General features: G+C 67.4%; 99 protein-coding genes, 1 tRNA gene and 2 pseudogenes. 46 read left to right on the top strand and 56 right to left on the bottom strand.

The features are described from left to right. Positions 1–35: 35 nt before the first annotated feature. Entirely contained in the window at positions 36–1118 is a 1083-nt protein-coding gene (locus KHC28_RS20655; RefSeq protein WP_246565049.1) for an RgsD C-terminal domain-containing protein, read from the bottom strand. A gap of 240 nt (positions 1119–1358) precedes the next feature. On the opposite strand from KHC28_RS20655, the gene KHC28_RS20650 reads away from it, so the two are divergent. From KHC28_RS20650 to KHC28_RS20625, 6 genes are all read left to right on the top strand, one after another. Further along, positions 1359–1937: a nitroreductase family protein gene (locus tag KHC28_RS20650; RefSeq protein WP_246565048.1), complete on the top strand. Its 579-nt coding sequence runs from the start codon at positions 1359–1361 to the stop codon at positions 1935–1937. A 9-nt stretch (positions 1938–1946) separates the two neighbouring features. Continuing rightward, positions 1947–2570: a flavin reductase family protein gene (locus tag KHC28_RS20645; RefSeq protein ID WP_214010248.1), complete on the top strand. Its 624-nt coding sequence runs from the start codon at positions 1947–1949 to the stop codon at positions 2568–2570. A 167-nt stretch (positions 2571–2737) separates the two neighbouring features. Then, positions 2738–3451, top strand: a complete 714-nt coding sequence (locus tag KHC28_RS20640; protein ID WP_214010247.1) for a L,D-transpeptidase — start codon at positions 2738–2740, stop codon at positions 3449–3451. Between the two features lie 251 nt (positions 3452–3702). Beyond that, positions 3703–4344 carry a ParA family partition ATPase gene (gene parA, locus KHC28_RS20635; RefSeq protein WP_214010246.1) on the top strand — a complete coding sequence of 214 codons (642 nt, stop codon included), beginning with the start codon at positions 3703–3705 and terminating at the stop codon, positions 4342–4344. A gap of 244 nt (positions 4345–4588) precedes the next feature. Next, a complete protein-coding gene (locus tag KHC28_RS20630) occupies positions 4589–6622 on the top strand; it encodes an autotransporter assembly complex protein TamA (RefSeq protein WP_312893293.1) in 2034 nt (677 codons plus the stop codon). Further along, complete coding sequence (locus KHC28_RS20625; protein ID WP_214010244.1) at positions 6622–10899, top strand: translocation/assembly module TamB domain-containing protein; 4278 nt, start codon at positions 6622–6624, stop codon at positions 10897–10899. Before KHC28_RS20630 ends, KHC28_RS20625 begins: the two co-directional genes overlap by 1 nt. A gap of 69 nt (positions 10900–10968) precedes the next feature. On the opposite strand, the gene KHC28_RS20620 is transcribed toward KHC28_RS20625, so the two are convergent. Beyond that, positions 10969–11769, bottom strand: coding sequence for an SDR family NAD(P)-dependent oxidoreductase (locus tag KHC28_RS20620; RefSeq protein ID WP_214010243.1), 801 nt, complete (start codon positions 11767–11769; stop codon positions 10969–10971). A gap of 165 nt (positions 11770–11934) precedes the next feature. Between KHC28_RS20620 and KHC28_RS20615 the strand changes: the two genes are divergently transcribed. From KHC28_RS20615 to sseA, 4 genes are all read left to right on the top strand, one after another. Next, on the top strand, positions 11935–13383 hold the full coding sequence (locus KHC28_RS20615; protein WP_214010242.1) for a cryptochrome/photolyase family protein: 1449 nt from the start codon (positions 11935–11937) through the stop codon (positions 13381–13383). A gap of 76 nt (positions 13384–13459) precedes the next feature. Continuing rightward, positions 13460–14491 (top strand): cysteine synthase A, encoded by a 1032-nt coding sequence (locus KHC28_RS20610; protein WP_214010241.1) that lies wholly within the window; start codon positions 13460–13462, stop codon positions 14489–14491. Then, the gene (locus KHC28_RS20605) at positions 14491–15219 is read left to right on the top strand and encodes an alanyl-tRNA editing protein (RefSeq protein WP_214010240.1); all 729 of its coding nucleotides are present in this window, start codon (positions 14491–14493) and stop codon (positions 15217–15219) included. The genes KHC28_RS20610 and KHC28_RS20605 overlap by 1 nt, the downstream gene beginning before the upstream one ends. A gap of 54 nt (positions 15220–15273) precedes the next feature. Next, the gene (gene sseA, locus KHC28_RS20600) at positions 15274–16152 is read left to right on the top strand and encodes a 3-mercaptopyruvate sulfurtransferase (protein ID WP_214010239.1); all 879 of its coding nucleotides are present in this window, start codon (positions 15274–15276) and stop codon (positions 16150–16152) included. Positions 16153–16269: 117 nt separating this feature from the next. Here sseA and KHC28_RS20595 read toward each other — a convergent pair whose 3' ends face one another. The 4 genes from KHC28_RS20595 to KHC28_RS20580 form a co-directional block, all read right to left on the bottom strand. Continuing rightward, entirely contained in the window at positions 16270–17067 is a 798-nt protein-coding gene (locus KHC28_RS20595) for an amino acid ABC transporter ATP-binding protein (RefSeq protein ID WP_246565047.1), read from the bottom strand. Between the two features lie 16 nt (positions 17068–17083). Continuing rightward, positions 17084–18460, bottom strand: coding sequence for an amino acid ABC transporter permease (locus KHC28_RS20590; RefSeq protein WP_214010238.1), 1377 nt, complete (start codon positions 18458–18460; stop codon positions 17084–17086). A 10-nt stretch (positions 18461–18470) separates the two neighbouring features. Next, positions 18471–19661: an amino acid ABC transporter permease gene (locus KHC28_RS20585; RefSeq protein ID WP_214010237.1), complete on the bottom strand. Its 1191-nt coding sequence runs from the start codon at positions 19659–19661 to the stop codon at positions 18471–18473. A 121-nt stretch (positions 19662–19782) separates the two neighbouring features. After that, positions 19783–20799, bottom strand: coding sequence for an amino acid ABC transporter substrate-binding protein (locus tag KHC28_RS20580; protein ID WP_214010236.1), 1017 nt, complete (start codon positions 20797–20799; stop codon positions 19783–19785). A 272-nt stretch (positions 20800–21071) separates the two neighbouring features. Here KHC28_RS20580 and metC point away from each other — a divergent pair, with 272 nt between their 5' ends. Continuing rightward, positions 21072–22280, top strand: coding sequence for a cystathionine beta-lyase (gene metC, locus KHC28_RS20575; RefSeq protein WP_214010289.1), 1209 nt, complete (start codon positions 21072–21074; stop codon positions 22278–22280). Positions 22281–22288: 8 nt separating this feature from the next. Here metC and ureG read toward each other — a convergent pair whose 3' ends face one another. The 20 genes from ureG to recJ all read right to left on the bottom strand — a co-directional run bounded on the left by ureG (position 22289) and on the right by recJ (position 45683). Continuing rightward, positions 22289–22933, bottom strand: a complete 645-nt coding sequence (ureG, locus tag KHC28_RS20570; RefSeq protein WP_214010235.1) for an urease accessory protein UreG — start codon at positions 22931–22933, stop codon at positions 22289–22291. A 57-nt stretch (positions 22934–22990) separates the two neighbouring features. Further along, a complete protein-coding gene (locus KHC28_RS20565; RefSeq protein WP_214010234.1) occupies positions 22991–23716 on the bottom strand; it encodes an urease accessory protein UreF in 726 nt (241 codons plus the stop codon). Further along, a complete protein-coding gene (locus tag KHC28_RS20560) occupies positions 23697–24512 on the bottom strand; it encodes an urease accessory protein UreE (RefSeq protein ID WP_214010233.1) in 816 nt (271 codons plus the stop codon). The genes KHC28_RS20565 and KHC28_RS20560 overlap by 20 nt, the downstream gene beginning before the upstream one ends. A 35-nt stretch (positions 24513–24547) precedes the next feature. After that, entirely contained in the window at positions 24548–26260 is a 1713-nt protein-coding gene (gene ureC / locus KHC28_RS20555; protein ID WP_214010232.1) for an urease subunit alpha, read from the bottom strand. A gap of 49 nt (positions 26261–26309) precedes the next feature. After that, positions 26310–26930 (bottom strand): urease subunit gamma, encoded by a 621-nt coding sequence (locus KHC28_RS20550; protein WP_214010231.1) that lies wholly within the window; start codon positions 26928–26930, stop codon positions 26310–26312. 85 nt (positions 26931–27015) lie between these two features. Further along, positions 27016–27834, bottom strand: a complete 819-nt coding sequence (locus tag KHC28_RS20545) for an urease accessory protein UreD (RefSeq protein ID WP_312893291.1) — start codon at positions 27832–27834, stop codon at positions 27016–27018. Between the two features lie 28 nt (positions 27835–27862). Then, entirely contained in the window at positions 27863–28558 is a 696-nt protein-coding gene (urtE, locus tag KHC28_RS20540; protein ID WP_214010229.1) for an urea ABC transporter ATP-binding subunit UrtE, read from the bottom strand. A gap of 6 nt (positions 28559–28564) precedes the next feature. Further along, positions 28565–29371: an urea ABC transporter ATP-binding protein UrtD gene (gene urtD / locus KHC28_RS20535; RefSeq protein WP_246565046.1), complete on the bottom strand. Its 807-nt coding sequence runs from the start codon at positions 29369–29371 to the stop codon at positions 28565–28567. Between the two features lie 10 nt (positions 29372–29381). Further along, a complete protein-coding gene (gene urtC / locus KHC28_RS20530) occupies positions 29382–30557 on the bottom strand; it encodes an urea ABC transporter permease subunit UrtC (protein WP_214010228.1) in 1176 nt (391 codons plus the stop codon). Then, complete coding sequence (gene urtB / locus KHC28_RS20525; protein WP_214010287.1) at positions 30554–32194, bottom strand: urea ABC transporter permease subunit UrtB; 1641 nt, start codon at positions 32192–32194, stop codon at positions 30554–30556. The genes urtC and urtB overlap by 4 nt, the downstream gene beginning before the upstream one ends. A 174-nt stretch (positions 32195–32368) precedes the next feature. Next, the gene (gene urtA / locus KHC28_RS20520) at positions 32369–33673 is read right to left on the bottom strand and encodes an urea ABC transporter substrate-binding protein (RefSeq protein ID WP_214010227.1); all 1305 of its coding nucleotides are present in this window, start codon (positions 33671–33673) and stop codon (positions 32369–32371) included. A 229-nt stretch (positions 33674–33902) separates the two neighbouring features. Beyond that, positions 33903–35054, bottom strand: coding sequence for an aminotransferase (locus KHC28_RS20515; protein ID WP_214010226.1), 1152 nt, complete (start codon positions 35052–35054; stop codon positions 33903–33905). 125 nt (positions 35055–35179) lie between these two features. Beyond that, complete coding sequence (locus KHC28_RS20510; protein WP_214010225.1) at positions 35180–36292, bottom strand: DUF1513 domain-containing protein; 1113 nt, start codon at positions 36290–36292, stop codon at positions 35180–35182. A 9-nt stretch (positions 36293–36301) separates the two neighbouring features. After that, entirely contained in the window at positions 36302–37426 is a 1125-nt protein-coding gene (locus tag KHC28_RS20505) for an imelysin family protein (RefSeq protein ID WP_214010224.1), read from the bottom strand. A 27-nt stretch (positions 37427–37453) separates the two neighbouring features. Then, positions 37454–38614 carry a di-heme oxidoredictase family protein gene (locus KHC28_RS20500; RefSeq protein ID WP_214010223.1) on the bottom strand — a complete coding sequence of 387 codons (1161 nt, stop codon included), beginning with the start codon at positions 38612–38614 and terminating at the stop codon, positions 37454–37456. A gap of 181 nt (positions 38615–38795) precedes the next feature. After that, a complete protein-coding gene (locus KHC28_RS20495) occupies positions 38796–40253 on the bottom strand; it encodes a multicopper oxidase family protein (RefSeq protein WP_246565045.1) in 1458 nt (485 codons plus the stop codon). 10 nt (positions 40254–40263) lie between these two features. Further along, positions 40264–41574: an imelysin family protein gene (locus tag KHC28_RS20490; protein ID WP_214010221.1), complete on the bottom strand. Its 1311-nt coding sequence runs from the start codon at positions 41572–41574 to the stop codon at positions 40264–40266. Positions 41575–41749: 175 nt separating this feature from the next. Then, positions 41750–42031 (bottom strand): hypothetical protein, encoded by a 282-nt coding sequence (locus KHC28_RS20485; protein WP_214010220.1) that lies wholly within the window; start codon positions 42029–42031, stop codon positions 41750–41752. Between the two features lie 309 nt (positions 42032–42340). Continuing rightward, entirely contained in the window at positions 42341–43696 is a 1356-nt protein-coding gene (locus KHC28_RS20480) for a TIGR03862 family flavoprotein (protein ID WP_376772771.1), read from the bottom strand. Between the two features lie 166 nt (positions 43697–43862). Further along, positions 43863–45683, bottom strand: a complete 1821-nt coding sequence (gene recJ / locus KHC28_RS20475; RefSeq protein ID WP_214010218.1) for a single-stranded-DNA-specific exonuclease RecJ — start codon at positions 45681–45683, stop codon at positions 43863–43865. A gap of 164 nt (positions 45684–45847) precedes the next feature. On the opposite strand from recJ, the gene KHC28_RS20470 reads away from it, so the two are divergent. Next, positions 45848–46813, top strand: a complete 966-nt coding sequence (locus tag KHC28_RS20470; protein ID WP_214010217.1) for a homocysteine S-methyltransferase family protein — start codon at positions 45848–45850, stop codon at positions 46811–46813. Positions 46814–46945: 132 nt separating this feature from the next. Beyond that, positions 46946–48298, top strand: a complete 1353-nt coding sequence (locus tag KHC28_RS20465; protein WP_214010286.1) for an esterase-like activity of phytase family protein — start codon at positions 46946–46948, stop codon at positions 48296–48298. A gap of 63 nt (positions 48299–48361) precedes the next feature. Here KHC28_RS20465 and KHC28_RS20460 read toward each other — a convergent pair whose 3' ends face one another. Beyond that, complete coding sequence (locus tag KHC28_RS20460) at positions 48362–49228, bottom strand: DMT family transporter (protein ID WP_214010216.1); 867 nt, start codon at positions 49226–49228, stop codon at positions 48362–48364. Between the two features lie 256 nt (positions 49229–49484). Here KHC28_RS20460 and KHC28_RS20455 point away from each other — a divergent pair, with 256 nt between their 5' ends. Further along, positions 49485–50180, top strand: coding sequence for an alpha/beta hydrolase (locus tag KHC28_RS20455; RefSeq protein WP_246565043.1), 696 nt, complete (start codon positions 49485–49487; stop codon positions 50178–50180). Positions 50181–50328: 148 nt separating this feature from the next. Here KHC28_RS20455 and KHC28_RS20450 read toward each other — a convergent pair whose 3' ends face one another. The 3 genes from KHC28_RS20450 to KHC28_RS20440 all read right to left on the bottom strand — a co-directional run bounded on the left by KHC28_RS20450 (position 50329) and on the right by KHC28_RS20440 (position 53746). Continuing rightward, positions 50329–51534 carry an NAD-dependent formate dehydrogenase gene (locus tag KHC28_RS20450; protein WP_214010214.1) on the bottom strand — a complete coding sequence of 402 codons (1206 nt, stop codon included), beginning with the start codon at positions 51532–51534 and terminating at the stop codon, positions 50329–50331. A 305-nt stretch (positions 51535–51839) separates the two neighbouring features. Beyond that, a complete protein-coding gene (locus KHC28_RS20445) occupies positions 51840–52730 on the bottom strand; it encodes a LysR family transcriptional regulator (protein WP_214010213.1) in 891 nt (296 codons plus the stop codon). A 113-nt stretch (positions 52731–52843) separates the two neighbouring features. Next, a complete protein-coding gene (locus tag KHC28_RS20440; protein ID WP_214010212.1) occupies positions 52844–53746 on the bottom strand; it encodes a CHAD domain-containing protein in 903 nt (300 codons plus the stop codon). Positions 53747–53898: 152 nt separating this feature from the next. Here KHC28_RS20440 and KHC28_RS20435 point away from each other — a divergent pair. Then, positions 53899–53975, top strand: a tRNA-Met gene (locus KHC28_RS20435). Between the two features lie 709 nt (positions 53976–54684). Here the strand turns inward: KHC28_RS20435 and KHC28_RS20430 are convergent. The 3 genes from KHC28_RS20430 to ltnD all read right to left on the bottom strand — a co-directional run bounded on the left by KHC28_RS20430 (position 54685) and on the right by ltnD (position 57812). Beyond that, positions 54685–55440, bottom strand: a complete 756-nt coding sequence (locus tag KHC28_RS20430; RefSeq protein WP_214010211.1) for an SDR family NAD(P)-dependent oxidoreductase — start codon at positions 55438–55440, stop codon at positions 54685–54687. A gap of 85 nt (positions 55441–55525) precedes the next feature. Then, the gene (gene otnK, locus KHC28_RS20425) at positions 55526–56794 is read right to left on the bottom strand and encodes a 3-oxo-tetronate kinase (protein ID WP_214010210.1); all 1269 of its coding nucleotides are present in this window, start codon (positions 56792–56794) and stop codon (positions 55526–55528) included. A gap of 64 nt (positions 56795–56858) precedes the next feature. Then, a complete protein-coding gene (ltnD, locus tag KHC28_RS20420; protein WP_312893290.1) occupies positions 56859–57812 on the bottom strand; it encodes an L-threonate dehydrogenase in 954 nt (317 codons plus the stop codon). 46 nt (positions 57813–57858) lie between these two features. Between ltnD and otnC the strand changes: the two genes are divergently transcribed. From otnC to KHC28_RS20355, 13 genes are all read left to right on the top strand, one after another. Then, positions 57859–58533 (top strand): 3-oxo-tetronate 4-phosphate decarboxylase, encoded by a 675-nt coding sequence (gene otnC, locus KHC28_RS20415; RefSeq protein ID WP_214010209.1) that lies wholly within the window; start codon positions 57859–57861, stop codon positions 58531–58533. A gap of 90 nt (positions 58534–58623) precedes the next feature. After that, positions 58624–59133, top strand: coding sequence for a flavin reductase family protein (locus tag KHC28_RS20410; protein ID WP_214010208.1), 510 nt, complete (start codon positions 58624–58626; stop codon positions 59131–59133). Positions 59134–59181: 48 nt separating this feature from the next. Then, positions 59182–60273 (top strand): LLM class flavin-dependent oxidoreductase, encoded by a 1092-nt coding sequence (locus KHC28_RS20405; protein ID WP_214010207.1) that lies wholly within the window; start codon positions 59182–59184, stop codon positions 60271–60273. Then, positions 60270–61187, top strand: a complete 918-nt coding sequence (locus KHC28_RS20400; RefSeq protein ID WP_246565042.1) for an ABC transporter substrate-binding protein — start codon at positions 60270–60272, stop codon at positions 61185–61187. Before KHC28_RS20405 ends, KHC28_RS20400 begins: the two co-directional genes overlap by 4 nt. A gap of 53 nt (positions 61188–61240) precedes the next feature. After that, positions 61241–61903, top strand: a complete 663-nt coding sequence (locus tag KHC28_RS20395; protein ID WP_214010206.1) for an amino acid ABC transporter permease — start codon at positions 61241–61243, stop codon at positions 61901–61903. A gap of 2 nt (positions 61904–61905) precedes the next feature. Continuing rightward, complete coding sequence (locus KHC28_RS20390) at positions 61906–62562, top strand: amino acid ABC transporter permease (protein WP_214010205.1); 657 nt, start codon at positions 61906–61908, stop codon at positions 62560–62562. Next, a complete protein-coding gene (locus tag KHC28_RS20385; RefSeq protein WP_214010204.1) occupies positions 62559–63302 on the top strand; it encodes an amino acid ABC transporter ATP-binding protein in 744 nt (247 codons plus the stop codon). The genes KHC28_RS20390 and KHC28_RS20385 overlap by 4 nt, the downstream gene beginning before the upstream one ends. A gap of 53 nt (positions 63303–63355) precedes the next feature. Next, positions 63356–64117 carry an SDR family NAD(P)-dependent oxidoreductase gene (locus KHC28_RS20380; protein ID WP_214010203.1) on the top strand — a complete coding sequence of 254 codons (762 nt, stop codon included), beginning with the start codon at positions 63356–63358 and terminating at the stop codon, positions 64115–64117. 25 nt (positions 64118–64142) lie between these two features. Then, positions 64143–64562, top strand: a complete 420-nt coding sequence (locus KHC28_RS20375; protein ID WP_214010202.1) for a Rid family hydrolase — start codon at positions 64143–64145, stop codon at positions 64560–64562. 143 nt (positions 64563–64705) lie between these two features. Continuing rightward, positions 64706–65653 carry a 3-hydroxyacyl-CoA dehydrogenase gene (locus KHC28_RS20370; RefSeq protein ID WP_214010201.1) on the top strand — a complete coding sequence of 316 codons (948 nt, stop codon included), beginning with the start codon at positions 64706–64708 and terminating at the stop codon, positions 65651–65653. A 55-nt stretch (positions 65654–65708) separates the two neighbouring features. Further along, positions 65709–66626 (top strand): SMP-30/gluconolactonase/LRE family protein, encoded by a 918-nt coding sequence (locus KHC28_RS20365; RefSeq protein WP_376772774.1) that lies wholly within the window; start codon positions 65709–65711, stop codon positions 66624–66626. A 35-nt stretch (positions 66627–66661) separates the two neighbouring features. Further along, positions 66662–67738 carry an aldo/keto reductase gene (locus KHC28_RS20360; RefSeq protein WP_214010283.1) on the top strand — a complete coding sequence of 359 codons (1077 nt, stop codon included), beginning with the start codon at positions 66662–66664 and terminating at the stop codon, positions 67736–67738. A gap of 187 nt (positions 67739–67925) precedes the next feature. Then, positions 67926–68609: a GntR family transcriptional regulator gene (locus KHC28_RS20355; protein WP_214010199.1), complete on the top strand. Its 684-nt coding sequence runs from the start codon at positions 67926–67928 to the stop codon at positions 68607–68609. Between the two features lie 414 nt (positions 68610–69023). On the opposite strand, the gene KHC28_RS20350 is transcribed toward KHC28_RS20355, so the two are convergent. The 7 genes and pseudogenes from KHC28_RS20350 to KHC28_RS20320 all read right to left on the bottom strand — a co-directional run. Then, the gene (locus KHC28_RS20350) at positions 69024–72152 is read right to left on the bottom strand and encodes an efflux RND transporter permease subunit (protein ID WP_214010198.1); all 3129 of its coding nucleotides are present in this window, start codon (positions 72150–72152) and stop codon (positions 69024–69026) included. Then, positions 72149–73267 (bottom strand): efflux RND transporter periplasmic adaptor subunit, encoded by a 1119-nt coding sequence (locus KHC28_RS20345; RefSeq protein ID WP_214010197.1) that lies wholly within the window; start codon positions 73265–73267, stop codon positions 72149–72151. Before KHC28_RS20345 ends, KHC28_RS20350 begins: the two co-directional genes overlap by 4 nt. Positions 73268–73404: 137 nt before the next feature. After that, on the bottom strand, positions 73405–73857 hold the full coding sequence (locus tag KHC28_RS20340; RefSeq protein WP_214010196.1) for a MarR family winged helix-turn-helix transcriptional regulator: 453 nt from the start codon (positions 73855–73857) through the stop codon (positions 73405–73407). A 65-nt stretch (positions 73858–73922) separates the two neighbouring features. After that, positions 73923–75314 carry an MATE family efflux transporter gene (locus tag KHC28_RS20335; RefSeq protein WP_214010195.1) on the bottom strand — a complete coding sequence of 464 codons (1392 nt, stop codon included), beginning with the start codon at positions 75312–75314 and terminating at the stop codon, positions 73923–73925. Between the two features lie 64 nt (positions 75315–75378). Further along, the gene (locus tag KHC28_RS20330; protein WP_214010194.1) at positions 75379–76695 is read right to left on the bottom strand and encodes an MFS transporter; all 1317 of its coding nucleotides are present in this window, start codon (positions 76693–76695) and stop codon (positions 75379–75381) included. A 43-nt stretch (positions 76696–76738) separates the two neighbouring features. Beyond that, the gene (locus KHC28_RS20325) at positions 76739–77116 is read right to left on the bottom strand and encodes a MarR family winged helix-turn-helix transcriptional regulator (RefSeq protein WP_376772769.1); all 378 of its coding nucleotides are present in this window, start codon (positions 77114–77116) and stop codon (positions 76739–76741) included. Between the two features lie 232 nt (positions 77117–77348). Further along, positions 77349–77479, bottom strand: a pseudogene (locus KHC28_RS20320) (TetR/AcrR family transcriptional regulator); the annotation flags it as partial. 306 nt (positions 77480–77785) lie between these two features. Here KHC28_RS20320 and KHC28_RS20315 point away from each other — a divergent pair. From KHC28_RS20315 to KHC28_RS20300, 4 genes are read left to right on the top strand one after another with little or no spacing between them, the layout of a single operon-like run. Continuing rightward, positions 77786–78760 (top strand): ABC transporter permease, encoded by a 975-nt coding sequence (locus tag KHC28_RS20315; RefSeq protein WP_214010193.1) that lies wholly within the window; start codon positions 77786–77788, stop codon positions 78758–78760. A gap of 6 nt (positions 78761–78766) precedes the next feature. Further along, complete coding sequence (locus tag KHC28_RS20310) at positions 78767–79627, top strand: ABC transporter permease (protein WP_214010192.1); 861 nt, start codon at positions 78767–78769, stop codon at positions 79625–79627. 1 nt (position 79628) lies between these two features. Continuing rightward, a complete protein-coding gene (locus KHC28_RS20305; RefSeq protein ID WP_214010191.1) occupies positions 79629–81281 on the top strand; it encodes a dipeptide ABC transporter ATP-binding protein in 1653 nt (550 codons plus the stop codon). Between the two features lie 19 nt (positions 81282–81300). Continuing rightward, positions 81301–82923 carry an ABC transporter substrate-binding protein gene (locus tag KHC28_RS20300; RefSeq protein WP_214010190.1) on the top strand — a complete coding sequence of 541 codons (1623 nt, stop codon included), beginning with the start codon at positions 81301–81303 and terminating at the stop codon, positions 82921–82923. A gap of 189 nt (positions 82924–83112) precedes the next feature. Here KHC28_RS20300 and KHC28_RS20295 read toward each other — a convergent pair whose 3' ends face one another. From KHC28_RS20295 to KHC28_RS20265, 7 genes are read right to left on the bottom strand one after another with little or no spacing between them, the layout of a single operon-like run. Further along, positions 83113–84069, bottom strand: a complete 957-nt coding sequence (locus KHC28_RS20295; RefSeq protein WP_214010189.1) for a Bug family tripartite tricarboxylate transporter substrate binding protein — start codon at positions 84067–84069, stop codon at positions 83113–83115. Positions 84070–84105: 36 nt separating this feature from the next. After that, positions 84106–85599 (bottom strand): tripartite tricarboxylate transporter permease, encoded by a 1494-nt coding sequence (locus KHC28_RS20290; protein WP_214010188.1) that lies wholly within the window; start codon positions 85597–85599, stop codon positions 84106–84108. Beyond that, positions 85599–86060 carry a tripartite tricarboxylate transporter TctB family protein gene (locus tag KHC28_RS20285; RefSeq protein WP_214010187.1) on the bottom strand — a complete coding sequence of 154 codons (462 nt, stop codon included), beginning with the start codon at positions 86058–86060 and terminating at the stop codon, positions 85599–85601. Before KHC28_RS20285 ends, KHC28_RS20290 begins: the two co-directional genes overlap by 1 nt. Before the next feature lie 6 nt (positions 86061–86066). Further along, a complete protein-coding gene (locus tag KHC28_RS20280; RefSeq protein ID WP_214010186.1) occupies positions 86067–86753 on the bottom strand; it encodes an RraA family protein in 687 nt (228 codons plus the stop codon). Between the two features lie 12 nt (positions 86754–86765). After that, the gene (locus KHC28_RS20275; protein WP_214010185.1) at positions 86766–87563 is read right to left on the bottom strand and encodes an SDR family NAD(P)-dependent oxidoreductase; all 798 of its coding nucleotides are present in this window, start codon (positions 87561–87563) and stop codon (positions 86766–86768) included. Between the two features lie 38 nt (positions 87564–87601). After that, positions 87602–88609, bottom strand: a complete 1008-nt coding sequence (locus tag KHC28_RS20270) for an aldo/keto reductase (protein ID WP_214010184.1) — start codon at positions 88607–88609, stop codon at positions 87602–87604. Between the two features lie 52 nt (positions 88610–88661). Further along, the gene (locus KHC28_RS20265) at positions 88662–89852 is read right to left on the bottom strand and encodes an LLM class flavin-dependent oxidoreductase (protein ID WP_214010183.1); all 1191 of its coding nucleotides are present in this window, start codon (positions 89850–89852) and stop codon (positions 88662–88664) included. A 145-nt stretch (positions 89853–89997) separates the two neighbouring features. Between KHC28_RS20265 and KHC28_RS20260 the strand changes: the two genes are divergently transcribed. From KHC28_RS20260 to KHC28_RS20225, 8 genes are read left to right on the top strand one after another with little or no spacing between them, the layout of a single operon-like run. Further along, positions 89998–91734 carry a rhodanese-like domain-containing protein gene (locus tag KHC28_RS20260; RefSeq protein ID WP_214010182.1) on the top strand — a complete coding sequence of 579 codons (1737 nt, stop codon included), beginning with the start codon at positions 89998–90000 and terminating at the stop codon, positions 91732–91734. Continuing rightward, positions 91731–92636: an ABC transporter permease gene (locus KHC28_RS20255; protein WP_214010181.1), complete on the top strand. Its 906-nt coding sequence runs from the start codon at positions 91731–91733 to the stop codon at positions 92634–92636. Before KHC28_RS20260 ends, KHC28_RS20255 begins: the two co-directional genes overlap by 4 nt. 49 nt (positions 92637–92685) lie before the next feature. Beyond that, on the top strand, positions 92686–93396 hold the full coding sequence (locus tag KHC28_RS20250) for an ABC transporter ATP-binding protein (protein ID WP_214010281.1): 711 nt from the start codon (positions 92686–92688) through the stop codon (positions 93394–93396). Between the two features lie 51 nt (positions 93397–93447). After that, entirely contained in the window at positions 93448–94482 is a 1035-nt protein-coding gene (locus KHC28_RS20245; RefSeq protein WP_214010180.1) for an ABC transporter substrate-binding protein, read from the top strand. A 39-nt stretch (positions 94483–94521) separates the two neighbouring features. Next, positions 94522–95550, top strand: a complete 1029-nt coding sequence (locus tag KHC28_RS20240) for an ABC transporter substrate-binding protein (protein ID WP_214010179.1) — start codon at positions 94522–94524, stop codon at positions 95548–95550. Between the two features lie 54 nt (positions 95551–95604). Next, complete coding sequence (locus KHC28_RS20235) at positions 95605–96864, top strand: SfnB family sulfur acquisition oxidoreductase (RefSeq protein ID WP_214010178.1); 1260 nt, start codon at positions 95605–95607, stop codon at positions 96862–96864. A 7-nt stretch (positions 96865–96871) separates the two neighbouring features. Continuing rightward, positions 96872–98371 (top strand): NAD(P)-binding domain-containing protein, encoded by a 1500-nt coding sequence (locus tag KHC28_RS20230; RefSeq protein WP_376772768.1) that lies wholly within the window; start codon positions 96872–96874, stop codon positions 98369–98371. Further along, the gene (locus KHC28_RS20225; RefSeq protein ID WP_312893287.1) at positions 98368–99363 is read left to right on the top strand and encodes an aldo/keto reductase; all 996 of its coding nucleotides are present in this window, start codon (positions 98368–98370) and stop codon (positions 99361–99363) included. The genes KHC28_RS20230 and KHC28_RS20225 overlap by 4 nt, the downstream gene beginning before the upstream one ends. A gap of 133 nt (positions 99364–99496) precedes the next feature. Here KHC28_RS20225 and KHC28_RS20220 read toward each other — a convergent pair whose 3' ends face one another. Beyond that, positions 99497–100837, bottom strand: coding sequence for an LLM class flavin-dependent oxidoreductase (locus KHC28_RS20220; RefSeq protein ID WP_214010175.1), 1341 nt, complete (start codon positions 100835–100837; stop codon positions 99497–99499). Positions 100838–100857: 20 nt separating this feature from the next. Then, positions 100858–102093: an acyl-CoA dehydrogenase family protein gene (locus KHC28_RS20215; protein ID WP_214010174.1), complete on the bottom strand. Its 1236-nt coding sequence runs from the start codon at positions 102091–102093 to the stop codon at positions 100858–100860. 138 nt (positions 102094–102231) lie between these two features. Between KHC28_RS20215 and KHC28_RS20210 the strand changes: the two genes are divergently transcribed. Genes KHC28_RS20210 through KHC28_RS20185 form a run of 6 tightly spaced genes read left to right on the top strand, consistent with a single transcriptional unit; the run spans position 102232 to position 108398 of the window. Continuing rightward, on the top strand, positions 102232–103173 hold the full coding sequence (locus KHC28_RS20210; RefSeq protein ID WP_214010173.1) for a homocysteine S-methyltransferase family protein: 942 nt from the start codon (positions 102232–102234) through the stop codon (positions 103171–103173). A gap of 27 nt (positions 103174–103200) precedes the next feature. Beyond that, a complete protein-coding gene (locus tag KHC28_RS20205; RefSeq protein ID WP_214010172.1) occupies positions 103201–104754 on the top strand; it encodes an ABC transporter substrate-binding protein in 1554 nt (517 codons plus the stop codon). Next, on the top strand, positions 104747–105736 hold the full coding sequence (locus KHC28_RS20200; protein ID WP_214010171.1) for an ABC transporter permease: 990 nt from the start codon (positions 104747–104749) through the stop codon (positions 105734–105736). Before KHC28_RS20205 ends, KHC28_RS20200 begins: the two co-directional genes overlap by 8 nt. After that, positions 105733–106626 carry an ABC transporter permease gene (locus KHC28_RS20195; RefSeq protein WP_214010170.1) on the top strand — a complete coding sequence of 298 codons (894 nt, stop codon included), beginning with the start codon at positions 105733–105735 and terminating at the stop codon, positions 106624–106626. The genes KHC28_RS20200 and KHC28_RS20195 overlap by 4 nt, the downstream gene beginning before the upstream one ends. A gap of 12 nt (positions 106627–106638) precedes the next feature. Then, positions 106639–107547 carry an ATP-binding cassette domain-containing protein gene (locus KHC28_RS20190; RefSeq protein WP_214010169.1) on the top strand — a complete coding sequence of 303 codons (909 nt, stop codon included), beginning with the start codon at positions 106639–106641 and terminating at the stop codon, positions 107545–107547. Then, entirely contained in the window at positions 107544–108398 is an 855-nt protein-coding gene (locus KHC28_RS20185) for an ABC transporter ATP-binding protein (RefSeq protein WP_214010168.1), read from the top strand. The genes KHC28_RS20190 and KHC28_RS20185 overlap by 4 nt, the downstream gene beginning before the upstream one ends. On the opposite strand, the gene KHC28_RS20180 is transcribed toward KHC28_RS20185, so the two are convergent. The 7 genes and pseudogenes from KHC28_RS20180 to KHC28_RS20150 all read right to left on the bottom strand — a co-directional run. After that, positions 108395–109486 (bottom strand): amino acid ABC transporter permease, encoded by a 1092-nt coding sequence (locus KHC28_RS20180; protein ID WP_312893286.1) that lies wholly within the window; start codon positions 109484–109486, stop codon positions 108395–108397. The two genes, KHC28_RS20185 and KHC28_RS20180, sit on opposite strands and share 4 nt — an antisense overlap. Beyond that, entirely contained in the window at positions 109483–110676 is a 1194-nt protein-coding gene (locus KHC28_RS20175) for an amino acid ABC transporter permease (protein ID WP_312893285.1), read from the bottom strand. Before KHC28_RS20175 ends, KHC28_RS20180 begins: the two co-directional genes overlap by 4 nt. A gap of 7 nt (positions 110677–110683) precedes the next feature. Continuing rightward, the gene (locus KHC28_RS20170) at positions 110684–111715 is read right to left on the bottom strand and encodes an amino acid ABC transporter substrate-binding protein (protein ID WP_214010167.1); all 1032 of its coding nucleotides are present in this window, start codon (positions 111713–111715) and stop codon (positions 110684–110686) included. A gap of 100 nt (positions 111716–111815) precedes the next feature. Continuing rightward, the gene (locus KHC28_RS20165; protein WP_214010166.1) at positions 111816–113156 is read right to left on the bottom strand and encodes an LLM class flavin-dependent oxidoreductase; all 1341 of its coding nucleotides are present in this window, start codon (positions 113154–113156) and stop codon (positions 111816–111818) included. Between the two features lie 40 nt (positions 113157–113196). Next, entirely contained in the window at positions 113197–114039 is an 843-nt protein-coding gene (locus KHC28_RS20160) for an ABC transporter permease (protein ID WP_214010165.1), read from the bottom strand. A gap of 33 nt (positions 114040–114072) precedes the next feature. Next, positions 114073–115116 (bottom strand): ABC transporter substrate-binding protein, encoded by a 1044-nt coding sequence (locus KHC28_RS20155; RefSeq protein ID WP_214010164.1) that lies wholly within the window; start codon positions 115114–115116, stop codon positions 114073–114075. Between the two features lie 11 nt (positions 115117–115127). Beyond that, positions 115128–115343: pseudogene (locus KHC28_RS20150) on the bottom strand (hypothetical protein); the annotation flags it as partial.

Raw genomic sequence — 115343 nt, 5'->3', positions numbered from 1 at the left:
CCTGCGCCGGCCGCCCGGCTCTCAGTGGTGCGGCCTCAGTCGCCCGAGCCTTCCGGCGCAGCGGCCTGCTCGCCCACCAGCACATCGACCCGTGTATCCGCGCCGGATTCGACGTTGAAGGTCTTGGTGAAGGTCTTGCCGTCATAACGCACCAGCGCGGTGTACTCGCCTTCCGCCAGCACGAAGGCCGGCGTCGGCGCCGACGAATCCTTGATCGAGTCGCCGCCGGGCGTCAGCACCGACCACTGGGTCCCCGACAGCGGCGCCCCGCCCGCCTGCGCGACCAGTTGCAGCGTAATCTCGGCGGCGCGGTGATGCAGCGTGGCGTCGGTCACCTTGCCGGGCTGCACGGCGATGTCGGCCTGCAGCACCGCATTGCCCTCGCCATAGGTGGAGACGACGTAGTACTCGCCGGCCGGCAGCACCACGAGGCTGCCGGGCTCCGCCCCGCGATAGAACGGCCGGCTTGCGGCGCGGCCCTGCAGGAAGCTGCCCTCGAAAATGTCGTAGCTGACCTTGGAAGCCGGGATCAGCTTGTCGCCGACGTCGCTCTGCAGCTTGATGCCACCGGCGGGAATGGTGATCTGCTCGCGGCGAGAATCCTCGCCGACGACGATGCGGCGGGCGACGCTGGCGAGGCCGTAGGAGACGTGCACCACATAGCCGCCGGGCGAGAGGAAGAACACCGGCGCCGGATCGGCCGCCTCGGCGACCAGCGGATAGGCGCCCGACGCTTCCGGCCGGTCGTCGAACACCCGCCACACCAGCCCGCGCGGGATCTGCGGCAGGCTGGCGCCGAAGCGGGCGCTCATGCCGATCGCCGCCTTGCCGGCCGGCGGCTGCGGCAGAATGGTGTGCGGATCGCCGGCGGTCGCTGCCGCGGCGTTGCCGGCCGGGCCGGCCGCCTTGGCCGCCGGCGCCTGCTGCGGCGCCAGGCGACGCGGCGCGCCCACGCTCGGCGCCTGCGTGCCGACGAAGGGCATGGCCTGCGCCAGCGAGCCGGAAGAATAGATCGAAGCGTCGCCGCTGCCGGAGCCTCCCTCGCCGCCCGCCATCGCCGCGAAGGCGGCGGGCGAGGCCAGGCACAGCGCCGTCAGCAGCGCGACGCCCCGCGACATGGCGCGGCGCCGGGCGGCGGGTGAACGGGCGAAGCAGGAGGACGATGCGGACGACGATGCGGACATGGCGTCTTGGTGCCCGCGAACGTGGGCAAATTCAAGTCCGCGCATCGCCCGAACCCAGCCGCGTCGCCCGCTCGCGGCAAACTGAAAAGCCCTGACGTTGCGTCGCGCTGGCCCGCCCCAGCGCCGCGTGCTAGGCGCAGGGACGACCGGGGAAAGCGACAGAGGAAATATGCCATGATGCCCGATACCTCGACCGACGCCCTGCGGCTGCTCAAGCTGCGCAAGAGCCCGAAGATCTTCGACATCGTCGCCCCCGGCCCCAACACCGCCGAGATCGACGAGATGCTCACCATCGCCTCGCGGGTGCCGGATCACGGCAAGCTGGCACCGTGGCGCTTCGTCGTCTTCGAGGGCGCGGGGCGCGACCGGGCCGGCGCTGTGATCGCCGAGGTGTTCCAGAAGGACGTCCCCGAGGCCGATGCCGACCGGGTGAACATCGAGCGCACCCGGCTGTCGCGCGCGCCGCTGGTCGTCGCCGTGGTGTCGAAGGCCGCCCCGCATGTGAAGATCCCGGAATGGGAACAGCTGCTCTCCGGCGCCGCCGCCTGCACGCTCCTGGTGCTGGCCGCCAACGCGCTCGGTTATGTCGCGACCTGGCTTACCGAATGGTACGCCTATGACGTCCGCGTGCGCACCGCGCTCGGCCTGGCGGCGGATGAGCGCATCGTCGGCTTCGTGCATATCGGCACGCTGGCCCGCCCGCAGGAAGACCGCCCGCGCCCGGCGCTCGCCGATATCGTCACCCGCTTCTGAGGGCCCGCGATGTTCTACGCGCCGGACGACCGCGACCGTACCCTGCTGCCGCACAACCCGCTGAAGGCCATCGTCGCCCCGCGCCCGATCGGCTGGATCTCCAGCCTGTCGCCGGCCGGCGTCGCCAATCTCGCCCCCTATTCCTTCTTCAACCTGGTGAGCGAGAGCCCGGACATCGTGATGTTCTCCTCTTCCGGGGTGAAGGACACGGTGCGCAACATCCTCGACACCGGCGAGTTCGTCTGCAACCTCGCCACCCGCGAGCTGCTCGCGCAGGTGAACCTCACCTCGGCGGCGCTGCCGCGCGAGGAGAGCGAGTTCGACCTCGCCGGGCTGGAACGCGCGCCCTCGCGCCTCGTCAAGCCGCCGCGCGTCGCCGCCGCCCCCTGCGCGCTCGAATGCGCGCTGGTGGAGGTGCGCGAACTCGCCGGGCGCTCCGGTGCTTCCACCGGCCACTGGCTGGTGTTCGGCGAGATCGTCGGCATCCACATCGACGAGGCCTTCGTCGAGGGCGGAATCCTGCGCATCGAGAAGCTCAATTCCCTCGCCCGCTGCGGCTATTTCGACTATGCCGCCGTCGAGGAAATCCACACGCTGCCGCGACCCGGCGGCCAGTCGTTCACGAGTGCCTGAACGCCGGTGCCAGCCAGTCACGTCCACCTGAAGTCGTGAATATTTATAGCAAACGATTCGTTAATATGAATCTCGCAACGTGTCTTGGACAGGCCGCTGCGATTCGGGATTCTACGGGGAACGAAGCGTCGGCCATCCAGGCGCTTTGTGCGGGAGACAAGCGGACCATGCCGTCCATCGATCGTCGCGTTCTACTCTCCGGCCTTTCCATGGCCGGCCTTTCCCTGGCCCTCGCCGGGTGCAAGAGCACCCAGACGAGCCTGCCGGAGCTGAGCCTGATGCCGACCCAGCCGGCCTCGACGCCGCTGGCCTTCGCGCCCGCCAATTACGGCCCGGTGCAGGACAAATTCCAGGTGGCCGCCTTCGACACCTCGAACATGAACCCGGTCTATCTGCGCCGGCAGGTGCCCTATGACGGCAAGCAGCCGCCCGGCACCATCATCGTCGACCCCAAGCAGCATTTCCTCTATCTGGTGCAGCCCGGCGGCACGGCGATCCGCTACGGCGTCGGCGTCGGCAAGCAGGGCTTCGGCTGGTCGGGCTCCGCCACCATCAATTCCAAGCAGGAATGGCCGGACTGGTATCCGCCGCAGGAAATGATCGCCCGCCGCCCCGACATCAAGCCGCAGCTCACCAAGCTGCAGAGCGGCGTCGGCGTGCCCGGCGGCCTGTCGAACCCGCTCGGCGCCCGCGCGATGTATCTGTGGCAGGACAACAAGGACACGCTGTACCGCATCCACGGTACGCTGGAGCCGAACACCATCGGCACCAACGTCTCCTCCGGCTGCATCCGCATGATCAACCAGGACGCCATCGACCTCTACAGCCGTGTGCCGGTCGGCACCAAGGTGGTGGTGCTCGGCTCCGGCGCCCAGGCCTGAAAGCAGACCTGAGATAGCCTCGCGAAGCGAGTGCCGGCCAAGCCGCCGGCACCTCCGCGAACCGCATGTCGGCATCCCCTGCCGATCCCCTGATCCCCGGGCCTCGCCCGGGGATTTGCGTTCGTGCCGACACCGTGGCGAAGGCATCGCCCGAACCGTACCGCACTGCGGCGAATTCAGGGTTGCCGCCCGCCGGCCCCAATGCGACGTTGGCCTTTGCGAATCCGTCGCCACCGGGGGGAAGGCGCACCATGGCCGGTCGGATCATCACCATCGCCCAGCAGAAGGGCGGCTCGGGCAAGACCACCCTCGCCGCGCATCTCGCGGTGGCGCTGGCTCTCGATAGTGCGCGCGTCGCCCTGCTCGACTGCGACCCGCAGGGCAGCCTCGGCGAATGGTTCGAGGCGCGCGAGGCGACGCTGGGCGAGGACGGCACCGGCCTCGACTTCCGCACCGCCTCCGGCTGGGGCGCGCGCCGCGAGGCTCGCAGCCTTGCCCGCGACTATGATTACGTCGTCATCGACACGCCGCCGAAATCCGACATCGAATCCCGCCCGGCCATCGAGGCGGCCAGCCTGGTCGCCGTGCCGGTGCAGCCGACCCCGGTCGATCTGTGGGCGACGCAGGCGACGCTGGAGATGATCGCCAAGGAGGGCACGCCCTCGCTCCTGGTCATCAACCGCGCGCTGCCCCGCGTCGCACTGACGCAGGAGATCGGCGAGGCTCTGCTGGCGCTCGGCCATCCGGCGGCACAGACCCGGCTCGGCAACCGCGTCGCCTTCGCCGCGTCCATGGGCGAGGGCCTCACCATCCAGGAGACCACGCCCGGTTCCAAGGGCGCGTTGGAGGTCGCGGCGCTGGCCGCCGAGATCCACCGCATCATCGGCGCATGACGCATCGTCATACCGCATACCCCGCCCGTTACCGTGAAAATGCCCGCCGGCGGTTGACGTAGGCCGCTCCAGCCGGCAATCAGAAATGTGCGCGAATACGGCAAGCTTCTGTTCACGCTATTCCTTTAGCTTGCCAGGAAATGGAGTTAGGCCCCCGCACGGGCCGCACGGTGGTCCTCGCAGGGTCTGCGGGACAGCACGACGGGTAGCGAGGGTGGCGTTGCAGGGGCATGGAACAGCGGGAGTGAGGCGTTTTCGGCTGGCCGTGCTGCTGGTCGCCTCCGTTGCGCCCCAGGCCCTGTTGGTCGCCGCGCCGGCGCTGGCGCAGTCTTCCCAGTCGGCTGCCTCGCAACCGGCCAACTCCAAGACGAACGCCGCCCAGCCCGCGACCCAGCCGACCAACGACGCGCCGCAATCGGGCCTGCTCGGGCCGATCCTCGACCTGTTCGATCCCTCGCGCGTCGCCGCCCGCGAGCCGCCGACCATCGACGCCACGCCCTATAATCTTACCATCGACGTCAAGACGACCGAGCGCGACATCCGCAACGCCGTCACCGACGCCTCCAATCTGGAGCGGCTGAAGGGGCGCCCGCCAGCCGGGTCCGCCGGCCTCATCCGCCGCGCCCTCTCCGACGGGCCGGCGATCAATGCCGCGCTCTATTCGCTCGGCTATTACGGCAGCAAGATCCGCATCACCGTCGCCGGCAACGATCCGGACGCGCCGAACATCTTCGACATCGTCGAGACCTCGCGCAAGCGCGGCCCGGTGCCGGTGGTGGTCACCGTCGATCCCGGCCCGCAGTTCCATTTCGGCCGCATCGCCATCCTCGACGCCAAGACCCGCCGGCCGCTCCTCGACGCGCCGAGCCTCGCCAGCCTCGGCTTCGAGCCCGGCGCGGCGGCGCTGGCCACCACCGTGGTGCGCGCCGAGACCTCGCTGACCAATCACTGGCGCGAGGCCGGCCATCCCTTCGCCCGCGTGGTCGACAAGGACGTGGTGGCCGACCATGCCGTGCGCCAGCTCGACGTCACCTTCTATGTTGAGCCCGGCCCGCCGGCCACGTTCGGCCGCTTCACCGTCAAGGGTGCCGAGTTCCTCACCCCACGCTTCATCGAGGACCGCATCGAGATCGCGCCCGGCACGCCCTATTCGCCGGACGTGCTGAACCGCCTGCGCCGACGGCTGCTGGAATACGAAGCCATCGCCACCGTGCGCCTGATCGAGGCCGACCACCTCGAACCGGACGGCTCGCTGCCGATCACCATCGAGGTCTCGCCCCGCAAGCCGAACTATGTCGGCTTCTCCGCCAGCTATTCCTCGACCGACGGCTCGGCGATCAACGGCTATTGGGGCGCCCGCAACCTGTTCGGCGGCGGCGAGACGCTGCGCCTCGACGCGCAGGTCTCGTGGTTCGGCCAGGAATCGGAGGCGGTGCCGGATGCCGATCCGTTCGGCTACAAGCTGTCCGCCACCTTCGTGAAGCCGGGCATCATCACCGCGCGCGACGACCTCATCACCTCGGCGGCGGTGCTGCGCGAGGTCACCAACGCCTATGTGCGCGAGGCCGGCACCTTCCTCGCCGGCGTCCGCCACCGCTTCAACGACGAGATGTCGCTGCAGGTCAGCGCCGATCTCGAACAGTCGCGGGTGTGGGACACGACCGGCGTCAACGACTACTTCATCGCCGGCGTGCCGTTCGAGTTCAATTACGACAGCACCGACAACAAGCTCGACCCGTCGAAGGGCATCCGCTTCACCGGCATCGCCGAGCCCTTCGCCAAGCTGGGCGACGCCGACGGCATGCCGGCGATGCTCAATGCCCGCTTCTCGACCTATTACGCGCTCGACGAGGCCAAGCGCTACATCCTTGCCGGCCGCGTCGCCGCCGGCAGCATCTTCGGCGCCGACCTCACCGACGTACCGCCGCAGCGACGCTTCTATGTCGGCGGCGGCGGCTCGCTGCGCGGCTACGACTACCAGTCCGCCTCGCCGCGCAATGCCGACGGCATCGTCATCGGCGGCCGCTCCTATTTCGAGGCGTCCTTCGAGGCCCGCATCAAGGTCACCGACACCATCGGCGTGGTACCGTTCGTCGACATGGGTTCGGCCTTCGCCAGCGAAGCGCCGGATTTCGATGAGATGAAGTATTCGGCCGGCATCGGCCTTCGCTACTACACGTCCATCGGGCCGCTGCGGCTCGACGTCGCCTTCCCGCTCAATCCGGGGCCGGACGACGGCAGTTACGGCATCTATGTCAGCCTGGGGCAGAGTTTCTGATGGTGGCGCGGTTCTTCAGCTTCCTCATCTACGCCCTGATCGGGCTGGTGCTGCTGGTGCTGGTGGCCTTCGGCGCGATCCAGACCCCGCCGGGCAAGGCCGTGCTGGCCCGCCTCGCCTCGTCGCTCGCCTCTTCTCCCAGCCTCGGCGTCAGCATCGAGGGCATCAACGGCTTCATCCCTTCCGACATGGGGGTGGACCGCGTCGTGCTCTCCGACGAGGAAGGCCCGTTCGCCACCATTTCCGGCGCCCGGCTCTCCTGGAGTCCGCTGGCGCTGCTCGGCCGCACCGTCGACATCACGGCACTGGAGGCGTCGAAGGTCGAGGTGCTGCGCCGCCCGCTGCCGCCGGCCGAGCCGCCCGCCGCGCCGCCGCCCCCCTCCTCATCCGGCGTCCCGCTGCTGCCGGTGCGGCTCGAGCGCCTCGCCATCGGCGAGATCGTGCTCGCCGAGCCGGTGCTCGGCCACGCCGCCACGCTCGGGCTGACCGCCTCGGCCGACCTGTCGGCGGCGACCCGCGCGGTGTCGCTGAACTTCGCGATCGACCGCCGCGACAGCCCCGGCCGCATCACCGGCACCGCCGCCTATGCGCCGGAGAGCCGCCAGCTCGACCTCGACATCTCCGCCGACGAGCCGGCCGGCGGCCTCATTGCCCGCGCCGCCGGCATGGACGGCCTGCCGGAGCTCACCGCCTCGCTCAAGGGCAGCGGTACGCTCGACCAATGGGACGGCCACCTAGCGCTTCAGGCCGGCAATGTGGCGCACGCGTCCGGCGCCGCCGGCATCCGCGCCGTGCCGGAAGGCCACCGCTTCACCGCCGCCATCGACGCCGATATTGGCCGGCTGCTTCCCGCCGACATTGCGCCCTTGTTCGAGGGACGTACCGAGCTCGCCGCCGCCGCCACGCTCGACACCGTCAACCGCCTCGCCATCGAGAGCTCCAGCGTCCGCGCCGCCGGCTTCGGCGCCGCCGTCAAGGGCAGCTTCGATCTCGACACCAGCCTCGCCGACCTTACCTTCCAGGCGCGGGTGCCCGACAATGCCCGCTTCGCGGCGCTGGCGCCGGGGATCGCCTGGCAGTCCGGCACGCTCGAAGGCACGGTGAAGGGCAACATCGCCGCCCCGTCGGTCGACGCCCATGTGGTGACCGCAGGCCTGTCGGGCGCCGGCTACGGCACCGGCACCCTGACCCTCGACGCCACCACCCGTCCCGATGCCGACGGCAATCTCGCGGTCACCGCCGAGGGCGAGGCGCAGGGCCTTACCGCCACCGAGCCGTCGGTGGCCGCCGCCATGGGTTCGACCGCCCGCTTCCAGGCCACCGGCCTCGTGCCGGCTGGTCAGGCTGCGCTGTCGCGCCTCACTGGTCTCACCATCCACCTCACCGGCCTCACCGCCCGCTTCACCGGCACCGCCGACCAGGCGGCGGTCGACGGCACGCTGAGCGTCGAGCGGCTCGACCTCGCCACCCTTGTACCGCTGGTGGAACGCCCGCTGGCCGGAGAGGCGCAGTTCGATATCGGCATCCAGGCCGGCGACAATCTCTCACGCCTCGCCGTGACCATCGAGGGCAGCTCGCGCAACGTCGTGACCGGCATTCCCGCCGTCGACGGCTTCTTCGGCAAAGTGACGACGCTGTCCGGCGCCATGGAACGCTCGGGCCAGAGTTCGATATCTATCAATAACTTGCGCATGAGCGCCGACGGCCTCGCCTTCACGATGGACGGCCATCTCTCCACCGACGACGCCGATCTCCGGGCCAGCATCAACCTCGCCGATCTCGCCCGCCTCGACCCGCGCGTCACCGGCGCTGTGGAAGCGAATGGCGCCTTTTCCGGCTCGCTGGACAAGCTGACGGCCACCGCGCAGCTGTCGATTCCGTCCGGCACGGCGATGGGCAAGCCGATCCGCGGGCTTACGCTCAATTTCACCGGCAACGACATCACCGGCAATCCGAGCGCCAGCTTCCGGCTGAACGGCAACGTCGCCGGCCAGCCGGCCACCGGCAGCGGCGCCTTCGTCACCGCCGGCGACAACCGCTTCGAGGTGCAAAACCTTGATATCGCTATCGGATCGGCGCGCGCCACCGGCGGCGTCACCGTCACCGACGCCAGCCTCGCCACCGGCAAGCTGACGCTGGCCGCGCCCAATCTCGCCGATATCTCGCCGCTGGTGCTGACCGAGCTCGCCGGCAGCCTCAATGCCGACATCACCCTCGACATCGCCGACGGCCGCCAGCGGGTGGCGGTGAAGGGCAATGCCGAGCGCGTCGCCGCCGCCGGCCAGTCGGTTGCCATGGCCCGCATCGACGCCACGGTGATCGACCCCATCGGCGTACCCGCGCTCGACGGCACGGTGGAGGTCCGCGGCGCGAACGTTTCCGGCCAAGTCATTGAAAACGCGACAATCCGTGGCAAGGGTGGCACGGACGGCACCGATCTCACCGTCGACGCCAACGTGCAGAACACCGCGCTGCGTGCCGCCGGCCGGCTGAGTCGCGCGGGCGACGGCGCCCGGCTGCGGCTCGACCGCCTGTCGGCGACGCGCGGCAACACCACCATCGCCACCACCGGGCCGGCCAACATCGCCTATGCCGGCGGCACGGTGACCATCGACCGGCTGGCGCTCAATGCCGGCGGCGGCACCGCCACCGTGTCGGGCAGCGCCGGCGAACGCCTTGATCTGACAGCGGATCTGCGCGCCATACCGCTCTCGCTCGCCGAGCTGGCCGCGCCCGGGCTGAACCTCTCCGGCACGCTGGCCGGCAATGCCCGCATCACCGGGACCCCCTCGACCCTGACCGGCAACTACCAGCTGACCATCACCCGACTGTCGACGCCGGACGTCGCCCGCGCCGGCGCCGGCCCGTTCGACATCACCGCGCGCGGCGATCTCGCCGGCGGCCGCGCCACCGTGCGCTCGGAGATAAAAGCCCGTTTCCTTCAGGCGCTTACCATTAATGGCTCAGTGCCGCTCGGCGCCGGTGCGCTCGATCTCGCCATTCGCGGCGGGCTGGATCTCGGCATCCTCAACCCGATGCTCGCCACCACCGGCTCGCAGGTGGTCGGCAATGCGGCGATCGACGCCACGGTGACCGGCACCGCCAGTGCCCCCAATGCCGGCGGCACCGTGCGCATCACCGGCGGGCGCTATATCGACAGCGTCAACGGCATCAATCTCGATCGCATCGAGGCGGTGCTCACCGGCACCCAGCGCAGCGTCACCCTGACCTCGTTCACCGCTCGGACGCCCAATGGCGGCGGCCTCAACGGGCGCGGCAATATCGGCCTCGACCCCGCCGCCGGCTTCCCGGGGCGGATCGAGATCGACATGACCAACGCCCAGTTGGTCAATAGCGAGCTGATGCGCCTCGTCACCGAGGGGCGGATCGCGGTCGAAGGCGCCTTCCTCAACAACCCCCGCGTCACTGGCCGGTTGGTGGTGCGTGCGCTCGACGTCAACATTCCCGACCGGCTGCCCGGCGGGGTGCAGAGCCTGAATGTCCGCCACGTAAATGGCGGCAAGCGCTCGGTGCCCGGCGCCGCCCGCGCGGCGCGGCGCGAGGCGCGCCCGCCCGACAGCGGCATCCCGCTCGACCTCACCATCTCCGCGCCTAACAACGTGTTCGTGCGCGGCATGGGTATCGAGTCCGAGCTCGGCGGCGACATCCAGCTGCGCGGCACCTCGACGGCGCCGGTGGCGCTGGGCGGCTTCGAGATGCGGCGCGGCAATTTCGACTTCGTCGGCCGCCGCCTGTCCTTCACCCGCGGCAAGGTGACCTTCACCGGCACCACCGATCCCGAGCTCGACTTCGTGGCGGAGAGCACCGCGAGCGACGTCACCGCACGCATCATCGTCACCGGCCCGGCCTCGGCGCCGGAGATCGACTTCACCTCCACCCCGACCCTGCCGCGCGACGAGGTGCTGTCGCGCCTGCTGTTCGGCCGCTCGGTGGGGCAGCTGTCCTCGGGCCAGGCGCTGCAGATCGCCCAGACCGTCGCCCAGTTCTCCGGCGGCGGCGGGGTGCTCAACGACGTGCGTCGCTCGCTCGGCGTCGACAGCCTCGAACTCGGCACCAACGACGCCGGTACCGGCGGTCAGGTCGGCGTCGGCCGGCGCCTCAATGACAACATCTATCTCGGCGTCCGGCAGGGCACGAGCGCCAATTCCAGCAAGGTGACGGTCGACATCGATGTCACCAAGAACATCCGCCTGCAGGGCGCCACCTCCGCCGGTGGGGCGGCGGAGGTGGGCATCGGCGCCCAGTGGGATTACTGAGCGGGGACTACTGAGCGACGAAGGCTGAAGCTGGCGACGACCGTGCGGACGTCGCCAGCCATCCACCGGTCATGCGGCGCGGTAGCGTTCCGCCGGGCTGGCGAGCGACAATTCGGGATGCAACGCCCGCCGGGCCGCCTCGAACGCTACCCATTTGTCGAGGTCGCGCAACGAGGGGATGGTCACCAGCTCGCCCAGCTCAAGCCCCTTCAACGCCGCCGCGACGAGATCGTCGACCGGCATCACCATGTCGGCCGGCAGTCGCGCGGGATCGATGCCGGCACGGTCGAAGAATTCGGTGCGCGTATAGCCGGGCAGCACCGCCTGCACCCGTACCGGCCCGTCCTTCAGCTCGCCGTTCAGCGACTGGGTAAACGACAGCACATAGGCCTTGGTCGCGGCATAGGCGCCCGCGAAGGCCTCCGATGCCAGCGCCACCACCGAGGCGACGTTCACCAGCGTGCCCTTGCCGCGTGCGGTGAACGCGTTCACCGCAGCGAACGACAGACGGGTCAGCGCCGTCACGTTCAGCTGTACCATCGCCATGGTGGCGGCGAGGTCGCCGCCCGTCACGCCGCTGCCAGTGCCGATGCCGGCATTGTTGACCACCAGCGTGATCGCCGGATCGGTCTCGATCCGGGCCGCGACGCGCTCGACATCGCCGGCGACGCCGAGATCGGCCGGAAGGACATCGACCTTGCGGCCGGTCTCGGCACGAAGTTCGGCGGCCAGCGCCTCCAGCCGCGCCGCGTCGCGGGCGACGAGGACGAGATCATGGCCCCGGCGAGCCAGCTGCTGCGCGTAGCTCTTGCCGATGCCGGACGAGGAGCCGGTGACGAGAGCGGTGCCGGATGGGATGGGGGACGACATGATAGCCTCACGGAAAATGGCGGCGCACCGCCGGGTTCGCATTTACAGTATGATCGACATGAATAATCCGCAAGCCGTCCCGCCAACCGCTTTTCGCCTTCGCACGCTTGATCCGACCGGCTGCCGCCTGGAAGCTCCCGCCCATTCCGTGCCAATGGTCTGTGCATGACCCACACCGCCTCCGCCCCCACCCTCGTCTGGCTCCGCGACGATCTGCGCCTCGCCGACAACCCGGCATTGGCCGCCGCGCGGGCGGAAGAACGGCCGCTGGTACTGCTCTATGTGCTCGATGACGAGACGCCGGGACTGCGTCGGCTCGGCGCCGCCGCCCGCTGGTGGCTCGGCCGCTCGCTCGCCACGCTCGCCACCGATATCGAGCGGATCGGCGGACGCCTCCTGCTGCGCCGGGGGCCTGCCGACAGGGTGATCCGCGATCTGGTGGCCAAGGCCGGCATCGCCCGCGTGCACTGGAACCGGCGCTACGAGGCTGGCGCCATCGAGCTCGACCGCCGGCTCAAGGCGGAGCTGACCGACGCCGGCGTCGACGTCACCAGCCATTCGGGCACGCTGCTGCACGAGCCGTGGACGCTGCGCACCGGCTCGGGCCGACCGTACCGGGTCTTCACGCCCTTCTACCGCGCCGCCGCGTCGCTCGGCTCGCGCGCGCCGTTCGCGGCGCCCCGCGAGCTGCTTCCCGGGCCGGACCTGCCGAGTGACGCGCTCGACGACTGGGAGCTGGAGCCGAGCGGGCCGGACTGGGCGGGCGGCCTGCGCGCCACCTGGCAACCGGGCGAAGCCGGTGCGCGCGCGGCGCTGCACGCTTTCCTCGACGGCGGCATCCACGGCTATGCCGACGGCCACGACCGGCCGGATGGCGAGCATACCTCACGGCTGTCGCCCTTCCTGCGCTTCGGCAATCTCTCACCGGCGCAGGCGCTGGCCGCCGTCACACACGCAGCGGAGGCGGGCGAGGCGCAGGGTCGCGACGTCGAGAAATTCCGCAGCGAGCTCTATTGGCGGGAATTCTCCTACCACCTGCTGTTCCACTTTCCCGGCCTCGCGACGGCGAATTACAATGATCGCTTCGACGGCTTCGGCTGGCGCGAGGATGCCGGCTTCGAACGGGCCTGGCGGCGTGGCCTCACCGGCTATCCCATCGTCGACGCCGGCATGCGCCAGCTGTGGCAGACCGGCTGGATGCACAACCGGGTGCGGATGGTCGTCGCCTCCTTCCTGGTCAAGCACGGCCTTATCGACTGGCGGCGGGGCGAGGCATGGTTCTGGGACACGCTGGTCGACGCCGACCCGGCCAACAACCCGGCCAGCTGGCAGTGGGTGGCCGGCTCCGGCGCCGATGCCGCGCCGTATTTCCGCATCTTCAACCCGGTGCTGCAGGGCGAGAAATTCGATCCGGACGGCGCCTATGTCCGCCATTTCGTACCGGAACTGGCGAAGCTGCCGTCCGAAGTCATCCACCAGCCGTGGCGGGCGAAGCCGGATATGCTGCGCCGTGCCGGCGTCGAGCTCGGCGCCACCTATCCCCGCCCGATCGTGGAGCATGCCGCCGCTCGCGAGCGGGCGCTGGACGCCTACCGCCGAAGCGGCGGGAATTGACGGCGACACAGGTTGCCGAGCCGGTTTCCGGCTACTATTTTCGTGGCCCCTCGAACCGACGAATGAAATCAGCGCCATGGACATCCGTAACGGCCTCGTTGAGGCGATCGGCAACACGCCGCTCATCAAACTCAAGCGCGCCTCGGAGGAGACCGGCTGCACCATTCTCGGCAAGGCGGAGTTCCTCAATCCCGGCCAGTCGGTGAAGGACCGCGCCGCGCTGTTCATCATCCAGGACGCGGTGAATAGGGGACAGCTCAAGCCCGGCGGCGTGATCGTCGAGGGCACCGCCGGCAATACCGGCATCGGCCTCGCTCTGGTCGGCAACGCTCTCGGCTTCCGCTCGGTGATCGTCATTCCGGAGACGCAGAGCCAGGAAAAGAAGGACATGCTGCGGCTTGCCGGCGCCACGCTGGTCGAGGTGCCCGCTGTCGCCTACGCCAATCCGAACAATTACGTGAAGGTCTCAGGCCGCCTCGCCGAAGCGCTGGCCAAGACCGAGCCCAACGGCGCCGTCTGGGCCAACCAGTTCGACAACGTCGCCAACCGGCAGGCGCATATCGAGACCACCGGCCCGGAGATCTGGACGCAGACCGACGGCAAGGTCGACGGCTTCGTCAGCGCGGTCGGCACCGGCGGCACGCTGGCCGGCTGCGCCATGGCGCTGAAGGCGCGTAACCCCAACGTCAAGATCGCCCTCGCCGACCCGTTCGGCGCGGCGCTCTACAGCTACTACACCACCGGCGAATTGAAGGCCGAAGGCTCCTCGATCACCGAAGGCATCGGCCAGGGCCGCATCACCGCCAATCTGGAAGACGCGCCGATCGACGTCGCCTACCAGATCCCCGATGCCGAGGCGGTGCAGATCGTGTTCGACCTCCTTGAGTTCGAGGGCCTGTGCCTCGGCGGCTCCTCCGGCATCAATGTCGCCGGCGCCATCCGGTTGGCGAAGGAGATGGGACCGGGCCACACCATCGTGACGCTGCTGTGCGACTTCGGCACCCGCTACCAGTCGAAGCTGTTCAACCCCGAATTCCTGCGCGAGAAGGGCCTGCCGGTGCCCGGCTGGCTCGAGCGCACGATCGACGTTCCCAACGTGCTGCTGTGATGGCGACCGAACTCCTGTTCCGCGACGATGCCTATCTGGCCGAGACGCCGGCGACGGTGATCGATCTCACGCCGGAAGGCGGCGTGGTGCTCGACCGAACGGTGTTCTACGCCACCGCCGGCGGCCAGCCCGGCGATACCGGCTGGCTCGTCGGCGCGGATGGCACGGCGACGGCGATCACCGGCGCCGTCTGGTCGCCGGACAAGCAGCATGTCGTGCACCTGCTGGCGCCGGAGGCGGCCCGCCCGGCGCCCGGCGACGCGCTCGTCGCCCGCCTCGACTGGGCGCCGCGCTACAATCGCATGCGCATGCACACCGCACTGCACCTCCTGTCGGTCGCCCTGCCCTATCCGGTGACCGGCGGCTCGATCGGCGAGCAGGAAAGCCGGCTCGATTTCGACATTCCCGATGCCGGCCTCGACAAGGACGCCATCACTGCCCGCGTCAACGAGCTGATCGCCACCGACGCCGCCGTCACCGAGAGCTGGATCACCGACGAGGAACTCGACGCCAATCCCGGCCTGGTGAAGACCCTATCGGTCAAGCCGCCGCGCGGCTCGGGCCGGGTGCGGCTGGTGCGGATCGGCGACGTCGACGACGGATTGATCGATCTTCAGCCCTGCGGCGGCACCCATGTGCGCCGGCTCTCGGAGATCGGTCGGGTCGTCGTCAGCAAGATCGAGAAGAAGGGCCAGCAGAACCGACGCATCCGGCTCGCCTTCGCCTGAGCGCCGCCAGCGCTCACCCAACGACTACACAGGGACCACACAGGGATCGCACCCATGACCACCCCCTCGGTCACCACCGCCTCGGCCCTCCCGCCCGACGGCCGCTTCGTCACCACCCAGTGGCTGGCCGAGCGCCTCGGCGCGCCCGACGTCGTCGTCGTCGACGCCTCCTGGCACCTGCCGACCGCCGGCCGCTCCGCCCGCGCCGAATATGTCGACGCGCATATTCCCGGCGCCGTGTTCTTCGACATCGACGCGGTGGCCGACCGGTCCAGCGGCCTGCCGCACATGCTGCCCTCCGAGGAGGCCTTCAGCGAGGCGGTCGGCACGCTCGGCATCGGCGACGGCATGACCATCGTCGTCTATGACAGCCTCGGCCTGTTCTCGGCGGCGCGTGGCTGGTGGACGTTCTTCGTGTTCGGTGCTGCCAATGTCTTCGTGCTGGAGGGCGGCCTGCCGCAGTGGCGCGACGAGGGACGCCCGCTGGAGGCCGGCGAGGTGATGCTGCCGCCGGCGCATTTCACCGCCCGGCTCGATCGCAGCCGCGTCGCCGGCGTCGAGGATGTCGCGCAGGCGAGCGCGGCCGGCAGCGCGCAGCTGCTCGATGCCCGCCCCGGCGAGCGCTTCCGCGGCGATGCGCCCGATCCGAGGGCCGGCGTGCGGGCGGGGCACATCCCCGGCGCCCGCAACCTGCCCTCCTCCGACGTGGTGGCCAATGGCCGGCTGCGCGATCCGGATCAGCTGCGCGCCGCCGTCGCCGCCGCCGGCATCGACACCGCCCAACCGGTGATCACCAGCTGCGGCTCCGGCGTCACCGCCGCCATACTGTGGATGGCACTCGACAGCCTCGGCACTCCGCCGGCAGCGCTCTATGACGGCTCCTGGGCGGAGTGGGGCTCCTCGGACCGGCTGATCGCCATCGGCCCGGCCTGAACCTCGCTTATCGCGGAAAAGCAAGAACGGCCGGACCTCGCATGGGTCCGGCCGTTCTCGTCTTCGCTCGTCTACTTCGCCGGTGGCGCCGCCGCGTGGACGCCGCGCCGTCCAGCGTCAGTGCAGGATCTGGCTGAGGAACAGCTTGGTGCGCTCGTGCTGCGGGTTGGAGAAGAACGCGTTCGGCTCGTTCGCCTCGATGATCTGACCGGCATCCATGAAGATCACCCGGTTCGCCACCTGGCGGGCGAAGCCCATCTCGTGGGTCACGCACAGCATGGTCATGCCTTCTTCGGCGAGGCTAACCATGGTTTCCAGCACTTCCTTCACCATTTCCGGGTCGAGCGCCGAAGTCGGCTCGTCGAACAGCATGATCTTGGGCTTCATGCACAAGGCGCGGGCGATCGCCACGCGCTGCTGCTGGCCGCCGGAGAGCTGGCCGGGATATTTGTTGGCCTGCTCGGGGATCTTCACCTTCTTGAGGAAGTGCATCGCCAGCTCTTCCGCATCTTTCTTGGGCATCTTGCGCACCCAGATCGGCGCCAGCGTGCAGTTTTCCAGAATGGTCAGATGCGGGAACAGGTTGAAGTGCTGGAAGCACATGCCGACCTCGCGGCGGATCTCGTCGATGCGCTTGAGGTCGTTGGTGAGTTCGACGCCGTCGACCACGATGGAGCCCTGCTGGTGCTCCTCCAGCCGGTTGATGCAGCGGATCATGGTCGACTTGCCGGAGCCGGACGGACCGCAGATGACGATGCGCTCGCCGCGCTTCACCCGCAGGTTGATGTCCTTCAGCACGTGGAACTCGCCGTACCATTTGTGAACGCCGACCAGTTCCACCGCGACCTCCCGGCCAGGAGCCGTATGCACCGCGGGGAGTTCGTCGCTCGGGACGATGGAATGGGCTTCGGTCATGACGATCTCCATCGGTTCAATGTCTGTGGGAGGTGTTCAGCCGGCGCTCTACGAACAGCGAGTAGCGCGACATGCCGAAGCAGAACAGGAAGTAGACGATGCCGGCAAAGGCGAAGCCGGTATAGAGCGTCACCGGCGTCGCCCAGTTGGGGTCGGTGAAGGCGGCGCGCAGCTGGCCGAGAAAGTCGAAGATCGACACGATCAGCACCAGCGTGGTGTCCTTGAACAGGCTGATGAAGCTGTTCACGATGCTCGGAATGACCAGTGTCAGCGCCTGCGGCAAGATGATCAGCCGCATCATCTGGCTCCAGGTCAGGCCCATCGCCATCGCGCCCTCGTACTGGCCCTTCGGGATGGCCTGCAAGCCGCCGCGCACCACTTCAGCAATATAGGCGGCAGTGAACAGCGCGACGCCGACCAGCGCGCGCAGCAGTCCGTCCGGGTTCACCCCCACCGGGAGGAACAGCGGCAGCATATAGGTGGCGAAGAATAGCACGGTGATCAGCGGCACGCCGCGCCAGAACTCGATGAAGATCACGCTGAGCAGCCGCACAATCGGCATCTTGGAGCGGCGGCCGAGCGCCAGCGCGATGCCGAGCGGCATCGAGGTGACGATGCCGGTCACCGCGATCACCAGTGTCACCAGCAGCCCGCCCCATTGCCGGGTCTCCACCCGCTCCAGGCCGAAATCGACGTCCCACAGGAAGGTAAGGATGCCGAAGCCGGCGAAGACATAGGCGGTCATCGTCGCGGCGCCGCGCCCGCTGCCGGCGGCGAGCCGGCCGATGAGATAGGCCACCGCCACGCACAGCGCCGCGGTGATCACGAAGTCCAGCCAGAAGCCGAACTGCAGCCCGGCGACGGCGGCATCGCCCGCCACCGCCCGCAGCAGGCCGAAATGCCCGAGCAGGAAGTTCGAGGCGCTGATGTTGCCGCCGGTGAGCAGGATGAAGGCCAGGATCGGATAGGCGACGAAGAACAGGAAGGAATTCAGCCGCTTGTGCGGCCAGGACAGCACCAGCAGCGGCACCAGCAGCACCGCGCCAATGAGGAAGACGAGGTTGACGCGCCAGCGCTGGTCGGCCGGGTAGAAGCCGTAGATCAGCTGGGCGAACTTCGCCTTGATGAACGGCCAGCAGGCACCGACCTCGGCGCCGAGGCAGGCGTCGCGGTTGTTGCCGGTCCATACCGCGTCGATGAACAGGAAGCGGAGCAGCGGAGGCAGGATCCACACGACCAGCGCGATGCCGGCGAGCGTCAGCACGGTGTTGGTGATGGAGGAGAACAGGTTCTCCCGCATCCAGCCGATGGCGCCGACATTACGGCCGGGCGGCGGCAGCGGCGTCTGCATCTCGGAGCGGATGAAGGTACCGTCGTCGAAGGTCAGGCTCATGGCGCGCTCCTCACCGTTCCACGAGCGCGACGCGCTTGTTGTAGGCGTTCATGATCACCGAGGTGATAATAGAGATGACCAGATAGACACCCATGGTGATGGCGATGATCTCTATCGCCTGGCCGGTCTGGTTCAGCGTGGTGCCGGCGAACACCGCCACGAGGTCGGGATAGCCGATCGCCACCGCCAGCGAGGAGTTCTTGGTCAGGTTGAGATACTGGCTGGTCAGCGGCGGGATGATCACCCGCATCGCCTGCGGGATCACCACCAGCCGCATCGTGTAGCCGGAGCGCAGCCCCAGCGAGTTCGCCGCCTCGGTCTGGCCGTGGCTCACCGATGTGATGCCGGCGCGCACGTTCTCGGCGATGAAGGCGGCGGTGTAGGTGGCGAGGCCGACCGTCAGCGCGACGAATTCCGGAACGACCCGCATGCCGCCGGCGAAATTGAAGCCCTTGAGCTCCGGCTTCTCGAAGGTGATGGGAAAGCCGGTGACGATCATGGCGATCAGCGGCAGTCCGATGATCAGCCCGAGGCCGATCCACAGCGTCGGAAAGCCCCGACCGGTCTCCTCGCGGCGCTGGCGCCCCCAGGCGCCGATCAGCACCGTGGCCAGCACCGCGAAACCGAAGGTCCACAAAACGAGGCCGGTGCCCTCGCCGAATAGCGGGCGCGGCACCACGATGCCACGATTGGAAATGTAGGCCTCGCCGAAGATCGAGATGCTCTGCCGTGGGTTCGGCATGGCACTGAGCACGGCGAGGTACCAGAACAGGATCTGGAACAGCGGCGGCAGGTTGCGCAGCAGCTCCACATAGCAGGTGGAGATCAGCCGGATCACGAAGTTCTTGGACAGCCGGCCGATGCCGACGAGGAAGCCGATGATGGTGGCGAAGAAGATGCCGATCACCGCCACCAGCAGCGTGTTCAGGATGCCGACGGCGAAGGCGCGGCCATAGGTCGACGTCTCCGAATAGCTGATCAGGGTCTGGCTGATGCCGAAGCCGGCGGTGTTCTCCAGGAAGCCGAAGCCGGTGGCGATCTTTTGCGCCGCGAGATTTTCCTTCGCATTGTCGATGAACATCCAGCCCAGGACGATCACCAGAACCAGCGCGACGACCTGAAGGACGATGCTTCGTACCTTCGGATCGTTCATGAACGACGTGCGGCCCTGCCTGACCGCCGGCTCGACCCAATCCGCCATTAATTCCCCTCGCCTCGTTGAGGCCCATTTCATGAAGGCGGCGGGCCCGGTCTAAAGCCGGGTTGTGGTCCCGCGCGCCCCAGCGGAGCGTCCCCCGGTGAGCCGGGGGACGCGGGATCGATCAGCGGATCGGCGGGGCGTACTGCAGGCCGCCCTTGGTCCACAGGGCGTTGGTGCCGCGCGCCAGCTTCAGCGGGGTGTCCGGCCCGACATTGCGGTCGTACATCTCGCCGTAATTGCCGACGAGCTTGACGATGTTGACCACCCAGTCATTGCCGATGCCGAGGCCTTCGCCGAACTTGCCCTCGGTGCCGACCAGACGCTTGATCTCGGGGTTGGTCGACTTCAGCTGCTCGTCGAGGTTCTTGGAGGAAACGCCCAGTTCCTCAGCATTGACCTGCGCGAACAGCACCCACTTCACGATGTCGAACCACTGGTCGTCGCCATGGCTGACCACCGGGCCGAGCGGCTCCTTGGAGATGATCTCCGGCAGGACGATGTGATCGTCCGGGTTCGTCAGTTTGAGGCGTTCGGCGGCGAGGCCGGAGCGGTCGGTGGTGTAGACGTCGCAGCGGCCGGCGTCATAGGCCTTGATGGTCTCGTCGGCGGTCGCGAACGCGATCACCTCATACTGCATGTTGTTGGCGCGGAAGAAGTCCGCGACGTTCTGCTCGGTGGTGGTGCCGGTCTGGGTACACACCGAGGCGCCGGCCAGTTCGAGCGCCGAGTTCACCTTCTTGTCCTTGCGGATCATGAAGCCCTGGCCGTCGTAATAGGTCACGCCGGTGAAGTTGAGGCCGAGCGAGGTGTCGCGCGAAATGGTCCAGGTGGTGTTGCGCGACAGGATGTCGATGTCGCCGGACTGCAGGGCGGTGAAGCGGTCCTTGGCCGACAGGGGGGTGAACTTCACCTTGGTCGCGTCGCCGAACACCGCCGCCGCCACCGCGCGGCAGAAGTCGACGTCGAGGCCGGTCCAGTTGCCCTTGTCGTCCGGGTTGGAGAAGCCGGGCAGGCCCTGGCTCACGCCGCACTGGATGAAGCCCTTGGCCTTCACCTGGTCGAGCTTCGCGGCTTGGGCGCCGGCCGCGGCGAGGCCGAAGGCGCCGGCAAGGGCGAGGGTGGAGAGGAGGCGTTTCATGATGGCAGCCCTGTACATCGGTTTTTGATCGGGCACGCATCTGCGGATGCAGATGGATGCGGGCGAAGAGCTAAGCAAGTCGCATGCCGCTCGACACGTACACCTGCCGCAAGGGCGTGCGCCGTTCGTCTTAGACGCAGCGCATGCGCGCATGACGTGTCGTGCGGCCGTAAGGTCATCAGAACGATGTATTCTGATGCGGTCAAGCGCTTGACGCGGGAGCGGCGCTCGCCCCCAATTACGCCCCCGTCCGATGAGAACCAGTGCAGTCCATGTCGAAGCAGCCCAAGGGCACCAACCGGCCCGCCTACGCGTCCGATACCACCCTCGTAAATGCCGGCCGCGATCCACAGAGATTTGACGGCTTTGTGAATGTGCCTGTGGTGCGCGGCTCCACCGTGCTGTCGCCGACCGTGCACGATCTCGAGCACCATACCGGGCGCTACTCCTACGGCCGGCGCGGCAATCCCTCCGTCGAGGCGCTGGAGACGGCGCTTGCCGAATTCGAAGGCGGCGCCGGCGTGGTGCTCACACCGTCCGGCCTGTCGGCGGTCAGCACCGCCCTGCTCTCGGTGCTGGAGGCCGGCGACCACCTCCTGATGGTCGACACCGCCTATGCGCCGACGCGGCGGGTCTGCAACGAGGTGCTGCGGCGCTTCGGCATCGAGACCACCTATTACGACCCGCTGATCGGCGGCGGCATCGCCGCGCTGTTCCGGCCGAACACCCGCGCCATCTTCATGGAATCGCCGGGCTCGCAATCCTTCGAGATGCAGGACGTGCCGGCGATCGTCGCCGCCGCAGCGACGACGGACATCGTCACCCTCATCGACAACACCTGGGCGACGCCGCTCTATTTCCGGCCGCACGCCTTCGGTGTCGACCTGTCGATCCAGGCCGGCACCAAATATATCGGCGGCCATTCCGATCTCAATCTCGGCACCATCTCGGCCAATGAGCGCTGCTACAGGCGGCTGCGCACCACCCATGGCGATCTCGGCCTCACCGTGGCGCCGGAAGATGCCTTCCTCGCCGCGCGCGGGCTGCGCACCCTGTCGGTGCGCCTCGCCCGCCACCAGCAATCGGCGCTCACCGTGGCGCGCTGGCTCGCCGGGCGGCCGGAGGTCAAGCAGGTGCTGCATCCGGCGCTGCCGGAGGCGCCCGGCCACGCCATCTGGGTGCGCGACTTCACTGGCTCCTCCGGCCTGTTCAGCGTGGTGCTGAAGCCGGCGGCGAAGCCGAGCGTCGACGCCTTCCTGGATTCGCTGGCGCTGTTCGGCCTCGGCTACAGCTGGGGCGGCTTCGAGAGCCTCGCCATCCCGTTCGACTGCTCGACCTCCCGGACCGCCACTCGCTGGGCGCCCGGCGGGCCGACGGTGCGGCTGCATATCGGCCTTGAGGATCCGGCCGACCTGATCGCCGACCTCGAGCAGGGCCTGCGGCACCTGACGCCGCTCGCGGCCCCCGATCTGGGAAAGTGACGCCCAACCTAGGAAAGTGATACCTCGGCGAGGCGGGCCGGCGTGAGGCCACCCGCCTCCTCGATGAAGCGCGCGACCTCCTCGACGCCCTGCCCGGCGCGCACATTGGCGAACACATAGGGCCGACGGCCGCGCATCTTCTTGGAATCGCGGTCCATCACCTCCAGCGAGGCGCCGACATGCGGCGCCAGGTCGATCTTGTTGATCACCAGGAGGTCGGAGCGGGTGATGCCCGGCCCGCCCTTGCGCGGGATCTTCTCGCCGGCCGACACGTCGATCACATAGATGGTGAGGTCGGCGAGCTCGGGCGAGAAGGTGGCGGCGAGGTTGTCGCCGCCGGACTCGATCAGGATCAGGTCGAGCTGTGGAAAATTCCCGCGCATCTCGGCGATGGCGGCGAGATTGGCGGAGGCGTCCTCGCGAATGGCGGTGTGCGGGCAGCCGCCGGTCTCCACGCCCATGATCCGCTCGGCCGGCAGCGCGCCGGCACGGGTGAGTATCTCGGCATCTTCCTTGGTGTAGATGTCGTTGGTGATGGCGCACAGATCGTAGCGGTCACGGAAGAGGCGGCACAGCGCCTCCATCAGCGCCGTCTTGCCCGACCCGACCGGTCCGCCGATGCCGACCCGCAGCGGGCCGCTCCCCTCGCTCATGACTGCACTCCCTGTCGATGATCTGAAGCCGGCTCGCGCCGCCGGAGCCTCGCGGCCCTAGCTGCGGAACAGGCGGGTATACTGGGTCTCGTGACGCATCGAGGCGATGTCGGAGCGCAGCGCCGCCCCGCCCAGCGCGTCGAGGTCGACATGCGGCGCCTCGGCGGCGACGGCGCGGATCGTCGCCGCGCAGCCGGCGAGCGCGCGGTTGCCGTCGGTTTGGCCGAGCGGCACCAGCCGCACCGCGGCGGACACCAGATTGGCCGCCACCGCCGTCAGGAAGCCGGTGAGCGTGGCGGCAATCGGCAGCCCGTGCGCCGCCGCCGCGCCGCCGACGGCGACGGGATAGGCGAGCCGCCCGCTCCACGCGCTCGACAGCAGATCGAGGCCGGGCGCCGGCCAGGCGGCGCGGGTCGCCGTGAGGAAGGCGTCGCCCTGGTTGAGCGTCTCCATCTGCCGCTCGCGCGAGGGCGCGAAGGCGCAGGCGAGTTCCGCAACCTCGGCGAAGCCGGCGCCGTCGCCGGCCCGCGCCGTCCGCCAGGCATGGGCGAGCAGCGCCGCGTCGGTGAACGGGCCGCCATGGCGCAGGAGATCGTCGACCCAACGCTGGAGGCCAGCCATGTCGCGGATGTCGCCGGCCTCCACCGCCCATTCGAGACCGTGCGAATAGGCAAAGGCGCCGACCGGATAGGCCGGCGAGAGCCAGACGAACAGCGCGATGAGGTCGGGCGCGACGGCGGCCTCGGCCGGCGCGGCGATCGCGTCAGCCGTGTCCGTGGCCATGGCCCTTATGGTCGTGGTGGTCGTGATGATGATCGTGCCCGTGATGGTCGTGATCGTGATGGTCGTGATCGTGGTGCTCGTGGCCGCAGCCGCAGGCCTCGCCATGGGCGTGCTTGTGCTGGTGGTCATGGTGGTCGTGGCCATGGCCGCGATGCACCGGCGCCTCTGCCGGAGCGCTGCCGATGTGGATCACGTCGTGCTGATGGTGATGATGGTCGCCATGATCGTGGCCGCAGCCGCAGGCCTCGCCATGCTCATGGTGCTCGTGCCCGTGATGCTCGTGATCATGGTCGTGGTGCCCGTGATCGTGATGCCCGTGATCGCCATGATCATGGCCCGCATGGCCGTGCCCATGCGCCTCGGCGGCCTCATAGGCGCCGCCCTCCGGCTCGAAGGAGGCCTCGACGATGTCGACCGTGGCGCCGAGCCCGCGCGCCATCTCCTCCAGCACGCTGTCGCGGGCGATGCGGATGCGGTCGGCGAGCAGTTGCGCCGGCACGTGGCGGTTGCCGAGATGCCAGGCGAGGCGCGCCAGATGGTGCGGGTCGCGGGCGACGATCTCCGCCACCGGCTCCTCGGCGGCGACCACCGCCACCAGGCGCCCGTCTTCCAGTGCGATGCCGTCTCCGTCCTTCAGCCGCACGGCTTCCGGCAGGTCGAGCAGGAACACCACGTCGCCCTCCCCGCGCATGGCGATGCGGCGGCGGTGCCGTCCGTCGTGCGGCAGCACCACCTTGTCGGCGGCGGTGGACACGTCCCAGCTGCCGGCGGGAACAAGCGTGCGAGCGCGGATCATGGTCGTCTCCTTCAGGACTGCCCAGCCCGTGAGGTTTAGAACAGGAAGTAGCGCTGCGCCATCGGCAGTTCGGTGGCAGGCGCGCAGGTCAGCAATTCGCCGTCCGCCCGCACCTCATAGGTTTCCGGGTCGATCTCCAGATGCGGGGTGGCGTCGTTGTGGATCATCGACGCCTTGGAGATGCCGCCGCGCACGTTCTCGATGCCAACCACCTTCTTCTCCAGCCCGAGCCGGGCGCCGATGCCGAGTTCCACCGCCGCCTTGGAGACGAAGGTGAGCGAGGTCGCGGTGCGCGCCTTGCCATAGGCGCCCCACATCTGGCGGTAATGCACCGGCTGCGGCGTCGGGATCGAAGCGTTGGGGTCGCCCATCCGCGCCGCGACGATCGCCCCGCCCTTGATCACCATGTCCGGCTTGGTGCCGAAGAAGGCCGGCGACCAGATGACGAGGTCGGCCAGCTTGCCCGGCTCCACCGAGCCGATATGGCGGGAGACGCCATGGGCGATCGAGGGGTTGATGGTGTACTTCGCCACATAGCGCTTGGCGCGGGCATTGTCGTTGCGCTCGCTGTCGCCGGGTAGCAGGCCACGCTGCAGCTTCATCTTGTGAGCGGTCTGCCAGGTGCGGGTGATCACCTCGCCGAGCCGGCCCATCGCCTGGCTGTCCGAGCTCATCATCGAGATGGCGCCGAGATCGTGCAGGATGTCCTCGGCCGCGATGGTCTCCTTGCGGATGCGGCTCTCGGCGAAGGCGAGGTCCTCGGCGATCTCGGGATCGAGATGGTGGCACACCATCAGCATGTCGAGATGCTCGTCTAGCGTGTTGATCGTGAACGGCCGCGTCGGGTTGGTGGAGGACGGCAGCACATGCGGCAGCCCGACCACCGTCATGATGTCCGGCGCGTGGCCGCCGCCGGCGCCCTCGGTATGGAAGGCGTGGATGGTGCGGCCCTTGAAGGCCGCGACGGTGTCCTCGACGAAGCCGCTCTCGTTCAGCGTGTCGGTGTGGATCATCACCTGCACGTCGTACTCGTCGGCGACCGAGAGGCAGTTGTCGATGGCGGCCGGGGTGGTGCCCCAGTCCTCGTGCAGCTTCATGGCGCAGGCGCCGGCCTCGATCATCTCGACCAGCGCGCCGGGCAGCGAGGCGTTGCCCTTGCTCGACAGAGCGAGGTTGACCGGAAATGAGTCGAAGGCGCGCAGCATCATCTCGATGTGCCAGGCGCCGGGGGTGCAGGTGGTGGCGTTGGTGCCCGCCGACGGGCCGGTGCCGCCGCCCAGCATGGTGGTTACGCCGCTCATCAGCGCGTGCTCGATCTGCTGCGGGCAGATGAAGTGGATATGGCTGTCGAAGCCGCCGGCGGTGACGATCTTGCCTTCGCCGGCGATCACCTCGGTGCCCGGGCCGATGACGATGTCGACGCCCGGCTGGATGTCCGGATTGCCGGCCTTGCCGATGGCGTGGATCCGGCCGTCGCGCAGGCCGATATCCGCCTTCACGATCCCCCAATGGTCGAGGATCACCGCATTGGTGATGACGGTGTCGACCGAGCCCTGCGCGCGCGTCGTCTGCGCCTGCCCCATGCCGTCGCGGATGGTCTTGCCGCCGCCGAACTTCACCTCCTCGCCATAGACGGTGAAGTCCTTCTCCACCTCGATGACCAGCGCGGTGTCGGCGAGGCGGATGCGGTCGCCGGTGGTCGGGCCGAACAGCTCGGAATAGAAGGCGCGGGAAATCTTGAGGGCCATGGGAAAGATCCGATCGAAGCGTGGGACGGGCGAGGCAAGCGGGGCGCGGTCAGAGACGGCCCATCACCTGCTGGCGGAAGCCGTAGACCTCCTTCTTGCCGGCGAGCTCGACCAGCGTGACCTCGCGCGACTGGCCTGGTTCGAAGCGCACCGCCGTGCCGCTGGGAATGGCGAGCCGCTTGCCGCGCGCCAGTTCGCGGTCGAAGGCGAGCGCCGCGTTGGTCTCGAAGAAATGGTAGTGGCTGCCGACCTGGATCGGCCGGTCGCCGGTATTGGCAACGGTCAGCGTCACCGTCTCGCGGCCGGCGAGCAGCTCGATCTCGCCCTCCTCGGTGAGGATCTCGCCCGGCACCGGGCCGGCGAACAGGCGGCGGATCGGCTCGTGCACGGTGACGAGCTTGGTGCCGTCCGGGAAGGTCGCCTCGACCTGCACGTCGTGGATCATGTCGGCGACGCCCGGCATCACCTGCTCGGCGGTCAGCACGGTCGCGCCGAGCGTCATCAGCTCGGCCACCGTCTTGCCGTCGCGTGCACCCTCGACCACCACGTCGGTGATCAGCGCCACCGCCTCGGGATGGTTGAGCTTCACGCCGCGCTCCAGCCGCCGGCGGGCCACCATCGCTGCCATGGAGACGAGCAGCTTGTCCTTTTCGCGCGGGCTCAGATTCATCGGTCTACTCCGGGAAGATGCGGGCGACGGGCCGTCGGGCGTGAGAAAGTCGGGGGATCAGCAAATCGGGCGACAGCAGAATGCATCAGAAATGCCAGATGCGCGGCGGGTCGCAAACACCGAGCGGGCCGAGCAGGCGGCGAATGGCGGCGTCCAGCCCCAGTCCGTCACGCGCCAGCAGCCGTACCGAGGCCATGCCGTCCCAGGCGCTGACGCCGATCTCGACGTCGTTACGCGCCTCCTGCAACGCCTCGGAAGCCTCGCGCAACGCGTCGAGCCGCTCCACGGCGTCCGGCGCCACCAGCAGCGCGGTGGCAAAGGCTGCCCATCCCTGCGCGCAGGCGGACCGGTCGAGCACGCCGCTCACCGCGCCCTCAAGGCTGAGCCCGTCGGCATAGACGAGCCGGCCACCGCGGCGCACCCGCCACGAATCGGTCAGCTGGCCATAGGTGAAGCGCTCGCCGCGCGCGGTGCGCCCGAGCACCACCGTTTCCACCAGCAGCAACCGCGAGCCCTCGGCGACGTCCGCGCGGATGGTGCGGGCGACGCGCGCGCCGTCGAACAGGATGGTCGCCTGCGGCAGCCAGTCGAGCGAGGCGCCCGGCGCCACGGCGAGGTCCACCGACAGCCGCGACAGCCCGCCATCCGAGCGGTAGCACTTCTCCGCCGCCTGTGAGGTGAGCACCAGCCGCGCGCCCTCGCCCGCCTCCATCCGCGCGGCGAAATGGTCGCCGCCGGCGACTCCGCCGCCGGTGTTGAGGATGATGCCTTCCAGCGAGCGGCCGCGCCGCGCCGCCGCCGGGAAGCGGATGCGGCTCGGGCCCTCCTCCTCGAGGCGGTCGGGAATCGTGCGCCCGTCGGCGAAGCGCGCGTGAAGCAGCAGGCGACCGCGCGAGCGCAGCACGCCGGGGACGACCTCCCCGGCGGCGGGCTCACACGGCAATGCGGTTACGTACATCCGGATCCTCGAGGGCGGCGCCATCGCCCGACATCACCACAGCCCCGCGTTCCATCACGACGAAATGGTCCGCAAGCTCCTTGGCGAAGTCGAAATACTGTTCGACCAGCACGATGGCCATATCGCCCTTGCTCCGCAAGTAGCGGATGGCATTACCGATGTCCTTGATGATCGAGGGCTGGATGCCCTCGGTCGGCTCGTCGAGCACCAGCACCTTGGGCCGCATCACCAGCGCGCGGCCGATGGCGAGTTGCTGCTGCTGGCCGCCGGAAAGGTCGCCGCCGCGCCGCCGCAGCATCGAATCCAGCACCGGGAACAGCGAGAACACGTCGTCGGGAATGAAACGGTCCGCGCGCTTCAAGGGCGCGAAGCCGGTCTGCAGATTCTCCGACACCGTCAGCAGCGGGAAGATCTCCCGCCCCTGCGGCACGAAGGCGATGCCGCGCCGCGCCCGCTCGGCCGGCTTCATCGTGGTGATGTCGTCACCGTCGAAGCGGATGGCCCCGCGGGCGACCGGCTGCTGGCCGACGATGGCGCGCATCAGGCTGGTCTTGCCCACGCCGTTGCGGCCAAGCACGCAGGTCACCTTGCCGGGCTCCGCCTTCAGCGAAACCCCGCGCAAGGCCTGCGCAGCGCCGTAGAACAGGTCGATGTCCTGGACTTCCAGCATGAACCCTCAACGCCCCAGATAGACTTCGATGACGCGCTCATTGGCGCTGACCTGGTCGAGCGTGCCCTCGGCGAGCACCGACCCTTCGTGCAGGCACATCACCCGCACGCCGAGATCGCGCACGAAGGTCATGTCGTGCTCGACCACCACCACCGAATGGCCGTTGGCGTTGATCTCGCGCAGCAATTCGGCGGTCTGCGCCGTCTCGGCGTCGGTCATGCCGGCCACCGGCTCGTCGACCAGCAGCAGCTTCGGGTCCTGCGCCAGCAGCATGCCAATCTCCAGCCACTGCTTCTGCCCGTGCGACAGCGCGCCGCCGAGTCGGTCGCGGTGCCCGCTCAGCTTGATGGTCTCGAAGATCTCGTCGATCTTCTCGCGCTCGGCGGCGGTCTCGCGCCGGAAGATGTTGGCGAGCGCGCCGCGCTGCCCCTTCAGCGCGAGGCGCAGATTGTCGATCACCGTGTGCATCTCGAACACGGTCGGCTTCTGGAACTTGCGGCCGATGCCGAGCGTGGCGATCTGCGTCTCGTCGAGCTTGGTGAGGTCGGTGGTGCCACCGGCGAAGAAGACGTCGCCCTTGTCGGGGCGGGTCTTGCCGGTGATCACGTCCATCATCGTCGTCTTGCCGGCGCCGTTCGGTCCGATGACGGCGCGCATCTCACCGGGATCGACGGTGAAGGACAGCGAGTTCAGCGCCCGGAAGCCGTCGAAGGTCACGGTGACGCCGTCGAGATAGAGCAGCGCTTCGGTCAGGTCCTTCTTGGCGATGGCCTCTACGGGGACGTCGGGTTCAAGCGTGTCGGTTGCGCTCATGTCGGTCCCCTCACTCGGCCGGCTTGGGTTCGGGCAGCTTGTCGGGCGGCGCCAGATCGTCGGGCGCCAGATCCTCCGGCGCCGGCGCGCGGGCGCGGCGCCAGTCGTAGAAGGTGCCGACGATGCCCTTGGGCAGGAACAGCGTCACCGCGACGAACAGGCCGCCCAGCATGAACAGCCAGTAGGGCGCCAGCAGGCCGGAGGTGAAATAGGTCTTGGCGTAGTTCACCAGCACCGCGCCGAGCGCTGCGCCGACCAGCGTGCCGCGTCCGCCCACCGCCACCCAGACGATGATCTCGATGGAGTTGGCGGGCGAGAACTCGCCGGGATTGATGATGCCGACCTGCGGCACGTAGAGCGCCCCGGCGATGCCGGCCAGCATGGCCGAGACCACGAAGGCCACCACCTTGTAGTTCTCCGCCCGGTAGCCGGTGAAGCGCACCCGCGTCTCGGCGTCGCGTATGGCGATCAGCACCTTGCCGAAATGCGAACGCACCAGGAAGCGGCACAGAACGTAGCCCAGCGCCAGCGCCAGCGCCGAGAGCACGAACAGCACGAGGCGGGTTCCGTCGGCCTGGATGTTGAAGCCGAGTATGTCCTTGAAGTCGGTGAGGCCGTTATTGCCGCCGAAGCCCATGTCGTTGCGGAAGAAGGCCAGCAGCAGCGCGAAGGTCATCGCCTGGGTGATGATCGATAGGTACACGCCGGTTACGCGCGAGCGGAAGGCGAACCAGCCGAACACCAGAGCGAGGATGCCCGGCGCCAACAGCACCATCAGCGCGGCGAAGGGGAACATGTCGAAGCCGTGCCAGAACCACGGCAGTTCCTTCCAGTTCAGGAACACCATGAAGTCCGGCAGCACCGGGTCGCCATAGACGCCACGCGGGCCGATCTGGCGCATGAGGTACATGCCCATCGCATAGCCGCCGAGCGCGAAGAACGCACCATGGCCGAGCGAGAGGATGCCGACATAGCCCCAGATCAGGTCGACCGACAGCGCGAGCAGCGCATAGGTCAGGTACTTGCCGAGCAGCGAGACGACGTAGGTCGGCACGTGCAGGGCGGAGTCCGGCGATGTCAGCAGGTTGAGCGCCGGCACCAGCACGGCGGCTCCCAACACCACGGCGAGGAAGACGAGGCCGCTCTTGCCGAGCAGCACGGGTTGCGGCGTCAGGGCGTTGCTCATGATTCGATCGCCCGCCCCTTGAGAGCGAAGAGGCCGCGCGGCCGCTTCTGGATGAACAGGATGACGATGACCAAGAGCGCGATCTTGCCAAGCACCGCGCCGGCATAGGGCTCCAGCATCTTGTTGGCGATGCCGAGCGACATGGCGCCGACCAGCGTGCCCCAGAGGTTGCCCACGCCGCCGAACACCACGACGAGGAAGCTGTCGATGATGTAGCTCTGGCCGAGATTGGGCGACACGTTGTCGATCTGGCTGAGCGCCACCCCGGCGATGCCGGCGATCCCCGAGCCCAGGCCGAAGGTCATGGCATCGACCCAGTTGGTGCGGATGCCCATGGAGGCCGCCATGCGGCGGTTCTGCGTCACCGCCCGCATCTCCAGCCCGATGCGGGTCAGCCGCAGCGTCGCCAGCAGGGCGACAAACACGAACATCGCGAAGACGATGATCCACAGCCGGCCATAGGTGATGGACAGCTGGCCGAGCTCGAAGGCGCCGGACATCCAGCCGGGCGCGCCGACCTCGCGATTGGTCGGGCCGAAGGCGGTGCGGATCGCCTGCTGCAGGATCAACGAGATGCCCCAGGTGGCGAGCAGCGTTTCCAGCGCCCGGCCGTAGAGGAAGCGGATCACCGTGCGCTCGATCAGGACGCCGATCAACCCGGTGAACAGGAAGGCGACGGGAATGGCGATCAGCAACGACAGGTCGAACAGCGCCGGATTGTAGGTGCGGATCAGTTCCTGAACCACGAAGGTCACATAGGCGCCAAGCATCACCATCTCGCCATGCGCCATGTTGATGACGCCCATCACGCCGAAGGTGATGGCGAGGCCGATGGCGGCGAGCAGCAGCACCGAGCCGAGCGAGACGCCGTACCAGATGTTCTGGCCCACCGACCAGATGGCGAGGCTGCGTTCGATGCCGGCGATGGCGTCCTGCGCCGCCGCCTTCACCGCCGGAGAAGCATCGGCCGGCACGCTGCGCAGCACGGCGAGCGCGTCCTGGTTGCCCTGCTCGCCCACCGTGGCGATGGCAGCGATGCGGTCGGCGTCGGGAACGCCGGCCTTGCCGATCAGGATGGAGGCGCGGGCGAGCGTCAGCGCCGACTTCACCTTGGCGTCGGCCTCCTTGGCGAGCGCGGCGTCGAGCGCCGGCAGCGCCGCCTCGTCGCGGGCGCGCATCACCGCACTCGCGGCCTCCAGCCGCTTGGCCGGGTCCGGATTGACGAGCGCCAGCGTGCCGCTCGCCGCCTCGATGGCGCGGCGGATGCGGTTGTTCACCCGCACCGCCTTCGCGCCCGGCGGCGCCTCGGCCACCGGCTGACCGGTCGCGGCGTCGACGAGGCCGCCCTGCGGGGTCTTGATCAGCACCTGCCTGGTGGCCGGGCTGTACATCAGCCGCCCATCGGCCAGAGCCGCGACAATACCGGCGGCCGCCGGGCTGCCACTCAAGGCGAGCGCCCCGAGCGCGGCTTCGGTGTCGTCATATTTGTCGGTGGTGAGCTGGGCCAGCGGGGTGCTGATGTCGGGCGCCGCTCCCTGGGCGACGGCAGCGCGCGGCAGCAGGAGGGCGCCGGCGATCAGGCCGAGGGCGAGGAGCAGCACGCAGCCGAGACGGCTGGGAAGGCCACGGGAAATCATCGTCATCCGTCGGTGCGAGTGCGGATGGAGCCGGAAGCGGTCCGGCGGCGAGTCGCCCGGCGGCGGGTCGCGCCCGCCGCCGGGTCGATCGAGAAAGGTGGGTCGGGCCATCCGCATCGGGCGGAAACCGGCCGGACCGTCCCTCATCGGCCGCGCATCACTGCGCGCCGCAGGTCACTGCGCGCCGCACTTGCCGGTCTTGACGTTGAAGTTGCCGCAGTTCATCGGCGAGCGCCAATCGGCGATCAGGTCCTTGGAACCTTCGAGATACGGCGACCATTCTTCGGCGACGATCAGGCCGGGGGTCTTCTCGACGACGTCGAACTGGCCGTCATCCTTGATTTCGCCGATCAGCACCGGCTTGGTGATGTGGTGGTTCGGCATCATGGTGGAGAAGCCGCCGGTCAGGTTCGGCACGGAAACGCCGATCAGCGCCGGGATGACCTTGTCCGGATCGGTGGTGCCGGCCTTCTCGACCGCCTTGACCCACATGTTGAAGCCGATGACGGTGGCTTCCATCGGGTCGTTGGTCACGCGCTTGTCGTTCTTGATGTAGCCGCGCCACTTCTTGATGAAGTCGGCGTTCTCCGGCACGTCGACCGACTGGAAGTAGTTCCAGGCAGCGAGATGGCCGACCAGCGGCTTGGTGTCGATGCCGGCGAGCTCTTCCTCACCCACCGAGAAAGCCACGACCGGGATGTCGGTCGCCTTGATGCCCTGGTTGCCGAGTTCCTTGTAGAACGGCACGTTGGCGTCGCCGTTGATGGTCGAGACCACGGCGGTCTTCTTGCCCGCCGAGCCGAACTTCTTGATGTCGGCGACGATGGTCTGCCAGTCGGAGTGACCGAACGGCGTGTAGTTGATCATGATGTCCTCGGCGGCGACGCCCTTGGACTTCAGATAGGCCTCGAGGATCTTGTTGGTGGTGCGCGGATAGACGTAGTCGGTGCCGGCGAGCACCCAGCGCTTCACACCCTCGTTCTCCATCAGGTAGTCGACGGCGGGGATCGCCTGCTGGTTCGGGGCGGCGCCAGTGTAGAACACGTTGCGCTCGCTCTCCTCGCCCTCGTACTGGACGGGGTAGAACAGGATGCCGTTGAGCTCCTTGAACACCGGCAGCACCGACTTGCGCGACACCGAGGTCCAGCAGCCGAACACCACCGCGACCTTTTCCTTGGCCAGCAGTTCACGAGCCTTCTCGGCGAAGAGCGGCCAGTTGGAGGCCGGATCGACCACGACCGGGACCAGCTTCTTGCCGAGAACGCCGCCGGCGGCGTTCTGCTGGTCGACCATGAACAGCACGGTATCCTTCAGCGTCGTCTCCGAGATGGCCATGGTGCCGGACAGAGAGTGGAGGACGCCAACCTTGATCGTTTCCTGGGCAGCGGCGGGCACGGCGACACCGGCAATCGCCAGGGCGGCAGCGCCGGCCATGGCGCGGCCAGCCACGCGGCGCGCATGGGAGAACAGATTAGACATAGTTGTTCCCTTCTGGAGTTCACACGCAGGACCCCCGTCCGCGTGCCGGAAGGCAGGGTTGCAACGCCCGTGCCAAACCAACTTTCGGGAAACGCAATACGTCGAATGCCGCAGAGCCACGCGTCATTCGGAAATTAGATCAAAAATTGAGCAAATGCCGCTCGGCTGAGCGACCTGTATGCAGAGTTCCCAGCCGCGCCCAAACGCCCGGCAGGATCAGGCGGCAATTTCACGCCGCCTGCCGCAGCCGCTCCAGCCGGTCGAGCGCGGCGTCGAGCGTGGCGTCGGTCTTGGCGAAGCAGAACCGCACCACGCTGCGCACCGCGTCGCGCGCATAGAAGGCCGAGACCGGGATGGCGGCGACGCCGTGGCGCTCCACCATGTCGCGGCAGAACGCCTCGTCGTCCAACCGCGGATCGATGGCGGCGAGGTCGACATTGAGGAAGTAGGTGCCGGCGCTCGGCAGCGGCGTCAGGCCGATCGCGGCGAGCCCATCGGCCAGCCGGTCGCGCGAGCGCTGCAACCCGGCGCGCATGCCCTCGAACCAGGCGGGGTCCTTGCCGAGCCCATAGGCGAAGGCGTGCTGCAGCGACGGCGGAGTGGTGAAGGTGAGAAACTGATGCGCCTTGGACAGGCCCTTCATCAGTTCCGGCGCCGCGCAGACCATGCCGACCTTCCAGCCGGTCATGCCAAAGATCTTGCCGGCGGAGGCGATCTTCACGCTGCGCTCGCGCAGGCCCGGCAGCGACAGCACCGAGACATGACGGCGGGCGTCGAACACCACATGCTCCCACACCTCGTCGGCGACCAGCACCGCGCCGGAGCGCCGGCAGAACTCGGCCAGCAGTTCCAGCTCGTCGCGCTCGAACACGCGGCCGGTCGGGTTGTGCGGGTTGTTGAACAGCACGACGCGGGTGTTCGGCGTGAAGGCGCTCGCCAGTACCTCCTCGGTCAGCCGCCAGTGCGGCGGGGTCAGGCGGGCGAGGCGCGGCACGCCGCCGGCCCGCTCGACCAGCGGGAGATAGGCGTCGTAGAGCGGCTGGAACAGCACCACCTCGTCGCCCGGCTCGATCAGCGCCAGCAGCGCGCCGGCGATCGCCTCGGTGGCGCCGGAGGTCACCATGATCTCGCCGGGATCGAGATCGAGCCCCTGCCAGTGGCGGTAATGCGCCGCCGCCGCCTGCCGCAGCTCCGGCACGCCCATCATCGGCGGGTACTGGTTCCAGCCGTCGAGCACCGCCTGCGCCGCCTTCTCGCGCACGTCGCGCGGGCCGGGATCGTCGGGGAAGCCCTGGCCGAGATTCACCGCGCCATGCTGGCGCGCCAGCTGCGACATGGTCTCGAAGACGGTGGTGGGAAGCCCGGCGAAGATCGAATTCATTTACAGCGCGTCCGCGTAAAATAACGCGATCTGACATCGCGCCTCTGTCTTATCGGTCCGCCGCTTGCAAAAGGGAAGGCCCGCTTTGGTGGCAGGCCCGCAGAAAGACCCGCGGGACCGCCGAATCAGGCGCCCACCAGCACCGCGTGATTGTCGAAGCGCGGCCCGCCGGAGCGCCGGGCGATCACCCCTACCCCCTCGTCGTCGACGCCGATCAGCACGACCTCGCCGAGCCCGGAGGTGGCGAGGAAGCGCCCGCCCTCCTGGGTGGGGGCGAGGCCGCAGCCATCGACCAGCGGCACGCCGCCGAGGAAGCGTCCCTCGCGCGTCCACACCGCGACGCGATTGCCGCGCGGGCTGGCGGCGGCGACATAGCGGCCGGAGCGGTCGACCGCCACCGAGCCGATATAGGTGCGGAAGCCACGCCACGCCTCGTCCGGCGCGTCGAAGGCGCGCAGCCGCCCGTCCGGCTCCACGGCATAGACCAGCGGCCGGGCGATGGAATCGTTGAGCAGGTCCTGCGCCGCCACCACCACCAGCCCGTCATCCGAACGGGCGAGATGGCGCAGCGACAGCGAGACGAGGTCGCCGTCGAGCGCACCGACCGCGCGTATTTGCCCGCTCGCCGGATCGAGGATGGCGACGCTGGCATCGGCGACCTCGGCGCCGAGCGCCTCCGGCGTGTGCGGCTCGATGCCGCCATTGGCGACCACCAGCCCGCCGAGCGCCGGCAGCATGTCGTGCGGGCCGATGCCGGACGACGCCCATTCGGCCACCACCGAAAAGCCGTCCGCCACCTCGCGCAGCGAGACGACGCCCTGCCCGCTCTCCCGCTCGATCTCCACCGCGTAGAAGCGCCGGCCGCCCTCGACGAACCGGCCATGGCCGGAGAACACGCGCCCCTGGCCCGGCTCGAAGCTGGCGAGCACCTGGCCGGCGCGGCGGTCGAACAGCACGGCGGTGGTGCCGGGGCGGCGCGCCACCGCCACGGCGGTGCGCCCGTCCGGGCTCGGTTCCACCCAGTGCAGCCGCTGGGCGCCGTGTCCCACCGTGGTGGCATCGAAATCGGCGGAGAGCACCACCGGCGCGAAGCCGCCCTCAACCCCGGCGGTCGCCAGCCATTCGGCGTCGAGCAGGTGGTCGCGCGCATGGGCGGCGCCGAGCAGCGCGCGCGGCATCGCCATCAGCCCGCCGAGGCCGGCAAGCAGGTTGCGGCGGGTGGCGGAAAGTGCGCCCATCTCGGCCTCCTAATCGCCATCGAGGGAATTGAAGCCGAGCGCGACGCCGAGCCCGGAGGCGAGCGGATCGGCGACGCTCGTCTGTGCTGCCTTGAAGACGGTGATGGCGTCGTGCAGCGCCTTACGCCCCTGCGTGGTCTTGGTGGCAGCGCCGATGTCGTCCGGCAGCTTCGCCGCGGTGGCATCGGCGGCGGCGAACGCCTTGTCGAGCGCCTCGCGACCCTTGGGGTCGAGCCCTTCGCCGAGCCGGGTGCCGAGCGAGTCGGCGCTGGTGATCATGGCGACGATGGTGGCCTTGGAGCGACCGCTGCGTCGGCGGTCGGCCGTGAGCGGCTTGGCATCGTCCGCCGTCTTGCCGAGCACGGCGAGCATGCGCTGGTCGACGACGCGCTGATAGGCACCGGCGAGATCGGTGACGATCTGGTTCATCAGCGCCGAGGGATCGGGGAAATACACCGGATCGGACTTGCCGGCGATCAGCTGTGCCAGCAGGCCGTCCTGCCGGTTGCCCCAGCCCTGGCGGATCTCGCTGGCGATGGCCTCGATATTGGTGGCGATGGCGAGGCCGATGGCGCAGCGGCGCGGCGCCTCGGCACCCGACAGCAGCAGCGCGTCGGCATTGTCGTCATAGAGCAGGCGCTCCAGCGCCGGCAGGCCCTGCGCGGCGGCGCTGAGGCGGGGGAAGCGCTCGGCATGCAGCCGCTCGTCGGTCGGATCGGCGACGAGATCGGCGAGCGAGCGCCCGACGGCGTTGCGCCGCTCGGGGAACAGGTTCATCCGGTCGGACCGCAGCGACAGCATCACCGGGCCGAAGGTGATGAACTCCACCGCCGCCCAGCTATCCGACACCGCGCCGAAGCGGGTCTTGAGCCCGGCGATGCCAGCCTGCGACGGCGCGGCGCAGAAGGCCTGCCAGGCCTCGCGATTGGCGCGGGCCTCGGCGAGCAGCGTGTCATAGCGCGGCAGCAGCCAGCTCTCCACCACCTCGGGCGCCGAGAGCGCGGCGGCATCGGCGCGGCCGACGAAGAAGGTGCTCAGAAGCGAAGCGGCGGCCGCGACGACGGGCACGCCCTGCGCCGCCTGCCCCATTTGCGAGGCGAGCGCGAGGACAAGGGCTAAGGGTGAACGGCGCATGGTGAAATCCCCGGCTCGCGGATGGCATCACAAACGAGAAACGTAGTCGATCAGGCGACGGCGGTCGCGGGCGGAAAGCGCGTCGAAGCGGCGACGGGCGCCCGCCGCCTCGCCGCCATGCCAGCTGACGGCGGCGGCGACATCAGCAGCCCGGCCGTCATGCAGCAGGCCGGTGCGCTTTTCCAGCGCCCGCGACAGGCCGGCGAGCGGCGCGGTACGCCATTCGGCCGCGGTGGCCCCCGGCACGCCGGCCGAATCGGCGAGGCCCTCGCCCATGTCGTGCAGCAGCACGTCGGTGAACAGCGCCACCGTGCCGCCGCCCGTCGTCGGCAGGGAGGGACGGTGGCAGGCGGCGCAGCCGGTGGCGGCGAACAGCCGGGCGCCGCGCGCATCGGCCGCATCGCCGGTCGGCTCCGGCACCTTCAGCCCGCGCAGATAGGCGACGATGCGTTCGACGATGGCGGCGGAAATCTCCGGCTCGCCCTCAGCGTCGGGGCCGTGCGGCGCGTTGCGGCACTGGGTTTGCGCCTCCGTGCAGTCGCCCCACGGTTCCATCCGCAGCGGCGTGGACAGGCCGAGATCGAGCGCGAAGGCCTCCGCCGTCTGGCCCGCCAGCGTCGGATGGCTGGCCTTCCAGCCGAAGCGACCGATGCGCGAGCCGCCTTCCGGCACCTCGAAGCGGCGCGCCCGGCCGCGCACGCCGTCGCCATCGCGGTCGTCGGGATCCTCCAGCGCCAGGATCGCCGCGTCGGGCACCAGTTCGAGCCGGCCGCGCCCGCGCAGTTCCGGTGCCGTCCGCAGCGAGATATGCGTTGCCGCATCGAGCGGCCCATAGCCGAGCGCCTGTGGCTGCGGCACCGGCCGCCCGTTCTCGACCGTCACCCGGAACGTACCCTCCGCCGGCACGCCAGGCAGGGTCATGGTCTCCAGCCGGTGACCATAGACCGGGTCGCCAGCGCCGTCCGTCCGGAACAGCGACAGCACCAGCCCGAGTTCCTCCGGCACGCCCTGCGCGTCGAGCCGGGTCGCGCCCGGCCCGGCGCCGGGATGGCAGGCCGAGCAGGAGCGTGCGTCGAACAGCGGGCCGAGCCCGTCATTTGCGCGGGTGGAGCTGGGCGCCGGCACCCAGGGCCGCTCGAACAGCGCCTTGCCGATGGCACGGTCGAGCCCAGCGTCGTCGGCTGCCATGGCAGGCGCAGACATAAGAGCGAAGAGTGCAACGAGGAAAGCCGCACCTCTCCCGGAGGGGGAAAGATCGGCCCGGCGGGCCGGATGAGGGGGACGCACGGCTGGGAAGTGCTCAACACCGCGCGCACCCTCTCCCCCACGGCGAGAGGGTGCGCGTCGCCCTGGAGGGATCCCACTCATCTCAGACCACACGGAACCAGCCCATCATGCCGGTCTCCATGTGTTCGAGGATGTGGCAGTGGAACACCCAGTCGCCCGGCGCGGCAACGAAGGCGATCTCCACCGCCTCGCCCGGCTGGGTCAGCACGGTGTCGGCGAAATGCTTCGGCAGACGCCCCTTGCTGGAGGAAAGCACCGCGAAGGCATGGCCGTGCAGGTGCACCGGATGCGGGTAGCGCGTCTCGTTCTTGATCTCGATGCGGTAGCTCTTCCCAGCCTCCATCCGCGCCAGCGGCGGCGGCAGGTGGCGCTGCTCGCCGGTCGGCCAGGATTGCTGGGCAATCGACCAGTAGGTGGTCGAGCCGACGCACAGGCTGTCGATCAGCGCCTTGGCGAGCGGATCGTTGGGCGAGAGGCCGGTCTCCTTCACCGCCGCGTCGGTCGCCTGCTGCAAGGTGAAGGAGTGGAACTCGGCCGCCGCGAGGTCCGGGAAGGGCAGCTTCGGCGGCGGCAGCGCCAGCGGTCCCCGGCGGCGCGGGCCGCGCGCCCTCCCCTCGGCGGAGATCGTCGCGAAGGTGAAGACGTCGGAAGCGCGATAGTCGCCCACCGTCACCGGCGCGCCGTCGCGCGGCATGCGCACCTGCACGTCGATGCGCTGGGCCGGGCCCATGCGCCAGATACCGTCCGGGAGCCTGTCCATCGGCAGCGGCGGCAAAGCGTGGCCGTCAACCGCGATCAGCCAGGCCTCGGCACCCTCGACGCCGATATCCATGATGCGGGTGGAATCGAGGTTGAGGATGCGCAGCCGCACATCGCCGCCCGCCGGCGCGGCGAGGTCGAGATGCGCGCGCCCGTTCACCGTGCGGGTGGCGCCGAAGGTGCCGGCCTTGGCGGCACCTTCCGGCTCGGACATCGGCAGGAAGCCGCCGGTGTCGTCGACGCGCCAGTCCTTCAGGCACAGCACATGCTCGACGTCGAATTTGGGATCACGAGGATCCTCAACGATCAGCACGCCGGCAAGGCCGCGCCCGGCCTGCCCGGTCTCGTCGCAATGCGGGTGGAAGAAGAAGGTGCCGGGATCGTCGAGCGGAATGCGGTAGGTGAAGCCGCCGCCGGGCTCGACCAGCGGCTGGGTCAGCGTCGGCACGCCGTCGAATTCATTGGGCATGCGGATGCCGTGGAAATGCACGGTCGAGCCTTCGGAAAGCCCGTTGGCGAACCGGGCCTCCAGCCTTGTGCCGCGCGGCACCCGGATCTGCCGGAACAGCTCGCCGTCATAGGCATAGACGCGGCTCGGCGCCCCGGCGCCGGGCAGTTGCCACGCCGTCTCGCCGGCGGCTAGCGTCAGGTGCTGGGTCGGTTCGAAGGGCACCGGCACGCGGGCAAGGCCGGTACGGGCCGGCGCCAGCACGGCTCCGGCGCCGAAGGCCGCGCCCGCGGCCAGCAGGGCGCGGCGCGAAATGGCCGCGCCCCCTGTCATCACGGGCGCCTCACTCGCCGACCTTGGACGGGTCGTCGAGGCTGTCGGAGCCTTCTACCTTGATCTTCAGCTTCAACGCCGCGACCACGCCCTCGATGGCGCGGGTCTGGGCGACGAGCGAATCGACGCCCTTCTGCACCAGCGCGTTGCCCTCGGTGTTGCCCTCGCCGATCATCTGGTCATAGGCCTGCTTGCCGCTGTCGGCCTCGTCCTTGATCGCCTTCAGCGCAGCGAGCGCGGCGTCGATCTTGGCCTCGGCCTCCCCGGCGGGCTTGGGCGCCAGCGCGGCGGCATAGGCGGCAACCGACGGACCCTCGACGACGCTGCCGTCGACGCGGGTGTACTTGCCGCGATAGATCGAGGCGATGCCGGTCTCGTCATAGAAATGCGAGTTGTGGGTGTTGTCGGAGAAGCAGTCATGCTCCTCCTCCGGATCGTGCAGGATCAGGCCGAGCTTCATGCGCTCGCCGGCGAGTTCGCCATAGGACAGCGAGCCGAGGCCGGTGAGGATGGTGCCGAGCGCCGCCTTGTCCTTCTGCTTCAGCACCACGGCGCGGGCCTTGCCCTTGGCGCCCCACGCCTTGGTCATCTCCTCGAGGTCGCTCACCAGCAGGTCGGTGGCGGCCTTGAGATAGGCGGCGCGGCGGTCGCAATGGCCGTTGGTGCAGTTCTTCAGGTCGTAATCGGTGGCGGGACGGTTGCCGGCGCCCGGCCCGGTGCCGTTCAGGTCCTGGCCCCACAGCAGGAACTCGATGGCGTGGTAGCCGATGGCGACGTTGGACTCGACGCCGCCGGCCTCCTGCAGGCTGTTGAGCAGCTTGGCGTTGATCTTGGTGGCGTCGATGGTCTTCTTGCCGACGCGGATCTTGGTGTTGGCGATCACGTTGGCGGTGTAGAGCGGGTTCTCGTCCGAGGAGGTGCCGTAGCTCTTGTCGACATAGTCGATCAGCCCCTCGTCGAGCGGCCAGGCGTTCACCCGGCCCTCCCAGTCGTCAACCAGCGCATTGCCGAAGCGGAAGCCCTCGGTCTGCTGGTAAGGCACACGGGCGGCCTTCCAGGCGGTGCGGGCCTTGTCGAGATTGGCCTGGGTCGGATAGGCGAGGAAGGCGTCGACCGCCACCTGCAGCGCCTTGGCGGTGGTAAGCGCGTCGGAATACATCGCCTCGGCGATGTTGGCGTAGGTGACGACGACGTCGCGCACCTTCGGCGCGGTTTCCGCCCGGACCGGACCGGCGGCGACCAGCGCCCCGAAGGCGACCGCCGCCATCAGCGTCGAGGTGAACTTCTTGGGCGCGGCGAATTTCATCAGGCTGGCTCGCATCGGATTTCCTCCCGCCGCCACGCGGCGTCCCTATCCATCGACGCGAGTCCTACGCCAGCCTGCCAAGCAGTCGCAAGATGTCATCTCTACTTTAGAACTATTATACTCTACAGCCACCTTAGGTCATCGGTAAAATTTCTTATAGAAACATTGAATACTACACTCGCTGAAATCATCACCCCTCGACGAAACTAGCTAGGGCTTCCGTCAGGTCGTCGTCCACCACCTCGGCGAGCGGCCGAAGAATCTTCGCCGCTTCGGTGCGGCGGCCGGGCCGCATGATCAGGATCACCGTCTCGGCGCCGCCGCAGGCCGGATCGCCACAGGCGATCTCGCTGATCGAAATGGTGGTGTCGTCGTCGGCCGCGAGCATCCGCCGCGCCTTCGCCGCGAGTTCGCGCGCCGCGTCCGGCGCCGCCTCGGCCGTGCGTCCGCTTCGGAAGAACAGCCGCGCCATGGATCCCTCCTGCATGCCGTCCCGCATGCGCCTCGTGCCGCCATCTCGAACAGGTAGGCCCCGAACCGCCCCGCCGCAAGCGACCGCACGGTTACTGGAACGACGCCAAGTAATCAGCACCCGGCTCAGTTTAGAACTATAATAATCGTCGAAGATAATCGTTGTACGCAGCAGAATCGTCGAGTAATCAGATGGCGAAGTCCTCGACGGTGTCATGATCGCCCGGCCGGGGACCTGGGACCGAACAGTTCGCGAGGCCGTTTTCCCGGCTGGTCTCGTGAACCGCGCGGGACGGTGGCACGCGCTCCCTCAGCTGCCGTCCCGCGCCACTTCCTCCCGATCCGGCCGTTCGTCGCCGGAGATTTTCACGTTCGATATTTCGCCTGGCCCATCCGCCGCCACCCAGCCGCCGGTCCACGGATCAGGAACAGGCAGGCCCAGCTGGCCCGCCATGCCGGCCGCCGCCTGCCAGCCGGTGGCGAAGCAGGCCTGCAGCAGATAGCCGCCGGTCGGCGCCTCCCAGTCCAGCATCTCGCCGGCGGCGAACACGCCCGGCCGCGCCCGCAGCTCCAGTGCCTCGGTAAGCCCCTCCCTCGCGAGGCCACCGGCCGAGGAGATCGCCCGCTCGATGCCGGCAATGGCGGCGACGCGGACCGGCACCGCCTTGGCCAGTGCGGCCAAACCGGCGGGATCGGCGGGCAGCTGCAGCGCCGCCTCGCGCATCAGCCCCGCCGCCACCGCCGGCAGTCCGGCCTTGCGCAGCCGGTTGGACAGGGTCTCGCCCTTGCGGGCCGAGGCCAGGCGCGTCGCCAGCACCTCGACGGCGAGGTCCGGCCGCAGGTCGAGGGTCAGCACCGCCTCCCCGGCCGCCAGTTCGTCGCGCAGCCGGTCGGTGAGCGCGTAGATGCCGCCGCCCTCAAGCCCCTGCGCGGTGATCACCGCCTCGCCGCGCAGCGCCCGCCCGCCGGCAGCGAGGCCGATGCGCTTCAGCGGTTCACCGGCGAAGCGCTGGCGGAAGGTCTCGCTCCACGCCACCGCCACGCCGGCATTGGCCGGCCGCAGCGGGCGCAGCTCCGCCCCCGTCGCGGCGAGAATCGACGCCCAGCCGCCATCGGTGCCGAGCCGCGGCCAGCTGGCGCCGCCGAGCGCCAGCAGCGTCGCGCTCACCTCCCGCACCGTCTCGCCCTCCGGCGTGGCGAAGCGCAGGCGGCCGGCCTCGTCCCAGCCCAGCCAGAGATGGCGCGGGGCGAACGTCACGCCCAGCCCGTCGAGCCGCCGCAGCCAGGCGCGCAGCAGCGGCGAGGCCTTGAAGCTCCGGGGAAACACCCGGCCGCTGGAGCCGACGAAGGTCGGCTCGCCCAGGCCTTCCACCCAGCTGCGCAGGCGGGCGGGAGGGAAGGCATCGAGCATCGGCGCCAGCCAGTCCGCCGCCGCGCCATAGCGGGCGAGGAAGCGCTCGCGCGGCTCGGAATGAGTGATGTTCAGCCCGCCGCGCCCGGCCATCAGGAATTTGCGCGCCGGCGCAGCGAGGCGATCATACACCGTCACCTGAGCCCCTGCCGTGGCCAGCACCTCGGCGGCGAGGAGGCCGGCCGGGCCGGCGCCGATGACCGCGACAGTAGGGCGGTCGGCGAAAGAGGAGTCGTTTCCGGTCATTGGCGCCATCGGCTGAGAATTCGTTTCAGGAGGAGGCAGGCGGCATTCGTCGAGTCGGCGCAACGGCTTGCGCGCGGCGGTTCAGAAAGCGATTCCGCGCGGCTGCCCAGCAGCGACGGCAACGCCGCAGCAACTGGCGAACCGATTCCGCTCGCCCTGCCAGCGCGTTGCCGGCTCATGTCTTTTCCGGGTCGGCGACATCGCAGATGCGCAGGCTGGGCTGCGCCCTCCCCTGCCAGCTGTCGAGGTCCAGCATGCCGGCGACGTGGCGCGTCTGCCCCCGGCTCCCCAGCAGCGCCTCGCCGAGTGGTGTCGCCGCCGCGCGGAAGGCGACGCCGGACAGCACCGAGCCGTCGGCAGCGCGCAGGCGCACCCGCACCTGGTCGGCGCTGCCGGCCTCGGCATAGACGATGCGGTGGGCGGGAAAGGCGAACACAGGTTGCGGATTGCCGGCGCCATAGGGACCGGCGCGCTCGACCAGCTCGATCAGCTCCGGCGTCGCCGCCCCGGCGGAGAGCGCGCCATCCACCACCGTCTCGTCGACATGGCGGGCGCGCTCGACCGACGGCGCCAGCTCCGCCTCCAGATAGGCGCGCAGCGCGCCGAGCTTGTCGCGCTCCACCGTCAGCCCGGCAGCCATGGCGTGGCCGCCGCCCTTCACCAGGAGCCCGTGCTCGACGGCGCCGCGCACCGCGCGCCCGACATCGACGCCGGGGATGGAGCGCGCCGAGCCGGCGCCATGCGCGCCGGTGAACGCCACCGCGAAGGCCGGGCGACCGAACTTCTCCTTCAGTCGCGCCGCCACCAGCCCCACCACGCCGGGGTGCCAGCCCTGCCCGCTCGCCAGGATCACCGGGCTGGTGCCCTCGAGCCCGAGCGCGGCCTCCGCCTCGGCCTCGGCCTGGGCGACGATCGCCTTCTCCACCTGCTGGCGCTCGGCGTTCAGCCGGTCGAGCTCGGCGGCGAGCGCGCGTGCCTCGATCGGGTCGTGGCTGAGCAGCAGCCGCGTGCCGAGCGCGGCGTCGCCGATGCGCCCGCCGGCATTGATGCGCGGCCCGAGCAGGAAGCCGAGATGCCAGGCCTTGGGCGGCCCGGAGAGCCGCGCCGCGTCCATCAGCGCCGTCAGCCCCGGCCGGTCGCGCCGGCGCAGCACGGCGAGGCCCTTGGTGACGAAGGCACGGTTGAGCCCGGTCAACGGCACCACGTCGGCCACCGTGCCGAGCGCGACGAGGTCGAGCATGGCCAGGAGGTCTGGCGCCGGCCGCTCGGCCGTCCACCAGCCGCGCCGGCGCAGTTCGCGCACCAGCCCGACGGCGGTGACGAAGACCAGCCCGACCGCGCAGAGATGGCCGAGCCCCGACAGGTCGTCGATGCGGTTGGGGTTCACCAGCGCCGCCACCGGCGGCAGCGCCTCGCCCGCCTGGTGATGGTCGATCACCACCACGTCGAGGCCGATCGCGGCGGCGCGGGCGAAGGGCTCGAAGCTCATCGTCCCGCAATCGACGGTCGCCAGCAGGCTGGCACCGGCAGCGCGCAGGGCCTCGATGGCGGGGATGTTCGGCCCGTAGCCCTCGAAGATGCGGTCGGGAATGTGGAAAGCCGGGTCGAGCCCGCCGGCGCGCAGCACCTCGACCAGCAGTGCGGTAGCGGTGGCGCCGTCGACGTCGTAGTCGCCGAACACCGCCACCTTCTCGCCGCGCGTCACCGCATCGGCGAGCCGCGCCACCGCCGGCTCCATGTCGGTCAGCGTGTCCGGATCGGGCAGCAGGTCGCGCACGGTGGGATCGAGATAGGCCGGCACCTCGTCGAGGCCGACACCACGGCCGGCCAGCACGCGGGCCAGCAGTTCCGGCACGCCGTGGCGCTGGGCGATGGCGAGCGCGGTGGAGGCGCCGCGCATGTCCAGCCGGTCGCGCCAGAAGCGGCCGGTGGCCGAGCGGGCGACGCTGAGAAAGGCACGGACGGGCGGCGGGGCGGCGGGCAGGTCGAGACTCATGGCCGCATAGAGCCCGAACCGCGCCTCCGCGTCGAGTGGCGCGGCAGGCCGCCCTCGAACGGGGTGCCGAACGGCATATCGCGGCCGGCGTTGTCCGCTCTTCTTGCATCCGCAGATTGCGGCTATGATCGGCCGTTCGCGACACCCAGACAGGGGAAGCGCAGATGGACGCCAAGTATCGCGCCAAGTATCGGGCATGCCTGCCGCTGCAGGCCGACAAGGTCTTCATCATCGACGGCGGGCTGGAGACCACGCTGATTTTCGAGCAGAACGTCGATCTGCCGCTGTTCGCGTCCTTCACCCTGCTCGACAGCGAGGAAGGCCGAGCCACTCTCAGCGGCTATTATGCGCGCTATGCGGCGCTCGCCCGCCATCACGGCCTCGGCTTCGTACTGGAGACGCCGACCTGGCGCGCCAATGCCGATTGGGGCGCGCAGCTCGGCTTCGACTCCGCCCGGCTCGACGCCCTCAACCGCCGGGCCATCGAACTGGTGGCCGACATCCGCGAGCGCTTCGAGACCGACGCCTCGCCCATGGTGCTCAACGGCGTCCTCGGGCCGCGCGGCGATGGCTACGAGGTCGGCCAGATGATGTCGACCGCCGAAGCCGCCGACTATCACACGCCGCAGATCCGCAGCTTCGCGGCAAGCGCGGCGGATCTGGTCGGCGCCTTCACCCTCACCTATGCCGAGGAGGCGGCCGGCATCGCCCTGGCGGCCCGGGCCGCCGGCATTCCCTCGGTGATCTCCTTCACGGTCGAGACCGACGGGCGGCTGCCGAGCGGACAGAGCCTGCGCGAGGCGATCGAGCAGGTCGACGCCGAGACCGATGCCGCGCCGGCCTTCTTCATGGTGAACTGCGCGCATCCGCTGCATGTCGAGCCCGCCCTCGCTGGAGGCGGCGACTGGCTCGCCCGCATCCGCGGCTTCGAGGGCAATGCCTCCACGCTCAACCATGCCGAGCTCAACGCGTCGCCGACGCTTGATCCCGGCGATCCCGTCGATTTCGGCCGGCGCTACCGCAGCCTGCGCGAGCGGATGAAGCAGCTCACCGTGCTCGGCGGCTGCTGCGGCACCAGCTACGCCCATATCGAGCAGATCTGCCTCGCCTGCCTGCCGGAACAGGCGTGAGGCATCCCGGCGGGGAGCGTCACCGTACCGTCACCACGACGTAACGTCATCGACATGCTCGGGGGTCACAGGAAGGCGGTCGCGGCGCCCCGCCGCTTGTCTTCAGGAGACCCATCCATGAACCGCACTGAGATCCGTGCGAGCCTGCTGGCTGGTGCCGCGCTGGCGCTGGTCGCGCTGGCGCCGGCGGCGCGCGCCGACCAGGCCTATCCCGCCACGCTCGCCGGCCATGCCGTGCTGCCGGCCGAGAGCTTCATCGAGATGCCCGCCGACGCCCCGGCGGATCTGAAGACCTCCGGCAAGTACACCACCGGCAAGCGCGTCGAGGCCATCGGCACCGTGGAAGGCAAGTCGGGCGGTCGTCCCACCGGCGTGTCCGCGCCGTTCAAGGGCCAGCCATTGCAGGGCCATTCCGGCATCAAGGTGATGCCGGACGGCTCGTTCTGGATCATCACCGACAACGGCATGGGCGCCAAGGCCAACAGCCCGGATTCGGCGCTGTACCTCAACCGCTACAAGATCGACTGGCAGACCGGCCAGTTCGAGCGGCTCGAAACCGTCTTCCTCACCGACCCCGACAAGAAGGTGCCGTTCCGCATCGTCCACGAGGGTACCGAGAAGCGCTACCTCACCGGTTCCGACTTCGATCCCGAGAGCTTCCAGATCATCGGCGACGACATCTGGATCGGCGAGGAATTCGGCCCCTACCTGATCCGCGCCGACAAGAGCGGCAAGGTGCTCGGCGTGTTCGAGACCGTGGCCGGCGAAACGCCGGTGCGCTCGCCCGACCACTACATGGTTACCTCCGCCGGCGCGCCGAACGCCACCGCCGAGTTCAACGCCCGCCGTTCCAAGGGCTATGAGGGCATGGCGTCGTCCAAGGACGGCAAGTTCCTCTACGCCCTGCTCGAAGGCCCGCTGTGGGACGCCGCCAAGAAGGACTGGCAGAAGACCGCCGAGGGCAAGGAATTCCTGCCGATCCTCGAATTCGACGTCGCCGGCCAGAAGTGGACCGGCCGCATGTGGCAGTACCCGCTGGAGCAGAACGGCAACGCCATCGGCGACTTCAACATGATCGACGCCACCACCGGTCTGATCATCGAGCGCGACAATGGCGAAGGCACCGCCGACAAGGCCTGCGCCACCGGCACCAAGGGCCCGGACTGCTTCCACGACCTCGCCAAGTTCAAGCGCATCTACAAGATCGAGCTGACCGACGCCAATGCCGGCGGGCTGGTGCGCAAGATCGGCCATATCGACCTGATGGCCATCGCCGATCCGGACAAGAAGTCGCGTAAGCCGCTCACCGACGGCAAGCTCGCCTTCCCGTTCTTCACCATCGAGGACGTCGATGTCGTCGACGCCACCCACATCGTGATGGGCAACGACAACAACCTGCCCTTCTCCTCCTCGCGCGACCCGAAGAAGGCCGACGACAACGAGCTGATCCTGCTCGAGGTCGGCGACTTCCTGAAGGCCAAGTGAGCTGAAGGCAAAACGAGCCGCGAGGCGTGACGGGTCCGGCCGGGTCTCCCGGCCGGACATCTCCTATTCGGCGGCGTCCGGCAGCGTCGGGGTCGGCTTGCGCAGGATGAGCGCGACGCCCACCACCATGATCAGCGCGCCGATCATCTTCACCGGCGAGGGATCGTCGCCGATCAGCACGATGCCGAACAGCACGGTAAGCAGCGGGTTGAGCATCGAATAGGGCACTACGGCATTGATCGAATGCCGCTGCAGCAGCCAGTACCAGATGCCGTAGCCGATGATCGAGGACCCCACCGCGCTGTAGACCACCGAGAACCAGCCATTCCAGCCGGCGGTCGCCAGCATGCCCCAGTGGTCGGCCTCGAAGATCCACGACGCCAGCAGCAGTTGCGGCACCGAGAACAGCGACGACCAGCCCATCATCGCCATCGGGCGGATGCCTTCCACCTGCTTGACGATCAGGTTGGTCACCGCCCAGCCGCTGGCACTGACCAGCAGCAGCGCCAGCGCATAGGGCGGCGGCAGCGTCGGGCCGGCCGCCAGCACCAGAATGCCGGCTACCGAGATGAGAAGGCCGGCGGTGCGCGCCAGCCCCAGTGGCTCGCGCAGCAACAGGCAGGCGAGCACGGTGGCGATCGGCGCCCCGAGCTGCAGGACGACAGCGCTGGTGCCCGCCTCGGCATGTTCGAGCGCGGTGAACAGCAGGCCGAAATGCAGCGTACCGAAGGTGAAGGACACCAGGAGCACGCCGGGCAGCTGCCGCAGCGTGATGCGGGTGAAGGGCACCAGCAGCGCCGAGACCATGATGAAGCGCAGCGCCGTCATCAGCATGGGTGGGATCTCCGCGACCCCGAGCTTGATGACGATCATGTTGAGCGCCCACAAGCAGACCACGGTGAGGGCGAGCAGCTTGTCGCGGAACGGCATTGCGGACCAACAGGGGGAACACGCGATCCGGCGGCGGAACGCAAGCCGCCGGACGATTCGACACATGCCGGTCCGGCAGGATGGGACATATCCCCCGCGGACGGCGAAGCAAAGACCCGCAGCCCCATGCCTGCCCTGCGATGCCGGCATGGCCGGTTAAGGAATGGTAGGAAACGGCGAACCCGACAGCGCGCCGAGGACCGGCGCGGCGCCCTGCCGTCTTGCCTCCGGCCGGCGCCGCTTTATGGTGCGCGCCATGCTCGACCTTTCCCTCCTCGGCCGCCTCCAGTTCCAGCACACCGCCCCGACCAAGCCGCCGCTGCCGCCCGGCCGGCACGATCTCGGCCTGTTCGACGAGCGCGACTACGTGCTGGTTGTCCCCGAGGGCATCGACCCGTCGCGGCCGACGCCATTCATGTCGCTGTTCCATGGCGGCGGCGGCAGCGCCGAGAAGATCCTGCCGATCATGCGCCGGCACGCGGAGGAGCGCGGCTTCCTGCTGCTGGTGCCGCAGTCGCTGTTTCCCACCTGGGACATCGTCATCGCCGGCAACGGGCCGGATCGCGAGCGGCTGGACATCGGCTTCGCCGAAGTGGCCGCTCGCTTCGCCCTCGACCCCACGCACTTCGCCTTTGCCGGCCATTCCGACGGCGGCAGCTATTCGCTGTCCACCGGCCTGTCGAACGGGCAGCTCGTCACCCACATCCTCGGCATGTCGGCCGGCTTCATGACGGTGCTGGCGCAGGAGGGCGAGCCGAAGGTGTTCATCGCCCACGGGCAGAATGACACCCAGACGCCGATCCGTACCGCCGGCCGTTCGCACGCCGCCAAGCTGCGGGCGGCGGGCTACGATCTCACCTATGTCGAGCATGACGGGCCGCACGCCTCGCAGCCGTCCATGGTGCAGCTCGGCGTCGACTGGTTCCTCGCCGACCTCGCCGAGCCGGCGTGAACGAAAAACGCGCCCGCTCGTAGGAGCGGGCGCGCAAGTTCTCCGAGTACGCACAGTTGCGTGGGTCAGGGTCGCCGAGGCGCGACCCCTCGGGAACGGGGTGCGGATGCCGCGCAGACGGCGCCCGCACACCGAGGACGAAAGGCGATCAGCCCGCCTTCTTGAACTTCGCGGCCTCTTCCGAACCGCCGGTGGCATTGCCCTTGGAGTAGGAATGCGCGCCGACGCCGGCGAGGTTTCCGCCCTGCACGATGAGGTACTCGTCGCGGATCGGACGACCCTCGAAGAAGCACTCCAGGATCTCACGCGTGCCAGCCGCATAGCGGGTCTGGGCGGTGAGCGAGGTGCCCGACATGTGCGGCGTCATGCCGTTCCAGGCCATGGTACGCCAGGGATGGTCGGCCGGGGCCGGCTGCGGGAACCACACATCGCCCGCATAGCCGGCGAGCTGGCCGTTCTCGAGCGCGCGGGCAATGGCGTCGCGATCGCAGAGCTTGCCGCGGGCGGTGTTGACGATATAGGCGCCGCGCTTGAACAGCTTCAGCGTCTCGTCATTGACCATATGCTCGGTCTCGGGATGCAGCGGACAGTTCAGCGTCACCACATCGCAATGCGGGTACATGTCGGCCGGCGAGTCGTGCCAGGTGAGGTTCAGCTCCTTCTCCACCGACTCCGGCAGGCGGTGGCGGTCGGTGTAGTGCAGCTTCACGTCGAAGGGCGCGAGGCGGCGCAGCACCGCGAGGCCGATGCGGCCGGCGGCGACGGTGCCGACGCTCATCGCTTCGAGGTCGTAGGAGTGCTTCACGCAGTCGGCGATGTTCCAGCCGCCCTTGCGCGCCCAGTCATGCGCCGGGAGATAGTTGCGCACCAGGCCGAGGATCATCATCACCACGTGCTCGGCGACGCTGATCGAGTTGCAGTAGGTGACTTCCGCGACGGTGATGTTGCGGTCGATGGCCGACTGCAGGTCGACATGGTCGGAGCCGATGCCGGCGGTCAGCGCCAGCTTCAGGTTCTTCGCCTTGGCGATGCGCTCGGGGGTGAGGTAGGCCGGCCAGAACGGCTGGGAGATGACGATGTCGGCGTCGACGAGTTCCTTCTCGAACACCGAGTCGGGGCCGTCCTTGTCGGAGGTCACCACCAGCGTGTGGCCGTTGGATTCGAGATATTTGCGCAGGCCGAGCTCGCCGGAGACCGAGCCGAGCATGGTGCCGGGGGTGAAGTCGATGGCCTTCGGCGTCGGCAGGGTCTGGCCGCCCGGATAGTGGTCGATCTTCGGCAGGTCGTCGCGCGCATAGGTCTTGGGGTAGCCGTCGATCGGATCGTCGTACAGAACGCACAGAACCTTGGCCATGTCGGTATCTCCTCCTGTTGGTCCCCGCGGACCGTTGGGGTAAGCGGAGGCGTTCCCGCCGCGTGCGCGGCCGGCCGAAAAGCTTCGGTGCCTGTCCTGATCCGAACCGCCCGCCCTGTTCCGGGTCTCTGCCTGGCAGGGTGGAGCCTTCGGGTCTCCTCCGCGTCGACGCGGGCCGGGAACTCCTTGCCCCGCTTCGCCGTCGACGTTGTGAGAGTGCGCTCACCCGCCCCGGGCTTCAAATCGAAAGGGGTGAACAATTGATAGATGACGCAAATCAAAGATCAGGGTTTGCGCGAAATTTTCTAATCAAACTTTCCGCCCGACCGGGCGAGCTTCAGGAGCGCCGCCGCCACCGGCGGCAAGGGATCGCGGTCGGAGACGACGAGGCCGACCGGCTGCACGTGCTCCGGCTCGACCAGCGGCACGGCGACGAGGTCGCTGCCCTCGCCCAGCCCGGCGAAGCTCGCCGAGGGCACGATGCTGCCCCATGGCCCGCGCCGGACGAAGGCCCAGATTCCCATGAAGGAATTGGTCTCGATCTCCGGCTGCGAGGCGATACCGAGTTCCGCCAGCACCTGGTCGATGATGCGACGGTTCTGCATGTCGGGGGTGAGCAGGCAGAGCGGTTCCGCCGCCGCCTGCGCCCAGCCGATCGAGCGGCGGCGGGCGATCTTCTCGGCGGCGCGGGTGACGAAGACATAGCGCTCGGCATAGAGGTCGACCCGCCTCACCCGGCTCAGTGCCTCGTTCTCCAGATAGGTGATGCCGGCATCGAGTTCGAGCTCGTCGAGCCCGCGCTGGATCTGCGCCGAGCTCAGCGACAGCATTTGCACCTTCACGCCGGGATGCCGGGTACGGAACGGCGCCAGCAGCGCCGGCGCGGCGGCGGTGACCGAAGGAATCGCCCCCACCCGTAGCGTGCCGGAGAGCTGCCCGACCGCGTCCGCCTTCTCCTGGCGCAGGCTGTCATAGTCGGCGACGATCTGCCTCGCCCAGCCCAGCACCCGCTCGCCCTGTTCGGTAAAGCCGATGAAGCGATGGCCGCGCACCACCAGCGGCAGGCCGAGCTCCTCCTCCAGCTTGCGCAGCCCGGCCGACAGCGTCGGCTGTGAGACGTTGCAGGCATCGGCGGCGCGGGCGAAGTGCTTCTCGCGGGCCAGCGCCACCAGATAGTGCATCTGCCGGACGAACATGGTGGCGCTCCCTGCGGCGCCCGACCGTCGGGCCACCCGTCGATAGAAAAGCGCTCTCGATTCGAGAAGATCAATACGATCTTCTCTATCGCCCCATCCCCCCCTCTCCCGCCTCAGCCGGCGGCGGCCTCTTCCTTGGCATAGGCACGCAGGCGCCGGGCGAAGGGCCGGGGACGCTCGGCGAACAGCCGCGCCTGTAGCCGCATCGCATGCAGCACCAGCTTCCTCTGCCGCTCCTGCGCGCCCCTGAGCACCTCGGCGCGCCAGCCGGTCTCGGCCGCGCCGCCGGCGCGTACCGCCTCGATGAGCATGGCGAGGTCGTGATGATGGCCGAGCCGGTCCCGCAGCCGCTGCAACTCGCTCACCCAGACTTCGCCGACCGGCGGCCAGAAGGGCGTGAGCATCTCCATCTGGTAGCGATGGGCGATCACCGCCTTGCGCAATTCGTGCAGTTGCTCGTCATCGGCGGTGTCGGTGGAATGGCCGCGCCGGCGCACCCGCCGGTAGTCGGCGGCGACGGCGGCGATCACCGCCCTGGGACCAGCCTGCCCGGCCATCTCCGCCACGGCATGGTCGCAGCGGTCCACCAGAGCCCGCATGTCGGCGCGAAGGGCGGGCGGGAAGCCGGCCTCCCCGCTCCCGGCGTCATCCACCAGTGCAGCACCGGCGGCGCGGCGGGCTTCGGGGCTGAGCCTTCCCTTCTCGACCAGCCGGTCCAGCGTCTCGGCCATCACCACCGTATCGCGCGCGCCGGAGAGCCGGCGCGCCGCGTCGCGCAGTTCGGTGCTCAGGTTACGGGCGTCGGCGCGGCCAGCGCCGCGCACCAGCCGCAGCAGCCCCCGCAAATGTTTGTAAGCCTTGCGCAGATCATGCACGCCGGTGGCGGCATCCTCATGGTCGACCGCCATGCCCGCCGAGCGGATCGCGGCCTGCATCGCGGCGGCCAGCAGGCCGGAGGCGGCGGTGACGGGACGGGAAACCGATGGCACGGCATCGTCATCCAGATGTGTGCACATGATAATTTCCCCATTTGTTTCAACATATTATGCGGGAAATCCATGGGAAAAGCGACAGTTGGGCGACAAAATTTCGTCGGTCCCCCTTTCAATTGCGGGTCGGGATTGCTAGATACCCGCCGTCGACGACGACATGTCGCGCCGACCACTGACGCGGGGTGGAGCAGCCCGGTAGCTCGTCAGGCTCATAACCTGAAGGCCGCAGGTTCAAATCCTGCCCCCGCAACCAAACGAACCAAAGACCCCAGCAGACTCGATGAGTTTGCTGGGGTCTTTGTTTTCGTCCTCTTCCGATCCAGTAAAATCAATAAATTAGCATCGCAGGTTCAAATCAGGTGGCGTGCCCCCTGCAACCATCATGCAGTGAGGAAAGCCGCTGCCGCCTGATCGGGCCGTTCTTATCCGGAAGCACGAGGTGTTCGCCAAAAGCCGATGGCCTCGTTTCGCGCCACTCCAACCGGATGGAAGGAACCACGGCGTTCGGAGCAGCGAGCTAATCAGAGCCCGATGCCAGGACGTCTAGGAGGGACTTTCCTACCCCCTGACAGCGACCTGTTTCCGCTGCGCGCCAGGAGGCGGCATTGAGATCAAGCCGGGAAGCGGACGTCCAGGCACGTCCGAGATATCCGGTGCGCGATGCAGCATTAACGGTCGATACCGGAAACCGTCTGACGTGGTTCGCCGCCAACTGATCGGCCAGCGTCCGACCTTGACGCTGGCCCCCTTCATTCTCTGCCTGAAGACCTCATCGGCTTTGCCTGGGTGCCTAATCGGGCCGGCCCTGCACATCCTCCAGTCCGGATGAATCTTGCCGCCGAATAATCGTTATCCGAATGAGGGGACTCGGGCCGGCACATTTGCTCGATCTTGGAACCCCGTCGATCTTTGTCGACTGCTGCTTTCCGGCCTTCTGGTTTCGACGCGATGCTTCGCCGCGGCTATCGCGCGCTATATCCGCCGTCGGCCATCAGAATCTGTCCGGTCACAAAGGATGCTGCCGGGCCTGACAGATAGAGGATCGCATCGGCGATCTCCCTCGGTTCAGCCCAGCGGCCCAGCGGATGGGCGCTCTTGATCGCCGCCTCGCCGGCAGCGGGGTCTTCGAGACCTTCGAGGTAGCGCGTGAGGAACGGCGTATTGATCGAGCCTGCACCCACGGCGTTCACCCGAATCCCGCGCGACGCGTAGTCGACCGCCATTTGGCGGACGAGCTGCAGCAATGCGCCTTTCGCCGCGCAATAGGCGGCCTGTTCCGGCAGGCCGACGACACTTGAAATGGACCCGGTGGCGACGATCGAGCCCGCCCCCCGCTGCAGCATCGCGGGCAACGCGCGCTTCGACAGCAGGAAGAAGGACTTAGCGTTCGCGTTCATGACGCTGTCCCATTCGTCTTCCGTGGTGTCATGCGCAGATTTGGAGATGATGAACCCGGCATTGCTGACCAGCACATCCACCGGGCCCAGATGCTCTTCCGCAGCAGCGAAGATCTTCTCCACATCCGCGGATTTCGTGACATCGGCGGCCACGGCAACGATCTGACCGGACGCGCCCCGCTCGAGATCGGCGACGGCAGCGGATATATCGGTTGCGCAGACGCGGGCGCCGTTCTCGACGAACTGCGCGACGGCAGCTCGCCCGACGCCACCGGCTGCACCCGAGATGACGACGGTCTTTCCTTCAAAGCTGTTGCCCATGATGTCCTCCAGGTCGTTTTTCGATCACGTCACGGTGCGGGAGCGATCGGGAGAGGCGATTGCTCGGCGCGGCTCGCCTGAAACCTCAAGTGAGCCGTGAGAGTGCCTCGGGGAAAAAGTCCTCGCCGCCGAAATTTCCGGATTTCAGCGCCATCGCGAGATCGCCTCCCGGTTGGCCGAGGGTGCGAAGCATCGGCACGCCGGGAGCAAGCTCCTCGCCGATCTCGAAGGACCGTATGCCGAGCGTGTCGACCACGGCACCGGACGTCTCCCCGCCAGCGACGACGAGGCGCCGCACGCCCGCGTCGACGAGGCCAAGGGCGATCGCGGCGAGGGCGCATTCGATCGCATGCCCCGTTTCCAGCTTGCCGTGCTCCAGCTGAAGCAACGCTACGGCTTCCGGAGAGGCCGAGGCGGCGATCAGGACGGGGCCTGTTTCGAGATGCCGCCGCGCGAAAGCCAGGGCTTCATCGACCATGCGCGGCCCGGCGATGAGGCGTTCGGGGTCGAGCCGCAGGACAGGCATGTGCTTTTCGGCAACCGCGATCTGCTCGAGCGTGCGCGCCGAGCAGCTGCCGGCGATCGCGGCGGAGTGGCCTCCCACCGATTGCAGGCCGCTGGCGACAAAGCTCTCCGAGTGGTGGGTCTCCAGTGTCGCCTTGGCGAGGCCGTAGCCAAGGCCCGACGCTCCCGTAGAAACGGCGGTTTCAAGGGCGAGACGGCCGAGCACCTCAAGATCGCCATCGTCGATCGCGTCGGCGATGATCGACGGTTGGGTATCCGGGAAGTACGCGATTTTCTCGCGGCAGGCGTCCAGACCGGCCTTCACGGTCTGGACGTCGAGGACGTGGGCCGGCCGGCCGGATTGTCTTTTCAAGACTCGCGCCAGATTTGCGTCGAGCATTGGGTTTAGCGGGTGATGGCGAAGCGGACTTTCGTTCAACGGGACGTCGTTGACGAACAAGTTCCCCTTGTAGACAGTCCGACCGGTTTCCGGGAAAGCCGGCGTGACGAGCACCCAGCCCTGCCCCGAACGTTCCACCAAAGCATCGGTAATCTGGCCGATATTGCCATCGTCAGTGGAATCGAACGTGGAACAGACCTTGTACATGACATGGCGGACGCCGATCGCCCGCAGGAGCGTCTCCGCCGCAAGCGCGCTGGACACGGCCTCGGCGACAGGGGCAGAGCGTATCTTCAGCGACACCACGATGGCGTCGATCTCGCCGAAGGCTTCCTCGTCAGTTGGGACGCCAATGGTCTGCACGGTCCTGAGACCGGACTTGCGCCAGGTGTTCGCGAGATCCGACGCGCCCGTGTAGTCGTCTGCGATAGCTGCGAGCAGCGCAGTCATGGGAGCCCTCTCCTGTATGGTGCAAAGCTGGCCCGGTTGTTTTCGAGCTTCGGCGACGGATCGGTCACGAGGTGGATTTGAGGGCGGGCAATGCAGCGCCGGACAATGCCGCGTATGTTCGCGCCACCGATGCGTCGTCCTCGGCGCCCATTCCCGCGCCGGATGTCGCCAGGTACATCTGCAGTGCAGCGGCTGCGAGAGGCGCCGGGTAGCGTTCAGCCCGCACCATGTCTTGCAAGATCCCGAGATCCTTGACGAATATTTCAATCGAGCTGAGCGGCCTGTAGTCGCCCTCGAGAATGTGCGGAACCCGATTCTCGAACATCCATGAATTGCCGGCAGAGGCGGCAATGACCTCGTACACGGTGGCGAGATCCAGTCCGAGCTTCGACGCGAGGACCATCGCCTCGCACGCCGCGGCGATATGAACGCCGGCCAAATGCTGATTGATCATCTTCACCGAGGCGCCGATACCAGGCTCGCTGCCGAGCCGATAGACCTTGGTGGAAATCGCATCCAGGACATCCGCGGCCCGATCGAATGCCGCGGTGCTGCCGGACGCCATTACGGTGAGGGCGCCGTCCGCCGCCTTCGCGGCTCCGCCAGAAATAGGTGCGTCCAGATAGAGAATGTCCCGCTCGGCGAGACGCGCGGCTAAGCGCCTGGCGTCGGCCGGCGCCATGGTGGCCGATGAAACGAAGACCGATCCGGGTGCCATCACGGGGAAAGCCCCGTTCTCGGCGAAAAGCACGGCCTCCGTCTGCGCGCTGTTGACGACGACGCACAGGACAACGGACACGCGCCGCGCGGCTTCCGCCGGTGAGGCGGCGGCGGTGCCGCCGGCCGCTGCTAATCTCGCGGCCGCTGCCGGGGATGGATCGTATCCCACGACGGCGTGTCCATGGCGGAGCACCGAGCTCGCCATACCAAAGCCCATCGATCCCAGACCGATGACTGCGACGCCGGATTTCGTCTCGGAACCGTTGGAAGACACGCGCGAAACTCCCTTGCTTCGCACCTGCTTATATGCAGATTATCTACAATCTGCAATGAGGCTGCGAGTGATGGCGAGTTTCAGCGAGACCCGAATCCGGGAGCAGATCGTTCGATATGGGGCCTCCCTGTTCGATCGGGGCCTGACGCCGGGATCGTCGGGAAACATTTCCGTCCGGCTTGATGACGGCGGCTGGCTGGTGACACCGACAAACGCGTCGCTGGGCTTTCTGGATCCGGCCTCACTCTCGAGGTTGGACGCGAAGGGAAACGTCCTCGACGGCGACAAACCGACGAAAGAGGCGCCCTTGCACGCGGCGCTGTACGATACCGTCAAGCACTCGCGGGCGGTGGTGCATCTGCACTCCACGCACTCGGTGGCACTCTCGATGCTGCCCGACGTGAACCCGAATGCCGTGCTGCCGCCCATGACGCCATACTATCTGATGCGCGCCGGGCGAACCGCCCTGGTCCCGTATTTCAGGCCCGGCGATCCCGCCGTCGCCGATGCCATCAAGGGGCTGGCCGGCAAGTACATGTCGGTATTGCTGGCCAATCACGGTCCGGCGGTGGCGGGAAAGGACCTGGAAGGGGCGGTGTACGCGATCGAGGAACTGGAGGAGACCGCCAAGCTCTACTTGCTTCTTCGCAACCTAAACCCGCGGCACCTGTCTCCCTCGCAAGTGGCTGACCTCGCCCGACACTTTGACCTCCCCGGCCACCCGCACCCTCACGACGACGGGTAGCGCCGTCAGCATCCTGGTGCGGAACGCACAAAATCGCGTTGACAGATTGTAGATAATCGTCAATCTAGCAGCAGACAGAGGATACCAGAAATGCTTAACCAGGATCAGCGGACGGAGCACTTCCGGCAGTCTATGCGTCGACTGGCGTCGACGGTCTGCGTAATTTCCTGCAAGCGTGACGGCGAACGGTACGGAATTACTGTAACATCCGTCACTCCATTAAGTTTTTCGCCTATTTCGATTCTGACCTGCGTGAATAAAAGCGCGTCGATCAGCGCTCCGCTGAAAGACGAGGGTCGTTATTGCATCAACGTCCTACGCGCTTCTCAGGCGGATGTTTCGAACTCCTTCAGTGGCAGCCTGCCGCCGAAGGAGCGGTTCGGTGTCGGAGAATGGGCGGAAATGGACGGTGTTCCCTATCTTCCGAATGCCCAGGCTTCGCTCTTCTGCGAGATCGATCAGGCCATTTCATACGCCACGCACGACATCATCATCGGCGGCGTCACGGCAGCCTATTTCGCGGCCGATATCGCCCCGCTCATCTACCAGAACGGCTCATATGCGGTCGCTGCGCCGCTGGCCCTTCAGAAGGCTGGTTAAGCAAGTCGCGGCACCCCCCAGCCACCGCGCATGACTCAGGAGAACTTGATGCAACTCGGTCTGTTCAACCTCATGACCCTCCGTGACCACCCGGACGGGACTCGCGGGGTTATGCGCGACACTCGGAAGATGGTCGAGACCGCCGAAGAATTGGGCTTCGATATCGCATGGTTTGCCGAGCATCACTTCGCGAACTATTCGAGTTCGCCGTCTCCCCTGATGATGTGCGCCTACGCGGCCGGCTGGACGAAGACGATCAAGCTCGGCCCCGGCGTCATCGTGCTTCCCCTCTACAATCCGCTGCGTGTTGCTCAGGAAATCGCGGTCGCCGACACGCAGACCGAGGGTCGTCTGGTGGTCGGGCTGGGTACCGGCTACCAGCAGTATGAATTTGACCGTTACAATATTTCTCTCAACGACAGGGTCGATATCTTCCTGGAATACTGGGATGTTATTGAACGGGCCTTGGTTGATGGGGAAGTGGAATACGATGGGAAATACGTTTCGCTGCCGAAGACACACTTCGCCATCGGGACGCAGCAGAAGCCTCTGCCGCCGATCTTCGTGACCTCGTCGCATCCGCGATTGCTCGAGCGCTTCAAGAAGTGGAGGGCGGTGCCCTTCCTGGCGGCAAGCACACTGGGCTCGCCGGTGCTCTACAAGATGGTGGATGGCCTGAACGAAGCCTGGACGTCCATCGGCGAGCGGCCGGCGACCAAGCCGCTGGCGATCATGCAATATGTCAGCATTGTCGACAGCCGGAGCGAGGCTCTCGAAATGGCGGAGCGCGCCCGCTATGTCGGGCGCATGGCGCACCACCTGCGCCGGGCCGATCTTCCTCTGGATGAGAGCGGCTTCATTCGCAATGAGCCGTATCCGGACGAATACACCCTCGATCAGTATGCCGACAATATGATCGTTGGCGACGCCCATACCGTCGCGGAAAAGATGATCGAGAACATCAAGCGCCTCAATCCGAGCAATTACACCTGCAATTTCTCGTTCGGCTGCATGCCGCTTGAGCGCGCTCACCGCTCGATCCTGCGATTCAAGAGGGATGTGGTGCCGCTGATCGAGAACGAACTTGGCTCGCTCTCCGACATCGGTGTCGATCTCAATCCGGTCAAAAAGGCGAGTTGAGCATCAAGGCGGCGATCGTCGAAAAAATCTTCAATCACTTCCAAACGATCGCCGATGCCGTGACTGGTTCCAAAACACGAGGGGAAAATATGAAATCATTGATCAAGACCTTCCTTGCGACGTCTGTTCTCGCTCTGGCTTTCGCTGCGCCGTCGCATGCGCAGTCCGCTCTCGACAAGGTTGTGCAGTCCAAGAAGCTGCGCTGCGGCGTCATGCTCGACGCCCCTCCCGCGGGCTTCCGCGACACGAATAACGAGCCCGACGGCTACGACGTCACCTACTGCAAGGACATGGCGAAGGCACTCGGCGCGGAGCCGATCATTGTCGAGACGCCGTCGCCGGACCGTATCCCGGCCCTGGTGTCGAACCGTATCGACGTGCTGATCTCGTCCACCACGCCGACCCCGGCTCGGGCGCTGACGGTGGCCTTCACCCAGCCCTACACCAACAACATCATGACGGTGATAACCCGCAAGGAGACCGGCATCACCCAGTACTCCGACCTGAAGTCCAGGAAGCTCGGCGGCGTCGTGGGCACCACGCCGGAGCAGCTCTTCAAGGAAGAGTTCGCCAAGGGCTGGCAGAAGTCCGGAGCGACCTACACCGGCTACGCCAGCGACGCGGAATCCTATCTCGCCCTGCAACAGGGCAAGGTGGATGCGCTGCTGATGAGCGCCGGGGTGTTCCACGCGCTGTCGCAGAGCGGCCAGTTTCCGGAGTTCATTGCGGCGGGCATCGCGCCTCTTCCCGATTTCGGCTCAATTGCGGTTCGCCGCGACGACCAGCAGTTCCTCAACTGGGCGCGGATGTTCGTCTTCCACCAGGTCGCGACCGGGCGCTGGGCTGAAATCTACAAGAAGTACTATGGAGATGGGCCGTTGCCGCCGCTGACCGCCGAAGGCATTAACTTCTAAGTCAGGCCTCATGCCGGCAGGCAAGCCTGCCGGCATCGCCACGGGATGAAGGCATGAACGGTTATCAGTTCTATTGGTCCATCGTCTGGGATTCGCTCCCGCTTCTGCTGGCGGGAGCCTGGGTGACGATCCAGATCACCGTTCTTGCCTTCGTCATCGGCACGCTGATAGCGATGCCCATGGCTGTCGCGCGCCAGCGGGGCGAGGGATGGGCCTACCGCTTCTCCACCGGCTGGGTCGAGCTGTCGCGCAACACGCCGGCGGTGTTCCAGCTTTATATCTTCTACTTCGGCCTGGGCGCGCTCCACATCAACATCCCGAGCTATGCCGCCGTGCTCCTGTCGGTTTCCTTTAACAATGCGGGGTACATGACGGAGATTTTCCGGGGCGGCCTGACGGCCATCCCGCGGCAGCAGATGCCGGCGGCGCGCTCTCTCGGCATGACCGGCCCGCAGAGTTTTATCCATGTGATCTTTCCGCAGATGTTCAAGGTGATCTTCCCGGCCTATGTCACACAGGGCATCTGGGGCATGCTGAACACCTCGCTCGGCATGCTGGTCGGCCTGCAGGAACTCTCGGGGGCGACGCAATACGCCCAATCGGCCTCATTCCGTACCTTCGAGTTCTTTCTGGCCACCGCGCTGATCTATTACCTCATCGCAAAAGCGCTCCAGTTTTCGTCCCAGCTGGTCTTCCGGCTCATCTACAGGAGCTAGGCGTGCAATTTCAGTTCGCAAACCAAGGCCTCGGCTGGTCGGATACCTATTTCCTGGCTCAAGGGGTTCTCAACACCATCAGGCTGGCCGTCGCGGCCACCATAGTTGGCACTCTCGCGGGGATCGTGCTGGGCTGGCTGCGAACCGTGTCCGTGACGGTCAGGTTCATTACGGCGCCGTTCATCGACATCGTGCGCAGCGTGCCGATGATTATCCAGCTGATCCTCGCCAACAGCTTCCTGTCGCTTCTGGGTATCGGTGCTTCGCCGTTCCTGTTCGGCACCGTCGCGCTTAGCCTCTGGATGTCGGCGGTAACGGCCGAAGTGGTTCGCGCCGGCCTCCTCTCGGTTCCGCTCCAGTACCGCAAGAGTGCCCGTTCGCTCGGCATGAACGGGCTCCAGGAGCTCGTATACATCTCCATGCCGCTAGCGTTCCGGACGGCGCTGACGCCCTGGATCGGGCTTGTGCTCAGCCTTATCAAGGATAGCGCCCTCGCGGGTGTGGTCGGCTACGTCGAATATATGCGTTCCACACAGATCCTGATCACGAGGACGCACGAAACCTGGCTTCTACTGATGGGCGCGGGACTCTTCTATTTCATCATCTGCTATCCAGTGTCCCGCTACAGCCGCCGCCTCGAAAGGAGGATCGTCGTATGATTGAGATCAGGAACGTACGAAAGACCTTCGGCGCGCTGACAGTACTCAAGGGCATCAACCTCGACGTCAACAAGGGCGAACTGCTCTGCCTCATCGGCGCGAGCGGCTCGGGAAAGTCGACCCTGCTCCAGTGCATCAACGGGCTCGAGCCGATCCAGGGCGGTGAGATCGTCGTCGACGGCGTCAGCGTCCACGACCCCAAGACCAACATCAATACGCTGCGCCAGAAGCTGGGCATTGTCTTCCAGCAGTACAATGCGTTTCCGCATCTGACCGCGCTGGAAAACGTGGCACTCGCGCCGCGCGTCGTCGCCAAGCGCAGCCGCAAGGAGGCGCGCGCGCTGGCACTCAAGCACCTCGAACATGTCGGCCTCGGAAGCAAGGCCGATAGCCTTCCCTCGCAAATGTCGGGCGGCCAGCAGCAGCGCCTCGCCATCGCGCGCGCGCTCGCCATGGAGCCGAGCTACATGCTCTTCGACGAGGTCACCTCCGCGCTCGATCCCGAACTGGTGGGCGAAGTCCTCGAGACGATGCGCCTGCTGAAGCGCGAAGGCATGACGATGGTGGTCGTCACGCACGACATCAGTTTCGCCCGCGAGTCGGCCGACCGCGTCGCGTTCCTGCACCAAGGCGAGGTATGTGAGATCGGCACGGCGGGCGAGGTCATCGACAATCCGCATAAAGAACAGACGCAGAAGTTTCTTCGCCGCGAAAAGCGTCAGCCACTGGAAGTCGCCTGACGTCGACGATCCGATCTCTAGCGGCATAATAGAAATACATCAGAGGTTTCAGGATGATCTCGTATAATCTGGCGGGAAAGACCGCGCTCGTCACGGGCGGCGGCTCGGGCATCGGGCTCGAAGCGGCACGCATCATGGCCCGGAGCGGTGCGAAGGTCGCCATCAATTATCTGCCGTCGGACGCTCGCGGGGAGCTCGCGCTCGCCGAGTTCAAGGCTGCGGGCCTCGATGTCATCGGCGCTCCCGGCGATGTCGGCAATGCCGACGATGCCCTGCGCATGGTGCTGAAGGCGGTCGAAGACCTCGGTCATCTCGACCTGCTCATCAACAATGCCGGCACTCCCGGGCGCAACACGCCGGTGCCGATCGCCGATCTCGACCAGATCACCGAAGATCTCTGGGCGAACCTGTTGAACGTGAACCTCATGGGCGTGTTCCGGTGCGCCAAGGCGGCGGCGCCGGCTCTGAAGGCGTCGAAGGGCGCGATCGTGAACACTGCATCCATCGCCGGTTTCGGCGCGATCGCCAGCACGCCCGCCTACAGCGCCTCGAAGGCCGCGGTCATCAACCTGACCAAGAACCTCGCCCATGCCCTGGCGCCCGACGTGCGGGTCAATGCTGTCGCGCCCGGCGTCGTGGACAGTTCCTGGAGCATCGAGTGGTCGGAGGAACGTCAAAACGCCGTCCTCGCCAGCACGCCGCTGAAGCGCGTCTGCAGCACGGCGGATGTCGCCGAACTGATCATCTTCCTGGGTTTCGCCGGAAGCATGATCACCGGCCAGACCGTCGCGATCGACGGCGGCATCTACCTCTAAAGCCCGAACCGCATCGGAAGCCGCAATGGAACTCGTAAAGCTGAAATCGGGTAGCATCCTTGAGCACAAGGAGAGCTATTCGCGCGTCGTCGCACTGGACAACTGGATCTTCATGTCCCTCACCTCCGGCCGGGACTTCGCGACGCGCATCATGCCGGCAACCACGCTGGAGCAGGCGCGGAACGCCATGAAGAATGTCGAGGGCGCGCTGGCGGCCGTCGACTGCAGCCTTGCCGACGTCGTGCGCCGGCGGATTTTCATCACCCGGCAGGAAGACGTGCCCGACGTGATGGCATACATGGGCGAGGTGTTCCGCGGCGTAGATCCCGCAAGCTGCGTCAGTTGCGGCCCGCTTGGCGGCCCTGAGTATCTCTTCGAAATCGAAGTCACCGCCTATCGCGGCGCGGGGGCCCTTGCCGTCAAGAATCTATCCATCTCGCTCTGATCGGAAGGGACGACGAACGCATCGGCGCATGATGCGCCGATGCACATTGCCTAGCTCTCCCTATCGGCCCGCGCTGCGGCCATACGCGAGAACGGGTGCTCAAAAAAACAACCACGAATACTGCGGTACGGGGAGAAACGCCGATGGCGACGGTAGCGGTTCTTGGCACGGGAGTCGTCGGGTCTTCCTGGGCTCTGGTATTTGCACGCGCAGGTTACGGCGTTCGGGTCTTCGACATTTCCGAAGATGCTCTGGCGGCCACGACGGCGTTCGTACGGCAGGCTTTGGATGACCTAGCGAAGGAAGGTCTGGCTGGGCCGGACCCCATCGAGATGGTGATGGGGCGGCTTCACACCACGACGGATTTGGCAGAGGCGGTCGCGAGCGTCGACTACATCCAGGAAAGCCTGCCGGAGCGGGTTGAAATCAAGCGGTCCTTCTACAGGACACTGGATGAGCTCGTCTCATTCCCGACAGTGATCGGCAGTTCCACGTCGGGGTTGCCGGCCTCCTCCTTTACGGAGGGGCTTCGTAACGCCGGACGCTGCCTGGTGGTTCACCCGATCAATCCGCCGCATCTGATCCCGCTCGTCGAGATCATCCCCGCTCCATGGACCGAGGCTTCTGCCGTGGAACGCGCTGTGGTGCTGATGCGGGCCATCGGCCAGTCCCCTGTGACGCTGACCCGCGAGATCAATGGCTTCCTCGTCAATCGCCTGCAGAGCGCGGTTCTCGGGGAGGCGTTTCGCCTCGTCGAGGACGGCGTCTGTGACGTCGATGCCGTCGACAAGGCGATGAAGGATGGGCTGGGCCTCCGCTGGTTCTTCATGGGGCCATTTGAAACCATCGACCTCAATGCGAGCCAGGGTGTCTCGGAGTATTGCCGGAACCTCGGCCCCATGTACGAGAACCTCGCAAGGGAGCAGGCGGATCCGCGCAGCTGGTCTCCGCAACTGGTGGCAAGCATCGACGCCGCGATGCGCGCCGTGACGCCGGCGGAGAAGCTGGCCGAGAAGCGCGGCTGGCGCGACCGCTGCCTCGCATCCTTCGTGTCGGCGAAGAAACGCGTCCTCGGAGCCCAGATGGCTTGAACGTCAAAAGACGCGCCGGCGGAGGAGAGGCCGACCGGCCGCATGGGAGGTTTCCATCGTGAGCACTGCTTATTTCGAGGCGCTGGACCCGCGCTTCAGCACGTTCATCATTCCGGTGTGCCAGCTTGAGCGCCTGTACAGCGGCACGCGCTGGGCCGAAGGGCCAGTCTATTTCGCTGATGGACGCTGCCTGATCTTCAGCGACATACCAAACAACCGGATGCTGAAGTGGGACGAGCAGAGTGGCCATGTCGACATCTTCCGGTATCCATCCAATTTCTCGAATGGAAATACCCGCGACCGTGAAGGTCGGCTCATCTCATGCGAGCACGGAGCCCGGCGCGTCACCCGGACCGAATATGACGGCAGCATAACGGTTCTGGCGGATAACTATCGGGGCAAACGTTTGAATTCCCCCAACGACGTCGTGGTGAGTTCCGACGGAGCCGTGTGGTTCACGGATCCCCTCTACGGCATCCTGACGGATTATGAAGGGCACAAGGCTGAAAGCGAGACGGGCGCGCGGAACGTCTACCGCCTTGATCCGCTGAGCAGCGAACTCTCTGTGGTCGCGGACGACTTCGACATGCCGAACGGGCTCGCCTTCTCGGCCGACGAGACGACGCTCTACATCGCCGACAGCGGGCGCTCCCATGGCTCGGACAAGCCGCATCATATCCGGAAATTCTCGGTTGGCGCGGAGGGGCAGCTGACGTCCCGGGGGGTACTGGCAGATATCGATCCAGGCATTCCCGACGGCATCCGGCTCGATATCGACGGGAACATCTGGGTATCCGCCGGCGATGGTGTCCACTGCTACGCCAATACCGGCGATCTGCTTGGGAAGATCCTGATCCCGGAGCCGGTCGCGAACATTGCCTTCGGCGGCCCAAAGTTCAACCGCCTTTTCATTACGGCCAGCAGCAGCCTCTACGCCGTCTATCTGAACACACGCGCTGCCGGCGTAAAGTAAGTACCCACTCGCCACGCGAGAAGAGAGTCTGGATGATGAAGTATCGCACTCTGGGCAGAACTGGCCTCAAGGTGTCCGTATTGAGCATGGGCACCTTCACATTCGGCGGGGAAGGCATGTTCTCGGCCGCGGGCAGCCACGGCGTGGACGAGGCGCGCAAGCTCGTCGGTTTCTGCCTCGATGCCGGTATCAACGTGTTCGACACGTCGAACATGTATTCCACCGGACGTTCCGAGGAAATCCTTGCCGAAGCGCTCGGCAGCCGCCGTCAGGAGGTGCTGATCTCCTCGAAGGCACGGATGCGCATCGGAAGCGGGCCCAACGATGAAGGCGTCTCGCGCTATCACTTGATCCGCGAGTGCGAGAAGAGCCTGAAACGTCTGAAGACCGACGTCATCGACATATACTACATGCATGAATGGGATGGGTTGACGCCACTGCAGGAAATGCTGCACGCGCTGGACACTCTCGTGACTGCGGGCAAGATCCGCTACATCGGCTGCTCGAACTATACCGGCTGGCAGCTCATGAAGGCGCTCGGCACAAGCGACAGCTATGGATATCAGCGCTTCGTTACACAGCAGATACATTACACGCTGGAAGCACGCGAAGCCGAATACGAACTATTACCAATTTCGGTGGACCAGGGCCTCGGGGTGCTCGTCTGGAGCCCGCTCGCTGGCGGTCTCTTGACGGGTGCGCATCGTCGCGGCCAGCCGACACCGCCCGGATCGAGGCAGGCCAAGGGTTGGACCGAGCCTCCCATACGCGATGGGGAACGGCTCTGGCGCATCGTCGACGAACTCGTGGCGATTGCCGATGCCCGCGGCGTCACCGCTGCGCAGGTCGCCCTCGCATGGCTGCTGGATCGCCCGGCCATCACATCGCTGGTCGTCGGAGGCCTCACGGCAGCGCATTTCCGGGACAATATCGCGGCGGTCGAACTGGAGTTGACGCCAGAGGAAACGAGGCGGCTCGACGATGTCAGCGCCATTCCTTCCATCTATCCGTATTGGCATCAGTTCAATTTTGCACGGGATCGGTTCAGCGATGCGGACTGGGTCCTGCAACGCAACTACGTGACGCGCGATACGGAGTTGTCAGCCAGATGACGCCGAGTGGACGGGCGGATTTTGTTTCTGCACTTATTCCGCGTGGATCTCCTCGCGACGGGCTTCTCATCGAGCGATCGGGTTCGTATATAATCTACATCTTTGATGGCGCGCAGCCGATCTCCAGCGGTCGCCTATAGGGTTCTCGATGCGACAAGCAAGCGCGACCAGCGCCATTCTGACTCCCATGACACAGCAGGAAAGCACGCAGTTTGCTGCCGAGCAGATCCGCAACGCCATCATCGCCGGGCATTTCAAGCCGGGTGATCGGCTGGTGGAGCAGCAACTGACCGACATGCTGAATGTCTCGCGGCATCCCGTGCGCGAGGCATTGCGCCTTCTGGCCCGCGAGGGATTCGTCGATATCCAGCGCAACAAAGGCGCCTCGGTCAGCGCGGTGGACCCGCACAGCGTCATCGACGTCTACAATATCCGGATGGCGCTTGGCAGGATTGCGCTCGACCATCTGCTGTCGGAACCCGGCAGGGTATCGCCGAGCGTGCTCAAGCGGCTTGAGAAGCTTGCCCAGAATTCGACGAAATATGCGACGCTCGAGGATCAATCACATACGGTGATGAACGACTTCGAATTCCAGCAAGCGATCATCGATGCCACCGGGCTTCAGCGCACGATGCGATACTTCTCCGAGCTCACGGGGGATGTCAGGCGCTTCAATAATCTACTTTCCGTCGTCTACACTGACCGTAAAGGCGACTCGGAAAAATACGTCGTCAAGCTCTACGAGGCGGTCCGCGATGGTAACTGCGAGGAAGCGCAAAGAATTTGGCAGGCCAAGTTCCACAAGGCCGTCGAGCGCTATCTGTCGCTGATCAAGGACATAGAGTCGGACGGAGCCCGGCGGCCTCGATAGAGAGTGTCGAGGAGAGGGGCAAGACTGACGAGTTTAGTTTTCAATGGTTCATTGAGATACTGCAGACATCTCTACGATCTGAGAGATGTCACGTCGCACCGACCTCTTGCGGAATATCCTGCGCGAGAACGGATGCGTGGACGATGATCTGACCGGTATTGCTGGTCCGCGCCGTGATTGCGCCTCTTGATTGACATCCAGGGCGTCGCCCCCCCTTCTCGCTAAGGGAAACGGTTCGACAGCTTGGCCGTGGCATGCTTGCGCCATCGGCCGGTGCCGGCCTACGCAAGACGTGCCCGCTGCAGAAGCGCATGGGCTCAGCCAGCACGCGGATTGGGAGGCCAGCCCGCCCCCACCGAGGCGATCCAATCCCGCGCCACTCGGCGACAAACTCCGGCCACCCAACCCAACCGTCTACTCGCCGGCGGCCAACAGGCGATCGGCGGCGGCCGCCGGATCGTGGGGCGCGGCATCATGGGGCGTGCGCGATGGCGCCGGCGCCCGCACACGGAACCAGATGGCATAAAGCGCCGGCAGGAAGATGAGGATGAGCACCGTGCCGACCGCCGTGCCGCCGATCAGCGTGTAGGCGAGCGAACCCCAGAACACCGAATGCGTCAGCGGGATGAAGGCCAGTACCGCCGCCAGCGCCGTGAGGAGCACCGGCCGGGCGCGCTGCACCGTGGCTTCCACCACCGCGTGATAGGCGTCCAGCCCTTCCTGTTGGTTGGTATGGATCTGGCCGATGAGGATCAGCGTGTTGCGCATCAGGATGCCGGCGAGGCCGATCAGGCCGAGGATGGCGTTGAAGCCGAAGGGCTGGTCGAAGACCAGCAGCGTCGGCACCGCGCCGACGAGGCCGAGCGGCGCGGTCAGCATGACCATGGCCGTCGCCGAGAACGAGCGCACCTGCACCATGATCACCGCCAGCATCAGCGCGAGCATGAGCGGGAAGACGGCGGCGAGCGCCACGTTCGCCTTGCCCGCCTCCTCGATGGAGCCGGCCATCTCCAGGCTGTAGCCCTCCGGCAGGCGATCCATCAGCGGCTGGAAGGCGGCCATCAGTTCCTTCGACACTTCCGGCGGCTGCAAACCCTCGGCGATATCGGAGCGCAGGGTGATGGTGGGGATGCGGTCGCGGCGTTTGAGGATTGGTTCTTCCATGCGGACTTCCACATGGCCGATCTGGTCCAGCGGGATCAGCTTGCCGTCCCGCGAGGTGAGAGTGAAGTCGGACAGGCGCGCCGGGTCGAGACGCTCCTCACCCGCGCTTCGCGCGACGATGTCGACGGTGCGGATGTCCTCGCGCACCTGCGTGACCGTCACGCCGGTGAGCAGGAATTGCAGCTGCTGCGCCGCCTCGGCCGGGGAAAGGCCAATGAGCCGCAGCCGGTCCTGGTCGAGCACGAAGCGCAGTGTCGGCGCGCGCCGTCCCCAGTCCTGGTTGGCCTGCCGGGTGTTGGGATTGGCGCGCATGAGGGCGAGCGCCTCGTCGGCGATACCGCGCAACACGACGGAATCGGGGCCACGCAGGCGGAACTCGACCGGGAACGGTGTGTACGGCCCGAACACCAGCTGGGTCACACGCAGATAGGCGGCCGGCGCCAGGCCCTCGGCCACTGCCTGGCGCAGCTTCAGCTTCAGCGCCTCGCGGGCCTCGGCGTCGGGCGTCAGCACCACGATCTTGGCGAAGGCCGGATCCGGCAGTTCCGGCGCCATGGCGAGGAAGAAGCGCGGCGCGCCCTGGCCGATATAGGAGGTGACGATCTCGACTTCCGGCTGCTGACGCAGCCAGCCCTCCACCTGCTTCACGGCTCCCTCGGTGACGGCGATGCTGGTTCCTTCCGGCAGCCGCACCTCCACCAGCACTTCCGACCGGTCGGAGACCGGGAAAAACTGCTGGCGCACCTTGCCCATGCCGACCACCGATACGGCAAAGACCAGCACCACCGCGCCGGCGACGACGAATTTGTGCCGTACCGCCCAGGAAATCATGGCGCGCAGCCGCCGGTAGCTCGGCGTGCCGTAGATGGCGTGATGACCGCCCTCGATGGGCTTGATATCGGGCAGCAGCTTCACACCGAGATAGGGTGTGAAGGCCACCGCCACGAACCATGAGACGATCAGCGCGAAAGCAACGATCCAGAAGATGTTGCCGGCATATTCGCCGGCCGAGGAATGCGCGAAGCCAACCGGCATCAGGCCGATGATCGTCACCAGCGTGCCCGACAGCATCGGCCCCGCCGTATGGCTCCAGGCATAGGCGGCCGCCTTGATGCGGTCCATGCCCTCCTCCATCTTCACCACCATCACCTCGATGGCGATGATGGCGTCGTCGACGAGCAGGCCGAGCCCGAGGATGAGCGCGCCGAGCGTGATGCGATCGAAGAAGCGGCCGGTCTCCAGCATGATGACGAAGACGGCGGCGAGGGTGAGCGGCACGGCCGCGGCCACCACGATGCCAACCCGCCAGCCGAGGCTGAGCAGGCTCACCAGCAGCACCACGCCGAGCGCCATGAAGAATTTCAGCATGAACTCGTTCACCGACTCGGTGATGTTCACCGCCTGGTCGGTGATCTTGGCCAGCGTGATGCCGAGCGGCAGCCGGCCGGCGATCTTCGCCGTCTCGGCCTCCAGGGCCTTGCCCAGATCGAGCCCGTTCCAGCCGGTCCGCATGACGACGCCGAGCGCCAATGCCGGCTCCTGCTGGTTGCGGATGAGGAAGGTCGGCGGATCCTCGTAGCCGCGGGTCACCTCGGCGATGTCCGAGAGCTTCAGCGTGCGTCCGCCGGCGACCACCGGCGTGTCGCGGATCTTCTGCAGGTCGTCATAGGCACCCTCGAGGCGCACGATCACCTGCGGGCCGTCGGCGTCGATGGATCCGGCAGGAGTGATGGCGTTCTGCCGCGCCAGGGCCGTGAAGAGGTCCTGTGCCGAGATGCCCAGCGTGGCGAGCCGCGGATAGGAGAACGCGACGAAGATGCGCTCGGGACGCTCGCCGAGAATGTTCACCTTGTTGACGCCCGGCACGTGCAGCAAACGCTGGCGGATCGCCTCCGCCTGCCGGACCAGCAGGCGCGGCGCCATGCCGGGGGCGCGCAGCGCGTAGAGCGCGAAGGTGACGTCGGAATACTCGTCGTTCACGAAGGGACCGACGGCACCGGTCGGCAGATTGCGGGCCTCGTCGCCCATCTTCTTGCGGGCCTGGTAGAACTGCTCGGGCACCTCGGCGGGCGGCGTGTCGTCGCGCAGCGTCACGGTGAGGAAAGCGAGGCCCGGGCGCATCAGCGCCTCGACACGGTCGTACCAGCGCAGCTCCTGCAGCCGCTTCTCCAGCGGCTCGGTGACGAGTTCCTGCATCTCCTCGGCAGTGGCGCCAGGCCAGGCGACGGTGACGGTCAGCACCTTCACCGTGAAGGAAGGGTCTTCCGCCCGACCCAGCTTGAGGAAGGCGAAGGTGCCGGCCAGCGCGATTCCGATGAGGAAGAACAAGGTGATCGCCCGCTCGCGGACGGCGAGAGCGGAGAGATTGAAACCGGTCATTGGGCGGCGGTCCGGGTCTCGGCCGCACGCACGCGGTCGCCTTCATGAAGGAGATGGGCGCCGAGCGCCACGATGGTTTCGCCGGGATCGAGGCCGGTGACGACCGCGGTTTCCTCCCCGAGACGGCGGATGGCGACCGCTCGCCGGGCGACGGTAGAGCTATCGGGGCCAATGACCCAGACGCCGCTGGAGCGCCCGTCGTCAAGGATGGCGCCGAGAGGGATTTCGGTCTCCGCCTTACCCGCGTCATCGGTACGCGCCAGCCAAACAGTCACGGTAGCGCCGAGCGGGGCCTGTGCGGCCTCGCCGTCCAGCACATAGCGTGCCTCATAGGTGCGGGTCGTCGGGTCGGCGGAATCCGACAACTGCCGTAATTGCGCGTGCGAACGTCCGGTCCCGATACCATACACCCTGGCTTCAGCCCCGCTGCCCACGATGGGGCGGGAGGTTTCCGGCAGGTTCACCGTGGCTTCGCGGGCGCCGGCATGGGCGAGGCGGATGACAACCTGACCGGCAGAGACCACCTGGCCGGGTTCGCCCAGGGTCTCCACCACCGTGCCATCGGCATCGGCGCGCAGCTCGGCGTAGCCGGTTTCGTTGCGCGCCACCTCGGCTTCGGCGCGGGCCGCCTCGAGCTGGGCGCGGGCGGTGTCGAGCGCCGCTCTTGCCTGCTCATAGCGTTGCCTCGGCGTCCAACCATCGGCGACGAGGCGGCTATAGCGCGTCTCATCCGCCTCGGCCTGGACCACCTGCGCCTGCGCCGCCGCCACAGCGTTGTCGCGGGCGGTGCGGGCGAGTTCAAGATCCTTGGGATCGATGCGCATCAGCGGCTGTCCCGCCACGACGCGTTCGCCGACATCCACCAGACGCTCGACGATCTTGCCGTTGACGCGGAAGCCAAGATTGCCCTGCACGCGGGCCGAAATCACCCCGGTGAAGGCGCGCTCCGAGGCTGTTGCGGGGCGCACCTCGGCGGTACGCACCAGCGGGGGCGCCTGGCGCGGATCTTCCGGAGCCGGCGTCGCCGGTCCCGGGCGCGCAAACATGATGAAGCCGACGCCGCCGGCGACGAGAAGCACCGCCGAGCCGAGAACAACCTTCCTGAGGTGACGCATCTATCCGCTCCCGACTGCCCGCTCCCGCCCGGGACCGGGGCTGACCGCGCCCGACCCCGACCCGTCGGGAATAAAGGTGTATATGCACTTATCTAGTGGAGACTGCCCCGCCCGGTGGCGACGTCTCCGCCTCGCGTTCAGTCGATGGAGATGATCTCCAGCGCCCCGCGCAGCGCCTGCAGCTGCTCGCCGGTCAGTGACGCCGCCAGGCGCTCATTGACGCCGCGCCACTGCACCAGCGCCTCGGCAAGCAGCCGGTCCCCCGCCTCCGTCAGCAGCACGCGCCGCACGCGGCCATCCTTCGCGTCGGGCCGGATCTCGATGAGCCCGCGCCGCTCCAGAGGGCGCAGGTTCTTGGTGGTGGTCGTCCGATCCATGCCGAGCTCGGCGGCGATCTGGTTGACCGTGCGCGGCTCCGGCGTGGCCAGCGACATCAGCATGGTGAATTGCCAATTGTTGATGCCGACTGCACGAAAGGCGTCGTCGAAACGCTTGCCGACGCTGCGGCTGGCGCGCTGCACGCGCCGGCAGAGGCACGCCTGCCCCACCTCCTGGATCAGGGCTGGCGATATGATATCCGCGAAACTCATGGTTGGAATCTACGTGCATATACACCTATTGTCAACGACACGGCCCCGTCGTCGGCAAGCCCGGCTCAGCGCAACCAGAGCCCCGACCGGACCGCGACGAAGACCGTCACGCCATAGGCGACGACCGCGACGGCGAGCGCCGCGAACAGGCCCGACAGGGAGCCGCAGAGGCGCAGCGCGATCCATCCACCGCCAAGGGCGATCACCACGCGCACAAACCCGCCGATCAGGGGCCAGAACAGGCGGCCGGCTCCCTGCGCCGCGAAGTAGAGCGACAGGCCGATTCCGAAGAAGCCGTAGAACGGTGCCACGATGCGGAGATAGGCGCTGCCGGTCTCGATCATCGCCGGCTCGGCGCTGAACAGCGTCAGCCAGGCATGCGGAAACAGCGCCGCGGCGAGCCCGATCGCTTCGGTGACGCCGAACGCCAGACCGGCGCCGGCCATCGCGATCTTGAGTGCCCGGTCGCCGCGCCCTGCCCCGATATTGGTGCCGACCATGGCGACCATGGGCGCGCCGATGCCGAAGATGAGCGGAATGAGCAGATATTCCAGCCGCACGGCGGTGCCGAAGCCCGCCACGGCGTTGACGCCGGCATGCGCGGCAACCAGGGCCGTGGTGCCGGCGATGATGACGTTGGTCTGGATCGACTGGAGAGCCGACAGCGCGCCCACCCGCAGGATGCCGGCGAGCGGCGCCCAGTGCAGCCGAACCCAGCTCAGCCGGACGGGGCTGCGGCCGGAGAGGATGTACCACGCCATGGCGACCGCGCCGCAGGCGTAATAGGCCACGAGCGCCAGACCTCCCCCGGCGATGCCGAAGCCCGGCAACGGGCCGACGCCGAAGATCAGCAACGGCGAAATTGGGATGAGCAGCACCACGCCGACGCAGGTCACGATGGCAGGGAAAAGCATGTTGCCCGTGCCGCGCACCACGCTGGCGAGCCCGTTCATCAGCCAGGTCAGCACATTTCCGGCGAACACCACGTTGGAATAGACCAGCGCCGCCTCGAGTTCGCCGCCCGATCCGCCGAGGAAGCCATAGATTTGCCGGCCGAAGAGCAGGAAAAGCGCCGAGAAGCCGAGGCCGAATAGAATGTTGACGGCGACGGCGTGCAGCACCAGCGCATCCGCGGCCTCGCGCCGCCCGGCGCCGAGCGCCCGCGCCACGGCGGAGGAAATGCCCCCGCCGATAGCGCCGGCGGAAATCGTGGTCATGAGCATCACTGCCGGAAACACCAGGGCCATGCCGGCCAGCGCATCCGTGCCGAGCTTGGCCACCCACCAGGTTTCGATCAACCCGGCGGAAGCCTGGGCGAGCATGATCAGCACGTTCGGCCAGGCGAGCCGGATCAGCAGCGGCAGGATGGGCGCCTCCAGCAGACGCCGTGTCCGGTGGTCGATGCCGGTCCCGAGCGGAGTGTCGGGAACCGGCGAGGTGGCGGCGATATCGGTCATGGTTCGGTCTTCGTCGTTGGCCGTGAGCGTCGGAAGTCCCTGTGATCGGCGAGCTAGGCGCGGTTCAACTCGCCGCCGGCGCCAGCGCGGACTGGCGCGGCTCGCGGATGACCAGGATGGCGAGGGCGGCCAGCAGGCAGAGCACGCCGGCCAGGAAGAAGGCTGGCAGGTAGCTGGCATAGGCGGTGCGGCTGAAGCCGGCCCCCCAGGCGGCGAAGGCGGCGCCCAGCTGATGGCCGGCGAACACCCAGCCGAACACCAGGTTGGCCCGTTCGCCGAAGCGGTCCGCCACCAGCTTCACCGTCGGCGGCACGGTCGCGACCCAGTCGAGCCCGTAGAAGATGGCGAAGATCGACAGCTCGTAGAAGCTGAAGCTGGTGAAGGGCAGATAGACCAGCGACAGCCCGCGCAGGCCATAATACCAGAACAGCAAGGTGCGGCTGTCGAAGCGGTCGGAGAGCCAACCGGAGCCGACGGTGCCGGCAAAGTCGAAGATGCCGATGATGGCCAGCATGCCGGCGGCGGCCACCGGCAGGATGCCGAAATCGCCGCACAGCGAGACGAAATGCGTCTGCACCAGCCCGTTGGTGCTGGCACCGCACACGAAGAAGGTGCCGAACAACACCCAGAAGGTGCGCGACCGCGCCGCATCCCTCAGGGCGATCAGTGGCGAGGCCAGCATTGCCCGGAAGGTCGTGGGCGCGGCGGAGGGCGCCGGGACCGGCGTGGTCGCACCATAGGGCGCCAGCCCGATATCGGCGGGGCGGTTGCGCATCAGCACCAGCACGGCAATGGCCGCCAGCAGCAGCATGGCGAGTACGAAGGAAAGCGCGCTGCGCCAGCCGAACGTTTCCGTCAGCGAGGCGAGCAGCGGCAGGAAGACCAACTGGCCGGTCGCCGTGCTCGCGGTGAGCAACCCGACCACGAGGCCGCGCCGCGCCGAGAACCAGCGCGTCGCAACCGTGGCGCCCAGGACCATGGCGGTCAGCCCGGTGCCGAAGCCGACGACGACGCCCCAGAGCGCCACGAGGTGCCACACCTCACTCATCGCGAAAGAGCCGAGCACGCCCGTGCCGATCAATGCCAGCGCGACGAGCGCGACGGGCCGGATGCCGAAGCGGTTCATGAAGGCCGCGGCGAACGGCCCGAGCAGGCCGAACAGCACCAGCCGGACGGCAAAGGCCGACGAGATGTCGGCCGTCGTCCACCCGAACTCCTTTTGAAGCGGCCCGATCAGCACACCGGGCGCCCCGACCGCGCCCGCCGTCACGAGCATGGTCAGGAAGGTGACGGCGGCGACCACCCAGCCATAGTGGATATGGCGGCGGTGGAAGAAGGCAGGGAGCGCCCCACTAGTGGCGATCGAGCGTTCGGTCGGCATGATCCCATCCGTATCGGGTATATACCCGCGTTTGAGCAAATTTTCAGAACAGCTGGCTAAGTTCGCCGAGCAGCTGGAGCCGCGTCGGGCCCAGTTGATCGGCCACCTGCCGCTGGCATCGCTCCCATAGCGGTTCGGCCAACCGCAGTACCGCCACGCCGTGTTCGTTCAGCGACACCACCGCCTCGCGCTGGTCCTCACCGCGGTCCAGCCGGACCAGGCCGAGCTTCTCCACGACGCGGACATTGCGCCCCATGGTCGAGCGGTCGAGATCGAGGGTCCGGCCGAGCTCGGTGAGGCTGACCGGCTGCCCTCGCTCAACCGCCCGCAACAGCGAGAACTGCGCGATGTTGATGCCGATCGGCGCAAGCGCCGCATCGTACTGCGCCCCGATCTTTCGGGCCGCTTTCCTGAGTTGCACACAATGGCAAGGTGTCGACATGAATAAGGGGTATATGCCCGCAACGATCACGCGTCAACTTTTTGCGGATGGGGGATGCCTGCGATCCGCGAGCGGAGAGCGCGGCGCAACGCATGGCATCGCCTTTCCGCGCGGTGGCGCACGGCAGAGTCTGGAATTAGGCTTCACGCAACGAGGTTTGCGCCATCCGATCCGGCATGGCGTCGATCTCGAGGGCGTCAACGCACGCGGCCTCTCCGGGCAGGTCATCGAGTTCGGCGCTCATGATCCGCACAGGCACCTGCGATTGTCGTTGGCCAAGGCCGGGCGGAATATCTCCGCGTATCCATCCAGGCACCAGGTCGCGCCGTGAGATGCAGCCAAACTCCGGCGGCGGCGCTTACCGAAGCCATTATCCTCCTGTGCACGCGAACCTCGTCCTCCGTTTACCCCCTGCCTTGCCATGCGGCTTAATCATCTGCGCCAAGGGATTGGACGAGAACAGTCCTCCACCAGGACACAGAATATAAAAATAACAGACTATTGCCGGAGCCGACCATAAGACGGTAACGTTTTCAGCCTGCGACGCCTGTCGGCGCAGTAAATCCCTTGTTCGTTTCATCGCGATTCAAGAACGCAAGGCGATATACAACCGCCATATTGATCCGCTCTCATCATCGAACGAAATCAATGCCTGCTGCATTGCACTCCTATACCGCGCGACGCATCGCCCAGACCGTTCTGGTCGTTATTCTCACCTATGTCTTGGTTTTCTTCATCTTATTCATCCTGCCAGGCGATCCCATCCAGCAGCAAATCGAAAACCCTCAGAACCCGATTCCGGCGGCCGATGCGAAGATCCTGCTGCAATATTATCATGTCGACCGCAGCGGGCTCGACCAGTTCTGGATCGCTCTCCGGCGTCTCGCGCAGGGTGATCTCGGCTACTCGCTCACTACCGGGAAACCGGTGGCTTCGCTCATATTGCAGGCGATCCCGCAGACCCTCGCCCTTGCTTCCACCGCGCTGCTCTTCACCGGGGTGATCGCCTTCACCATCGCTCTGGCGGCGGCCTTCGCGCCGTCTTCGGTGATCAGGGGGATCGCGCGCGCACTGCCGGGTGCGTTTCTGGCAACGCCCAGCTTCCTCGTTGGCTTCTTGCTGCTGCAGCTGTTCTCCTTCCAGCTCGGCTGGGTTTCGGCCATTCGCGACGAGGGTTTCAAGTCGGTGATCCTGCCGGCGCTGGCATTGGCAATCGCGGTCTCCGGGCCGATCGCGCAGGTGCTGATCCAGGGACTGAACCGCGCCTATGGCGAGCCCTTCGTCACCGTGCTGCGCGCGCGGGGCCTCGGCGAAGCGCGCATCGTGCTTGGCCACGTGCTGCGCAACGCCGCGATCCCCACCGTCACGCTGCTTGGACTGACGCTCGGCGAATTGCTGGCCGGCTCGGTAGTGACGGAAACCATCTTCTCGCGCACCGGAATCGGCTTCCTCACCCAGCAAGCGGTACGCGAACAGGACGCGCCGGTGATCCTCGCTGTCGTAATGCTGGTGTCGACCGTCTTCGCACTGACCGTGCTGGTTACCGACTTGATCTACCCGCTGATCGATCCCCGCATCGCCGCGCGCCCGATCCCCGCCACCGCAGACCAAGCATCGGATTAGAACGAGATGACCGAACAGCTTGAATACTCTGCCATTCCGCGTCGCCGGCTGCCCACCCTGCCGCCGCTTCTGCGCGGCCTCTCCGTCGCCGATACGCTGGCCCTGGGCTTCGCCGGGTTTCTTCTTGTAGCGGTGATCGCGCCGCAGCTTCTCACGCCCTATGACCCGCTGGTCCCCGATCCCGGTGCGACACTGCAAGCGCCATCGCTGACCCATCCCTTCGGCACCGATTATCTCGGTCGCGATCTGCTGTCGCGGGTGATCCACGGAACCTGGCGAACCATCGCGGGATCGCTGGTTGCGGTGGTGATCGGCCTGTTCGGTGGAATCATGCTCGGCATCGCCTCCGCCTATTTCGGCAAGACCGTCGATGCGGTCATCGGGCGGGCCGTCGACGTGCTGCTGTCGATCCCCGGCCTGCTGCTGTCGATGGTGATCGTCGTCTCCCTCGGTTTCGGCGCGCTCAACGCAGCGATCGCCGTCGGCATAGCTTCCGTCGCGGTCTTCACCCGGCTGATGCGCTCCGAAGTACTCACGGTGAAGGAACTCGGCTTTGTCGAGGCGAGCTTCCATCTTGGCGAAAGCCGCTGGGGCGTGCTGCGTCGGCACATATTGCCGAACGCCTATGGTTCGGTGTTGTCGCTGACCGCTCTGCAGTTCGGCGCCGCCATCTTGTGGATCGCCTCGCTGAGCTTCCTCGGCTATGGCGCCGCGCCGCCCGATCCCGAATGGGGCCTGCTGGTCGCCGAGGGGCGCGAATATGTCGTTTCCTCGCCATGGATGGTGTTCCTTCCCAGCTTGGTCGTCGTCGCATCGGTACTGGCGATCAGCCATATCAGCCATTTCCTGCGCGAGCGGGTGGCCTGATATGGACAACGACGAATCCACTCGCCTCAACCTTCCGGTCCTGTCTGTCCGCGACCTTGCCGTCGTCTATGGCGGCCGGCGGGATCGTCTCGACTCCCCGGCACTCCACGGCGTGTCCTTCGACATCGCGGCCGGCGAGACGCTGGCGCTGGTCGGCCAGTCGGGCTCTGGCAAGAGCACGCTGGCTCTGGCGGCAGCCGGGCTGCTGCCAGCCAACGGCCGGATCGTCCATGGCGAGGTGCATCTGCGGGGCGAGCGGGTCACTCATCACGATCGCCGCCGCTGGCAGAAGCTGCGCGGCAAGGTGCTTGGCTTCATCCCGCAGGACCCGCTCGGTTCGCTCGACCCGCTGCAACGCGTTGGTCATCAACTGGCGCAAAGCCTCGTTTTACACGGTATCGCCCGTCGTTCCGAGGCGCGAGAGCAGGCGATCGGGCTGTTCGACCGGGTCGGCATCAGGGAGCCGCGACTGCGCTTCGACGCTTATCCGCACGAACTATCCGGCGGACAGCTCCAGCGCGTGCTCATCGCCATCGCCGTCGCCGCGCGCCCCTCGCTGCTGGTCGCCGACGAGCCGACCTCGGCGCTGGACGTCACCGTGCAGAGACGGATCCTCGACCTGATCGAGGATCTGCAGGATGAGCTATCCCTCTCGCTACTGCTGATCACCCACGACCTCGCCCTTGCCAAGGAACGCAGCCACCGGCTCGTCGTGCTCAATCACGGCGCGGTGCGCGAGACCGGCGACACCGCCACCGTCATGAGCGCGCCGCGCGACAGCTACACAGTCCAGCTTCTCGCCGACGCGCCAGCCCTCTCGCCCGACAAGTTCGACGCGCTGCGCCACGCACGCGGTCCGCTCGCCGCCGTGCCGGCGATTGAGATACGCGACCTGACCAAGACCTTCCGCAACCGCTGGACCGGGCAGGCTGCAACGGCGCTCGACAAAGTGGGCTTTACGGTGACGCGCGGTGCCGTCCATGCGCTTGTTGGGGAATCAGGCTCGGGGAAGACCACCGCCGCACGGATCGTCGCGGGACTTTCGAGCTTCGACAGCGGCAGCGTGACGGTCGCCGGCCGGACATTGCCGCTGCATCCGCCGACCACCAACCACCACGCTCGAACGCTGCAACTCGTCTACCAGAACGCGCTGGCGGCACTCGATCCGAAGTTCACCATCGCCGAAGCCCTCGCCGAGCCGCTTCGCATCCATCGGTTGGGGAACGCGGCGCAACGGCATGACTCGATCCGGGCGACCCTCGAACAGGTCGGCCTGCCCGAGAGCATTCTCGAGCGGCGGCCGCGCGATCTGTCCGGCGGCCAGCGCCAGCGCGTCGCCATCGCCCGCGCCCTGTTGCTGCAGCCGGAACTCCTCGTGCTCGATGAGCCGACCTCGGCGCTGGATGTCACGGTGCAGGCCCGGCTGGTCGAGCTTCTCATGGAGCTGAAGCAGCGCAACGGCCTCACCTATCTCTTCATCTCCCACGATCTCAGCCTGGTGCGGCAGATCGCCGACGAGATCACCGTGCTCTCCACCGGCCGGGTCGTCGAGACGGGACCTGCCGACCGCATTCTCAGCAGCCCCTCCCATTCATACACCGCCGACCTGCTCGCCGCCGTCCCCGGACGCGGGAGCTTTCGCTCGGCCGCCTGACCTGAACGGAACCCAAGCCATGACCTTCAACCGCAGAGACTTCCTCCTCGGCACCGTCGCGGTCGCCGCCCTGCCGCTCACCCCCATTGGCCACGCGGCGGCGCAGACGCAGGCACCGGGCACAACGCCCAAGCGCGGTGGCGAGCTGATCTATCTCGATGCCGAGCGGACGACATCGTTCCAGCTCACCGGCTCAAGCTTCTGGCAGACCAGCGCCGTCATCAACCATCTGCTCGACCGGCTGGTCTTCAAGGATCCCGACACGCTGGAGCTGAAGCCCTGGATCGCCTCGAGCTGGTCGATCGACGCTTCCGGCACCGTCTACGACTTCGTCATCCGGCGCGGCGTCACCTACAGCGACGGCACCGCGCTCGATCTCGCCAGCGTCAAGCGCAACCTCGAATGGCAGTCGAACGGCGACAAGGACAAGGGCATTCCACGCAATTCCTGGTTCCCGCAGATCGCGTCGGTGACCACCGACGACGCGCGCCATGCCGTGACCGTGACGCTCGCCAAGCCGAATGCGCCGTTCCTGCACACGCTCACATCCGTCAAGGCGGGCCTCGTCTCCAACGCGACCATCGATGCCTCGCGCGAGACGCAGGCCATCGTCACCAATCTGATCGGCAGCGGCCCCTTCATTGCCAAATCCGAGATTCCCGGCAAGGAAACCGTCCTCGTCCGTCGCCAGGGTTACGCCTGGGCACCGGCCACCGCGAAGAACCAGGGCGAGGCCTATGTCGATTCCATCACCATCATCCCGGTGGAGGAAGACAGCGTACGCCTCGGCGCGTTGAAGTCCGGGCAGGGCCACGCACTGCGCTATGTCCAGCCCAGCGAGGAGAAGCCGCTCGTCAAGGCAGGCTATCAGGTGGTCGGGGTGCGTTCGCCCGGAACCGTCAACTTCCTGGAGGTCCGCTTCGGCGCCCCCTTCGTCGACGACATCAATGTCCGGCGCGCCATATTGCACGGTATCGACCGGCAGGAGATCATCACCAAGCTCTACACCGACAACTGGAAGGTGGCGACCAGCGTGCTGGCGCCGGGCACGCTGGGCTACAAGGATTTGTCGGCCAAATTTGCCTTCGATGCGGCGAAGTCGAACCAGTGGCTTGACGCCGCCGGCTGGACCGAGCGTGGCACCGACGGCATCCGGCGCAAAGACGGCAAGAAGCTTGAGATCAACATCTATGTCGACGTCTACGACAACACGTCGAAGCAGCTCTATCAGCTTATCCAGTGGCAGCTGAAGAACATTGGCCTCCAGCTGAACATCAAGGAGACCGACTATTCCAGCTATCCGACGGTGAGCTCCGATCCCTCGGTCGGGCTTCGCCGCAATGGCTGGCCGTCGGAGGATCCCTATACGCTGACCGTCTCCTACCTCAGCACGCTCGGCGACCGTTTCCGGCTCAAAGGCGAGGACAAGAAGCTCGAGCAGCTTCTTGCCGATCATGTCACGGCGGTCGATGTCGAACGCCGTGCCGAGCTGCTCGGCGAGCTTCAGGACTATCTCATCGACAATGTCTACGCGATCCCACTCCTTGAGGATTCTCAGGTTTTCGTCCTGCGTCCCAATGTGAGGGGTTTCGGGCAGACGCGTTCCTATCCCTGGTTCTACAACACATGGCTGGATACCTGAGCAGCAGCCGGGGAGGACGGCGCGCGGCTGAACCGGCGCCGCCGTCCTCCTCAGCCTCCTCCGTGGACGAGGCGGTGACGGCCCAAGCGGCCTGAATGTCGGACGGATGTCCGACGTCGCGCACCACACTGCCCCGCGACGTCACGACATGCGCCAGAACGCACTCATAGTTGCCCCCGTATGGCGGGGCTATTGCGGCTCGATTCCCGCGGCCCGCACCACCTCGCGACCCGTGTCCAGTTCGCGCTTGATAAAGCCACTGAACTCCTCGGGCGTGGAAGGCGTCACCTCGAAACCAGCCTTGTCGAAAGCTTCCCGCACCTTGGGTTGATCGAGATGCTTGTTGAGAGCCGTATTGAGCGTCTTTACCACCTCAGGTGCCAAACCGGCGGGAGCGGACACGCCGAACCAGCCCTCGACCACGAAATCGGGATAGCCCAGTTCCTTGAAGGTCGGGACGTCGGGCAGCAGCTTGGCGCGCTCCGCGCTGGTTGCGGCAATCGGCCGGATCTTGCCGAGGTGCGGCACCGCCGTATAGGCGGCCGTGACGATCAGGTCGACCCGGCCGGAAATGACGTCCGGCAAAGCGAGGTTGGTCGCATTGTAGGGAACATGCGTCAGCTTGATGCCGGCTTCCTTCTGGAAAAGCTCGCCGGCCAGTTGATGGCTGGTCGACCCCGTGGCGTAGGTCAACTTGCCGCCTCTCTCCTTGGCCAGCGCGATGAGTTCGTCGAGCGTGTTCACCGGCAATCCGGCGCTCACCGCGATGACATAGGGCTGCCGGGCCACCAGCCCGATCGGCGTGAAGTCCTTGGTCGGATCGTAGGTTGCAGCCTTGTAGAGCAGCGGATTGACCGAGAAGGTGGCGCCGTTGGCCTGCAGCAATGTGTAACCGTCGGGCGCGGCCTTCGCGCCTTGCACCGTGCCGATGATACCGTTGGCGCCTGGGCGGTTCTCCACGACGAAGGGCTGCCCGAGAATTTCTGTGAAGCCCTCCGTCACCACTCGCGACGCGAGTTCCGCTGCACCGCCGGCACCGAAGGGCACAATGTACTGCACGGGACGGGAGGGATAGTCGGCGGCTCGCACGGTGCCGGTCAGGGCGGTGACGGCGAGGATGACGAGCGTCAGGCGTCGAAGGACCATGGGTGCTCTCGTTTGGATGCGGATGGAGAAGGGTAGTCAAATGGCCGCGGCCTCGGCGCGCAGGCGCTTGCGGGGCGCCATCAGCAGGACGATGAGCACCGAGAGGACGAGGAAGAGGAGGCTGAGCCAACTGGTGACGAACACGCCGGGGTCGCCATGGGAGATCACCATGGCCCGACGGAAATGCTCTTCCAGCATCGGCCCGAGGATGATGCCGATGATGAACGGCACCGGCTCGCAGCGCAGGCGTGCCAGCAGGTAGGCGCCGACACCGAAGCCGAGCATCAGATAGAGATCGAAGGCCCGCAGGTTCAGGCTGTACAGCCCGAGCGCCGAGAAGACGAGGATCGCCGGAAACAACCAGCGATAGGGCACGCTGAGGATCTTCACCCACATGCCGACCAGCGGCAGGTTGAGGATCAGCAGCATGAGATTGCCGATCCACATGCTGGCGATGAGCCCCCAGAACAGCTCCGGGCGCTGGTTGATCATGTTGGGGCCGGGGTTAACGCCGTTCATCATCAGCGCGCCGAGCAGCATCGCCATGGTGGCGCTGCCGGGGATGCCCATCGTCATGGTGGGGATGAAGCCGGTCTGCGCCGCGGCATTGTTCGCGGATTCCGCCGCAGCGACGCCTTCGATGGCGCCACGCCCGAAACGAGAGGGATCACGGGCGATGCGACGCTCGAAGAAATAGGCGGCGATCGAGCTGATCGTCGGACCGGTGCCCGGCAATATGCCGAACAGCGCGCCGATGCCGGTGCCGCGCAGGATCGGCAGCCACGAGGCCTTGAGGTCGGCGAGGCTTGGCCAGATGCTGCCCGTCGCGGCCACCTCGCCCGGGCGGTTCTCCTTCTCGTCGAGCGTCTGCACGATCTCGGCGATGGCGAAGACACCGATGGCGACCACCACGAAGTCGATGCCGTCCATCAGTTCGAGCGAGCCGAAGGTGAAGCGGCTTGACCCGGTCATCGGATCCATGCCGACGAGGCCGATCAGCACCCCCAGCAAAGCCATGCCGATGCCGTTGAGCACCGAACCCTGCACCAGCGTGGCGGTCGCGATCAGCGCCATGAAGATGAGCGAGGCATAGTCCGCCGGCGAGAAGTTGATCACCCACTGCTGCAGGATCGGCGCGCACAGCACGATGAGCGCGGTGCCGATGCTGCCGGCGACGAAGGAGCCGATGGCCGCGATGGCCAGCGCCGCCCCTCCCCGCCCCTGCCGCGCCATTTGGTGGCCATCGATGCAGGTCACCACCGACGACGGTTCGCCGGGGAGATTGACGAGAATGGCGGCGGTCGAGCCGCCATAGGAGGCGCCATAGTAGATGCCGGCGAGCATGATCACGCTGCTCTCCGGCGGCATGCCGAAAGTCAGCGGGATGAGCATGGCGATGGTCAGCAGCGGCCCGACGCCAGGCAATATGCCGATCAGCGTGCCGAGCGAGACGCCGATCAGGCAGTAGAACAGGTTGAGCGGCGACGAGGCGACCTGGAAGCCCAGTGCCAGCGAGTGGAGGGCATCCATCACAACACGACCAGCGGGACCTGAAGCCCGAGAAGGAAATGGAAAATCGACAGGCAGATGATCTCCACCACCACGATCAGCAGCAGCGTCTCGCGCAGGGATGGGACACCGGTGGCAAAGAGGCTCACCACCACCAGGCCGGCAATGGCCGGGATCAGCCCTGTCGCGGCGATAAGCACCGAGAAGACCAGCACGGCGGCCGCAATCACCAGGAGCGGCCGCCACGCGATATGACGCAGTCCCTCGCGCTCGCTCGCACGAAAGGCCGACCCGATATTTACGAGGCCGATGAGCACGAGCAGTACGGCGACGAGCGTGGGAAAGTAGCCCGGCCCCATGTGAAGGGCCGATCCCCCCTCATAGCCTTGGGCGGTGACAAGAAAGGCCGTACCGCTCGCCGCGAAGATCGCGCCGACGATCACGGGCCTCGGGTTGCGCAGCGGACCATCGACGAGCGACATGTGGGCTCAGAACTTCTTGAATTTGCTTATGGAATCGACCAGCGACACGCCATCGCGCACGCTCGCCTGGATCGCGGCCTCGGCTTCGCGCAAGCCTGCGGCGGCCGCCAGGATCGCCTCGGCCAGTTCGGGGGCGACCACGATGACCCCGTCGCGGTCGCCAACGATGAGATCACCGGGCCGAATGCGCACGCCGTTGAGGATGACGGGAACGTCGATGGCGACCGTCGCCAGCCTTCCGATGGAGCGGCGCGGGTTCAGGCCGGTGCCGAAGACGGGAAGACCGATTTCCTCGGCCTCGTCGATATCGCGCAACGGTCCGTCGGTGACGGCTCCGGCAACGCCGAGCAGCGCCGCCCGCAGCCCCATATTGCCGCCCCAGGTGGAGTTGCGGTCGGCTCCGCCTGAGGCGAGCACGACCACCGTGCCCGGCCTGGCGGCGTCGATCGCCTTCTGCACACCCAGCGCGAGGCTCGGCTCGATCTCGGCCTGCGTCGCGTTCACCGGCAGGATGATGCGCTCGATCGTATAGGCCCGGCCAACCACCCGCCGACCGACGATCGGTTTCACGTCGTCGATCAGCGTGTTGGGCAGGCGCAGATTGTCCAGCGCGTCGGAGATGACCGCGACGGAGATGTCGGCGAAGGCGTCGACCAGTGCGTCGGGCCCGGTGGGCAATGCGGGGGCAGCCATGTGGTCGGCCTCTCAGTAATGGACGACGCCAGGCTGGCCACCGCCGACGGCGATGGCGTCGCCGTTGATGGCCACGCTGCGCGGCGAGGCAAGGAAGGTGATGACGTCGGCGACCTCGCTCGCATCGACGATGCGGCCGATGGAGTTCTTGAACTTCGTGCGCTCCAGTTCGGCGACGTCGACGCCTTGCAGGTCGGCCTGCGCCTGCAAGCGCTGGCGCAGTGTCTCGGTACGCGTGGTCCCGGGATGCACGACCGTGACATTGACGCCGTGCGGCCCGAGTTCATCGGCGAGATTCTTGGTCAGCGCCGAAACGCTGACATTGCGGATCGTCCGCACGATGGACTGCGCCTGCCGCGCACCGAGGCCGCTGATGTTGATGATACGCCCCCAGCCCTGCTTGACGAGATGCGGCGCCACGGCGCGGGCGGTGCGCAGATAACCGACGACCTTGATGTTCACGTCGTCCCAGAACACCTGGTCGGATGTCTCCGCCAGCCGTTGATAGCCGCGCCCGACCTGCTGGTTCGATGCGCTGTTGACGAGAATGTCGATGCCGCCCAGCTCCTCCACCGCGCGCTCGACCAGCGCCCGCACGGAGGCGTCGTCTCCGGTGTCGGTCGCGATGGCCACGACCCGGCGCCCGCTGCGTGCCGCGACCTCGGCGGCGGCAGCTTTGGCCACATCCTGGTTGCGGGAGGCGATGACGATATCGACGCCCTCCGCCGCCAGCGCATGCGCGGCGGCGAGCCCGAGTCCCTTGCTGCCACCGGTGATGATGGCGCGCTTGCCGGTCAATTGGAGGTCCATTGGATCATTCCTGCTGTCGATCGGGATTGGGCCGGCGCTCACGCGCGGGACGAACGGCCTTCAACCGGATGGCTGGGGTCGGTGAAACCGTGCGTCGAGGGATGACCGGCGGGCACCAGCCCATCGATCAGCTGTTCGTCTTCGCGCGAGAACGGGTATTCGAGGGCGCGGGCGTAGCTCTTCCATTGCTCCAGCGTGCGCGGGCCGGCGATGGCCGACACGACGACCGGATTGTTGAGCACCCAGGCAAGGGCGAGGTCGGCGGCATTGAAGCCCTTGGACTCGGCCTGGAGCTTTACCTGCTGGGCGATGCGCAGGGATTCCGGCCGGAACTCGACCTCGTGGATCCGCTTGTCCTCCCGGCCGGCGCGGCTTTCGGCGGGCGGCGGCGCGTCGGCGGCGTATTTGCCGGTGAGGACGCCTCGCGCCAGCGGGCTGTACGGCACCACGCCGAGCCCGTAATAGCGCGCGGCGGGCAGTTCCTCCTGCTCGGCCGAGCGGTTGACGAGATTGTACAAGGGCTGGCTGGCGATAGGCCTATCGATGCCGTTGGCATCGGCGAGGCGCGCGACTTCCGCAATCCGCCAGCCCCTGAAGTTCGACACGCCATAGTAGCGGATCTTGCCGGCCGAGATCAGGTCACCCAGCGCGCGTACGGATTCCTCCAGAGGGGAGTCAAAGATGGCACGGTGGAAGTAGATGAGGTCGATATAGTCGGTGCCCAACCGCTTGAGGCTCGCCTCGACCGCCTGCACGATCCATTTGCGGGAGATCCCGCCCTCATTGGGGCCCTCGCCGATCTTGCTGCCGAATTTGGTCGCCACCACCCAGCGGTCGCGATCGCCCGCAATGTGCCGGCCGACGATCTCCTCCGAGCGCCCCTTCCCATAGCTGTTGGCGGTATCGATGAAATTGACGCCGCTGGCGCGCGCGGATGCGATGATCTCGCCCGCCACGGCCTCGTCGGTCGCCGTGCCGAACATCATGGCGCCAAGGCAGAGCGGCGAGACTTTCACGCCACTCCGCCCGAGATAACGGTACGTCATAAAGCAAGGCTCCTGGGGATTGCCGCGTGCGTTGCGCCGGCAAGAGGGAAGGTCAGGCCACGGCCTGGTCGGCCGGAACGCCGGCAAAGTTGCGAAGCCCGGCTTGCGCGAGGAGCGGCAGCACACGGCGGCCGAAATGCTCGAGATCGGGCTCGAAATCGAAGAAGCTCACCTGGATGCCGTCGCAACCCGCCTGTCGCAGCCGCAAGATGCCCTCTGCCACCTGCTCGGGTGAGCCGATGAGCTGGACGTTGCCGCCGACGATGCGTTGCTCCAGCGTGTGCTTGGCCCATGACTTGGTGTCGCCGCGGGCCAGCGAGCGCTGCGCGGCCTCGACGTCGCCATGGGCGAGAATGGCGTCATAGGTGGCGCGCGCCTCGCGCTCGGTGTCCCGGCAGATGATGAGCGGATTGATGATGGGACGCACCCGGCGCCCCTGCGCGGCGGCCTGTGCGTGAACCGCCCCGGTCAACGCCGGCAGGGCCGCCACCGCAGCGTCGATCTCCGCGCCGCCGGGGCTGGTGATGAACATCAGGTCGGCGTGCCGCGCGGCATAGGCGATGCTCGCCGGCGAGGTGCCTGCCGTCACGAGAATGGGGCGCCCGTCCACCGGACGCGGCGTGATGTAGGCATCGGCAGCTGACCAGAAGCGGCCGGTGCGGTTCAGATTCTCGTCGCGCAGCCAGAGCGCTTCCAGGAATTCGGTGAACTCGCCCAGCATGTCGTAGCGCAGGTCGTGCTCGATCTCCTCTTTGCCGAAGATGCCCCACTCGGAGGTGCGGTGACCTGTGATGAGATTGGCACCCCAGCGCCCGCCGGTGATGTGGTCGAGCGTGGCGCCATACTTCGCCAGCTGGACCGGATGCAGGCCATAGAGCGTATGCACGGTCGAGATGAGGGCGATGCGCTGCGTCGCGCTCGCCAGAGCGGCGGTGGTGATGAAGGGATCGAGCGAGGTGCCGCGATAGGCGAGATCGCCGCCGTAGCCGTCCTTCTTCAACCACTGGGCAAGCCCGAACACCAGATCGAAATCCAGCGCCTCCGCTCTCTGCACCAGAGTCCGGATGTACTCGAAGCGCCAGGTGGTGCTCCTGGGAAGGCTCGAAAAGCTCCATCCGCTGCTCTGGACAGGCAGGAACAGGCCGACCAGGAAGCTCCGCCGCGCCAGCCTTTCGCGCGGCGTCAGCTCGTCCGCCGTACCTGCGGGGCCGGCCGGCGCCGGTGATTGCGGATCACGGGACATGAAGCACCTTCGGACGTCATGGGAGGTCGCCACGCATGCGGCGATGGCTCGAATTAATCTATTTTTTCCATAGACTTTTAGAATCTCTGGTGTCAATAGTCCGCTGCGCGTCACCAAGCACTTCAATCAGCCTGAGGCACAGATCATGTCAGACGTTCTCGCCCACGATTCAACTATTGCGCGAAATGAGCGGACTGCCAGTGAGTCTTCGAGCGCCGCCGGGGGAAACAATTCGAGGAAATACGACACGATTTCCGTACTGGATCTTCACAACCTTCTGACGTCCGAAAACGAAGTCGCTCTTCTCGATGTACGCGAGGAGGGAGTACATTCCACCGAAGGTCACATCTTCCTTTCGGTTTCCGCGCCGCTCAGCCGGCTGGAGGTGCGCATCGGCATTCTGGTGCCGCGCCGCACGACGCCGGTAGTGGTGTTCGACGCTGGCGACGGCGCCCTCGCGGCCCGCGCGGCGATCCGGCTGCGCGAACTCGGCTACTCCGATGTTCGCCGGCTCGAAGGCGGCCTCGCCGCCTGGGGGCGCGCCGGGCACGAGGTGTTCACCGACATCAGCTCGGTCAGCAAGAGCTTCGGCGAGTTCGTCGAACGCGAATACGGCACGCCACACATCTCCGTCGCCGAGCTGAAGGCGAAGCTCGATGCCAGCGAAGATCTCGTGGTGCTCGACAGCCGGACATTGTCGGAGTTCGAGGAGAAGAGCATCCCGGGAGCCTTCGCCGCGCCGGGCGCCGAGCTGGTGCAGCGCGCCTTCCAGTTCGCCGACCAGCCGGAAAAGCTCATCGTGGTCAATTGCGCCGCGCGCACCCGCAGCATCATCGGCGCGCAGGCGCTGATCAATGCCGGCGTGCCCAACCGCGTCGTCTCGCTCGCCAATGGCACCATGGCCTGGCTGCTGGAGGGCCATCAGCTCGCGCATGGCGAACGGCGCGAACTGCCGATACCGGGGCCGCGCGATCTCGAACGGGCGCAGCAATCCGTCACCACACTGACCGAACGCTTCGGCGTGCGGCGCATCGATGGGGACACGTATCGGCGGTTCGTCGCCGAAGCCGGTGAGCGCAGCCTCTATCGCCTCGATGTCCGGCGGCAGGAGGAATATGAGGCAGGCCATCTTCCCGGCTCGTACTCGACGCCGGGCGGGCAGCTGGTGCAGGGGCTGGACCGCTGGGTCGCGACGCGCAACGCCCGCCTGGTGCTGATCGACGGTCCCGACGCAATCCGCGCCACCATCACCGCGTCCTGGCTGATCCAGATCGGCTGGGGCGAGGTCTACGTCTATGCCGACGGCCTTGACGGCGCGTTGGAGACCGGACCGGAACCCGTATCCGTGCTGGGCACGGTGCCGGACGTCGCGACCATCGACGTCGCCGCGCTGTCGGCGCTGCTGGAGCGCGACGCGGCGACGGTAATCGACCTCGACACCAGCCGGGCCTATCGTTTCGGGCACATCCCCGGCGCCTTTTTCGCCATCCGCGCCCGCTTCGCCGACAGCTTGAGGAAGCTGGGCGGCCCCGGGCCGGTCGTCATCGCCGGACCGGATCGCGCGCTGGCCGCGCTGGCGGCGGCGGAGGCGGCGGCCATTACCGGCCGCCCCGTCAAGGTGCTGACGGGTGGCACCGCCGCCTGGAAGGCCGCTGGCCTTCCGCTCGAAGCCGGCGCCGCGCGGGCGCTCGACGCCGTCAATGAAGACATCCGCCTCAACGCCTATCAGGCCGATACCGAGGATCGGCACGCGCTGTTCCGTGAGCACCTCGCCTGGGAGGTGCAACTCGCCGACCAGGTCGAACGCGACGACACCACGCCCTTCCGGCGCTTTCCGCTTGCCGGCGCACGCTCGGCAGGCACGGACGGAGGCGCACGGTGACGGACGCACTCGCAACGCTCGCGGAGGGCGCCAGCGTCGCCCGGTCGCGGGCACCTGCCGGCGGCCGCATTTCGCGTTCGCCGCAGCTTCAGGATCTCAGCCCCGGCGAAGCGAGGAGCACACGGTGGCGGCAGGCTTCGCCCTGGCAACGGCGCGCCACCCGGCTGCTGGTACCGGTTCTCATTCTCGCCGCCTGGCAGTTCGTGTCGGAAGCCGGCCTCGTCTCGACTTATGTCTTGCCGCCGCCGACCGCCATCCTCGCGGCGTTTCATGAGCTGATCGTCACCGGCGAATTGCAGAGCGCCATCGTCACCTCCAGTGCTCGCGCGCTGTCCGGCCTGGTGATCGGCGGCTCGCTCGGCCTCGCCCTCGGCCTGTTCGCCGGCCTGTGGAAGCTCGGCGACGACGTGTTCGACGGACCGATGCAGATGCTGCGCATGGTGCCGTCCATCGCGCTGATCCCGCTGTTCATCGTGTGGTTCGGCATCAACGAGACGGCGAAGATCGCGCTGATCATCACCGCCACCGCCTTCCCGATCTATCTGAACACCTATGCCGGCGTGCGCGGTATCGACAACAAGCTGATCGAGGCCGGCATCATCTTCGGGCTGGACCACAAGAAGCTGGCCCGGCGCATCATCCTGCCGACCGCGCTGCCCTCGATCCTCGTCGGGCTGCGCTACTCGGCCGGCTCGTCGCTGCTGGCGCTGGTCGCCGCCGAGCAGATCAACGCCCGCTCCGGCATCGGCTACATCCTGACCATCGCCAACCAGAACCAGCGCGTCGACATCATCATCGCCGGCATCATCGTCTACGCCCTGCTCGGGCTGGCGCTGGCCGCGTTCATGACCTTCGTCGAGCGCCTGTTCCTGCCCTGGAGGACCGATATTGTCCTCGGCTAGCCCTGCCCTCCACCCGCTCGACCCGCAGCCGGCGGGCGCCCCCACCGACATGGCGGTCCATCTGCGCGACGTACGCCGGGTCTTCTCCGGCCGCGAGGTGCTCGGCGGCATCGACCTGTCGATTCCGCCGGGGGAATTCGTCGCGCTGCTCGGCCATTCCGGCACCGGCAAGACCACGATCCTGCGTATCCTCTCGGGCCTCGACCGCGCGGACGCCGGCACGGTGCAGGTGCCCACGGCGCGCTCGGTGGTGTTCCAGGAGCCCCGGCTCGTCCCCGCCAAGCGGGTCTGGCAGAACGTGGTCATCGGCCACGACCAGAACCGCCCGGCACGCGAGACCGCCATCGCCGCCCTGCGCGAGGTCGGGCTCGGCCAGCATGTCGATGCCTGGCCCAAGACGCTGTCGGGCGGCGAAGCCCAGCGCGTGGCGCTCGCCCGCGCGCTGGCGGTGGAACCGGACCTGCTCCTTCTGGACGAGCCGTTCGCCTCGCTCGACGCGCTCACCCGCATGCGCATGCATGATCTCGTCGCCCAGCTCTGGGAGCGTCACCACCCGGCGGTGGTACTCGTCACCCACGACGTGGACGAGGCCATCGTGCTCGCCGATCGCATCATCGTGCTGAATGCCGGGCGCATCACGCTCGATGTCCGCGTGAACCTGTCCAAGCCCCGGCTGCGCACCGATGCCCGCTTCGGCACGTTGCGTCAGCGATTGCTCGACGAATTGGGCGTCATCTCGCAGCCGGCGCGGCACGACTGACCCGCGGTCCGCAACGGATCGCCCGCCCGGACATTTCCAAGGAACCTTCCCATGACCATCACCCGCCGCAACCTGCTGGCGACAGGCCTCTCCCTTCCTCTCGCCGGCGCGCTCCTCGCCGTGCCCGGTGTGGCGGCCGCCCAGGACGCCAAGCCGAAACCCAAGCTGATCGTCGGCACACAGGACGCCGGCTTTCCGCACATCGCCGACGCGTCCGGCGCCTACAAGGACGCCCCCTACGAGGTGGAATGGGCGGTGCTGCCGGGACCGGCGGCGCAATTCCCCGCGCTCTATTCCAAATCGGTCGACATCGGCTGGCTCGGCGACACCTCGCTCATCCTCGAACAGGCCAAGAGTACCACGCCCTGGACGCCCGACACCGCCCCGCTGCGCATCGTCGCCGGCTGGCGCAACTTCGATCCGCAATTCCGCCAGCTCGTCACCGTGGTCCGCAACAGCGCCGATGTGAAGTCGCTGGCCGATCTGCGCGGCAAGAAATGGGCGTTCAACTATGGCGGCATCAACCACCTGCAATATGTGCTGTCGCTGGTGAAGGCCGGCCTTCAGGAGAGCGACATCGAGCCCGTTCAGCTCGGCGACGGCTTCCAGGCGGCGGCCGCCTTCAATGCCGGGCGCACGGAGGTCTATTCCGGCGACTTCGTCCGGGTGAAGGAGCTGGTCGACAAGGGCGAGGCGCGCATCCTGCTCAATGGCGATGATCTCGGTATCCCCGGCCTCACCGTCTATGCCACCCGTCAGGACGTGCTGCAGGATCCCGAGCGCAAGAAGCAGCTGGCCGACTTCCTCGAGCGCGGCCGCAAGCTCTGGGCCTGGTACGACGCCAATCTGCCCGCCGTGGCCAAGATCTACGTCGACAAGGTCAAGTACACGCCCGAGAAGGCGGAGGCGCAGGCTGGCCGCAACAAGAGCCAGTTCGTGCCGATCGACGCCAAGCTCCTCAAGGAGGAGCAGAACATCGCCGATGTGCTGTTCGAGCGCGGCTTCATCAAGAACAAGGTCGACGTGAACGCCGGTTTTTCCGGCGACTACAACGTCTTCACCATCGGCGGCGCGGCGGCGCAGTAGCGCTGCCTTTGCCTGCCCTTTTGCCTCTGGAGTTCCAACATGTCCCTCACCCGTCGTCGCGCGTTTCACCGGCTGGGCCGGTTCGTTCTGGGTGGCGCGCTGGCGCTCGCCATTGCCGGCACCGCCACCGCGCAGACACCTCGCCCCCGGCTGGTGGTCGGCACCCAGGACCCCGGCTTTCCGGCGATCGTCGAGGCGTCGGGCGCCCTCAAGGATGCGCCCTTCGACCTGGAATGGGCGGTGCTCGTCGGCCCCACCCCCGAACTCGCGGCGCTGCATTCCGGCTCGCTGGATGTCGCCTGGCTGGGTGATACCTCACTGATCCTCGAACAGGCGCGCAGCCCGAAGGACTGGACGGCCGAGACCGCGCCGTTCCGCATCGTCGCGGCGTGGCGCAACACCGACCCCGCCTATCGCAAGACATCGGACGTCACGGCAGTGCGCAACAGCGCCAACATCAACAGCCTTGCCGATCTGCGCGGCAAGAGCTGGGCCTTCAATGTCGGCGGCGTCAACCACCTCGTCTACGCGCTCTCCGTGTTGAAGGCCGGCTTGACCGAAAAGGATGTCGAGCCGGTCATCCTCGGCGATGGCCATCAGGCCGCCGCTGCCTTCAATTCCGGGCAGGTCGACGCCTATTCCGGCGACTATGTGCGGGTGAAGGAATCGCTCGACAAGGGCGAAGCCCGTGTCCTGCTCGACAGCGACGAATTGAACATTCCCGGCCTCACCGTGTTCGCCACCCGCGGCGACGTGCTGACCGACCCCGTCAAGAGCGCCGCGCTCGGCGATTTCCTCTCGCGCATCCGCGACACCTGGGGCTGGTATCGCCAGAACCTTCCGGCGGTGGAGACCATCTACGCCGAGAAGGTGAAGTTCACGCCCGAGAAGGCCAAGGCGCAGGCCGGCCGCAACCAGGGCGAATTCCAGCCGCTCGACGCCAAATTGCTGGGTCGTCAGCAGGAGATCGCCGACATCCTCTTCGCCAACGGCATCATCAAGAAGAAGGTCGACGCCGCCGCGGGCTACACCGACCAGTTCGCCCGGCAGACCGCCCCGCGCGACTGATCCGCCACGCCTCTCGCACAGGGCCCTGCCCGCTTCAGCCAGAAAGTGTCCAGAATGCTCGATAAATCGGTTGCCGCGCAGCGGCGGGTCGAGGCAGCGGAAGAGCCTGCCGTTCACCTTATCCGCAGCGACGACGAGGCTCTGGCGATCGCCGCCGCGCTCGCGGAGGATTTCGCGCGGGACGCCGGCAAGCGCGACCGCGAGCGCATTCTGCCGTGGGACGAGCTGAAGCGCCTGTCGGCGTCCGGTCTGCTCGGCATCACCGTTCCCAAGGCCCATGGTGGCGCAGGCGCCTCCTATGTCACGCTCGGACGCGTCGTCGCGCTGATCGCGGCAGCGGATCCCTCGATCGCGCAGATCCCGCAAAGCCACTTCTCGGCCGCCGACAAGCTGCGTGTCCTGGCGGAAGAAGACCTCAGGTCGTTCATTCTTGGCGAGTTCCTGCAGGGTCGCCTGTTCGGCAACGCGACCGCCGAGCCCGGCGGCAAGACAAGCAAGGAACACAAGACGCGGTTTACCCGCCTCGGCGACCATTTCCGCATCGACGGCACCAAGGTCTATGCCACCGGTGCACTGTTCGCCCGCTGGGTGTCGCTGACCGGCACCGACGAGGACGGCAATGACTGGAACGCCTATGTGCCGCGCGAGACGCCGGGGCTCGAGGTGATCGACGATTGGGATGGTTTCGGCCAGCGCATCACCGCGAGCGGCACGGTGAAACTCGACGGTGTTCTGGTCGATGCCCATTTCGTCTATCCGCGCAGCGCCCGCGACGACCGGATTCACACGGCGAGCGCCGTGGCGCAGTTCATTCATGTCGCCATCGATCTCGGCATCGCCAAGGCCGCGCTGGACGACACGATCCGCTTCGTCTCGACGCTCGCGCATCCCGCCCGCGGCAGCGGCATCGCCCGTGCGGCCGACGACCCCATCGCCGTGCGCGACATCGGCGAGGTGACGGTTCAATATCATGCGGCCGAAGCGCTTCAGGACCGTGCCGGCCGCCTGATCGACGAGGCCATCGTCTCCGGCCGCGAGGCGGATGCCGCGAAGGCACTGGTGGCGGTGGCAGAGGCGAAGATCCTCACCACCGCCGTCGCGCTTGCCGCCAGCAGCAAGCTGTTCGAGCTCGCCGGCACCCAGGCGACCCACGCCCGTCACAATCTCGACCGCCACTGGCGCAACGCCCGCACCCACACGCTGCATGACGGCATCCGCTGGAAATACCACGCGGTCGGCAATTTCTACCTGAATGGCCAGCTCGCCGACCCCTGGACGATGGGCCACCCCTATCGCCCCGCGCCGGCGGAGTGAGGCCGCCGTGTCGATCGTCAATCTGCAACCGCGCCGGCCGGACGCGCAGGAGAACGGACTTCGTCTCCTGGAAGACCGCATCCGCGAGGAACTGGCCTATATCAACTATCCGCCGAAGAACTGGGTGCCGGAAACCGTCCATCCCGTTCACGGCAAGGTCAGCGACGTCGTCATCGTCGGCGCCGGCATGTGCGGCCTCGCGGCCGCCTTCGCCATGCGCCAGATCGGCCTGCTGAATTTCCGCATGCTCGACGGCAAGGCGCGTGGCACGGAAGGGCCGTGGATCGATTATGCGCGTATGGAGACGCTGCGCTCGGAGAAGACGCTGATCGGCCCCTCGCTGCGCATGGCGAGCCTGACCTTCCGTGCCTGGTACACCGCCCAGCACGGTGTCGCCGGCTGGGAGGCACTCGGGCGCATCCCGCGCCCTCTATGGATGGACTACCTGACCTGGTACCGCACCGTGCTCGACCTGCCGGTCGAAAACGGCGTGCGGCTGACGCGCATCGAGCCATTCGAGGGCGTGCTGAAACTCCATGTGGAAGGCGCGGCGCAGCCCTTCATCCTCACGCGCAAGCTCGTGCTGGCGACCGGGCGCAACGGGCTCGGCGGCGTGCGCACGCCGGAACTGGTCGCCGCGCTGCCACGGCATCTATGGGCGCATTCGATCGACCCGATCGATTTCGCCCGGCTGGCCGGGAAGCGCGTCGTCGTGGTCGGCGCCAGCGCCTCGGCCATGGACAATGCCGCCACCGCGCTGGAGAACGGCGCCGCCGAGGCCCGCATCCTCGCCCGGCGCCCGAAGATGCTGGGCATCAACAAGATGCGGGCCGTGGGCGTCGATGGTTTCACCTATGGCTATCCGGCGCTGTCGCCGGAATGGCAGTGGAAGATCAAGCGCTATACCGAATCCTACCGCTCGCCGGCCCCACGCCCTTCGGTACTGCGCGTCAGCCGGCATCCGAACGCCTATTTCCACTTCAGCTTCCATATCGAGCGGATCGAGGCTCACGGCGACACCGCCGTCATCGTGGCGAAGGACGGCCGGCGCATCGCCGCCGACCTCATCATCACGGCGACCGGCTTCGATGTCGACGTCGCCCGGCAGGCGGAGATCGCCGACTTTGCCGAGCACATCGCGCTCTGGCGCGACCGGCTGCCGCCGGCGATCGGGGACGAGGACGAGGAGCTCGAGCGCTACCCCTTCCTTGGCCCTTCGTTCGAGTTCCTTGAGAAGACCCCAGGCGCGGCCCCCTTCCTGAAGGACATCCACTGCTTCAATCACGGGGCGACCATGAGCCTGGGCCGCGTGAGCAGCGACATTCCGCAGGTGAGCGACGGCGCGGTCTGGCTCGCCCACCAGCTCGCCTCGACGCTCTTCGTCAGCGACGTCGAACGGCACTGGCAGGCCATCCTCGCCTATGAGGACAAGGAACTCTACGGCGACGAATATCGCGACGCCGACGCGGCAGACGACCTCCAAGGATCCATCGGAGCTTCAACGTGAAATACAATAATGTCGGCTTGAGCGGGCTAAAGGTTTCCGAACTCTGCCTGGGAACCATGACCTTCGGTCGCGAGACAGGAGCCGAGGAGGCGCGCGCCATTCTCGATGCCGCGCTGGCAGCCGGGGTCAATTTCATCGACACCGCCAACACCTACGCCAAGGGCGCCTCCGAAACGCTGATCGGCGACTTGCTGCGCGACCGGCGGCACGAGGTGGTGATCGCGACGAAGTTCGGCAATCCGGTCACGCCGGCCCCGAACAATGGCGGCACCTCCCGCGCGCATATCCTGCGGGCGGTCGAGGACAGCCTGTCGCGCCTGCGTACCGACTATCTCGACATCTACTACGTCCACCACATCGATCCCGATACGCCGCTGGAGGAGACGCTTCGCGCGCTCGACGATCTCGTGAGGCAGGGCAAGGTCCGTTATATCGGCTGCTCGAACTTCGAGGCGTGGCGACTGCTGGAATCGATCTGGATCAGCGAGACGCGCAACCTCGCGCGCTTCGTCATCTACCAGCCCCAGTACAATCTGCTGGTGCGCGACATCGAGGACGAGATCATTCCCGTCGCCGAACGCAAGCAGGTCGGCGTGGTGCCGTGGGGACCGCTGGCCGGCGGCCTGCTCACCGGCAAGTATCGCGGCGTCGGCGAGACGCTCGCCGGCACGCGCTCGCAGGACGGACAGGGATTCAGCAACCGCATTCCCTTCCTGTCCCCCAACAGCGAGGCGACCCTTGGCACCCTGTTGGACGTGGCGGCAGAACTCGGCCGCTCGCCGGCGAGTGTCGCCATACGCTGGCTGCTGGAGCAGCCGGCCGTGCCGAGCGTGATCCTCGGCGCTCGCACGGTCGAGCAGTTCAGCACCAACCTTGCCGCCAGCGGTTGGCAGCTGCCGGCCGAAGCCCGGGCCCGGCTCGACAAGGTGTCAGCCCCAGCTCCCCGATATCCGAAGGATTCCGAGCTGACGCGCAAGCACCGCCCGGCCTGAGGCCCCATCGGCGCCGGCTCACCGACTGCCGGCACCGCCTACGCCGTCCGGGTCGACGTGCCGTCGCTGGTTCTGCAGCGCCGGCACGAGCGGGCGACCGAGCGAACGCCGGCCACCCGCACGGACGGTTTGATCAAGAGGCAGCGACAATCGTCTCGGCCGCCGGCGATGGCAGCCGCGGCGGCAGTTCGAGGCCGAGACGCTCCCTCAATGTCGCGCCCTCGTAGTGCGAGCGGAAGATGCCCTTCCGCCGCAGCAGCGGCACGACATGATCGACGAAGATTTCAAGGCCGTCGGTCACCACATCCGGCATCAGATTGAAGCCGTCGGCGGCACCGGCGAGGAACCAGCGCTCGATGTCGTCGGCAAGCTGCTCCGGCGTGCCGACGAACAGTCGGTGGCCGGTGCTGCCGCCGAGGATGCGCACCAGATCGCGCACCGTCAGCCGGTCGCGGCGCGCAAGCGCCAGCGTGGCAGCGGAGAACGTCTGCATGCCGTCGGGCGGCACCACGAGATCGTCCGGCAGCGGCTTGTCGAGCGAAAGCCGTCCCGGATCGACCTGCAACAACCCGGCGACGCGGGCGACCGCGTAGACCGGATCGATCAGCTCTAACAGCTCCTGCTGTCGCCGACGCGCTTCCGCCTCGGTGGGGGCGAGCGTCGTGCCCAACCCTGGCAGGAAGACGATGGTATCGCGGCGTCCCAGCGCGCGGGCACGGGCGCGTATGTCGTCGGCGAAGGCGATCGCTTCCTCGGGCGTGTGCGCCACGGAGAAGATGGCGTCGGCATGCAGCGCGGCGAGGTGGCGCCCGTCATCCGAGCCCCCGGCCTGCACGACCACCGGCCGCCCCTGCGCCGAGCCCGGCACCGACAGCGGCCCGCGCACCCGGAAATGCCGGCCCCGATGCTCGATCGGATGAACACGCGAGACGTCGACGAAGCGCCCGCTCGCCTTGTCGCCGATGAAGGCGTCGGGCTCCCAGCTGCCCCACAGCGCCTTCACCACCTCGGTGAACTCGGCGGCGCGCTCGTAGCGGTCGGCATGCGCCCCCGCGCCGTCAAAGCCGAAATTGCGCGAGGCGCCGGAATCCGCGGTGGTGACGACGTTCCAGCCCGCGCGGCCATTGCTCACCAGATCCAGCGAAGCGAAGCGGCGCGCCAGATTGTAGGGATCGTTGTAACTGGTGGAGGCGGTGCCGATCAGCCCGATATGCGAGGTCGCGGCGGCGATGGCGGTGAGGATCACCGTCGGCTCCAGCGCGTTGAAAGGCCGGTATTCCGGCCGGTCGGAAAAGCTCGGCGTGTCCGCGAGAAACACGGCGTCGAATGTGCCACGCTCGGCGGTCCGGGCGGCGCGGACATAATGGTTGATGTCGAGGAAATCCCGCGCATCCGCCGCCGGCGCGCGCCAGGCGCCGCTGTGGAATCCGGAATTGAGGATGTTGATGTTGAGATGCAGGCTGCGCTCGCTCACGGTCGGTTCCTCCGTCGCGTTCAAAAGAAGCCGAGCGACGGCAGGCGGGTGCCGTTGATCTCGTAGCCGGCGACCGCCAGCGCCTTGTAGCTCGCCGGATTGTGCGAGGCGAGCGTACGGGCGTTGCGCCAGTGGCGGTCGAGCCCGCGCTCGCGCAGCGCCGCCGAGGCGCCGCCGACGTCGAACAGCGCCGTCGTCGAGCGCAGCGCCAGTTCGTCGACCACGATCTTCGCCTTGGCGGCGATCAGCGCGGCCTCATGGGCGAGCTCCTCCAGATCGGTCCGCCCCTCCTCGCGCGCCCTCGAGACGCGCTCGAGCGCGTCGGCGGCCGCCAGCACCGCGAGTTCGGCGGCGAAGGCATCGCCGGACAGCCGCCCGAAGGCCTGCAGAAGAATCGGGTCGTCGACGGTCCGCTCGCTCGGCGCGTAGTAGAAATTGCGGCCGCGCCCCTTCAGCAGGTCGGCGGCGTCGCGCTTAGCCGCCCGCAGGATGCCGACGATGATGGCGGTGACGTAGACCTGCGCCAGCGTCGAGGTGAACGGCAGCAGATAAGGCGGGTTGCCGCCGTCCGGCAGCACCTCCTGCGGCTCGACGGCGACATTGGAGAACACCGTCGTGCCGCTACCGGTGACGCGCTGGCCGATGCCGTCCCAGTCGTCGATGCGCTCGACGCCCGCACGGTCGGTCGGGATCACCACGGAAGTGCCGCCCTGCCCCGGGATGGTCGCCCGCACCAGCACGAGATCGGCGTAGAAAGTGCCGGTGCTGTAATATTTGCGGCCGTCGAGCCGGTGACCGGCGCCGTCGGGGGTCAGCAGCGTGCTGAAATCCGAGGCGCCGCCTGTCTGTTTGCGGTCCAGCTCGGTACTGGCGAGGCCGACGATCGCGCCACCCAGCACGGCACGGCGCCAGGCATCGCGTCGGACGTCCGGGCCGGTGGCGAGGAAGCGCTCGACGAACAGAAAATGGTTGCGGAAGATGTGCGCCACATTGGCGTCCGCCTCGGCGAGCCGGATCGCCTGCTCGATCACCTGCCGCAGCCCCGCGCCGCCGCCGCCTTCCTCACGCGGCAGGCTCAGCGCGCCGAAGCGCGCTCGCTTCAGTTCCTTCACCGCGTCGTGGGGATGGAGGCGAAGCCGGTCGCGCTCGGCCGCCCCTTCGGCGATGTGCCGGAAGATGACCTCGAGGGGATCCGCAAGGCTGTCGCTCACCGGAGCGGCGTTCGCGATCGAAGCGGCTGAAAGGATGGTGGTCATGTCATGCGGTCCCTTGAAACGGCGGACGTGCAGCGTCGCACCAATATTCTATATAATTTATATTTTTTATTGACAACTCACATGAACCACCTCCCCATAGGCCGGCCCCGGCAATCAGCGGGGCTGGAGTATTTTCCTATGACGGCCACCTTCGACTTTGATCGCCCGCTGCTGCTCGACGGTGGCACGGGCATCGAGCTTCTCAAGCGCCGCGTGCCGATCCTGACCGATCTCTGGTCCGCTACCGCCCTGCTGCTGGCGCCGCAGACCGTGCAGTCCGTGCATGCCGACTTCATCCGTGCCGGCGCCGACGTCGTGACCACCAACACCTATGGCATCCTGCGCGACCGCCTGACCGAGGGCGGCCTCGGTGAACGCTACGCGGAACTGAACCGCCTTGCCGGCGAACTCGCCAACCGCGCCCGCGACGAAGTCGGCAAGGAGGTGGCGATTGCCGGCAGCCTGCCGCCGCTGTCGCGCAGCTATCGTCCCGAGCTGGTGCTGCCTTTCGAAGAGCTGCTGCCGCGCTATCGCGAGCAGGCCGAATTGCTCGCCCCCTATGTCGATTTCTACATTTGCGAGACCATGTCGAGCTCGGCCGAGGCGCTGGCGGCGGCAACCGCCGCGGTCGAGATCGGCAAGCCGGTGTGGGTCGCCTTCTCGCTGCACGAGGATCATTCCGGCCGGCTGTGGAGCGGGGAAACCGTCACCGAGGCGGTCGAGGCCCTGGCGCACCTGCCCATCGCCGCCTTCCTCGCCAATTGCTGCCAGCCGGAGAGCATCGACGCCGCGCTCGGGGAGTTCGGCGCGCTCGGCAAACCGTTCGGCGCCTATGCCAACGCCTTCAAGCCCGGCCTCAACAAGCGCACCGGCTACAAGGACCGCAAGCTCGATCCCGGCAAATGGGAAGAATACGAGAACCAGTCGGCGCCGCTGCGCGACGACCTCCCTCCGCAGGTGTTCGCAGATCACGCGCGCCACTGGCGCGCCGGCGGGGCGCGCATCTTCGGCGGCTGTTGCGGGGCCAGCCCCGAACATATCGCCCAGCTCCGCTGGGTCGTCGACGAGATCGCCTCCTGACCCCGCCTCCCATCACGGATGACGTCCATGTCTGCTTTCGATCAGTTTCAGCCCTCGCGCCGTAGCCTCCTCGCCGGAGCAGCGGCGCTCGGTGGCTCCTTCGCCTTCGGCACTCCGGCCGTTCGCGCCGCCAACGGCGTGAAGACGCTGCGCATCGCCGGCGGTGCCGCCGATGGCCCCAACTCGACGCTCGACCCGGCCCTTACCGTCGGCAGCGGCGCCAATCAGGCCCGCATCACCCTGGTCTATGAGCGCCTCGTCACCCTCGACGAGAATTTCTCGGCCAAGCCGCAGCTTGCCGAATCCTGGTCCACCAACGATGTCGGCGATGTCTGGACCTTCAAGCTACGCCCGAACGTGACCTTCCACGACGGCGCGCCGTTCACCGCCGCGGATGTGCTGTTCACCTTCAACCGCATCCTCGATCCGGCGTTGGGTTCGCGCGCCGTCACCGTGCTCGGCGCCGTCGATCCGGCCAAGATCCGTGCCGTCGACGACCACACCGTCGAGTTCACGCTGCGCCAGCCGGTCGTGGAGTTCCCGCTCCAGCTCACCCACCGCCTCGCCAGCATCGTGCGGCAGGGGCAGACCACCGAGCAGCTCAAGACCACCGGCATCGGCACCGGCCCCTTCAAGGTCGAGCGCTTCGTGCCCGGCGAGGATCCCGGCATCTTCGTGCGGCATCCCGGCTATTGGCAGCCCGGCCGGCCGGGCGTCGACCGCGTCGAGGTCCGCACGATTCCCGAGGAAGCGGCCCGCATCGCCGCGCTGAGCTACGGGCAGGTCGACATCGTGCTGGAACTGCCGCTGGTCGGCCTCCAGCGACTGGAGAAGGACGCGAACGTCAAGATCGACACCACACGCTCCTCGCGCTGGTTCGGCCTCGCCGCCTTCTCGGACACCCCGCCCTTCGACGATGTGCGGGTGCGCCAGGCGCTGAAGCTTGCCGCCAACCGTGAGCAGCTGCTCAAGGCTGTCACCGGCGGGCGCGGCGTGGTGGCCAACGACCTTCCGGTCGGCCCGTGGCAGAAATTCGCGCTGCAGACCGAGCAGCGGAAGTACGACATCGCGGCGGCGAAGAAGCTTCTCGCCGATGCCGGCCACCCGAACGGCATCGATGTCGAGCTGCACACCTTCAACGGCACCGGCCTGTCGGAGCTTGCCGCTGCCTACAAGGCGCAGGCCGAGCCGGCCGGCATCCGCATCAACATCGTTACCTCGCCCTCGGCCGACTTCTGGACCAATGTGTGGCTCAAGAAGCCGTTCGTCACCACGTCGTGGGACGCCACCACGGTGGACGATGCGCTCACCCTGTCCTTCCTGTCGGATTCGAAGTGGAACGAATCCCATTGGTACAGCAAGGCCTATGATCAGCTGATCGCGCAGGCGCGCCTCACCGTGAACGAGGAGAAGCGGGCGGAGATCCTGGCGCGGGCGCAGGCGCTGCTGCGCGACGAGAGCGGCACCGTCATCCCGTTCTTCGTCGACACGATCAGCGGCAGCCGGACGAATGTGAAGGGCTGGAAGCGTCACCCGAAGCTCGAATCCCAGGATTTCTCGGGGATCACCATCGATGGCTGAGGTCGCCTCGCGCCTCAGCGGGGCGGATCCGGTGCTGCGGCTTGTCCTGCGCCGGATCCTTTTGTCGCTCGTCTCGTTCTTCGTGATCTCGGCGGTCATCTTCGCGGCCGTCGAGATTCTGCCGGGCGACACCGCGCAGCGCGCACTCGGGCGGGAGGCGACAGCGGAATCCGTCGCCATCCTGCGCAACGAGATGGGCCTGCATGATCCGGCCATCGTCCGTTACGGACGGTGGCTCGGCAACGTCGTGAAAGGCGATCTCGGCGTGTCGATGGTCTCGAAACGGCCGGTCGCCGACACGCTCGCCCAGCCTCTGCGCCACACATTCCTGCTCGGCGCCCTCGTGCTGGCCATCCACATCCCGCTGAGCCTGTTCATCGGTGTTTCCTGCGCGCTCACCCGCGACGGTCCACTCGATCTCGCCCTCTCGGCGCTGGTGCTCGTCGCCATGTCAGTGCCCGATTTCGTGATCGGCATATTCCTCATCGTCGTATTCTCGGTGGAGCTGGGTTGGCTTCCGCCGCTGGCGCTGATCGACCAGGCGAACTCCTGGACGGAGGCGCTGTGGATGCTGGTGTTGCCAGTCCTCGCGCTCAATGCCGCGATGACCGCCTATGTGGTGCGCCAGACCCGCGACTCGATGATCGAGGTACTCAATTCCGATTTCGTGCGCGTGGCGCGGCTACGCGGGCTGCCGCCGGTGCGGATCTTGCTCTCTCACGCGCTGCCGAGCGCACTCGGTCCGGCGATCAACGCCATCGCCCTCAACGCCGCCTGGCTGGTCGGTGGCATCGTGGTCGTCGAGGCGGTGTTCAACTATCCCGGCCTCGGCCGGCTGCTGGTCGAGGGCGTGCGCTTCCACGACGTCCCCATCATCCAGGCGATCGCCCTGATCCTGTCGGGCACGCATGTCGCGCTGAATCTCGCCGCCGACATCGCGACCACCCTGCTCAGCCCCAAGCTGCGGACGCAGACGTCATGAGCCCCGGCAAGCGTTTCGCCGAGCCTGTCGCGACCGTGCCGCTGGCGCCCGCCGGCGCGCGACGTCGCGCGGTCGGCGACTTTCTGGCGCGCCTCCCGCCTGCGGCCCGCCTCGCGCTACTGCTGCTCCTGGCGGCGGTGGCGGCCAGCGCCCTCGCGCCGTGGATCGCTCCGTTCTCGCCGATAGAAATCTTCGTCGGCTCCCCGCTGGAGCCGCCGTCGCTGGTGCACCTTCTCGGAACCGATACGCTCGGCCGCGACGTGCTCAGCCGCGTCCTCTATGGCGGGCGTACCGCCCTGCTGATGTCCGGCAGCGCCGCGGCGCTCACCGTGCTGGTCGGCGGCGGGCTCGGCCTGGTGCTCGGCTATTCCGGCGGCCTCGTCGACGAAATCGGCATGCGCGTTCTCGAAATCGTGGCGAGCATTCCTTCGGTCATCCTCGCTTTGCTGGTGGTCGGCGCGCTCGGTCCCAGCATTCCCGTCGTGATCGTCACGGTCGGGCTGCTCGCGGTGCCGAGCTCGACCCGCGTCGTGCGCGCCGCCGCGCTCGCTTTCGTGGCAGAGGATTTCGTGCTGGCGGCGAAAGCCCGCGGCGAGAGTCGCTTCGCCATCGCATGGCATGAGATCCTGCCGAATGTCGCCGGCACATTGCTCGTCGAGTTCGCCATCCGCACCGGCTGGGCGGTGATCCTCATCGGCGCGCTGGCCTTTCTTGGCTTCGGCGCCCCCCCGCCAACTCCCGATTGGGGCGCGATGATCAATGAGGGGCGCGGCGCGCTCGATGCCTCGATCTGGCCAGTGGTGGCGCCGGCCCTCGCCATCGCCGCGCTGGTGCTCACCGTGAATGTGCTGACCGACGGCATCGCCCGCGCGCTCGGGCCGGCCCGCTAGAGGAACGGGATCATGATCTCATCCGCCTTGCCATCCCCAGAGCCGCTGGTTGCCGTCGAGGGCCTCACGGTCGAATACCGGCACCAGACGGGCTGGCGGCCTGTCATCCGCGATCTCGATCTGCAGATTCATCGCGGCGAGGCGGTCGGCCTCGCCGGCGAATCCGGCTGCGGAAAGTCGACGCTGGTGTCGCTGTTGCTCGGCGAGAACCGTCCGGGCCGGCGCATCGCCGCAGGAGAAATACGGATCGAGGGCGAGGAGCTGTTCGGCCTGCCTGCCGCGCGGCTGCGCGCCCTACGCGGTCGCCATATCGGCTTCGTGCCGCAGAACGGCGGCACCAGCCTGACCCCGACGCGGCGGATCGCGACCCTGTTCGACGACGTCCTGCGTGCTCACCGCCCGGAACTCGACGCGCCGGCGCGCCGAGCTCGCGCCCATGCGCAACTGGCCGCCGTCGGCTTCCCCGATCCCGACGGCGCCCTCGTGCGCTTTCCCCACCAGTTCAGCGGCGGCCAGCAGCAGCGCATCGCGCTGGCGCTGGCGCTGGCCAGCGAACCCGGGCTCCTGTTGCTCGACGAGCCGACAACCGGGCAGGACGCGCAGATTCGGCGAGGATTGATCGAGCTCCTGTGGCAGATCCGCCGCCGCTCGAATGTGACCCTCGTCTTCGTCTCGCACGATCTCCTGACCCTCGCCGATCTCTGCGATCGCATCGATGTCATGTCGGAGGGACGGATCGTCGAGAGCGGTTCGGCCGCCGCCATTCTCCAGGCGCCCGCGCACGCCTATACGCGCCGGCTGGTGGCGGCGGTGCCGAGGCTCGACGAGCCGCCGCCCTGGCGCAATCGCGACCGGCCGGAGGCGGGCCGGCTCGATACCAACCATGGCGGGCTCGGCTTTTTCCGGGCCATCCAGCCATGAACGCGCTGTTTCCGGCCACCCATGCCGTGCCCTCGGAGCCCCGGCCCCTGCTGGCGATCGAGGGGCTGAGTGCACGCTATGGCCACCGGCGCCCCTTGTTCGGGCGTGCGCCGGCTGCGCCGGAGGTGCTGCGGCAGGTCTCGCTGTCGCTGCGGCCGGGCGAGACGCTCGCTCTGGTCGGCGAAAGCGGCAGCGGCAAATCGACTCTGGCGCGCATCGTCGCCGGCCTGCAGCCGTCCAGCGCCGGGCACGTCCTCTTCAGCGGCGGCGCGCTCCCGGCGCTGGCGCAGCAACGTTCCGTCGAATTGCGGCGGCAGATACAGATCGTGTTCCAGAATCCCGATGCCTCGCTGAACCATCGGCATCGCGTCGGACAGGCGATCCAGCGGCCGCTCGAACTGTTCTTCGACCTGTCGCGGGCCGAGCGCGAGCGCCGGGTCATCGAACTGCTCCACGCCGTGCGCCTGCCGGAGGATTATGCGTGGCGCTATCCGGCGCAGATCAGCGGCGGCGAGCGCCAGAGGGTTGCGCTGGCCCGCGCCCTCGCCGCCCGGCCACGGCTCCTTCTGTGCGACGAGATCGTGTCCGCCCTCGACGTCTCCGTGCAGGCCTCCGTGCTGGCGCTGCTCGGCACCATCAAGGCGGAGACCGGCTTGTCGCTGCTGTTCATCACTCACGATCTCGCGGTGGCGCGCTGGTTCGCCGACCGTATCGCCGTGCTCTATCGCGGCGAGCTGTGCGAGGTGGCACCGGTCGAGGAGCTGTTCGCCTCCCCGCGCCATCCGTACACGCAGGCGCTGCTCGCCGCCCATCGTCCCTCGACGCGACCGCCCGCCGCGCCGTCCCTCTAGTCGCGTCGTTCCCGGTGCAGGCGCCGCTCCAGCCACAGACTGTAGCGCGAGCCGCCATAGCCGAAGGCGAAATAGATCGCCGCGACGACGAGATAGGCCTCGTCGTAGAATCCGAGCCAGCTCGGATCGGCCGCCGAGGCCTTCGCGGCGTTGAGCAGGTCGAAGATGCCGATCACCGCCAGCAGCGAGGTGGCCAGCAGGAAGCCGATGGCCTGATTGACGAGGCCGGGAATGACCACGCGCAGCGCCTGCGGCAGGACGACGAGTTGCATGATCCGCCAATAGCCCAGGCCGAGCGTGGCGGCCGCCTCCCTCTGCCCCTCCGGCACCGCCTGCAGTCCGCCGCGCACCACCTCGGCGATATAGGCAGCCCAGAACAGAGCGATCATGATGATTGCGCGCAGGATCTTGTCCATCGACTGGCCGGCCGGCAGCGCCATCGGCAGGATCAGCATGGCGAAATACAGGATCGCCACCATGGGGATGCCGCGCATCAGCTCGATATAGGCGACGCTCAGCAGGCGCAGACCGGCCATGTTCGAACGTCGGGCCAGCGCCAGCAGTACCGCCAGCGGCAGCGCCGAGGCGAAGCACACCGCCCAGATGATCAGCGTCACCGGCAGGCCGCCCCACTGATTGGACGACACCGGCGCGATGAGACCCGGAAGTCCCGCCATCAGCAGCCAGCATGCGGCAATCACCGCAGGCCAGGCGATCGCCAGTTCCCGTCGCCAGAAGCGGGGCAGCGCTGTGGCGGCGAGCAGGCCGAGCATCAACACGCAGGCAAGCACCGGCCGCCATTGCAGCTCGGCCGGATAGAAGGCGAGCAGGATGAAGCGGATCTTGGCGGCGATGAAGGCCCAGCAGGCGCCATCTCCGGCACGGCAATCGGCGGCACTGCCGCTCCAGGTGGCGTCGATCACCAGCCAGCGCAGCAGGGGCGGCACGATGACGGCCAGCAGCGCCACGGTCGCCAGCGTGACAAGGCCGTTGAGCCAGGAGCCGAACAGCCCGCGCCGCAGTGTCGTCAGAGCGCGGCCGGGCGGGCGGGCCATGCGTCGCGGGACCGCGAGCTCGATCGCCGTCATGCCGGCGCCTCCCCGCGCAGGGCGATGCGGCGATTATAGAGGTTCATCAGCGCCGACACGCCGAGATTGATCGCGAGATAGACGAGGATCAGGATCAGCAGCGCCTCGAAGGCCTGCCCGGTGGTGTTGGCGGTGGTGTTCACGATGCTCACGAGGTCGGGATATCCAATCGCCACCGCAAGGCTCGAATCCTTGATGAGGTCGAGATAGTTCGAGGTGGTGAGCGGAGTGATGACCCTCAGCGCCTGCGGCAGCACCACCCGCCACATGATCTGTCCGTCGCGCAGGCCGAGCGCGCGGCCCGCCTCCCACTGGCCGGCGCGCACGGACAGGATGCCCGCGCGCACGACCTCGGAGATGGCGGCCGAGAATTTCACCGTGAGGCCCGCGAGCAGCGCCGCGAATTCCGGCGTCAGGCTGGCGCCGCCGCGAATGTTGAAGCCCGCCAGCGCCGGCACCTCGACGGCGACCCGCGCACCCGCCAGCAGCAGGATCGCCGCAAGGGCAATAAACGTCGCCACTCCCGAGACGAGCACCCGGCGCGGCGTGTTCGTCGCCCGCCGGCGACCGCTCCACAAATGGACGATCCATGCACCGAGGACGAGGACGACCGTCGCCATGCCCCACGCCGGCAGCCCGTCCACGACAGGACGCGGCACGAACACCCCGCGATTGGTCAGGAACACCGCATCGAACAGCACAAGCGCCTGCCGCGGGCCGGGCAGCGCATGGGCCAGCGCGACCCACAGGAACAGCTGCAGCAGCAGCGGCGTGTTGCGCACGATTTCCACGTACCAGCGCACGAGGCCGGACAACAGCAGATTGCCCGAAAGCCGCGCGACGCCAAGCGCCACGCCCAGCACGGTCGCCAGCACGCAGCCCAACGCCGCGACCTTGAAGGTGTTTAGCAGGCCGGCAAGAATGGCGCGCGCATAGGTGTCGCCGGCGCCGAAGGCGATCGGGCTCTCGCCGATCTCGAAATTGGCAGCGCGATCGAGGAAGCCGAAGCCGGGGCTGATGCCGATACGGGCCATGCTCGCCACCGTGTTGGAGGCGAGCATGTAGAACAGCGCAATGACGGCGAGAAAGACCGCGACCTGCGCAAGTGGTCGCGGTCCCCACCATGCCGCGAAATCCCTTAGCGGCCCGGCCTTCGCAAAGGCCGGGACCGTCTTGCTGTCGTCTGTCACCGGACGATCAGCGGAACGGCGGCGAATAGAGCAGCCCGCCCTTCGTCCAGAGGTTGTTGTAGCCGCGCTCCCAGCCGAGCGGCTTCAGGTGCCGGTCGAAGATCTCGCCGTAGTTCCCCACCGTCTTGATGATGGTGTAGGCCCATTTCGGGTCGAGGCCGATGGTCTCCGCCAGCGAGGGATCGACACCGAGGAAGCGCTTGATCGCCGGGTCGTCCGACTTCAGGAACTCGTCGACATTCTTCGAGGTGATGCCCCATTCCTCGGCCTGGATGGTCACGTTGACGGTCCAGTTGACCAGTTCCAGCCACCGGTCGTCGCCACCGGCGATGGCGGGAGCGAGCGGCTCCTTGGACAGGCGCTCGGGCAGCAGGATGTAGTCGTCCGGCTTCTTCAGCTGGGTGAGCTTGCCCACGAGGTCGGAGGAATCCTGCGTGATGGCGTCGACGCGCCCGGCCTCGAGTGCGGCAATGAACTCGCTGGTGTCCTCGATCGTCACCGGGGTGAACTTGTGGCCGCTCTTGCGGAAGAAGTCGGCGATGTTCAGTTCGCCGGTCGTGCCGCTCTGCACGCCGATGGTGGAGCCGTCCAGTTCGGCGGCGGTCTTCACGCCGGTTTCCTTGCGGGCGAGGATCGCCTGGCCGTCATAGAAGATGGTCGGGCCGAAATGGAAGCCCAGCTTCAGCGCGCGGCTGATGGTCACCGTCACGCCCGACAGCAGCACGTCGAATTCGCCGGACTGCAGTGCCGGCAGGCGCTGCTGCGGCGAGGAGGAGGTGAACTGGGCCTTCTCCGGGTCGCCGAACACGGTGATCGCCAGCGCGCGGCCATAGTCGATGAAGAAGCCCTGCCACTTGCCGTTGCTGTCGGGGGCGAAGAATCCCGGCGTGGTGCCGACGCCGACCTTGATGACGCCGCGCTCCTTGATCTTATCGAGCGTCGGTCCGGCGAAGGCGGCGCCCGAGGTAAGGCTGGAGGCCGCGATGAGCGTGGTGGCGACAAGCGCGCGCCAGCCGCGAGGAGAGGAATGCACTGCCATGATCGATCCTTGGGTTGGAGATCGGGCCGCCAGCCCCGGCCCGGAACCCGGAGCGGCGCTGGCGGCAATACGGGTTTCAGGAGAGACGTGCGGCTGGGAATCAGGCGGCCCGCTCGGTGTGCGCTCGATCGGGGAACGGCAGGTCGTAATGGTCGCGCAGCGTGGTGCCCTCATAGTCGCGGCGGAACAGCCCGCGCCGCTGCAGGATCGGGATGACGCCGTCGACGAAGTCCTCCAGCCCGCCCGGCAGATAGGCCGGCATGAAATTGAAGCCGTCGGCGGCGCCGGCCTTGAACCATTCCTCGATGCGGTCGGCGAGCTGATCGGTGCTGCCGACGAAGGTCTGGTGGCCGCGCGCCCCGGCCAGTCGGTGCAAGAGCTGGCGGATGGTCAGCTTCTCCCGCTTGGCAAGCTCGATCACCAGCGCGGTGCGGCTGCGATGGGTCTCCACCGTCTCGGCGTCGGGGAAGGCCTCCAGCGGCACCGGCGCGTCGAGCGGATAGGAGGAGAGATCGACGCCGCTGAACTGCCTGAGCTGGCGCAGGCCGTATTCCGGCACGGTGAGCTCGTTCAGCTCCTGCGCCAGCTTCTTCGCCTCGGCTTCGGTGCCGCCGATGATCGGGCTGATGCCGACGACGATCTTCACATCGTCCGGATTGCGGCGGTTCTCCGCCACCTGCCGCTTCAGCTCGCGATAGAAGGCCTGCCCGTCCTCGAGCGTGCGCTGGGCGGTGAACACCACCTCGGCATGGCGGGCGGCAAAGGCAACGCCGGTCTCCGACGAGCCGGCCTGGATCAGCACGGGCCGTCCCTGCGGCGAGGGCGGCACGTTGAGCGGGCCGCGCACCTTGAAGAACTCGCCCTCATGCACGACCGGCCGGATGCGGCTGGTATCGGCATAGATGCCGGCCTCGCGGTCATCCACGATGGCGTCGGCGTCCCAGCTGCCCCACAGCTTCTTCACCACCGTGACGAAATCCTCGGCGCGGCGATAGCGGTCGCGGTGGGCAAGCACGCCATCGAGCCCGAAATTGCGCGCCGCGTTCTCGCTGCTGGTGGTGACGATGTTCCAGCCGACCCGGCCGCCGCTCAAAAGGTCGAGCGAGGCGATCTTGCGCGCGACGTTGAACGGCTCGTTGAAGCTGGTCGAGATGGTGGCGGCGAGGCCGATATTCGTCGTTACCGCGCTCAGCGCCCCGTGCAGCGCCACCGGATCGAGCTGCTCGACCGGCCGCAGCTTCACATTGTCCGACAGCGACGGCGAGTCGCCGAAGAACACCGCGTCGAGCTTGCCGCGCTCCGCGATGCCGGCAACCTTGCGCTGATAGTCGAGCGAGGTCAGCCGCACCGGCTCCGAACGCGGATGGCGCCAGGCGCCCTCATGGTTGCCGCCGGTCGAGACATGGACGTTGAAATGCAGCTGGCGGGGACGTGAGCTCATGGGTCACCTGTTGAACTGGGCCGGAGGCGATGTGCGGCGCTCAGGCATTGGAGGTGGGCGTCCGCCAGCGCGACAGCCGGCGCTCGGCGGTCACCAGCAGCTGGTTCACCGCCAGCCCGATCAGGGCGATGGTGAGGATGCCGGCATACATTTTCGGGATCAGGAAATTGAACTGCGCGTAGTTGATCAGGTAGCCGAGCCCGCGCGTCGCCCCGACCATCTCGGCAGCGATCAACACCAGGATCGAACTCTGGGCGGCAAGGCGGAAGCCGGTAAACACCGAAGGCACCGCCGAGGGCAGGATGATCTTGGCGAAGATCGCCGGGGCCGAGAGCGCCAGCGAGCGCGCGGACTTGATCAGCAAGGGATCGACGCTCTTCACCCCGCTGATGGTGTTGAGCAGGATAGGGAAGAAGCAGGCGAAGGTAACGATGCCGATCTTCGAGGCCTCGCCGATGCCGAGGAACAGGATGAACACCGGCAGCAGCGCCAGCGCCGAGGTGTTGCGGAAGAATTCCAGCGCCGAGGTGAGGAAGTCGCGCACCCGCGCATACCAGCCGATCACCAGCCCCAATGGCACCGCCAGCGACACCGCGAGGCCGAAGCCGATCACCGAGCGGATCAGGCTGCCGGCGATGTGGTTCTGCAACTCGCCGCTGCGCAGCATCTGGACGATAACGCCAAGCACCTGCGTGAAGGGGGGAAACCACACCCGGTCGACCAGCCCCAGCCGCGGCAGCAGCTCCCACAGCGCGAAGACGGCGACCAGCGACGCCGATTTCCAGGCGAAACCGCCCAGCACGCGTAGCCCACCGGACAGGCGCGCGGCGGACGCCCCCACCGACAGCCTGCCGCGATCCTCATCCGTTGCGATGATCGACATCGGCCTCTCCCTCCGGGCGCGCCCCGCGGGGCGTCACTCGCCGCCCTTCCAGTAGGGGTTGAACGCGTTGGAATAGACCTTGGACAGCTCGAGCGCCTTGGCATCGACCTCGCCGCGCGAGTTGAGCCAGTCGACCCACATGGCGAAGTCCTGCTTCTTGATCCAGCCGCCCTCGGTCTCGATGCCGAGGCTCTGCCAGTACTTCAGCGGGGCCAGCCCCTCGCCGCGTCCCTTGCTCGCCAGATATTTCGAATAGACCTCGATCACCTCGGCGCGCTTGTCCTCCTTCTCCTTCTGCTGGCTCCAGGCGATGGCGCGGGCGATGGCGGAGACGAGGTGCTTGGTGGTGTTCGGGTTCTTGGCGATGAAGTCGTTGCGCAGCACGCCGGTATTGTCGTTGTAGCTGCCGAACAGGTCGACATTGCGCGCCAGCGCCTTGATGCCGCCGCGGGCGATCGCCGCGTCGCGGAAGGTGAAGCCGAGGCTGGCGGCGCTGATCTGACCGTTGCGCAGGGTCTGCTCGACATTGGGGGTGGGCAGCGGCACGAAGGTGACCTGCTTGATCTCCTCCGGGGAGAGGCCGCCCTTGGCGAGATAGATGCTGCTCACCGCCTCCTGGTTGGCGCCGAGCGTGTTCACGCCGATCTTCTTGCCGATCAGGTCGCGGGCATTGTTGATCTTGCCGTCGTCGAGCGCGTAGAGGCCGGGCGAGGTCAGCTCGTTGGTGCCGCGCCAGCTCACCACCGAGGTCAGCGGCGCGCCGGCGGCGACGATGTTGAGCACCGCACCGTTGAACGCCGAGGCGATGTCGACCTGGCCGGTGGCCGCCGCCTGCAGATTGGCCGGCCCGCCCTGCACGTCGCCGACCCGCTCCAGCGTGATCGGCGCGAGATAGCCGAGCGCATCGGCGAGCTCCAGCGGGCTGATGTCCGCGCCCGTCGACGACTGATAGCGGATCACCTTGGTTTCGAGCCCGTCCGCCGCTCTGGCCGGCGCGATGGAGAGGGCGGCCGACGCCGTGAGCAGTGCCGTGGCGCTCGCCGCGAGGAAGAGGCGGCGGCTGTGGGTGAAGCGCATCGTTGGTGCTTTCAGTTGGAGGAGGCGGTCTGCGGACGCTCGCGCGGAGGCGTCGGATCGGACCAGAATGTCGGGGCCACGGGCGCGCGGGCGCGGGCGATCTCGCTGCGCATGAGATCCCAGATCTCGTGCCGGTAGCGGGCGAAGTCGGGATGCGAGCGGATGTCGGCGTCGAGATCGGCGCGCGGCAGGTCGACATCGACCATCGCCTTGATGCGCCCCGGCCG

Origin of the sequence: Ancylobacter sonchi (assembly GCF_018390695.1) — a bacterium.
GTDB lineage: Bacteria > Pseudomonadota > Alphaproteobacteria > Rhizobiales > Xanthobacteraceae > Ancylobacter > Ancylobacter sonchi.
The sequence above is the reverse complement of the archived record's forward strand: the minus strand, read 5'-3'. Positions and strand labels throughout refer to the sequence as shown.

Coding starts and splice junctions, on each gene's coding strand:
- KHC28_RS20655 (WP_246565049.1), bottom strand. CDS start 1,118: ATGTCGCGGGGCGTCGCGCTGCTGACGGCGCTGTGCCTGGCCTCGCCC.
- KHC28_RS20650 (WP_246565048.1), top strand. CDS start 1,359: ATGATGCCCGATACCTCGACCGACGCCCTGCGGCTGCTCAAGCTGCGC.
- KHC28_RS20645 (WP_214010248.1), top strand. CDS start 1,947: ATGTTCTACGCGCCGGACGACCGCGACCGTACCCTGCTGCCGCACAAC.
- KHC28_RS20640 (WP_214010247.1), top strand. CDS start 2,738: ATGCCGTCCATCGATCGTCGCGTTCTACTCTCCGGCCTTTCCATGGCC.
- parA (WP_214010246.1), top strand. CDS start 3,703: ATGGCCGGTCGGATCATCACCATCGCCCAGCAGAAGGGCGGCTCGGGC.
- KHC28_RS20625 (WP_214010244.1), top strand. CDS start 6,622: ATGGTGGCGCGGTTCTTCAGCTTCCTCATCTACGCCCTGATCGGGCTG.
- KHC28_RS20620 (WP_214010243.1), bottom strand. CDS start 11,769: ATGTCGTCCCCCATCCCATCCGGCACCGCTCTCGTCACCGGCTCCTCG.
- KHC28_RS20615 (WP_214010242.1), top strand. CDS start 11,935: ATGACCCACACCGCCTCCGCCCCCACCCTCGTCTGGCTCCGCGACGAT.
- KHC28_RS20610 (WP_214010241.1), top strand. CDS start 13,460: ATGGACATCCGTAACGGCCTCGTTGAGGCGATCGGCAACACGCCGCTC.
- KHC28_RS20605 (WP_214010240.1), top strand. CDS start 14,491: ATGGCGACCGAACTCCTGTTCCGCGACGATGCCTATCTGGCCGAGACG.
- sseA (WP_214010239.1), top strand. CDS start 15,274: ATGACCACCCCCTCGGTCACCACCGCCTCGGCCCTCCCGCCCGACGGC.
- KHC28_RS20595 (WP_246565047.1), bottom strand. CDS start 17,067: ATGACCGAAGCCCATTCCATCGTCCCGAGCGACGAACTCCCCGCGGTG.
- KHC28_RS20590 (WP_214010238.1), bottom strand. CDS start 18,460: ATGAGCCTGACCTTCGACGACGGTACCTTCATCCGCTCCGAGATGCAG.
- KHC28_RS20585 (WP_214010237.1), bottom strand. CDS start 19,661: ATGGCGGATTGGGTCGAGCCGGCGGTCAGGCAGGGCCGCACGTCGTTC.
- KHC28_RS20580 (WP_214010236.1), bottom strand. CDS start 20,799: ATGAAACGCCTCCTCTCCACCCTCGCCCTTGCCGGCGCCTTCGGCCTC.
- metC (WP_214010289.1), top strand. CDS start 21,072: ATGTCGAAGCAGCCCAAGGGCACCAACCGGCCCGCCTACGCGTCCGAT.
- ureG (WP_214010235.1), bottom strand. CDS start 22,933: ATGAGCGAGGGGAGCGGCCCGCTGCGGGTCGGCATCGGCGGACCGGTC.
- KHC28_RS20565 (WP_214010234.1), bottom strand. CDS start 23,716: ATGGCCACGGACACGGCTGACGCGATCGCCGCGCCGGCCGAGGCCGCC.
- KHC28_RS20560 (WP_214010233.1), bottom strand. CDS start 24,512: ATGATCCGCGCTCGCACGCTTGTTCCCGCCGGCAGCTGGGACGTGTCC.
- ureC (WP_214010232.1), bottom strand. CDS start 26,260: ATGGCCCTCAAGATTTCCCGCGCCTTCTATTCCGAGCTGTTCGGCCCG.
- KHC28_RS20550 (WP_214010231.1), bottom strand. CDS start 26,930: ATGAATCTGAGCCCGCGCGAAAAGGACAAGCTGCTCGTCTCCATGGCA.
- urtE (WP_214010229.1), bottom strand. CDS start 28,558: ATGCTGGAAGTCCAGGACATCGACCTGTTCTACGGCGCTGCGCAGGCC.
- urtD (WP_246565046.1), bottom strand. CDS start 29,371: ATGAGCGCAACCGACACGCTTGAACCCGACGTCCCCGTAGAGGCCATC.
- urtC (WP_214010228.1), bottom strand. CDS start 30,557: ATGAGCAACGCCCTGACGCCGCAACCCGTGCTGCTCGGCAAGAGCGGC.
- urtB (WP_214010287.1), bottom strand. CDS start 32,194: ATGATTTCCCGTGGCCTTCCCAGCCGTCTCGGCTGCGTGCTGCTCCTC.
- urtA (WP_214010227.1), bottom strand. CDS start 33,673: ATGTCTAATCTGTTCTCCCATGCGCGCCGCGTGGCTGGCCGCGCCATG.
- KHC28_RS20515 (WP_214010226.1), bottom strand. CDS start 35,054: ATGAATTCGATCTTCGCCGGGCTTCCCACCACCGTCTTCGAGACCATG.
- KHC28_RS20510 (WP_214010225.1), bottom strand. CDS start 36,292: ATGGGCGCACTTTCCGCCACCCGCCGCAACCTGCTTGCCGGCCTCGGC.
- KHC28_RS20505 (WP_214010224.1), bottom strand. CDS start 37,426: ATGCGCCGTTCACCCTTAGCCCTTGTCCTCGCGCTCGCCTCGCAAATG.
- KHC28_RS20500 (WP_214010223.1), bottom strand. CDS start 38,614: ATGGCAGCCGACGACGCTGGGCTCGACCGTGCCATCGGCAAGGCGCTG.
- KHC28_RS20495 (WP_246565045.1), bottom strand. CDS start 40,253: ATGACAGGGGGCGCGGCCATTTCGCGCCGCGCCCTGCTGGCCGCGGGC.
- KHC28_RS20490 (WP_214010221.1), bottom strand. CDS start 41,574: ATGCGAGCCAGCCTGATGAAATTCGCCGCGCCCAAGAAGTTCACCTCG.
- KHC28_RS20485 (WP_214010220.1), bottom strand. CDS start 42,031: ATGGCGCGGCTGTTCTTCCGAAGCGGACGCACGGCCGAGGCGGCGCCG.
- KHC28_RS20480 (WP_376772771.1), bottom strand. CDS start 43,696: ATGGCGCCAATGACCGGAAACGACTCCTCTTTCGCCGACCGCCCTACT.
- recJ (WP_214010218.1), bottom strand. CDS start 45,683: ATGAGTCTCGACCTGCCCGCCGCCCCGCCGCCCGTCCGTGCCTTTCTC.
- KHC28_RS20470 (WP_214010217.1), top strand. CDS start 45,848: ATGGACGCCAAGTATCGCGCCAAGTATCGGGCATGCCTGCCGCTGCAG.
- KHC28_RS20460 (WP_214010216.1), bottom strand. CDS start 49,228: ATGCCGTTCCGCGACAAGCTGCTCGCCCTCACCGTGGTCTGCTTGTGG.
- KHC28_RS20455 (WP_246565043.1), top strand. CDS start 49,485: ATGCTCGACCTTTCCCTCCTCGGCCGCCTCCAGTTCCAGCACACCGCC.
- KHC28_RS20450 (WP_214010214.1), bottom strand. CDS start 51,534: ATGGCCAAGGTTCTGTGCGTTCTGTACGACGATCCGATCGACGGCTAC.
- KHC28_RS20445 (WP_214010213.1), bottom strand. CDS start 52,730: ATGTTCGTCCGGCAGATGCACTATCTGGTGGCGCTGGCCCGCGAGAAG.
- KHC28_RS20440 (WP_214010212.1), bottom strand. CDS start 53,746: ATGTGCACACATCTGGATGACGATGCCGTGCCATCGGTTTCCCGTCCC.
- KHC28_RS20430 (WP_214010211.1), bottom strand. CDS start 55,440: ATGGGCAACAGCTTTGAAGGAAAGACCGTCGTCATCTCGGGTGCAGCC.
- otnK (WP_214010210.1), bottom strand. CDS start 56,794: ATGACTGCGCTGCTCGCAGCTATCGCAGACGACTACACGGGCGCGTCG.
- otnC (WP_214010209.1), top strand. CDS start 57,859: ATGGCGAGTTTCAGCGAGACCCGAATCCGGGAGCAGATCGTTCGATAT.
- KHC28_RS20410 (WP_214010208.1), top strand. CDS start 58,624: ATGCTTAACCAGGATCAGCGGACGGAGCACTTCCGGCAGTCTATGCGT.
- KHC28_RS20405 (WP_214010207.1), top strand. CDS start 59,182: ATGCAACTCGGTCTGTTCAACCTCATGACCCTCCGTGACCACCCGGAC.
- KHC28_RS20395 (WP_214010206.1), top strand. CDS start 61,241: ATGAACGGTTATCAGTTCTATTGGTCCATCGTCTGGGATTCGCTCCCG.
- KHC28_RS20385 (WP_214010204.1), top strand. CDS start 62,559: ATGATTGAGATCAGGAACGTACGAAAGACCTTCGGCGCGCTGACAGTA.
- KHC28_RS20380 (WP_214010203.1), top strand. CDS start 63,356: ATGATCTCGTATAATCTGGCGGGAAAGACCGCGCTCGTCACGGGCGGC.
- KHC28_RS20375 (WP_214010202.1), top strand. CDS start 64,143: ATGGAACTCGTAAAGCTGAAATCGGGTAGCATCCTTGAGCACAAGGAG.
- KHC28_RS20370 (WP_214010201.1), top strand. CDS start 64,706: ATGGCGACGGTAGCGGTTCTTGGCACGGGAGTCGTCGGGTCTTCCTGG.
- KHC28_RS20360 (WP_214010283.1), top strand. CDS start 66,662: ATGAAGTATCGCACTCTGGGCAGAACTGGCCTCAAGGTGTCCGTATTG.
- KHC28_RS20355 (WP_214010199.1), top strand. CDS start 67,926: ATGACACAGCAGGAAAGCACGCAGTTTGCTGCCGAGCAGATCCGCAAC.
- KHC28_RS20350 (WP_214010198.1), bottom strand. CDS start 72,152: ATGACCGGTTTCAATCTCTCCGCTCTCGCCGTCCGCGAGCGGGCGATC.
- KHC28_RS20345 (WP_214010197.1), bottom strand. CDS start 73,267: ATGCGTCACCTCAGGAAGGTTGTTCTCGGCTCGGCGGTGCTTCTCGTC.
- KHC28_RS20340 (WP_214010196.1), bottom strand. CDS start 73,857: ATGAGTTTCGCGGATATCATATCGCCAGCCCTGATCCAGGAGGTGGGG.
- KHC28_RS20335 (WP_214010195.1), bottom strand. CDS start 75,314: ATGACCGATATCGCCGCCACCTCGCCGGTTCCCGACACTCCGCTCGGG.
- KHC28_RS20330 (WP_214010194.1), bottom strand. CDS start 76,695: ATGCCGACCGAACGCTCGATCGCCACTAGTGGGGCGCTCCCTGCCTTC.
- KHC28_RS20315 (WP_214010193.1), top strand. CDS start 77,786: ATGCCTGCTGCATTGCACTCCTATACCGCGCGACGCATCGCCCAGACC.
- KHC28_RS20310 (WP_214010192.1), top strand. CDS start 78,767: ATGACCGAACAGCTTGAATACTCTGCCATTCCGCGTCGCCGGCTGCCC.
- KHC28_RS20305 (WP_214010191.1), top strand. CDS start 79,629: ATGGACAACGACGAATCCACTCGCCTCAACCTTCCGGTCCTGTCTGTC.
- KHC28_RS20300 (WP_214010190.1), top strand. CDS start 81,301: ATGACCTTCAACCGCAGAGACTTCCTCCTCGGCACCGTCGCGGTCGCC.
- KHC28_RS20295 (WP_214010189.1), bottom strand. CDS start 84,069: ATGGTCCTTCGACGCCTGACGCTCGTCATCCTCGCCGTCACCGCCCTG.
- KHC28_RS20290 (WP_214010188.1), bottom strand. CDS start 85,599: ATGGATGCCCTCCACTCGCTGGCACTGGGCTTCCAGGTCGCCTCGTCG.
- KHC28_RS20285 (WP_214010187.1), bottom strand. CDS start 86,060: ATGTCGCTCGTCGATGGTCCGCTGCGCAACCCGAGGCCCGTGATCGTC.
- KHC28_RS20280 (WP_214010186.1), bottom strand. CDS start 86,753: ATGGCTGCCCCCGCATTGCCCACCGGGCCCGACGCACTGGTCGACGCC.
- KHC28_RS20275 (WP_214010185.1), bottom strand. CDS start 87,563: ATGGACCTCCAATTGACCGGCAAGCGCGCCATCATCACCGGTGGCAGC.
- KHC28_RS20270 (WP_214010184.1), bottom strand. CDS start 88,609: ATGACGTACCGTTATCTCGGGCGGAGTGGCGTGAAAGTCTCGCCGCTC.
- KHC28_RS20265 (WP_214010183.1), bottom strand. CDS start 89,852: ATGTCCCGTGATCCGCAATCACCGGCGCCGGCCGGCCCCGCAGGTACG.
- KHC28_RS20260 (WP_214010182.1), top strand. CDS start 89,998: ATGTCAGACGTTCTCGCCCACGATTCAACTATTGCGCGAAATGAGCGG.
- KHC28_RS20250 (WP_214010281.1), top strand. CDS start 92,686: ATGGCGGTCCATCTGCGCGACGTACGCCGGGTCTTCTCCGGCCGCGAG.
- KHC28_RS20245 (WP_214010180.1), top strand. CDS start 93,448: ATGACCATCACCCGCCGCAACCTGCTGGCGACAGGCCTCTCCCTTCCT.
- KHC28_RS20240 (WP_214010179.1), top strand. CDS start 94,522: ATGTCCCTCACCCGTCGTCGCGCGTTTCACCGGCTGGGCCGGTTCGTT.
- KHC28_RS20235 (WP_214010178.1), top strand. CDS start 95,605: ATGCTCGATAAATCGGTTGCCGCGCAGCGGCGGGTCGAGGCAGCGGAA.
- KHC28_RS20215 (WP_214010174.1), bottom strand. CDS start 102,093: ATGACCACCATCCTTTCAGCCGCTTCGATCGCGAACGCCGCTCCGGTG.
- KHC28_RS20210 (WP_214010173.1), top strand. CDS start 102,232: ATGACGGCCACCTTCGACTTTGATCGCCCGCTGCTGCTCGACGGTGGC.
- KHC28_RS20205 (WP_214010172.1), top strand. CDS start 103,201: ATGTCTGCTTTCGATCAGTTTCAGCCCTCGCGCCGTAGCCTCCTCGCC.
- KHC28_RS20200 (WP_214010171.1), top strand. CDS start 104,747: ATGGCTGAGGTCGCCTCGCGCCTCAGCGGGGCGGATCCGGTGCTGCGG.
- KHC28_RS20195 (WP_214010170.1), top strand. CDS start 105,733: ATGAGCCCCGGCAAGCGTTTCGCCGAGCCTGTCGCGACCGTGCCGCTG.
- KHC28_RS20190 (WP_214010169.1), top strand. CDS start 106,639: ATGATCTCATCCGCCTTGCCATCCCCAGAGCCGCTGGTTGCCGTCGAG.
- KHC28_RS20185 (WP_214010168.1), top strand. CDS start 107,544: ATGAACGCGCTGTTTCCGGCCACCCATGCCGTGCCCTCGGAGCCCCGG.
- KHC28_RS20180 (WP_312893286.1), bottom strand. CDS start 109,486: ATGACGGCGATCGAGCTCGCGGTCCCGCGACGCATGGCCCGCCCGCCC.
- KHC28_RS20170 (WP_214010167.1), bottom strand. CDS start 111,715: ATGGCAGTGCATTCCTCTCCTCGCGGCTGGCGCGCGCTTGTCGCCACC.
- KHC28_RS20165 (WP_214010166.1), bottom strand. CDS start 113,156: ATGAGCTCACGTCCCCGCCAGCTGCATTTCAACGTCCATGTCTCGACC.
- KHC28_RS20160 (WP_214010165.1), bottom strand. CDS start 114,039: ATGTCGATCATCGCAACGGATGAGGATCGCGGCAGGCTGTCGGTGGGG.
- KHC28_RS20155 (WP_214010164.1), bottom strand. CDS start 115,116: ATGCGCTTCACCCACAGCCGCCGCCTCTTCCTCGCGGCGAGCGCCACG.